This is a genomic window from Curtobacterium sp. ME12 (assembly GCF_903970855.1).
In the GTDB taxonomy this organism is placed as follows: Bacteria; Actinomycetota; Actinomycetes; order Actinomycetales; family Microbacteriaceae; genus Curtobacterium; species Curtobacterium poinsettiae_A.
On the sequence record NZ_CAJCKD010000001.1, the window covers coordinates 1 to 113,469 of the forward strand.

104 protein-coding genes, 3 tRNA genes and 1 pseudogene (1 of these 108 only partly in view) are annotated in these 113,469 nt (G+C 70.2%); 61 read left to right on the forward strand and 47 right to left on the reverse strand.

Translation table 11 applies throughout. From position 1 onward, the window contains the following. The first annotated feature begins 249 nt into the window (after window positions 1-249). The 5 genes from murJ to H7A73_RS00025 all read left to right on the forward strand — a co-directional run bounded on the left by murJ (window position 250) and on the right by H7A73_RS00025 (window position 5,815). A complete protein-coding gene (gene murJ / locus H7A73_RS00005; RefSeq protein WP_182064128.1) occupies window positions 250-1,851 on the forward strand; it encodes a murein biosynthesis integral membrane protein MurJ in 1,602 nt (533 codons plus the stop codon). A 94-nt stretch (window positions 1,852-1,945) separates the two neighbouring features. Continuing rightward, window positions 1,946-2,944, forward strand: coding sequence for a thioredoxin-disulfide reductase (trxB, locus tag H7A73_RS00010; protein WP_182064129.1), 999 nt, complete (start codon window positions 1,946-1,948; stop codon window positions 2,942-2,944). Window positions 2,945-3,010: 66 nt separating this feature from the next. Beyond that, window positions 3,011-3,337 (forward strand): thioredoxin, encoded by a 327-nt coding sequence (gene trxA / locus H7A73_RS00015; protein WP_017887828.1) that lies wholly within the window; start codon window positions 3,011-3,013, stop codon window positions 3,335-3,337. 150 nt (window positions 3,338-3,487) lie between these two features. After that, the gene (locus H7A73_RS00020; protein WP_182064130.1) at window positions 3,488-4,792 is read left to right on the forward strand and encodes a PLP-dependent aminotransferase family protein; all 1,305 of its coding nucleotides are present in this window, start codon (window positions 3,488-3,490) and stop codon (window positions 4,790-4,792) included. Window positions 4,793-4,852: 60 nt separating this feature from the next. Then, window positions 4,853-5,815 carry a D-alanine--D-alanine ligase gene (locus H7A73_RS00025; RefSeq protein WP_182064131.1) on the forward strand — a complete coding sequence of 321 codons (963 nt, stop codon included), beginning with the start codon at window positions 4,853-4,855 and terminating at the stop codon, window positions 5,813-5,815. A 533-nt stretch (window positions 5,816-6,348) separates the two neighbouring features. On the opposite strand, the gene H7A73_RS00030 is transcribed toward H7A73_RS00025, so the two are convergent. From H7A73_RS00030 to rpmH, 8 genes are all read right to left on the reverse strand, one after another. Further along, window positions 6,349-7,317, reverse strand: coding sequence for a ParB/RepB/Spo0J family partition protein (locus H7A73_RS00030; RefSeq protein WP_182064132.1), 969 nt, complete (start codon window positions 7,315-7,317; stop codon window positions 6,349-6,351). Next, window positions 7,317-8,210, reverse strand: coding sequence for a ParA family protein (locus H7A73_RS00035; protein ID WP_310648846.1), 894 nt, complete (start codon window positions 8,208-8,210; stop codon window positions 7,317-7,319). The genes H7A73_RS00030 and H7A73_RS00035 overlap by 1 nt, the downstream gene beginning before the upstream one ends. Before the next feature lie 81 nt (window positions 8,211-8,291). Beyond that, entirely contained in the window at window positions 8,292-8,951 is a 660-nt protein-coding gene (rsmG, locus tag H7A73_RS00040) for a 16S rRNA (guanine(527)-N(7))-methyltransferase RsmG (protein WP_182064133.1), read from the reverse strand. Continuing rightward, a complete protein-coding gene (locus tag H7A73_RS00045; RefSeq protein ID WP_247737362.1) occupies window positions 8,948-9,412 on the reverse strand; it encodes a protein jag in 465 nt (154 codons plus the stop codon). The genes rsmG and H7A73_RS00045 overlap by 4 nt, the downstream gene beginning before the upstream one ends. A 51-nt stretch (window positions 9,413-9,463) precedes the next feature. After that, complete coding sequence (yidC, locus tag H7A73_RS00050; RefSeq protein WP_182064135.1) at window positions 9,464-10,432, reverse strand: membrane protein insertase YidC; 969 nt, start codon at window positions 10,430-10,432, stop codon at window positions 9,464-9,466. An 8-nt stretch (window positions 10,433-10,440) separates the two neighbouring features. Further along, complete coding sequence (gene yidD, locus H7A73_RS00055; RefSeq protein ID WP_182064136.1) at window positions 10,441-10,821, reverse strand: membrane protein insertion efficiency factor YidD; 381 nt, start codon at window positions 10,819-10,821, stop codon at window positions 10,441-10,443. Further along, entirely contained in the window at window positions 10,818-11,168 is a 351-nt protein-coding gene (gene rnpA, locus H7A73_RS00060; RefSeq protein WP_182064137.1) for a ribonuclease P protein component, read from the reverse strand. The genes yidD and rnpA overlap by 4 nt, the downstream gene beginning before the upstream one ends. A gap of 47 nt (window positions 11,169-11,215) precedes the next feature. Beyond that, window positions 11,216-11,353, reverse strand: a complete 138-nt coding sequence (rpmH, locus tag H7A73_RS00065) for a 50S ribosomal protein L34 (protein ID WP_022889115.1) — start codon at window positions 11,351-11,353, stop codon at window positions 11,216-11,218. A 514-nt stretch (window positions 11,354-11,867) separates the two neighbouring features. Between rpmH and dnaA the strand changes: the two genes are divergently transcribed. The 10 genes from dnaA (at window position 11,868) to H7A73_RS00115 (ending at window position 23,282) form a co-directional block, all read left to right on the forward strand. Then, entirely contained in the window at window positions 11,868-13,322 is a 1,455-nt protein-coding gene (gene dnaA / locus H7A73_RS00070; RefSeq protein ID WP_071404155.1) for a chromosomal replication initiator protein DnaA, read from the forward strand. A 397-nt stretch (window positions 13,323-13,719) separates the two neighbouring features. Then, window positions 13,720-14,865, forward strand: coding sequence for a DNA polymerase III subunit beta (gene dnaN, locus H7A73_RS00075; RefSeq protein ID WP_027466916.1), 1,146 nt, complete (start codon window positions 13,720-13,722; stop codon window positions 14,863-14,865). 71 nt (window positions 14,866-14,936) lie between these two features. Further along, window positions 14,937-15,824 carry a phosphogluconate dehydrogenase (NAD(+)-dependent, decarboxylating) gene (gnd, locus tag H7A73_RS00080; protein WP_182064138.1) on the forward strand — a complete coding sequence of 296 codons (888 nt, stop codon included), beginning with the start codon at window positions 14,937-14,939 and terminating at the stop codon, window positions 15,822-15,824. Between the two features lie 31 nt (window positions 15,825-15,855). Next, on the forward strand, window positions 15,856-17,193 hold the full coding sequence (gene recF / locus H7A73_RS00085) for a DNA replication/repair protein RecF (RefSeq protein WP_182064139.1): 1,338 nt from the start codon (window positions 15,856-15,858) through the stop codon (window positions 17,191-17,193). Further along, window positions 17,193-17,693, forward strand: a complete 501-nt coding sequence (locus H7A73_RS00090; RefSeq protein WP_182064140.1) for a DUF721 domain-containing protein — start codon at window positions 17,193-17,195, stop codon at window positions 17,691-17,693. Before recF ends, H7A73_RS00090 begins: the two co-directional genes overlap by 1 nt. A gap of 133 nt (window positions 17,694-17,826) precedes the next feature. Continuing rightward, window positions 17,827-19,830 (forward strand): DNA topoisomerase (ATP-hydrolyzing) subunit B, encoded by a 2,004-nt coding sequence (gene gyrB, locus H7A73_RS00095; RefSeq protein WP_182064141.1) that lies wholly within the window; start codon window positions 17,827-17,829, stop codon window positions 19,828-19,830. A gap of 114 nt (window positions 19,831-19,944) precedes the next feature. Beyond that, entirely contained in the window at window positions 19,945-22,602 is a 2,658-nt protein-coding gene (gene gyrA, locus H7A73_RS00100; protein WP_182064142.1) for a DNA gyrase subunit A, read from the forward strand. Next, window positions 22,595-23,002 (forward strand): DUF3566 domain-containing protein, encoded by a 408-nt coding sequence (locus H7A73_RS00105; RefSeq protein WP_017887809.1) that lies wholly within the window; start codon window positions 22,595-22,597, stop codon window positions 23,000-23,002. The genes gyrA and H7A73_RS00105 overlap by 8 nt, the downstream gene beginning before the upstream one ends. A 75-nt stretch (window positions 23,003-23,077) precedes the next feature. Further along, window positions 23,078-23,154, forward strand: a tRNA-Ile gene (locus H7A73_RS00110). Window positions 23,155-23,209: 55 nt separating this feature from the next. Further along, window positions 23,210-23,282, forward strand: a tRNA-Ala gene (locus tag H7A73_RS00115). A 456-nt stretch (window positions 23,283-23,738) separates the two neighbouring features. Here the strand turns inward: H7A73_RS00115 and H7A73_RS00120 are convergent. Next, the gene (locus H7A73_RS00120; RefSeq protein WP_051597033.1) at window positions 23,739-24,314 is read right to left on the reverse strand and encodes a hypothetical protein; all 576 of its coding nucleotides are present in this window, start codon (window positions 24,312-24,314) and stop codon (window positions 23,739-23,741) included. 115 nt (window positions 24,315-24,429) lie between these two features. Here H7A73_RS00120 and H7A73_RS00125 point away from each other — a divergent pair, with 115 nt between their 5' ends. Continuing rightward, complete coding sequence (locus H7A73_RS00125; protein ID WP_027466924.1) at window positions 24,430-24,969, forward strand: peptidylprolyl isomerase; 540 nt, start codon at window positions 24,430-24,432, stop codon at window positions 24,967-24,969. A gap of 7 nt (window positions 24,970-24,976) precedes the next feature. Further along, window positions 24,977-25,831 carry a rhomboid family intramembrane serine protease gene (locus H7A73_RS00130; RefSeq protein ID WP_182064143.1) on the forward strand — a complete coding sequence of 285 codons (855 nt, stop codon included), beginning with the start codon at window positions 24,977-24,979 and terminating at the stop codon, window positions 25,829-25,831. 349 nt (window positions 25,832-26,180) lie between these two features. Here the strand turns inward: H7A73_RS00130 and H7A73_RS00135 are convergent, their stop codons facing one another. After that, window positions 26,181-26,435, reverse strand: a complete 255-nt coding sequence (locus H7A73_RS00135; protein ID WP_071404137.1) for a cell division protein CrgA — start codon at window positions 26,433-26,435, stop codon at window positions 26,181-26,183. A gap of 81 nt (window positions 26,436-26,516) precedes the next feature. Between H7A73_RS00135 and H7A73_RS00140 the strand changes: the two genes are divergently transcribed. Then, window positions 26,517-27,161: an anthranilate synthase component II gene (locus H7A73_RS00140; RefSeq protein WP_182064144.1), complete on the forward strand. Its 645-nt coding sequence runs from the start codon at window positions 26,517-26,519 to the stop codon at window positions 27,159-27,161. A 284-nt stretch (window positions 27,162-27,445) separates the two neighbouring features. Here the strand turns inward: H7A73_RS00140 and pknB are convergent, their stop codons facing one another. From pknB to H7A73_RS00175, 7 genes are all read right to left on the reverse strand, one after another. Next, window positions 27,446-29,263: a Stk1 family PASTA domain-containing Ser/Thr kinase gene (gene pknB / locus H7A73_RS00145; protein ID WP_259362629.1), complete on the reverse strand. Its 1,818-nt coding sequence runs from the start codon at window positions 29,261-29,263 to the stop codon at window positions 27,446-27,448. A 121-nt stretch (window positions 29,264-29,384) separates the two neighbouring features. Next, on the reverse strand, window positions 29,385-31,151 hold the full coding sequence (locus tag H7A73_RS00150) for a protein kinase domain-containing protein (protein ID WP_182064145.1): 1,767 nt from the start codon (window positions 31,149-31,151) through the stop codon (window positions 29,385-29,387). Further along, window positions 31,148-32,602 carry a peptidoglycan D,D-transpeptidase FtsI family protein gene (locus H7A73_RS00155; protein WP_182064146.1) on the reverse strand — a complete coding sequence of 485 codons (1,455 nt, stop codon included), beginning with the start codon at window positions 32,600-32,602 and terminating at the stop codon, window positions 31,148-31,150. The genes H7A73_RS00150 and H7A73_RS00155 overlap by 4 nt, the downstream gene beginning before the upstream one ends. Continuing rightward, window positions 32,599-34,044, reverse strand: a complete 1,446-nt coding sequence (locus tag H7A73_RS00160; protein ID WP_071404142.1) for an FtsW/RodA/SpoVE family cell cycle protein — start codon at window positions 34,042-34,044, stop codon at window positions 32,599-32,601. Before H7A73_RS00160 ends, H7A73_RS00155 begins: the two co-directional genes overlap by 4 nt. Beyond that, a complete protein-coding gene (locus H7A73_RS00165) occupies window positions 34,041-35,393 on the reverse strand; it encodes a Stp1/IreP family PP2C-type Ser/Thr phosphatase (RefSeq protein ID WP_182064147.1) in 1,353 nt (450 codons plus the stop codon). Before H7A73_RS00165 ends, H7A73_RS00160 begins: the two co-directional genes overlap by 4 nt. Before the next feature lie 6 nt (window positions 35,394-35,399). Next, window positions 35,400-35,951, reverse strand: a complete 552-nt coding sequence (locus H7A73_RS00170; RefSeq protein ID WP_182064148.1) for an FHA domain-containing protein — start codon at window positions 35,949-35,951, stop codon at window positions 35,400-35,402. Continuing rightward, a complete protein-coding gene (locus H7A73_RS00175) occupies window positions 35,948-36,628 on the reverse strand; it encodes an FhaA domain-containing protein (RefSeq protein ID WP_017887797.1) in 681 nt (226 codons plus the stop codon). Before H7A73_RS00175 ends, H7A73_RS00170 begins: the two co-directional genes overlap by 4 nt. A gap of 86 nt (window positions 36,629-36,714) precedes the next feature. Between H7A73_RS00175 and H7A73_RS00180 the strand changes: the two genes are divergently transcribed. Next, window positions 36,715-36,801 (forward strand) — tRNA-Leu (locus H7A73_RS00180). An 87-nt stretch (window positions 36,802-36,888) separates the two neighbouring features. On the opposite strand, the gene H7A73_RS00185 is transcribed toward H7A73_RS00180, so the two are convergent. Continuing rightward, window positions 36,889-37,368, reverse strand: a complete 480-nt coding sequence (locus tag H7A73_RS00185) for a hypothetical protein (protein ID WP_182064149.1) — start codon at window positions 37,366-37,368, stop codon at window positions 36,889-36,891. 90 nt (window positions 37,369-37,458) lie between these two features. Here H7A73_RS00185 and H7A73_RS00190 point away from each other — a divergent pair, with 90 nt between their 5' ends. Next, window positions 37,459-38,160 carry an NUDIX domain-containing protein gene (locus tag H7A73_RS00190; protein WP_182064150.1) on the forward strand — a complete coding sequence of 234 codons (702 nt, stop codon included), beginning with the start codon at window positions 37,459-37,461 and terminating at the stop codon, window positions 38,158-38,160. Here the strand turns inward: H7A73_RS00190 and H7A73_RS00195 are convergent. Continuing rightward, the gene (locus tag H7A73_RS00195; protein WP_182064151.1) at window positions 38,143-38,760 is read right to left on the reverse strand and encodes a TetR/AcrR family transcriptional regulator; all 618 of its coding nucleotides are present in this window, start codon (window positions 38,758-38,760) and stop codon (window positions 38,143-38,145) included. The two genes, H7A73_RS00190 and H7A73_RS00195, sit on opposite strands and share 18 nt — an antisense overlap. 20 nt (window positions 38,761-38,780) lie before the next feature. After that, window positions 38,781-40,316 (reverse strand): PucR family transcriptional regulator, encoded by a 1,536-nt coding sequence (locus H7A73_RS00200; RefSeq protein WP_182064152.1) that lies wholly within the window; start codon window positions 40,314-40,316, stop codon window positions 38,781-38,783. 92 nt (window positions 40,317-40,408) lie between these two features. Between H7A73_RS00200 and gabT the strand changes: the two genes are divergently transcribed. The 4 genes from gabT to H7A73_RS00220 all read left to right on the forward strand — a co-directional run bounded on the left by gabT (window position 40,409) and on the right by H7A73_RS00220 (window position 44,928). After that, window positions 40,409-41,770, forward strand: coding sequence for a 4-aminobutyrate--2-oxoglutarate transaminase (gene gabT, locus H7A73_RS00205; protein ID WP_182064153.1), 1,362 nt, complete (start codon window positions 40,409-40,411; stop codon window positions 41,768-41,770). A gap of 68 nt (window positions 41,771-41,838) precedes the next feature. Next, window positions 41,839-43,326, forward strand: a complete 1,488-nt coding sequence (locus H7A73_RS00210; protein WP_182064332.1) for an NAD-dependent succinate-semialdehyde dehydrogenase — start codon at window positions 41,839-41,841, stop codon at window positions 43,324-43,326. Continuing rightward, on the forward strand, window positions 43,323-44,693 hold the full coding sequence (locus H7A73_RS00215; protein WP_182064154.1) for a flavin monoamine oxidase family protein: 1,371 nt from the start codon (window positions 43,323-43,325) through the stop codon (window positions 44,691-44,693). The genes H7A73_RS00210 and H7A73_RS00215 overlap by 4 nt, the downstream gene beginning before the upstream one ends. Window positions 44,694-44,769: 76 nt before the next feature. Then, window positions 44,770-44,928 (forward strand): hypothetical protein, encoded by a 159-nt coding sequence (locus tag H7A73_RS00220; protein ID WP_155896911.1) that lies wholly within the window; start codon window positions 44,770-44,772, stop codon window positions 44,926-44,928. A 79-nt stretch (window positions 44,929-45,007) separates the two neighbouring features. Here the strand turns inward: H7A73_RS00220 and H7A73_RS00225 are convergent, their stop codons facing one another. From H7A73_RS00225 to H7A73_RS00265, 9 genes are all read right to left on the reverse strand, one after another. Further along, window positions 45,008-46,372, reverse strand: a complete 1,365-nt coding sequence (locus tag H7A73_RS00225; protein ID WP_182064155.1) for an NAD-dependent succinate-semialdehyde dehydrogenase — start codon at window positions 46,370-46,372, stop codon at window positions 45,008-45,010. A 51-nt stretch (window positions 46,373-46,423) separates the two neighbouring features. After that, window positions 46,424-47,836 (reverse strand): APC family permease, encoded by a 1,413-nt coding sequence (locus H7A73_RS00230; RefSeq protein ID WP_182064156.1) that lies wholly within the window; start codon window positions 47,834-47,836, stop codon window positions 46,424-46,426. Window positions 47,837-47,969: 133 nt separating this feature from the next. Next, entirely contained in the window at window positions 47,970-48,980 is a 1,011-nt protein-coding gene (locus H7A73_RS00235; RefSeq protein WP_182064157.1) for an agmatine/peptidylarginine deiminase, read from the reverse strand. Next, a complete protein-coding gene (locus tag H7A73_RS00240; protein ID WP_182064158.1) occupies window positions 48,977-50,011 on the reverse strand; it encodes a nitrilase-related carbon-nitrogen hydrolase in 1,035 nt (344 codons plus the stop codon). Before H7A73_RS00240 ends, H7A73_RS00235 begins: the two co-directional genes overlap by 4 nt. Window positions 50,012-50,470: 459 nt before the next feature. After that, a complete protein-coding gene (locus H7A73_RS00245; RefSeq protein WP_182064159.1) occupies window positions 50,471-51,124 on the reverse strand; it encodes a DUF1345 domain-containing protein in 654 nt (217 codons plus the stop codon). A 40-nt stretch (window positions 51,125-51,164) separates the two neighbouring features. Continuing rightward, a complete protein-coding gene (locus H7A73_RS00250; protein ID WP_182064160.1) occupies window positions 51,165-52,508 on the reverse strand; it encodes a flavin monoamine oxidase family protein in 1,344 nt (447 codons plus the stop codon). Then, window positions 52,508-53,872, reverse strand: coding sequence for an NAD(P)/FAD-dependent oxidoreductase (locus H7A73_RS00255; RefSeq protein WP_182064161.1), 1,365 nt, complete (start codon window positions 53,870-53,872; stop codon window positions 52,508-52,510). Before H7A73_RS00255 ends, H7A73_RS00250 begins: the two co-directional genes overlap by 1 nt. 2 nt (window positions 53,873-53,874) lie before the next feature. Beyond that, window positions 53,875-55,332: an aspartate aminotransferase family protein gene (locus H7A73_RS00260; protein WP_182064162.1), complete on the reverse strand. Its 1,458-nt coding sequence runs from the start codon at window positions 55,330-55,332 to the stop codon at window positions 53,875-53,877. After that, a complete protein-coding gene (locus tag H7A73_RS00265) occupies window positions 55,329-55,811 on the reverse strand; it encodes an Lrp/AsnC family transcriptional regulator (RefSeq protein WP_411468970.1) in 483 nt (160 codons plus the stop codon). The genes H7A73_RS00260 and H7A73_RS00265 overlap by 4 nt, the downstream gene beginning before the upstream one ends. Window positions 55,812-55,944: 133 nt before the next feature. Here H7A73_RS00265 and H7A73_RS00270 point away from each other — a divergent pair, with 133 nt between their 5' ends. The 9 genes from H7A73_RS00270 (at window position 55,945) to H7A73_RS00310 (ending at window position 69,309) form a co-directional block, all read left to right on the forward strand. Continuing rightward, entirely contained in the window at window positions 55,945-57,399 is a 1,455-nt protein-coding gene (locus tag H7A73_RS00270) for a gamma-aminobutyraldehyde dehydrogenase (protein ID WP_182064163.1), read from the forward strand. A 23-nt stretch (window positions 57,400-57,422) separates the two neighbouring features. After that, complete coding sequence (locus H7A73_RS00275; RefSeq protein ID WP_182064164.1) at window positions 57,423-58,610, forward strand: ABC transporter ATP-binding protein; 1,188 nt, start codon at window positions 57,423-57,425, stop codon at window positions 58,608-58,610. After that, window positions 58,607-59,827: a PotD/PotF family extracellular solute-binding protein gene (locus tag H7A73_RS00280; protein WP_220456571.1), complete on the forward strand. Its 1,221-nt coding sequence runs from the start codon at window positions 58,607-58,609 to the stop codon at window positions 59,825-59,827. Before H7A73_RS00275 ends, H7A73_RS00280 begins: the two co-directional genes overlap by 4 nt. After that, window positions 59,824-60,774, forward strand: coding sequence for an ABC transporter permease (locus tag H7A73_RS00285; RefSeq protein WP_139196604.1), 951 nt, complete (start codon window positions 59,824-59,826; stop codon window positions 60,772-60,774). The genes H7A73_RS00280 and H7A73_RS00285 overlap by 4 nt, the downstream gene beginning before the upstream one ends. Further along, the gene (locus H7A73_RS00290; RefSeq protein ID WP_182064165.1) at window positions 60,771-61,649 is read left to right on the forward strand and encodes an ABC transporter permease; all 879 of its coding nucleotides are present in this window, start codon (window positions 60,771-60,773) and stop codon (window positions 61,647-61,649) included. Before H7A73_RS00285 ends, H7A73_RS00290 begins: the two co-directional genes overlap by 4 nt. 224 nt (window positions 61,650-61,873) lie before the next feature. Further along, window positions 61,874-64,435: a carboxylate--amine ligase/circularly permuted type 2 ATP-grasp protein gene (locus tag H7A73_RS00295; RefSeq protein ID WP_182064166.1), complete on the forward strand. Its 2,562-nt coding sequence runs from the start codon at window positions 61,874-61,876 to the stop codon at window positions 64,433-64,435. Next, the gene (locus H7A73_RS00300) at window positions 64,435-66,264 is read left to right on the forward strand and encodes an N-acetylglutaminylglutamine amidotransferase (RefSeq protein ID WP_182064167.1); all 1,830 of its coding nucleotides are present in this window, start codon (window positions 64,435-64,437) and stop codon (window positions 66,262-66,264) included. Before H7A73_RS00295 ends, H7A73_RS00300 begins: the two co-directional genes overlap by 1 nt. Beyond that, entirely contained in the window at window positions 66,261-68,225 is a 1,965-nt protein-coding gene (locus H7A73_RS00305) for a S9 family peptidase (RefSeq protein WP_182064168.1), read from the forward strand. Before H7A73_RS00300 ends, H7A73_RS00305 begins: the two co-directional genes overlap by 4 nt. A 181-nt stretch (window positions 68,226-68,406) precedes the next feature. Continuing rightward, window positions 68,407-69,309, forward strand: a complete 903-nt coding sequence (locus H7A73_RS00310) for a GNAT family N-acetyltransferase (protein WP_182064169.1) — start codon at window positions 68,407-68,409, stop codon at window positions 69,307-69,309. Window positions 69,310-69,330: 21 nt separating this feature from the next. Here H7A73_RS00310 and H7A73_RS00315 read toward each other — a convergent pair whose 3' ends face one another. Further along, complete coding sequence (locus tag H7A73_RS00315) at window positions 69,331-70,185, reverse strand: aminoglycoside phosphotransferase family protein (protein ID WP_182064170.1); 855 nt, start codon at window positions 70,183-70,185, stop codon at window positions 69,331-69,333. Window positions 70,186-70,305: 120 nt separating this feature from the next. Here H7A73_RS00315 and H7A73_RS00320 point away from each other — a divergent pair, with 120 nt between their 5' ends. Together H7A73_RS00320 and H7A73_RS00325 are read left to right on the forward strand one after the other, a co-directional pair. After that, the gene (locus H7A73_RS00320) at window positions 70,306-70,830 is read left to right on the forward strand and encodes an NUDIX domain-containing protein (RefSeq protein WP_182064171.1); all 525 of its coding nucleotides are present in this window, start codon (window positions 70,306-70,308) and stop codon (window positions 70,828-70,830) included. A gap of 34 nt (window positions 70,831-70,864) precedes the next feature. After that, window positions 70,865-71,233: a hypothetical protein gene (locus H7A73_RS00325; RefSeq protein WP_182064172.1), complete on the forward strand. Its 369-nt coding sequence runs from the start codon at window positions 70,865-70,867 to the stop codon at window positions 71,231-71,233. Window positions 71,234-71,309: 76 nt separating this feature from the next. Here H7A73_RS00325 and H7A73_RS00330 read toward each other — a convergent pair whose 3' ends face one another. Then, the gene (locus H7A73_RS00330; RefSeq protein WP_182064173.1) at window positions 71,310-72,947 is read right to left on the reverse strand and encodes a choice-of-anchor D domain-containing protein; all 1,638 of its coding nucleotides are present in this window, start codon (window positions 72,945-72,947) and stop codon (window positions 71,310-71,312) included. Window positions 72,948-73,497: 550 nt separating this feature from the next. On the opposite strand from H7A73_RS00330, the gene H7A73_RS00335 reads away from it, so the two are divergent. Continuing rightward, window positions 73,498-74,010, forward strand: a complete 513-nt coding sequence (locus H7A73_RS00335; RefSeq protein ID WP_182064174.1) for an AAA family ATPase — start codon at window positions 73,498-73,500, stop codon at window positions 74,008-74,010. A gap of 129 nt (window positions 74,011-74,139) precedes the next feature. Here H7A73_RS00335 and H7A73_RS00340 read toward each other — a convergent pair whose 3' ends face one another. Further along, a complete protein-coding gene (locus tag H7A73_RS00340) occupies window positions 74,140-74,763 on the reverse strand; it encodes a hypothetical protein (RefSeq protein WP_182064175.1) in 624 nt (207 codons plus the stop codon). Between H7A73_RS00340 and H7A73_RS00345 the strand changes: the two genes are divergently transcribed. The 8 genes from H7A73_RS00345 to H7A73_RS00380 all read left to right on the forward strand — a co-directional run bounded on the left by H7A73_RS00345 (window position 74,762) and on the right by H7A73_RS00380 (window position 83,241). Continuing rightward, window positions 74,762-75,505: a hypothetical protein gene (locus H7A73_RS00345; protein ID WP_182064176.1), complete on the forward strand. Its 744-nt coding sequence runs from the start codon at window positions 74,762-74,764 to the stop codon at window positions 75,503-75,505. The genes H7A73_RS00340 and H7A73_RS00345 overlap by 2 nt on opposite strands. A gap of 106 nt (window positions 75,506-75,611) precedes the next feature. Then, window positions 75,612-76,328 carry a GntR family transcriptional regulator gene (locus H7A73_RS00350; protein WP_182064177.1) on the forward strand — a complete coding sequence of 239 codons (717 nt, stop codon included), beginning with the start codon at window positions 75,612-75,614 and terminating at the stop codon, window positions 76,326-76,328. 93 nt (window positions 76,329-76,421) lie between these two features. Then, complete coding sequence (locus tag H7A73_RS00355) at window positions 76,422-77,444, forward strand: sugar phosphate isomerase/epimerase family protein (RefSeq protein ID WP_182064178.1); 1,023 nt, start codon at window positions 76,422-76,424, stop codon at window positions 77,442-77,444. Continuing rightward, window positions 77,441-78,394 (forward strand): 3-hydroxyacyl-CoA dehydrogenase family protein, encoded by a 954-nt coding sequence (locus tag H7A73_RS00360; RefSeq protein ID WP_182064179.1) that lies wholly within the window; start codon window positions 77,441-77,443, stop codon window positions 78,392-78,394. Before H7A73_RS00355 ends, H7A73_RS00360 begins: the two co-directional genes overlap by 4 nt. Window positions 78,395-78,410: 16 nt before the next feature. After that, complete coding sequence (locus H7A73_RS00365) at window positions 78,411-79,199, forward strand: SDR family NAD(P)-dependent oxidoreductase (protein WP_182064180.1); 789 nt, start codon at window positions 78,411-78,413, stop codon at window positions 79,197-79,199. A 120-nt stretch (window positions 79,200-79,319) separates the two neighbouring features. Continuing rightward, window positions 79,320-80,711 (forward strand): MFS transporter, encoded by a 1,392-nt coding sequence (locus tag H7A73_RS00370; RefSeq protein WP_182064181.1) that lies wholly within the window; start codon window positions 79,320-79,322, stop codon window positions 80,709-80,711. Further along, the gene (locus H7A73_RS00375; protein WP_182064182.1) at window positions 80,708-82,414 is read left to right on the forward strand and encodes a dihydroxyacetone kinase family protein; all 1,707 of its coding nucleotides are present in this window, start codon (window positions 80,708-80,710) and stop codon (window positions 82,412-82,414) included. The genes H7A73_RS00370 and H7A73_RS00375 overlap by 4 nt, the downstream gene beginning before the upstream one ends. Then, on the forward strand, window positions 82,411-83,241 hold the full coding sequence (locus H7A73_RS00380) for a triose-phosphate isomerase family protein (protein WP_182064183.1): 831 nt from the start codon (window positions 82,411-82,413) through the stop codon (window positions 83,239-83,241). The genes H7A73_RS00375 and H7A73_RS00380 overlap by 4 nt, the downstream gene beginning before the upstream one ends. On the opposite strand, the gene H7A73_RS00385 is transcribed toward H7A73_RS00380, so the two are convergent. Next, window positions 83,234-84,076, reverse strand: coding sequence for an NAD(P)H-binding protein (locus tag H7A73_RS00385; protein WP_182064184.1), 843 nt, complete (start codon window positions 84,074-84,076; stop codon window positions 83,234-83,236). The two genes, H7A73_RS00380 and H7A73_RS00385, sit on opposite strands and share 8 nt — an antisense overlap. 79 nt (window positions 84,077-84,155) lie before the next feature. Between H7A73_RS00385 and H7A73_RS00390 the strand changes: the two genes are divergently transcribed. Beyond that, a complete protein-coding gene (locus tag H7A73_RS00390; protein WP_259362631.1) occupies window positions 84,156-84,908 on the forward strand; it encodes a TetR/AcrR family transcriptional regulator in 753 nt (250 codons plus the stop codon). Here the strand turns inward: H7A73_RS00390 and H7A73_RS00395 are convergent. Both H7A73_RS00395 and H7A73_RS00400 read right to left on the reverse strand, forming a co-directional pair. Further along, window positions 84,905-85,576, reverse strand: a complete 672-nt coding sequence (locus H7A73_RS00395) for a response regulator (protein WP_182064186.1) — start codon at window positions 85,574-85,576, stop codon at window positions 84,905-84,907. The two genes, H7A73_RS00390 and H7A73_RS00395, sit on opposite strands and share 4 nt — an antisense overlap. Then, complete coding sequence (locus H7A73_RS00400) at window positions 85,573-86,784, reverse strand: sensor histidine kinase (RefSeq protein WP_259362632.1); 1,212 nt, start codon at window positions 86,782-86,784, stop codon at window positions 85,573-85,575. Before H7A73_RS00400 ends, H7A73_RS00395 begins: the two co-directional genes overlap by 4 nt. A 300-nt stretch (window positions 86,785-87,084) precedes the next feature. Between H7A73_RS00400 and H7A73_RS00405 the strand changes: the two genes are divergently transcribed. After that, window positions 87,085-87,966, forward strand: coding sequence for a manganese catalase family protein (locus H7A73_RS00405; protein ID WP_182064187.1), 882 nt, complete (start codon window positions 87,085-87,087; stop codon window positions 87,964-87,966). Between the two features lie 82 nt (window positions 87,967-88,048). On the opposite strand, the gene H7A73_RS00410 is transcribed toward H7A73_RS00405, so the two are convergent. From H7A73_RS00410 to H7A73_RS00425, 4 genes are all read right to left on the reverse strand, one after another. Continuing rightward, window positions 88,049-88,375, reverse strand: coding sequence for a hypothetical protein (locus tag H7A73_RS00410; protein ID WP_182064188.1), 327 nt, complete (start codon window positions 88,373-88,375; stop codon window positions 88,049-88,051). A gap of 11 nt (window positions 88,376-88,386) precedes the next feature. Then, window positions 88,387-88,830, reverse strand: coding sequence for an Hsp20/alpha crystallin family protein (locus H7A73_RS00415; RefSeq protein WP_182064189.1), 444 nt, complete (start codon window positions 88,828-88,830; stop codon window positions 88,387-88,389). A gap of 109 nt (window positions 88,831-88,939) precedes the next feature. Then, window positions 88,940-89,593, reverse strand: a complete 654-nt coding sequence (locus tag H7A73_RS00420) for a helix-turn-helix domain-containing protein (RefSeq protein WP_259362633.1) — start codon at window positions 89,591-89,593, stop codon at window positions 88,940-88,942. Then, on the reverse strand, window positions 89,590-91,107 hold the full coding sequence (locus H7A73_RS00425) for an APC family permease (protein ID WP_182064190.1): 1,518 nt from the start codon (window positions 91,105-91,107) through the stop codon (window positions 89,590-89,592). Before H7A73_RS00425 ends, H7A73_RS00420 begins: the two co-directional genes overlap by 4 nt. 193 nt (window positions 91,108-91,300) lie before the next feature. On the opposite strand from H7A73_RS00425, the gene H7A73_RS00430 reads away from it, so the two are divergent. From H7A73_RS00430 to H7A73_RS00440, 3 genes are read left to right on the forward strand one after another with little or no spacing between them, the layout of a single operon-like run. Then, window positions 91,301-92,794, forward strand: a complete 1,494-nt coding sequence (locus tag H7A73_RS00430; protein WP_182064191.1) for an APC family permease — start codon at window positions 91,301-91,303, stop codon at window positions 92,792-92,794. 49 nt (window positions 92,795-92,843) lie between these two features. Continuing rightward, window positions 92,844-94,865: a primary-amine oxidase gene (locus H7A73_RS00435; RefSeq protein ID WP_182064192.1), complete on the forward strand. Its 2,022-nt coding sequence runs from the start codon at window positions 92,844-92,846 to the stop codon at window positions 94,863-94,865. A gap of 1 nt (window position 94,866) precedes the next feature. After that, complete coding sequence (locus H7A73_RS00440) at window positions 94,867-95,436, forward strand: hypothetical protein (protein WP_182064193.1); 570 nt, start codon at window positions 94,867-94,869, stop codon at window positions 95,434-95,436. 42 nt (window positions 95,437-95,478) lie between these two features. Here the strand turns inward: H7A73_RS00440 and H7A73_RS00445 are convergent, their stop codons facing one another. Further along, entirely contained in the window at window positions 95,479-96,213 is a 735-nt protein-coding gene (locus H7A73_RS00445) for an alpha/beta fold hydrolase (RefSeq protein WP_182064194.1), read from the reverse strand. Between the two features lie 50 nt (window positions 96,214-96,263). Between H7A73_RS00445 and H7A73_RS00450 the strand changes: the two genes are divergently transcribed. The 5 genes from H7A73_RS00450 to glgX all read left to right on the forward strand — a co-directional run bounded on the left by H7A73_RS00450 (window position 96,264) and on the right by glgX (window position 100,360). Then, window positions 96,264-96,725 carry a MarR family winged helix-turn-helix transcriptional regulator gene (locus tag H7A73_RS00450; protein ID WP_182064195.1) on the forward strand — a complete coding sequence of 154 codons (462 nt, stop codon included), beginning with the start codon at window positions 96,264-96,266 and terminating at the stop codon, window positions 96,723-96,725. Between the two features lie 70 nt (window positions 96,726-96,795). Next, window positions 96,796-96,978 (forward strand): hypothetical protein, encoded by a 183-nt coding sequence (locus H7A73_RS00455; RefSeq protein ID WP_071404431.1) that lies wholly within the window; start codon window positions 96,796-96,798, stop codon window positions 96,976-96,978. An 18-nt stretch (window positions 96,979-96,996) separates the two neighbouring features. Then, window positions 96,997-97,533 carry a MarR family winged helix-turn-helix transcriptional regulator gene (locus H7A73_RS00460; protein WP_182064196.1) on the forward strand — a complete coding sequence of 179 codons (537 nt, stop codon included), beginning with the start codon at window positions 96,997-96,999 and terminating at the stop codon, window positions 97,531-97,533. Between the two features lie 134 nt (window positions 97,534-97,667). Then, window positions 97,668-98,282, forward strand: coding sequence for a TetR/AcrR family transcriptional regulator (locus H7A73_RS00465; protein ID WP_071248778.1), 615 nt, complete (start codon window positions 97,668-97,670; stop codon window positions 98,280-98,282). Window positions 98,283-98,341: 59 nt separating this feature from the next. Continuing rightward, window positions 98,342-100,360 (forward strand): glycogen debranching protein GlgX, encoded by a 2,019-nt coding sequence (gene glgX, locus H7A73_RS00470; protein ID WP_182064197.1) that lies wholly within the window; start codon window positions 98,342-98,344, stop codon window positions 100,358-100,360. A gap of 127 nt (window positions 100,361-100,487) precedes the next feature. Here the strand turns inward: glgX and H7A73_RS00475 are convergent, their stop codons facing one another. Then, window positions 100,488-101,603: a Gfo/Idh/MocA family protein gene (locus H7A73_RS00475; protein WP_182064198.1), complete on the reverse strand. Its 1,116-nt coding sequence runs from the start codon at window positions 101,601-101,603 to the stop codon at window positions 100,488-100,490. Next, a complete protein-coding gene (locus H7A73_RS00480) occupies window positions 101,600-102,400 on the reverse strand; it encodes a sugar phosphate isomerase/epimerase family protein (protein WP_182064199.1) in 801 nt (266 codons plus the stop codon). Before H7A73_RS00480 ends, H7A73_RS00475 begins: the two co-directional genes overlap by 4 nt. A gap of 215 nt (window positions 102,401-102,615) precedes the next feature. Here H7A73_RS00480 and H7A73_RS00485 point away from each other — a divergent pair, with 215 nt between their 5' ends. Beyond that, window positions 102,616-103,914 carry an MFS transporter gene (locus tag H7A73_RS00485; protein ID WP_182064200.1) on the forward strand — a complete coding sequence of 433 codons (1,299 nt, stop codon included), beginning with the start codon at window positions 102,616-102,618 and terminating at the stop codon, window positions 103,912-103,914. Window positions 103,915-104,020: 106 nt separating this feature from the next. Here H7A73_RS00485 and H7A73_RS00490 read toward each other — a convergent pair whose 3' ends face one another. After that, entirely contained in the window at window positions 104,021-104,536 is a 516-nt protein-coding gene (locus H7A73_RS00490; protein WP_182064201.1) for a MarR family winged helix-turn-helix transcriptional regulator, read from the reverse strand. Between the two features lie 153 nt (window positions 104,537-104,689). On the opposite strand from H7A73_RS00490, the gene H7A73_RS00495 reads away from it, so the two are divergent. The 4 genes from H7A73_RS00495 to H7A73_RS00510 all read left to right on the forward strand — a co-directional run bounded on the left by H7A73_RS00495 (window position 104,690) and on the right by H7A73_RS00510 (window position 107,825). Then, window positions 104,690-105,001, forward strand: a complete 312-nt coding sequence (locus H7A73_RS00495) for a hypothetical protein (protein ID WP_182064202.1) — start codon at window positions 104,690-104,692, stop codon at window positions 104,999-105,001. Between the two features lie 115 nt (window positions 105,002-105,116). Continuing rightward, a complete protein-coding gene (locus H7A73_RS00500; protein ID WP_182064203.1) occupies window positions 105,117-106,439 on the forward strand; it encodes a carboxylesterase family protein in 1,323 nt (440 codons plus the stop codon). Window positions 106,440-106,516: 77 nt separating this feature from the next. Then, on the forward strand, window positions 106,517-107,107 hold the full coding sequence (locus tag H7A73_RS00505) for a TetR/AcrR family transcriptional regulator (RefSeq protein WP_182064204.1): 591 nt from the start codon (window positions 106,517-106,519) through the stop codon (window positions 107,105-107,107). A gap of 277 nt (window positions 107,108-107,384) precedes the next feature. Next, window positions 107,385-107,825, forward strand: a complete 441-nt coding sequence (locus H7A73_RS00510; RefSeq protein ID WP_182064205.1) for an NUDIX hydrolase — start codon at window positions 107,385-107,387, stop codon at window positions 107,823-107,825. Between the two features lie 9 nt (window positions 107,826-107,834). Here H7A73_RS00510 and H7A73_RS00515 read toward each other — a convergent pair whose 3' ends face one another. Next, complete coding sequence (locus H7A73_RS00515; protein ID WP_182064206.1) at window positions 107,835-108,203, reverse strand: VOC family protein; 369 nt, start codon at window positions 108,201-108,203, stop codon at window positions 107,835-107,837. Between the two features lie 54 nt (window positions 108,204-108,257). On the opposite strand from H7A73_RS00515, the gene H7A73_RS00520 reads away from it, so the two are divergent. Together H7A73_RS00520 and H7A73_RS00525 are read left to right on the forward strand one after the other, a co-directional pair. Beyond that, entirely contained in the window at window positions 108,258-108,899 is a 642-nt protein-coding gene (locus H7A73_RS00520; protein ID WP_182064207.1) for a nucleoside/nucleotide kinase family protein, read from the forward strand. Window positions 108,900-108,993: 94 nt separating this feature from the next. Beyond that, complete coding sequence (locus H7A73_RS00525) at window positions 108,994-109,827, forward strand: SDR family oxidoreductase (protein ID WP_182064208.1); 834 nt, start codon at window positions 108,994-108,996, stop codon at window positions 109,825-109,827. 1,380 nt (window positions 109,828-111,207) lie between these two features. Here the strand turns inward: H7A73_RS00525 and H7A73_RS18005 are convergent. The 3 genes and pseudogenes from H7A73_RS18005 to H7A73_RS00535 form a co-directional block, all read right to left on the reverse strand. Continuing rightward, window positions 111,208-111,753: pseudogene (locus tag H7A73_RS18005) on the reverse strand (ArnT family glycosyltransferase); the annotation flags it as partial. Window positions 111,754-112,067: 314 nt separating this feature from the next. After that, window positions 112,068-113,345, reverse strand: a complete 1,278-nt coding sequence (locus H7A73_RS00530) for a CynX/NimT family MFS transporter (protein WP_182064209.1) — start codon at window positions 113,343-113,345, stop codon at window positions 112,068-112,070. Continuing rightward, on the reverse strand, window positions 113,342-113,469 hold the 3' portion of the coding sequence (locus H7A73_RS00535; protein ID WP_182064210.1) for an HAD hydrolase-like protein. The gene runs 547 nt beyond the window's last position; 128 of the gene's 675 nt are visible here — the last part of the coding sequence; its start codon lies off the right edge, out of view — the gene reads right to left on this strand; its stop codon occupies window positions 113,342-113,344. The genes H7A73_RS00530 and H7A73_RS00535 overlap by 4 nt, the downstream gene beginning before the upstream one ends.

The following is a 113,469-nucleotide window of genomic DNA, read 5'->3' on the forward strand; positions in this document are numbered from 1 at the left end:
CACCGAACTCTCATACCGTTCTGATCGACCTGCCAGCCCGTTGCCACCGCCCCACCCCCGCCGAGAACGCCGCAGGCCAGGCCTCCTTCCCCCTCCGAGCACGTCCTCCGACGCCTCCCGTCCGACGCCGCACGCAGCACCGTCGCGGACGACCGCGACCCCGAGGAGCCGACCATCAGCACCAGCCAGTCCCAGCCCGACGTCGACGTCGAGCCGGTCGCCGAGCGCAGCCTCGGTCGGGCGAGCGCGATGCTCGCCGCCGGCACGATGCTGTCGCGCATCCTCGGCTTCGCGAAGACCTTCGTGCTGGCGTACGCGATCGGTCAGACGCAGTCACCGGCGGCGGATGCGTTCGCGGTCTCCAACCAGCTCCCGAACAACATCTACGCGCTGATCGCGGGTGGCCTGTTGTCCGCCGTGCTCATCCCGCAGATCGTCCGTGCGATGAAGCAGCACACCGACGGTGGCACGGCCTACGTCAACAAGATCGTGACGCTCGGCGGTTCCCTGTTCATCGTCATCGCCCTCGTGGCGACCCTGATCGCCCCGCTGCTCGTGCAGGTGTACGCGCAGACCGCTTCAGGCGAGGGCAAGGGGTTCACGCCCGGTCAGATCGACCTCGCGGTGGCGTTCGCGTTCTGGTGCCTTCCGCAGATCCTCTTCTACGCGATGTACTCCCTGCTCGGCGAGGTCCTGAACGCCAAGCAGGTGTTCGGCCCGTTCACGTGGGCGCCGCTCATCAACAACGTCATCTCGATCGCCGGGCTGGTGGTCTTCATCGCCATGTTCGGTGGCAGGGCCGCGAACTCCGGCGTCGACGACTGGACTCCGCTCAAGATCGCCGTCCTCGCCGGCAGTGCGACCCTGGGCGTGCTCGCTCAGGCCGCCTTCCTGCCGTTCTTCTGGCGCCGGGCTGGCCTGAGCTTCCGACCCGACTTCCGCTGGCGCGGCGTCGGCCTGAAGTCGACGGGCACGGCGGCCGGGTGGCTCTTCGCGATGATCCTCGTCACCCAGCTGGCGGGCATCGTGCAGTCGCGCGTCGCATCGCTGGGATCCGGTGCCGCGGGCAATGCGGTGCTCCAGAACGCGTGGCTGCTCTTCATGCTGCCGCACTCGATCATCACGGTCTCCATCGCGACCGCGTACTTCACACGGATGAGCCACGATGCCGAACGCGGCGACCTCGGCGCCGTCCGGAAGAACCTGTCGCTCTCGCTGCGGATCGTCGGACTGTTCACGGTCTTCGCCTCCATCGCACTGATGGTCGTCGCCGTTCCGTTCGGACGCATGTTCTCCAACACCTTCGACGGGGCACTGTCGATCGGCGCGGTCCTGCTGGCCTACATGCCGGGGCTCGTGCTCTTCAGCATGTTGTTCATCATCCAGCGCGTCTTCTGGGCGATGCACGACCACCGCACGCCGTTCCTCATGCAGTGCGTCCAGTCGGTGCTGTTCGTGATCGGCGCCCTCGCGGTCACCTCGCTCCCGAACGAGGCGATCGGTGTCGCGATCGCAGCGTGCACCACACTCGCGGGCACCGCGCAGACGATCGTCGCCCTGGTCCTCGTCCGCAAGCGGCTCGGTGGCATCGAAGGACCGGTGGTCACCCGGTCGCACGTGCAGTTCGTCATCGCCGCGCTCATCGCGGGCGTCGCGGGACTCCTCGTCGTGAACTTCTTCGGGTCGTTCTCGGCGAGCGGCTTCGCGATGGCCGACTTCACCGGAGCGCTCATCACCCTCGTCCTCGCCGGCGCGGTGATGGTGGGCGTGTACTTCGGAGCCCTCGTCGTCGCGAAGAACGGTGAGATCGGCAACGCCGTCCGGATGCTCCGCAGCAAGCTCGGCCGCTGACCCCAGCCGAGCACCACACGCTCACGGGCCGTGTGGAATGCCACGCCGGTACGATGGGTTGACCCGGTCAGACGCAACGGAAGGGCAATCAGGCATGCGCCAGCTCATCATCATCGGTTCCGGCCCGGCCGGGTTCACCGCCGGCATCTACGCAGCGCGCGCAGAGCTCAAGCCGCTCATCGTCGCTTCCAGTGTCGAGACGGGCGGTGAACTCACCAAGACGACCGAGGTCGAGAACTTCCCCGGCTTCCCCGAGGGGATCCAGGGCCCCGACCTCATGATCAAGATGCAGGAACAGGCCGAGAAGTTCGGTGCCGAGGTCCTGTACGACGACGCCGTCTCCGTCGACCTCACCGGAAAGGTCAAGAAGGTCACGGTCGGCTCCGGGGAGACGTACGAGGCCCTCGCGGTCATCTACGCCACCGGCTCGGCGTACCGTCACCTCGGCCTCCCCGACGAAGAGCGCCTGTCCGGCCACGGTGTCTCGTGGTGCGCGACCTGCGACGGCTTCTTCTTCCGACAGAAGAACATCGCCGTCGTCGGTGGCGGCGACTCCGCGATGGAAGAGGCGACGTTCCTCACCCGCTTCGCCGACAAGGTGACGGTCATCCACCGCAAGGACTCCCTGCGTGCGTCGAAGATCATGCAGGACCGCGCGATGAACGACCCGAAGATCGAGTTCGCCTGGAACAAGGAAGTCACCGGCATCACGGGCGACTCCGCGGTCGAAGGCGTCACCCTGAAGGACACCGTGACGGGCGAGGAGTCCGAGCTCGCGCTGGACGGCCTGTTCATCGCGATCGGCAACGACCCGCGCACGCACCTGATCCACGGCCAGATCGACATCGCGCCCGAGGGCACGATCGCCGTCCAGGGCCGCTCGTCGAAGACCAACCTGCCGGGCGTCTTCGCCGCCGGTGACGTCATCGACCCGACCTACCGTCAGGCCATCACGGCTGCCGGTTCGGGCACGGTCGCCGCGCTCGACGCCGAGAAGTACCTCGCCGAGCTCGACGACGCACTGACGGACGAGGCCGAGGGCGTCGCCCCGGCGGAGCCCGCCATGGTCGACGTCATCGCCGCCCGGGCCTGACCCGCCTCGGAATACCACGACGGCTTCGCCGTTGTACCCCCTGAACGACTTCTCGAAGGAGCACACATGTCCAACGCCAAGGCTGTCACCGACGCCACCTTCTCGGACGAGGTCCTCAAGTCCGACAAGACGATCCTCGTCGACTTCTGGGCTGAGTGGTGTGGCCCGTGTCGCGCGGTCTCGCCGATCCTCGACCAGATCGCCGAAGAGCACGCCGGCAAGATCGAGATCGTGAAGCTCAACGTGGACGACAACCCCCAGTCGGCCATGAACTACCAGATCACGTCGATCCCGGCGATGAAGGTCTTCAAGGGCGGCGAGGTCGTCAAGACCGTCATCGGTGCCAAGCCGAAGCCCGCGCTCGAGGCCGACCTCGCCGAGTTCCTCGCGTAGGTCGCCCCACCCGAACGGCCCCGCTCTCCCCGGAGGGCGGGGCCGTTCTCGTCCGGAGCCACCGGATGACGATCGGCCCCGCCGCGGAGCCCTGGTTCCCCGGGCCGATGTCGTAGTGTGGCGGGAATGTCCCACTGAACGGAGCACTCGATGACGAACGGCAACAGCCTCGACCCCTGGTACGACTCCTACGCCCAGCGCACCGCCGGGCTGAGCGCCTCCGAGGTCCGAGCCCTGTTCGCCGTCGCCTCGCGCCCCGAAGTGGTCTCGTTGGCCGGCGGCATGCCGTTCGTCTCCGCGCTCCCCAGAGAGCTCGTCACGGGCTCCCTGGACCGTGTCATGACCGAGCACTCCGCCATGGCGCTCCAGTACGGCGGTGGCCAAGGCCTGCGGTCCCTCCGCGAGCACATCGTGGACGTCATGAGCCTCGAGGGCATCCGTGCCAGCGCCGAAGACGTCGTGGTCACCACGGGCTCGCAGCACGCCCTCGACCTCGTCACACGGCTGTTCATCGACCCGGGTGACGTCGTGCTCGCCGAGTCGCCGTCCTACGTCGGCGCGATCGGCGTCTTCCGGTCGTACCAGGCCGAGACGGTGCACGTGACGACGGACGAGCTCGGACTCGTCCCCGAGGCGCTGCGCGAGGCGATCGCGAACCTCCGCACCCAGGGCAAGCGGATCAAGTTCCTCTACACGATCCCGAACTTCCACAACCCGGCCGGCGTCACGATGAGCCGCGAGCGCCGCATCGAGGTGCTCGACATCTGCCGGTCCAACAACATCCTCGTGCTCGAGGACAACCCGTACGGGCTCCTGTGGTTCGACGAGCCGGCGCCGCAGGCCATCCGATCGATCGACGAAGAGGGCGTGGTGTACCTCGGCTCCTTCTCGAAGACCCTCGCACCAGGGTTCCGCGTGGGCTGGGCGCTCGCGCCCCACGCCATCCGCGAGAAGCTCGTGCTCGCCAACGAATCGGCCGTGCTCGCGCCGAACTCCTTCGGCCAGTACGTCGTGAACGCGTACCTCGACGCCGCGGACTGGAAGGGCCAGGTCGACACCTTCCGAGGGATCTACGCCGAGCGCCGTGACGCCATGCTGTCGGCGCTGGGGGAGTTCCTGCCCGACCTGTCCTGGACGAAGCCGAACGGTGGCTTCTTCGTGTGGCTGACCCTGCCCGAGTCGCTCGACTCCAAGGGCATGTTGCCGCGCGCGGTCAAGGAGCTCGTGGCCTACACGCCCGGCACGGCCTTCTACGCGGACGGACGCGGGGGTGGCCACATCCGCCTGTCGTTCTGCTACCCGACGCCCGAGCAGATCCGGGTGGGCGTCAAGCGTCTCGCCAACGTCGTCAACGACGAGCTCGAACTCATCGAGACGTTCGGCTCGACGACCCGCCCGAACACCGCGGTCCGCGAGACGTCGTCCGTCAGTGCACCGCCGCCGAACGTCTCCTGATCAGCGCTTTTCCTCAGTGCTGCTCGCACAGCACCGCAGTTCCACACCGGAGGACCCCGCATGGCCGAGCTCACCCGTCGTCACGTAGTCGTCGTAGCCGGAGGCATCTCGCACGAGCGTGACGTCTCCCTCCGCTCCGGCCGCCGGGTCGCCGACTCACTGACCGGCTACGGCTGGCGGGTCGACCTGTGCGACGCCGACGCGATGCTGCTTCCGGCTCTCGCCGAATCACGCCCGGACGTCGTGTGGCCGGCACTGCACGGCGCCTCCGGTGAGGACGGCGCCCTGCGGGGCATCCTGGAGGCCGTGGACATCCCGTTCGTCGGCTCACGTTCGACGTCAGCCCGGTTGGCATGGGACAAGCCGACGGCGTCAGCGCTGGTCGCCCGCGCCGGCGTCCGCACCCCTCGTTCGGTGACACTCTCCCACGACGTCTTCCGTGAGCTCGGCGCCGTCGGGGTTCTCGCGGCCATCGCGACCGAGCACCCGGTGCCGCTCGCCGTGAAGCCGGCGCGAGGTGGGAGCGCACAGGGCGTGACCCTCGTGGACGACGTCAAGGACCTGCCCCGGGCCATGGTGACGGCGTACACGTACTGTGACGACGTCGTGGTCGAACAGCTCATCCGTGGGACCGAGGTCGCCGTGGGGATCATCGACACCGGAGACGGGCCCGTCGCACTGTCCGCCGTGGAGATCGTGCCGCGCAACGGCATCTACGGGTTCGAGGCGCGTTACAACGCGGGGGAGACGACCTTCTACACGCCCGCGCGACTGTCCGACGAGTTCGCCGGAGCAGCCGCGGAGGCAGCGGTCGCCGCGCACACAGCGCTCGGACTCCGGCATCTGTCCCGCGTCGACCTGATCATCGACGGGGCCGGGACGCCTTGGTTCCTCGAGGCCAATGTGCTCCCCGGCCTCACGGAGACGTCGCTGCTCCCGCAAGCGCTGTCGGCGTCCGGCTTCGATCTCGGCTGGACCTACGCCGAGCTCGCCGAGCAAGCGATCCGGGACCACCGCGCCTGATCGGTCTTGCCGGTGTTCCACGTGAAACACCGACGCTATTGTCCGCTTGCCCCACGCAAGGTCAGATGTTCCACGTGGAACGTCTGCTCCGGGTTCGATTCCGGGGCTTTCGAGGCGACTTGTTCCACGTGGAACATCCGCTGGGAGCGTACTTCCAGGGCGCCGCAGCCTAGCCATCGACGCAGTCGACGGTTCTCGGCCTACTGCCCAACCGCGTGAGGACCATCGCCGACGCTTCGCGGTCGGTCTGCACGTGCGACGGCGCGGCAACCTTGTGCACCGGCATCGAAGCTCCGTGCACGTCAGCGAACATGCGGAGATACAGCCTCGGTCTACAGGCTCTGGAGGAGTGGCCCCTCGAACCGGGAGCTCGGGTCGACGGCGGGGAATGCCGTGCCTGGTCGCTGTTGCTGCATCCGCGAGCGGCGTGCTGCGTCGCCACGAGAAGCGCGAAGATGTGTCCGGCGTGCGGCGACCCCACTCCGGCCGCCCTAGGCGCTCACAGCGTCGTCTGGCGCCGCTCGCGGGCTGGCTCAGCCTTCGAGGTCCTGCACTCCGAGCTCCCCGAGGATCCGGTTGAGGTCATCACCGTTCGCGAAGTCGATCGTGACGGAACTCTTGCGAGCACCGACAGCGATCTTCACCCGGGTGTTCAGGCGATCGCCGAGTCGCTCAGCGAGATCGTTGAAGTGGGCCTGGCGCTTCGAGGGCTCGGGCTTCGGCTTTGCCGTCGGCGTCTTGGCGGACAGCTGCTGCGCGATCGCCTCAGCCGCGCGGACGGAAAGGTCCTCGTTGACGATCTTCTCGGCCAGGTACTCCATGGCCTCCGCGTCCGGTGCCGCGAGGATGGCCCGAGCGTGCCCAGCGGAGAGCACGCCTGCGGCCACACGCCGCTGGACGGGGGAGGGGAGTCGCAGGAGTCGGATCGTGTTCGTGATCTGCGGACGCGACCGTCCGATGCGCTGGCCGAGCTGCTCCTGCGTGATCCCGAAGTCCGCCAGGAGCTGCTGGTACGCCGACGCCTCTTCCAGGGGGTTGAGCTGTGCCCGGTGGAGGTTCTCCAGCAGTGCGTCGCGCAGCATCGCGTCGTCGGGGGTGTCCTTCACGATCGCCGGAATCGTGCTCAGGCCGAGTTCCTTCGTGGCACGCAGACGGCGTTCACCCATGATGAGCTCGTACTGGGGCTCAGTGCCCGTGGCGCCCGGGATCGGCCGGACGACGATCGGCTGCAGGACACCGATCTCACGGATCGAGTGGACGAGTTCTTGGAGCTCCTCTTCGCGGAACTCCTTCCGCGGCTGCTGGGCGTTCGGGATCACGTCCAGCGGGTTGAGATTGGCAAGTCGTGCACCGGGCACGGCCACCAGCTCGTCCGCGGTCGGAGCGGATGCCGGGGAACCGCCGGTCGGGAAGAACACGTCGACGGGACGGTCCTGCTGATCGGTCGCGGTCGGGATCAGGGCGCCGATGCCTCGGCCGAGTCCGGTTCGCTTCGGTGCCATCAGTGCTTCGCTCCTCGTGCTGCGATCTCGGCGGCCGCTTCCAGGTAGGACAGCGACCCGGTGGAGTTCACGTCGTAGGCGACGACGCTCTGGCCGTAGCTCGGTGCTTCGCTGACGCGGACGGAGCGGGGGATCATCGCCTTGAGCACCTGATCACCGAAGTGCTCACGGACGTCGTTCGCCACCTGGTTCGCCAGGTTCGTGCGGCCGTCGTACATGGTCAGCAGGATCGTCGAAACCCGGAGGTTCGGGTTGAGGTGTCGCTCGATCAGTTCGATGTTCCGCAGCAACTGGCTCAGTCCTTCGAGCGCGTAGTACTCGCACTGAATCGGGATGAGTACCTCTTGTGCGGCAACGAAGGCGTTGATCGTCAACAAGCCCAGCGACGGCGGGCAGTCGATGAAGACGTAGTGGTACGGCTCGTCCAACGACTGCAAGTACATGTCGAGCGCGGTCCGAAGACGCTGCTCGCGAGCCACCAGTGACACGAGCTCGATCTCGGCGCCAGCGAGGTGGATGGTGGCTGGCACGCACCAGAGGGTGTCGGACTCGGGGGAGGCCTGCACGGTGTCGGCCATCGGTGCCTCATCGACGATCACGTCGTAGATGCTCGCGACCTCCGCCTGGTGATCGACACCGAGCGCGGTCGAGGCGTTGCCCTGCGGGTCGAGGTCGATGACCAGCACACGAGCACCACCATGGGCGAGACCCGCAGCCAGGTTGACCGTGGTCGTCGTCTTGCCGACGCCACCCTTCTGGTTCGAGACGGTGATGATCCGTGTCTCAGCAGGCAGGGGGAACTGTTGCGTGGCGATCGCACGCCGGCGACGGTTCAGGTCGGCGATCTCGCGAGCGAGCGGTGTCGACGCGTCGTAGTCGGTCGATGAACTCAACGAGTGCCTCTTCCCCGGTTCAATGTTTCACGTGGAACGCGGAGCCACTGGCGGCCGGATGACCCGGCCCGAGCCGCAGCGTCAGTCAACTGTAGCCCGGAAGACGCGGGTGGTCTCCGCAACCACACCGTCTCCGAGCTCGAGTACCTCGACATCGGAGAGGCGCTTCCGGAGGATGACCTTCCGTGCCTTCTCGATCTCTTCGTCGACCCGCGCACCCTTCATCAGGATGAGCTGCCCACCCGAGCGGACCAGGGGAACGGTGAGGGGAATGAGCTTCGACAGCGCACTGACGGCCCGTGCGGTGACCTGGTCCACGACGACGTCGTCAGCCACGTCCTCAGCACGGCCGCGGAGCACGGTGACGTTCTGCAGGCCGAGACGGTCGGACTCGTTGCGAAGCCAATCCGTCCGTCGCTCCATCGGCTCGATGAGGACGAACTCAACGTCCGGCCGGGCGATCGCGAGCACGAGACCCGGCAACCCTGCCCCCGAGCCGACGTCTGCAACGCGACCACGGGCCTCCAGGAGCGGTGCCAGCAATGCAGAATTGAGGATGTGTCGTGTCCACAAGCGGGGAAGCTCGAGCGGGCCGATCAGGCCCAGCTCCTCACCCCGTCGCGCGAGTTCGTTCGTGAACGAGCGCGCGACCTCGATCCGGTCACCGAAGAGCCCTGCGGCCGCGATGGGCTCAGCCTCGAGCACCGGTGCAGCCTCCGTCGGGACGGGTGCCTCCGTCATCGGGTGACGACCGTGTGGCGGTCCCGACCCTCACCCTCGGACTCCGAGTGGAAGCCCTTCTCTGCGACCAGGTCGTGCACCAGCTTGCGCTCGTAGGACGACATCGGGGGCAGCGCAGCCGACGACGAACCGGCTTCGATGCGCTCGACGGCGGTGTCCACGAGCCGCTGCAGCTCGTCAGCACGGGCGTCCCGCGAGCCACCGACGTCGAGGATGAGCCGGCTGAACTCGCCGGTCTCCGCCTGCACGGCGATCCGGGTGAGCTCCTGCAACGCCGTCACGGTGTCCGGCTTCGACAGCACGCGGAGTGCTTCGCCGTCATCGGTGACCGACAGGTACACACGACCGGCGCGCTCCTCGATCTCGATGTCGCCGTCGAGGTCGCAGATGTCGAGGAGCTCCTCGATGTAGTCCGCCGCGATGTCCGCTTCGTCGCGGGCGTCCTCGGTCTCGGTGTCCATCGTCTCGGTGTCCGTCGCCTGGACGGCGGCTGCGGTGTCCTGCTCGGTCACTTACTTCTTCCCGTTCTTCTTCTGGCGCTGCTTGCCGACCGGCTGCTGACGCTGGGTGGTCACGCGCACGGGCTCGATCTCCGTCGCGCCGGCGCCGGCACCGGCCTCGGCGAGGACCGGGGTGGCGGTCCCGCGACGCTGTGCCTTCTTGGCCAGGCGGGCTTCACGGGCCAGTGCTGCTTCGGAGCCGGGCGTAGGCATGCTGCGGATGACGAAGTACTGCTGCGCCATCGTCCAGACGTTCGAGGCGAGCCAGTAGAACATGACGCCGAGGGGGAAGCTCAGGCCCGAGATCACGAAGACCAGCGGGAGGATGTACAGCATCATCTTCTGCTGGCGGTACATCGGAGACTCCTTGGTCTCCGGCGACATGTTCTTGGCGACGAGCTGCAGCTGCGTGATGAACTGCGACGCCGTCATCACGACGATCATGAAGCCCGCGATCGCACGGACCTCCCACCCGGAGGCGTTCGTGAACGTCTCGTGCAGGGGAGCACCGAACAGGGCCGCGTTGCCGAACGACGCCGCGAGGTCGTTCGTGAGCAGGCCGATGCCCGTCTTGTTGATCTGGGCCTCGTGCAGCACCGAGTACAGCGAGAAGAAGATCGGCATCTGCAGCAGCAGCGGCAGGCAGGAGCTGAGCGGGTTGGTCCCGGTCTCCTTGTAGAGCGCCATGGTCTCGCGGCTCATGGCCTCACGCGAGAACTGGTCCTTCTTGCCCTTGTACTTGTCCTGGATCTTCTTCAGCTGGGGCGCGACCTCGAGCATGCGGCGCTGCGACTTGATCTGCCGGACGAAGATCGGGATCAACGCTGCGCGGACGACGAACGTCAGGAAGATGATCGAGAGCACCCACGTGATGCCCTCGTTCGGGTCCATGCCGATGCTCTCGAAGATCCAGTGGAAGCCGACGAGGATGGCCGAGACCACCCATTTGAGCGGCCAGAGGACGAATCCGATGATGTCCATGGGGACGGCTACGCCTTTCGAGTGCGCTGGGGGAGCAGGACCGGCCGGGCCGTTCCGACCGCGGGGTGCGGCTGCTGCGGGATCGGCGCGAGGACGAACCCGAACCGGTTGACGACGAACGGGTGACGACGTTCCCTGACGTCGTCGATACCACCAGCAGCCCAGGGGTTGCAGCGGGCGATGCGCCAGGCGCCCATGGCGGATCCGCGCACGACGCCGTACTGCTGGATCGCCTCGAGGGCGTACCGGGAGCACGACGGGTGGTAGCGGCAGACGTTGCCGTACAGCGGGGAAATCACCGCACGGTAGGCCCGGAGCACGACGACGCACGCGTTGCGTGGGAGCAACGCGATGACCCAGGCAAGCCGGGTCCACAGAGTGCGGTTCATGCTGCCTTCTCCACCCCGCGCGCGAAGGAGCGCGTGACGTCTTCGAGCAGGGTAGGCCATCCGGCCTGCGATGCGGCTGGCAGTACACGGACCACCACGTCGAAGCCCTGAGGGCGCTCGACGAGCAGGTCGTGCGCGATCGCCTTGAGCCGCCGCCTGATCAGGTTCCGGGTCACGGCGTTCCCCACCGTCTTCGCGACGATGAAGCCGAACCGCGTCGGTCCGTTGCGGTCGGCCGGTTGACGGACCACGGAGACGACGACGTGCGCCGTGGCGCTCTTGCGACCACGACGCACGACGTTCCGGTAGTCATCCCCGCGCACGATGCGGTTGGCGCTGGCCAACACTGCGACGCCGGGGTCAGACCGATGACCGGATCAGGCGATGAGCCTGATCAGGCCGAGAGCTCGGTACGGCCCTTGGCGCGGCGCGCCGACAGGATGGCGCGGCCGGCACGCGTCCGCATGCGGAGGCGGAAGCCGTGCTTCTTGGCGCGGCGGCGGTTGTTCGGCTGGAAGGTGCGCTTGCTCATGATGTTCTCCACACGGCTGCTCGCGGCGAGCCGTCACGTATGTGTAGCCGTCCGGGTGTCGAACGACGCAGATGGGCGCGACCAAAGGGCCGCAGTCAACTGGTTAACGGTACGTGACAGCGGCGAGCAGGTCAAACCCCGCCCGGAACGGCCGCGCCGTCGCCGTCGGGTCTGACGTCCCTCGATCCCATTCTCCACATTGGGGACAACTTCCGTTCGGTGGGACGCGGTCCGGTCCTTTACAGTGGTGTGATCGATCCCCCCGATGGCCGGTACGACAGGGAAGTGCTCCTGTGCGACGGCTCGAGGTGGTCGTGGACAACACTGTGGACAACCCTGTGGGAACCTCCGCGGCAACGAGGCGTCGACGAAGCCCCCGGAGCCACCGACGATCCGCCGGCGACGACCTGGTCCCGAGTGCGGTCGCCGAGGACGCCACGGCACGTCCGACCCCGCAGGACGCACCCTCGTCCGGCAGCGAACGCACGACACGACCCCTGGAGACGAGCGCGACATGACGATGCCGGCCGACCCCGTCGAGGACCTCTGGTCATCCGTACTCGGACTCCTCGCCGAGGACCCCCGCATCACGCCGCAGCTCCACGGGTTCCTGAACCTGGTCGAGCCGAAGGGCGTGCTCGCCGGCACCCTGTACCTCGAGGTGCCGAACGACCTGACCCGGGGCATGCTCGAACAGCGCATCAGGATCCCGATCACCGAGGCGGTCGGTCGCATCGGTGACGACTCGGTCGCGAACTTCGCCATCACCGTCAACCCGGACATGGCATCGGAACCACGGGTGGACCCGAACGTCCCCGAGTACGCCGAGCCGGTGCAGGAAGCCGTCGAGCAGAGTGCCGCTCCGCGCCAGTACATCGAAGCGCCGTTCGTGCCGAGCCAGATCGACTCTCCCGGCACCAGCGGTCGGCCCGAGTCGCGACTCAACCCGAAGTACAACTTCGACAACTTCGTCATCGGCTCGTCGAACCGGTTCGCCCACGCCGCAGCGGTCGCCGTGGCCGAGGCACCCGCCAAGGCCTACAACCCGCTCTTCATCTACGGCGACTCCGGGCTGGGCAAGACCCACCTGCTCCACGCCATCGGGCACTACGCCGAGAGCCTCTACCCGGGGATCCGCGTCCGGTACGTGTCGAGCGAGGAGTTCACGAACGACTTCATCAACTCGATCGCGAACAACCGCTCGAACCAGTTCCAGCAGCGGTACCGCGACATCGACATCCTGCTGATCGACGACATCCAGTTCCTGCAGGGGAAGGACTCCACCCAGGAGGCCTTCTTCCACACGTTCAACACCCTGCACGACCACAACAAGCAGGTCGTCATCACGTCGGACGTCGCGCCGAAGCACCTGACCGGGTTCGAGGACCGGATGCGGTCGCGCTTCGAGTGGGGCCTGATCACCGACGTACAGGCGCCCGAGCTCGAGACGCGCATCGCGATCCTCCGCAAGAAGGCTCAGTCCGACCACCTGCAGGTGCCCGACGACATCCTCGAGTTCATGGCGTCGAAGGTGTCGAGCAACATCCGCGAGCTCGAGGGCACCCTGATCCGGGTCACCGCGTTCGCGAGCCTCAACCGTACGGCCGTGGACATGGCCCTGGTGCAGACGGTCCTCAAGGACCTGATCACCCTCGACGAGGACAACGTCGTCGCGCCGACGGACATCATCAACCACACCGCGGAGTACTTCAAGCTCTCCGTCGACGACCTGTACGGGTCGTCCCGCTCCCAGGCGATCGCCACGGCACGACAGATCGCGATGTACCTGTGCCGCGAGCTGACGAGCCTGTCCCTGCCCAAGATCGGGCAGCTGTTCGGCAACCGCGACCACACCACGGTGATGTACGCGAACAAGAAGATCACCGAGCTGATGAAGGAGCGTCGGTCGATCTACAACCAGGTCACCGAGCTCACCAGCCGCATCAAGCAGGACCGCCGCTACCGCTGAGATCCGCCCGCATCCACCATCTGAGACGGTTCCATGGGCCGGAGTTCTCACAGTGTGGATAGCCTGTGGATAACTGTGGAGGACACGCCGCCGGGTTGTACACAGGTGGGGGGTCGCCTGTGGAGACTGGGGATGGAAGTGGATAGATGAGATTTATTCATCCCGATAACGCTCACACACCGCTCACAAGTCACAGACGTGTAGTTCCCTACTGCGGAGCGGGATGCACAGGGTTATCCACAGTGTGCACAGGCGTTAACACCATTACTCCTGGTTAACGATCAATCTCCGCGGGACAACCTTGTGGACGGCGGGACCGCAAGAAATCCGGCCCCCGTCCGCCTGTGCCAGAATGGGGCGGCCGGACAGTCCAAGCCGATCGACAGGGGTTCCAGCTGTGAAGTTCGAGGTCAACCGGGACGTCTTCTCCGAAGCCGTCTCCTTCGCAGTGAAGCTCCTCCCGCAGCGCACGACCCTCCCGATCCTCTCGGGCGTCCTGATCCACGCCGACGGTGATCGCCTGACGCTCTCGTCGTTCGACTACGAGGTCTCGGCGCAGACGTCCATCTCGGCCCAGATCGACGAGCCGGGCACGGTCCTGGTCTCCGGTCGCCTGCTGAACGACATCGCGAGCCGGCTGCCGAACGCCCCCGTGTCGTTCACCACCGAGGACGCGAAGATCTCCGTCTCCTGCGGTTCGGCGCACTTCACGCTGCTGTCCATGCCGGTCGAGGAGTACCCGACGCTGCCCGAGATCGGCCCGCAGACCGGTGTCATCCCCGGCGACGCGTTCTCCGAAGCGGTGTCGCAGGTCGCGGTCGCGGCCAGCCGCGACGACGTCACCCCCGTCATCACCGGCGTGCAGCTCGAGGTCGGCGACAACGACCTCTCCCTGATCGCGACGGACCGCTACCGCGTCGCCGTCCGCACCATCGCGTGGGACTCCGGCCGTGTCGGTTCGGACCCGCTGCACGCGCTGGTCCCGGCCCGCACCCTGCAGGAAGTCGGCCGCACGTTCGGTTCCGCGTCCACGGTGTCGGTGTCGATCAGCGGCAACTCCGACCGCGAGCTCATCGCGTTCCACGCCGACGACAAGACCGTGACGTCGCTGCTCATCAAGGGCAACTACCCGCCGGTCCGCCGGCTCTTCCCCGAGACCGTCAACGACCACGCGGTGATCAACACCGCGGAGCTCGTCGAGGCGGTCCGACGGGTCTCCCTCGTCCTGGAGCGCGAAGCAGCGCTCCGGTTCTCCTTCACGGTCGACGGGCTCACGCTCGAGGCGATCGGATCCGAACAAGCGCAGGCGTCAGAGTCGATCAGTGCGTTGTTGACCGGCGAGGAAACGGTGGTCTCGTTGAAGCCCGCCTTCCTCCTGGACGGGCTGAACGCGGTGCACTCCGAGTTCGTCCGCATCTCCTTCACCAAGACGGAGAACCCCAACAAGCCGGGCCCGGTGCTGATCACCGGCCAGACTTCGCAAGAGGCCGCAGCGACCGATGGATACCGGTACCTGCTGCAGCCGAACCTGCTGCTGCGATAGGCGCAACAGGCAACCTGCGCTGGCGCACACCACCGGCAGCATCAGCGCGACGACGAACAGAAGAGGAAATCATGCACATCGGTCTTGTCGGCCTTGGTCGCATGGGCAACAACATGCGTGCCCGTCTCCGCAACGCAGGGATCGAGGTCACCGGGTACGACGCGAACCCCGCCGTCTCCGACGTCGCCGACCTCGGCGCCCTCGCCGCTGCCCTCCCGGAGGGCAAGCGACTCGTGTGGGTCATGGTCCCGCACGGCAAGATCACCGACGACGTGATCACCGACCTGGCCGGCGTCCTCGGCGAGGGCGACCTGGTGATCGACGGCGGCAACTCGAAGTGGCTGGACGACACCAAGCACGCCGAGCAGCTCGGTGCGCGCGGCATCCGCTACATGGACGTCGGCGTCTCCGGTGGTGTCTGGGGCAAGGACAACGGGTACGGCCTCATGGTCGGCGGTGACGCCGCGGACGTCGAGTTCGCGATGCCCGTCTTCGACGCGCTGCGCCCCGAGGGTCCCCGCGAAGAAGGCTTCTCGCACGCCGGCCCGATCGGCGCCGGTCACTACGCCAAGATGGTCCACAACGGCATCGAGTACGCGATCATGCAGGCGTACGGCGAGGGCTACGAGCTCCTCGAGGCGAAGGACATCATCACCGACGTCCCCGCCGTGTTCGCCGGTTGGCAGCGTGGCACGGTCGTTCGTTCCTGGCTGCTCGACCTGATGGTGCTCGCGCTGAACGAGGACCCGAAGCTGGACGCGATCGAGGGCTACGTCGAGGACTCCGGCGAGGGCCGTTGGACCGTCGAAGAGGCCATCGAGCACGCGGTCCCGATGCCGACGATCTCGGCGTCGATCTTCGCGCGCTTTGTCTCGCGACAGGGCAGTGCTTCGCCGACGATGAAGGCCGTCGCAGCGCTCCGCAACCAGTTCGGCGGTCACGCCGTCAAGAAGTCCTAGGACTTCCCGGGGGAACCCGGACTCGGCCCGCGTGCACGTCGACCATCTCCAACTGACCGACTTCCGGAACTACCGGGAGGCGGACGTCGACCTCGCACGCGGGCCGAACCTGTTCGTCGGCCGCAACGGGCAGGGTAAGACCAACCTGGTCGAGGCCATCGGGTACCTCTCCACGCTCGGCTCGCACCGCGTCCCCACCGACGCGGCCCTCGTCCGTCAGGGGTGCGATGCCGCGATCGTCCGAGCACGGCTCTCCCACGAGGAACGCAGCATCCTCGCCGAGGTGCAGATCAACCGCACCGGCGCGAACCGAGCGCAGGTCAACCGGTCGGCGATCAAGCCGCGGGAGCTGCCGCGCTACTGCACGAGCGTGCTCTTCGCTCCGGAGGACCTGGCCCTCGTCCGCGGTGAACCGGCCGGGCGACGCCGGATGCTCGACGAGCTGCTCGGCCAGATCGCACCGCGGATGCAGGGCGTGCTCGCCGACTACGACCGCACGCTCCGGCAGCGGAACACCCTGCTGAAGTCGGCCCGCGCAACCGGCGCGAAGGCGAACGCCCTGTCGACGCTCGACGTCTGGGACGATCGGCTCGTCGGACTCGGCGCCGAGATCGTCGCGGCCCGCGACCACCTGACCCGGCGGCTCGCGCCCTTCGTGGCCGACGCCTACGCGACCGTCGCCGGCGAGCACCACGACGCCTCGATCACCGGTGTCCTGTCGATCCGCGGCGGCGACCCCGAGTCCGCGGCGGCCACCGATCCGGTGCTCGGGACCCCGGACGAGCCCGTCACGGTCGCGTCGGCAGCCGAGGCGTTCGCGGCCGCCCTGGAGCGACGTCGCCGGGACGAACTCGACCGCGGACTCACCCTCGTCGGTCCGCACCGCGACGACGTGCTGTTCCAGCTCAACGGGTTACCTGCACGCGGGTACGCGAGTCACGGCGAGTCCTGGTCCTTCGCGCTGGCGATCCAGCTCGCAAGCGCCTCGATCCTGCGTGCGGAGTCGAACCTGGGCGACCCGATCATCATCCTCGACGACGTCTTCGCCGAGCTCGACGAATCACGGCGGGAGCGGCTCGCGAACGCTGTCGCCGACTACGAGCAGGTGCTCATCACGGCCGCGGTCTTCGGCGACGTGCCCCAGAAGCTGGCGGCGCACACGGTGCGGATCGAGGCGGGCACGATCGTGACCGACGAGGCGGACGCGACCCGGGCCTCCAGTCCGACGACGGACGTGACGGACGCGACGGAGCCGACGGACGCGACGGAGCCGACGGACGCGACGGACCGGACTGCAGCGACGGACGCCGACGCCAAGGCGGACCCGACCGACGCCCCTGCCCCCACCGAAGCCGAAGCCGACGCCTGATGCCGAAGCCCCGCAAGCCCACCGAACCCTCGCAGGTGTACCGCCACCTGCGCGCGGTGTTCGGCGACCCGTCCAAGCGCGGCACCGATGCCCGCCGCCGCCGCGCCCGCGAGTTCGACGCCGACACCGTGCCGTACGGGCGCGGCCGCGAGCCGAAGGGCCTCGCGGACATCGTCGGATCGCTCGCCCAGGAGCTCGGTTGGACGGAACCCCTGGCCCGCTCCGAGCTCTTCGTCGACTGGCCGAGCGTCGTCGGTGAGGAACTGGCGAAGCACTCCCGCCCGGTCACCATCGACGACGGCGCGCTCGTCATCCGGTGCGATTCGACGGCCTGGGCGACCCAGCTCCGACTGATGCGCGCGACGGTCACGACGACCATCGCGGAACGGCACCCCGAAGCGGGGGTCCAATCGATCAGGGTTTCCGGCCCGGACGCCCCCACGTGGAAACGCGGCCCCAGGACGGTCCAGGGGCGCGGTCCTCGCGACACCTACGGTTGAGGCGACGAAATCATCCTGGAGTGCCAGAAAAGCCCGTCTGAGGGGCAGATGCGCCCTCGAAAGAGGGGGCTCTGCGGTAGACTGGGAGGTGCAGTGCGCGGGCGTTCCGCGCGCAGGCAGGAGCACGCTCGACATGGCAGCAGAATCTGAAGACGACCGGCAGAACCCGCTCGGTGCGGAGACCCCGCAGAGCGAACCGTCCTACGGCGCAGACCAGATTCAGGTGCTCGAGGGGCTGGAAGCCGTCCGCAAGCGCCCCGGTATGTACATCGGTTCGACCGGCCCGCGCGGCCTGCACCACCTGGTCCAGGAGATCGTCGACAACTCGGTCGACGAAGCCCTCGCCGGGTACTGCGACACCATCGATGTGAGCATCCGCGAAGACGGTGGCGTCCGCGTCGTCGACAACGGCCGTGGCATCCCGGTCGACGTCCACGCGGCCGAGGGGGTCTCGACCCTCCAGGTCGTCCTCACCGTCCTGCACGCCGGCGGCAAGTTCGGCGGTGGCGGCTACGCCGTCTCCGGTGGTCTGCACGGCGTCGGTTCGTCCGTCGTGAACGCACTGAGCTCCGAACTCGACGTCGAGGTCCGTCGACAGGGCCACGTCTGGCGGCAGAGCTACACCGACGGCGTCCCCGTCGCGCCCGTCTCGAAGGACGAGGCGACCGACGAGACCGGTACGACGATCACGTTCTGGCCGAACGCCGAGATCTTCGAGTCCGTCGTCTTCGACTACGAGACCCTGCGCACGCGCTTCCAGCAGATGGCCTTCCTGAACAAGGGCCTGCGGATCAACCTGCGCGACGAGCGCACCCCGGAAGAAGGGGAAGAGGCCCGCAACGACACCTTCATGTACGAGCGTGGCCTCGCCGACTACGTCGAGTTCATCAACGCGCAGAAGAAGGCCGACCTCGTCCACCCCGACGTCATCGGCTTCGAGGCCGAGGACCCGGAGCGCAAGATCGCGCTCGAGGTCGCGATGCAGTGGAACACCTCCTACCAGGAGAGCGTCCACACCTTCGCGAACACGATCAACACGCACGAGGGCGGGACCCACGAAGAGGGCTTCCGCGCAGCGCTCACGACCCTCGTCAACCGCTACGCGCGCGAGGCGAAGATCATCAAGGAGAAGGACGACAACCTCACGGGTGACGACATCCGCGAAGGACTCACCGCCGTCATCTCCGTCAAGCTCGGCGAGCCGCAGTTCGAGGGGCAGACGAAGACCAAGCTCGGCAACACCGAGGCGAAGTCCTTCGTGCAGCGCGTCGTCGGCACCGAGCTGACCCACTGGTTCGAGAGCAACCCGACGCAGGCGCGCGACGTCGTCCGCAAGGCGATCCAGGCGTCGCAGGCGCGGCTCGCTGCCCGCAAGGCGCGCGAGACCACCCGCCGCAAGGGGCTGCTCGAGTCGGGCGGCATGCCCGGCAAGCTCAAGGACTGCCAGTCGAAGGACCCGACGGTGTCGGAGATCTTCATGGTCGAGGGTGACTCCGCCGGCGGTTCCGCCGTGCAGGGCCGCAACCCGATGACCCAGGCGATCCTGCCCCTGCGCGGCAAGATCCTGAACGTCGAGAAGGCCCGGCTCGACCGCGCCCTCGCCAACCAGGAGATCCAGTCGATGATCACGGCGTTCGGTGCCGGCATCGGTGAGGACTTCGACCCGGACAAGGCCCGCTACCACAAGATCGTGCTGATGGCCGATGCCGACGTGGACGGCCAGCACATCACGACGCTGCTGCTCACCCTGCTGTTCCGCTACATGCGTCCGCTCATCGAGCACGGCTACGTGTACCTCGCGCAGCCGCCGCTGTACCGCCTGAAGTGGTCGAACTCGGCGCACGAGTACGTCTTCAGTGACCGGGAGCGCGATGCCCTGATGCAGGCCGGTCTCGCCGCCGGCAAGCGCATCCCGAAGGACAACGGGATCCAGCGCTACAAGGGCCTCGGCGAGATGGACTACAAGGAGCTCTGGGACACCACGATGAACCCGGACACGCGCACGCTCCTGCAGGTCACGCTGGAGGACGCGGCAGCTGTGGACAGCGTCTTCTCGACGCTGATGGGCGAGGACGTCGACGCACGTCGCCAGTTCATCCAGCAGAACGCCAAGGACGTCCGCTTCCTCGACATCTAACGGCCAGGAGGCGCGGCGTGAGCCGCGTCGACCAGTCCTGACCACCTGTGGTCGCGCCCGGCGCGACCAACGGAACCACAGCCTCCAGGCTGTCCAGAAAGGGAACGAAGCCACATGGCTGACGACAACGAGAACGGCGCCGACGAGCTGCCCGAGATCGTCCACGGCGACAGCGGGGACATCGTCGTCTCCGGTGACCGCATCTCGCAGGTCGACCTGCAGCTCGAGATGCAGCGCTCGTACCTCGACTACGCGATGTCGGTCATCGTCGGTCGTGCCCTGCCGGAGGTCCGCGACGGCCTCAAGCCGGTGCACCGCCGTGTGATCTACGCCATGTTCGACGGCGGCTACCGCCCGGACCGGGCGTTCTCGAAGTGCTCCCGCGTCGTCGGTGACGTCATGGGTCAGTTCCACCCGCACGGTGACTCCGCGATCTACGACGCCCTGGTCCGCCTGGTGCAGCCGTGGTCGCTCCGGTACCCGCTCGCGCTCGGCCAGGGCAACTTCGGTTCGCCGGGCAACGACGGCGCCGCCGCCCCGCGGTACACCGAGACGAAGATGGCGCCGCTCGCGCTCGAGATGGTCCGCGACATCGACGAGGACACCGTCGACTTCCAGGACAACTACGACGGCCGCACCCAGGAGCCGGCGATCCTGCCGGCCCGGTTCCCGAACCTGCTCGTCAACGGGTCGGTCGGCATCGCGGTCGGCATGGCCACGAACATCCCGCCGCACAACCTGCGCGAGGTCGCCGAGGGCGCGAAGTGGGCACTCGACAACCCCGATGCCACCCGTGAGGAACTGCTCACCGCGCTCATGCAGCGCATCAAGGGCCCGGACTTCCCGACGGGTGCGCAGGTGCTCGGCACCAAGGGGATCCAGGACGCCTACCGCACCGGCCGTGGGTCGATCACCATGCGTGCCGTCGTCTCGGTGGAGGAGATCCAGGGTCGAACCTGCCTCGTCGTCACCGAGCTGCCGTACCAGGTCAACCCCGACAACCTGGCGATCAAGATCGCCGAGCTCGTCAAGGACGGCAAGCTCGCCGGTGTCGCCGACATCCGTGACGAGACCTCCGGTCGCACCGGGCAGCGCCTGGTCATCGTGCTGAAGCGCGATGCCGTCGCCAAGGTCGTCCTGAACAACCTGTACAAGCACACGCAGCTGCAGGAGAACTTCGGCGCGAACATGCTCGCCATCGTCGACGGGGTGCCCCGCACCCTGCCGCTCGACGGCTTCATCTCGGCGTGGGTCGCGCACCAGGTCGACGTCATCGTCCGCCGCACGCAGTTCCGTCTGCGCGAGGCCGAGAAGCGTGCCCACATCCTGCGCGGCTACCTGGCTGCGCTGGACGCCCTCGACGAGGTCATCGCGCTCATCCGTCGCTCGCCCGACGTCGAAGAGGCCCGCACCGGCCTGATGGACCTGCTGTCCGTCGACGAGATCCAGGCGCGCGCGATCCTCGAGCTGCAGCTCCGTCGTCTCGCCGCCCTCGAGCGGCAGAAGATCCACGACGAGGCCGAGGAACTCGAGCGCAAGATCGCCGACTTCCAGGACATCCTCGGTTCGGAGAGCCGTCAGCGCTCGATCATCCGTGACGAGCTGAGCGAGATCGTCGACCGCTTCGGCGACGACCGACGCACCGAGATCATGCTCGGCTACGACGGCGACATGTCGATGGAAGACCTGATCCCCGAAGAGGAGATGGTCGTCACCATCACCCGTGGTGGTTACGTCAAGCGCACGCGAAGCGACCAGTACCGCTCGCAGCACCGCGGCGGCCGGGGTGTCCGCGGTGCTCAGCTCCGCGCCGACGACATCGTCGAGCACTTCTTCGTCACGACGACGCACCACTGGCTCCTGTTCCTCACCGACCAGGGCCGGGTCTACCGCGCCAAGGCGTACGAGCTGCAGGAAGCCGGCCGCGACGCGAAGGGCCAGCACGTCGCGAACCTGCTCGCGATGCAGCCCGACGAGCAGATCCAGCAGGTGCTCGACATCCGCGACTACGAGGTCGCCCAGTACCTCGTCCTCGCGACCGAGCACGGTCTGGTGAAGAAGACCGCGCTCACCGAGTACGACACGAACCGCACCGGCGGCATCATCGCGATCAACCTGCGCGACGGCGACAAGCTCCGCCAGGCGCTGCTCGTCGACGAGCACGACGACCTGCTCCTGGTGTCCCGCCAGGGCATGTCGCTCCGGTTCACGGCGACGAACGACACGCTGCGTCCGATGGGTCGTTCGACCTCGGGTGTGAAGGGCATGTCCTTCCGCGACGGCGACTCGCTGCTCGCGGCCCGGGTCGTCTCCGATGACGGCTTCGTCTGGGTGATGACCGAGGGCGGCTACGCCAAGCGCACCGCCGTCGACCAGTACCGGGTGCAGGGCCGTGGTGGTCTGGGCATCAAGGTTGCCAAGTTGGCGGTCGACCGAGGCGATCTTGTGGGCGCTCTCATTGTCGGCGAGGACGACGAGGTGCTCGTCGTGCTGCAATCGGGCAAGGTGGTAAGGTCTGCCGTGGCCGAGGTCCCTGCCAAGGGCCGTGACACGATGGGCGTCGTCTTCGCGAGGTTCGCGGAGAACGACCGGATCATCGCGGTGGCCCGGAACACCGAGCGGAACCTGGACGACCAGGACGACGCCGAGATCGAGCCCGCGGGCCCGGTGGAGACGGTCAGCCCAGCCGAAGCGGCCCCGGATTCCACTGATCCCATCGACACCGAGCCCGTCGCAGACGAGGCCGGAGAGGACCAGTCAAGCAATGAGTAGTGTCGCCGAGAAGCTCCAGAAGAAGGCGAAGCGTCCCGTCGGCACCCGCCAGGTGCGGTTGCGACTGGTCTACGTCGACTTCTGGTCGATGGTGAAGCTGAGCTTCCTCATCGCCCTGGCCGGCAGCATCGTGATCGTGGTCGCCACGGCACTGGTGTGGGTCATCCTGAACCAGACGGGTGTGTTCACCCAGATCGACGCCCTGTTGAAGGACGTGACCGGTCAGAACAGTTACTCGATCATGGACCAGTTCTCGCTGGGCCAGGTCCTCGGGTTCTCCATCGTCGTAGGCATCCTCAACGTGGTCGTCGGCACCGTGCTCGGCGCCATCGTGAGCGTGCTCTACAACCTCAGTGTTCGGATCACGGGCGGTCTGCTCGTGGGCTTCACGAACAACTGACACACCCGGGTCGGATGGGCCCACTGCTCGATTTCGTTCCGACGAGATCGTACGGTAGGCTTTCATCCGGTCTGAGGGGCTATAGCTCAGGCGGTTAGAGCGCTTCGCTGATAACGAAGAGGTCCAAGGTTCAAGTCCTTGTAGCCCCACCAGTTCTCCGGAACACACGACAATTCCATCCCGTCACCGATCATCTCGGTGGCACTCGGGGCCTTAGCTCAGTTGGTAGAGCGCCTGCTTTGCAAGCAGGATGTCGGGAGTTCGATTCTCCCAGGCTCCACTCGCATCAGCCCCTGGTTGCCGACTCCGTCGTCTGCCCAGGGGCTTCGTTCTGTGCCCGTGCGCGCCGCCGCCCCTGCGGCGCGAACGTCGGGGGGGGGGGCGTCGCCGTGTTCGTCTGCGCGCCTTCGGCGACGCGCCGCTCCGCGACTGCTGCGTCCGGCACTCGCCACGCCGCGTCATCTTCGTCGAGTGGTCACGACATGCCGCGTGCGGTTCGCCGAGGTGGCTGGAACTGTCGTCTGCGCGCTGTCCGGGCGACAGGTTGCGACCTCTCGGTCGCTGGCGGGGGGCGCGTTGCGTGAGCGCGTGGCGGACGGGAGGCGCGGTGGCGGGCCGACGCGTGCCTCCAGGCAGGTGGGTGGCGCCTTCAGAGCACGTGGTCGGGTGCACGTCAGGACCCGGGAACGACGAAGGGCCCCGGCGACAGCCGGGGCCCTTCGTACGAACCGGGAGGTCAGGCGGCGGGCTTCTCCGCCGTGTCAGCGTCGTCGGCGACCCACAGGTCGTCGTCGGCGCGGAGCGTCTGGTACGCGGCGTACGCAGCACCGGCGACGGCGACGACGCCGACGATGATGAGTGCGACTCCGCCGAAGCCGAGACCCTTCTTCTGCTGCGACGGGACGTACTTCGCAGCAGCCTTCTTCGCGCTCTTGCTCTTCTTCTGCGCGTTCTTCACGATCTTCTTGACCCGGGGGTCCTTCGCGAGATCGGTCACACTCAGCACCGAACCGGCGGTCGAGACGAGTCCGGGGACCACCTCGGACTGGAACTTGTGCGAAGCGCTCTGCGCTGCCGAGGTGGCAGCGTGCACGCCGGTCGCGAACGCGGGACGGATCCCGTTGTCGATTGCGTTCTGCACCCGGGGTGCGATGTCCTTGCGAGCTGCGTCCGCGGCGTTCGACCGGGCCTCGGCCAGGATCGCGTTCGCGTGCTCGAGGACCTTGCGCTGCTCGCCGAGGAGCGAGGCGGTCTGGCCCTTGAGCTTCTTGATCTGCTTCCGACGCTTTCGCGGGATCTCGATCGTCGTCATCTGGTACCTCCATCGGATCGGCGTGACCCCATCCTGCCACCACACTGCCTGACAGGTCACGGAACCGCAGCTGTGCAATCCGTCCGCGGTCAGGAGTACATGCGAGAATCGGAACATGTCTCTGCACACCGCTGTCGCAACGATCCACACCAACAAGGGCGACATCCGCGTCAACCTGTTCGGCAACCACGCACCGAAGACCGTCAAGAACTTCGTCGACCTCGCCACGGGCCAGCAGGAGTGGACCCACCCCGGCACGGGCAAGGTCTCGACCGACAAGCTCTACGACGGCGTGATCTTCCACCGCATCATCAAGGACTTCATGATCCAGGGCGGCGACCCGCTCGGCCAGGGCATCGGTGGCCCCGGGTACCGCTTCGACGACGAGATCTCCCCGGAGCTCACGTTCCAGAACCCCTACATCTTCGCCATGGCGAATGCCGGCATCCAGGGCGGCCGCGGCACCAACGGCTCGCAGTTCTTCATCACCACGGTGGCGACGCCGTGGCTGCAGGGCAAGCACACCATCTTCGGTGAGGTCGCCGACGACGAGTCCCGCGCGGTCGTCGACGCGATCGAGGGCGTCCCGACCGACGGTCGCGACAAGCCCGTCGAGGACGTCGTCATCCAGAGCATCGACGTCGAAGGCGTCTGACCCGCACGTGACCGACCAGGCGTACAACCCGAACAACACCTGCTACCGGCATCCGGACCGGCAGAGCTTCGTGCTCTGCCAGCGCTGTGGGCGGACGATCTGCCCGGAGTGCCAGACGCCGGCGGCGGTCGGGGTGCACTGCCCGGAGTGCGTGCGGGAACAGCGCGCACAGTTCGCAGCGAACCGCCGAGCGTCCGGAGCCCCCAGCGGGTTGACGGTCGCTCGGCGGCGTTTCGCCATGCTCGACCAGAAGGGCACGACCGTCATCGTGGCGATCACGGTGGCGATCTGGTTGCTCGACCAGGTCAGCGGGCGGTTCTTCACGAGCTTGCTCGCCTACAACTCGTTCCTGCTGCCGACGCAGCCCTGGCGTGTGGTGACCTCGCTGTTCGTGCACTCGGGCATCTTCCACATCCTGTTCAACATGTGGGCGCTCTGGATCTTCGGTCGCATGCTCGAGAACATGCTCGGCACCTGGCGGTTCGTGGCGCTGTACTTCATCACGGGGATCTTCGGGTCCATGCTCGTCACCTTCCTGGCGCCGGGGACGACCGTGCTGGGTGCTTCGGGTGCGATCTTCGGGCTGTTCGCCGCGTTCTTCGTGCTGCAGCGCAGCCTGGGGAACAACGCCGTGCAGCTCCTCGTGCTCATGGGACTGAACCTGGTGATCGGGTTCCTGCCCGGCGTCAACATCTCGTGGCAGGCGCACGTCGGCGGGATCATCGGCGGCTTCCTGATGGGCTTCGTCTTCGCACAGACGCGCAACATCCGGAAGCGTCCGCTGCAGATCGCGCTGATCATCGGCGCGGCGGTGCTCGGCATCGCGCTGACCGCTGTCGGGTACGCGGTCACGATCGGCTGACACCGCCACGACGCTCCCCGAACGCCCCGTCGCACTGCGGCGGGGCGTTCGTCGTTCCCAGGGCTGTCCGCGTCCTGCTCGTCCACAGCTGTCCACAGCGCTGCTGCAGGTTATCCACAGGTGTGGAGAAGTCGGTGAGTTACACCAGTGTGATTATCCCCACTGTGGAATCGGTTGTGGATAACTCCGGGGTCGGGGTGTGGATGACGGTGTGGAGAGTGGGGAAAAGTGTGGAGAACGCCGGGATCCTCGAGGATGTGCGTTCCCGGAACGCCCGAGCTTGTGGAGAACGACGACGCCCGCCGCACCTTGCGGTGCGACGGGCGTCGGGAGAACAGCGAGCTGGAGGTCAGCGCCACCGGGTGGTCATGAGGAAGCCGACGAACATGATGCCGAATCCGACGACGATGTTCCACGAGCCGAGGCTCGGAACCGGCAGCGTGGCGTTCGAGATGTAGAAGACGATCACCCACACCAGACCGATGAGCATGAAGCCGAACATGACCGGCTTGAACCACACCGGGTTCGGGGCGTCCCCCGCGGTGTCGACCGAGTCAGCTCGGGTCGTCCGGGCGGGCTTGGTGCGGTCCTTGTCCTTGGCCATGGCCGGTATCCTACCGTGACCACGTGTGTGGATCGGCCCGCGGACCGCCGCACACATCCCCCACGAGTACGGTGAACCGCCATGACCAGGATCCTCGTCGTCGACAACTACGACAGCTTCGTCTACACGCTCAACGGGTACGTGCAGCAGCTCGGCGCCGAGACCGACGTCGTGCGCAACGACGCCTTCCCCGAGTCCGAGATCGCCGACCGCATCGCGGAGTACGACGGCGTCCTCCTGTCGCCCGGTCCCGGGACACCGGCCGCCGCCGGCGTCTCGATCCCCACGGTGCACGCGGCCATCGCTGCCGAGACCCCGCTGCTCGGCGTCTGCCTGGGGCACCAGGCCATCGCGGAGGCACTCGGTGCCACGGTCACGCACGCCGAGGAGCTCATGCACGGCAAGACCTCCGAGGTCGACCACGACGACAGCGCGCTCTTCGCCGGCGTCCCGCACCCCTTCACGGCCACGCGGTACCACTCGCTCGCGATCGTCGACGGCACCGTCCCCGACGAGCTCACCGTGACCGCACGGACCGAGGGCGGTGTCATCATGGGCGTCCAGCACCGCGCGCACCCCGTGTTCGGCGTGCAGTTCCACCCGGAGTCGGTCTTGACCGAGGGTGGCTACCGCATGGTGGGCAACTGGCTCGAGACCACCGGGCTGACCGGAGCCGCCGAGCGCGCCGCCGACCTCGGCCCGCTCATCGCGGCCCACCGCGCCTGACGAACGCACCCGGGCGGCAGACGCCGTCGTGTCATCGAGACGCCTCCGGATCCGGGGGCGTCTCGTGCGTTCCGGGGCGTCGTGCCGACACGACGGCATCTCCTGGGCACTGGACCGGGCCGTCTGCATGACCAGCGTTTGAAGGCGGCCGTGCGCCGGGCCTCCAGGCCGGCGTGGCCAACTGAGGACAGGCGGCGGCGAGCAGACGTGCTTGTCGGCACTGAGAACGGACTGGAGGCCCGTCACCCGTCCGTCAGGACGGTCGCGTCAGCAGAGCGGTCGGCTCAGCGGCCGTCGTCACCCTGGTCGTCACCGCGGTCGTCGTTCCCGTTGTTGCCGCCGCTGTCGTTGTTCGAGGTCGGGGCCTTCGACGGCGCCGCGGAGCGTGCGCAGTAGGTGAGCGTGACGGCACTGCCCTGGGCGACGTCGCCGGCAGGGGTGTCCTGCTGGGTGACGAGCCCGCCGGTGCACGAGTACAACGGCGCCGGGTTCACGGTGAGCCCGAGCTGCTCGACGGTGGCCTTCGCCGCCGAGTACTGCTGCTGCGTGACGTCGGGCAGCTGCACCTTGCCGTTGGAGATCGTCAGGTTGATCACGATGCCCTTGGTGTGCAGGGAACCCGATTCCGGGTCGGAGCTCAGCACGGTGCCTTCGGGGACGTCGGCGGAGTAGTCGCTCGAGATCGCGCCGAGACGGAATCCGGCGTCGTCCAGGGACTGTTGCGCTGCCGCTTGCGATTGCCCGTTGAGCTCGGGCACGGGGACGCGTTCCGGCCCGAGCGAGACCACGACGTTGACGTTCTGGTTGCGTCCGACGTTCACCCCGGAGCCCGGGTCCGTCCGGATGACCGTGCCCTTGTCGACGCTGTCGGAGTTCTCCTCGACCTTGACGGGCTTGAGGGACTTCTTCTCGATGGCACTGGCCGCGGCGCTGTAGGTCGAGCCCGCGACGTTCGGCACGCTGACCGAGGACGACACCGGCGGCTTGCCCGGCTGCAGGTTCGCGACGAAGAACACCACGGCGACGATGACCGCGACGGTGAGCAGGATGCCGACCCAGATCCACGCGACCGGGGGGCGGTTCTGCGTCCGCTGCGGTCGGTGCTCGGCGGTGTCGTCGTCGAGCTCGCGGAACGCTGATGCGGCGTTGGTCGTGGTCCGGGGGTCGACGCCGAAGAGCACGGTCGAGGCGTCGTTCGCCGCGTTCTGCTGCTGCTTCTTCGTGGACGCGGGCACCCGGCCGGCTGCAGCCTGCTGCAGGTCGGAGCGGAACTCGGCCGCGTTCTGGAACCGGCGCGTGCGGTCCTTGACCAGGGCGTGCAGGGTCACGGCGTCGAGGGCCGGGGACACGTCGGGCGAGATCGTCGACGGTGCGACCGGCTGCTCGCTGACGTGCTGGTAGGCGACCGCCACCGGGGTGTCCCCGAGGAACGGTGCGCGACCGGTGAGGAGCTCGAAGAGCACGACACCGGTGGAGTAGAGGTCGGTGCGGGCGTCGACGGTCTCGCCGCGGGCCTGCTCCGGCGAGAAGTACGAGGCGGTGCCCAGGATCGACGTGGTCTGCGCGACCGTCGCCGAGGTGTCGGTGATGGCCCGGGCGATGCCGAAGTCCATGACCTTGACCTGCCCACTGTGGGTCACCATGACGTTCGCGGGCTTGATGTCGCGGTGGACCACGCCGGCACGGTGCGAGTACTCGAGCGCGGTGAGGATGCCCTCGGTGATGCGCACGGCTTCGTCCGGGGCGACGGCGCCCTCGGCGATGATGTCGGAGAGCGGACGGCCCTCGACGTACTCCATGACGATGAAGGGGACCTGTACCTCGGCGCCCGACGGCTCGGACACCGTCTCTTCGCCGGCGTCGTACACGCGGACGACGGTGGGGTGCGCCATGCGTGCAGCGGCCTGGGCTTCCTGCCGGAACCGCGTGCGGAAGGCCGGGTCGTTGGCGAGGCTCGGCTTGAGGAGCTTCACCGCGACCTTGCGGCCGAGGCGGGTGTCGTTGCCGAGGTGCACGGTCGCCATGCCGCCCCGACCGATGACGTCACCGATCTCGTAGCGATTGGCGAGGAGCGTGATCCCCGCGGTCACACCTTCTGGCACGTACTCCTCCGTCTGTTCGTCCGGGCTAGTGTACGGCAGCACCACCTGGTGAGACGCTGGTCACGGAGGGGTCGACCGAACCGTTACCGAACGGTGTCGACAGTCCCCGTCCGGGGGGCGTTCACAGGTCGTCTTGCGGGGTCTCGGTGGGGTTGATCCCGTCGTCCGGGTTGGTCGTTTCCTGGTCCGTGGGCTCGGCCCACTCGACCTGGGCGCCGGGCGAGGAGGCGGAGACCACCGAGGAATCGGACTGCGGCGACTTGCAGGTCACCTTGTACGACAGGGTCACCTTGCCGTACTGGGCGCCGGCGACGGTCACCGCGGTGCCCGAGGTGGAACCGGAGCTGCTGCCGTTCGAGGGGACCGTGCCGTTGTCGATCGTGTACGTGTAGCTCACGTCCGAGTACCCGGCAGGGCAGCTCGTGTACGCGGGCCAGCTGAAGGTCACGCGCCCGGACTCGCTGACGGTCCCACCGGTGGCACGCTCGGGCGCCGGTGCGGTCAGCACGTCGCCGAACGCCTTGACGGTGACGAGCGTGCCGGGAGCCAGGCTGCCCTCGGGGCTGAGGGACTCGACGGTGCCGACCTGGTCGGACGACGTCGCGTTCGACCCGGCGACGACCTCGGCCTGCAGGCCCTGGGCGCGGAGCTGGTTCGCGACCTGCTCGGCGTTCTGCCCCTGGTAGTCGGCCGCCGAGACCGTGACGCGGGTCTCGGTCGGCTCGGGGGACGGGGTCTGCGTGGGCGTGCGGGTCGCCTTCGGCGTGCTCGAGGACTTCGTGGGCTCGGGTTCCGGGGCGTTGTTCGCGTTCAGGGCGTACGCGGCGCCGCCGGCGATGGCGAGCACGACGATGATGCCGACGACCCACCAGATCCAGGCGCGCTTCTTCTTCGGTTCCTCGGGCTCGTCGGAGACGGGCGAGCGGGGGGTGCCCGGTCCGCCGGCCATCGCTCCGGCCTGGGTGCCGATGAGTGCGGTCGCTGCGTCGTTCCCCTGGCCCTGGGGCGGGTTGAACGCGACGGTGCCGTTCTGCGCGATCGCGGGGACGGCCACGGTGGCCGCGGCGACGTCACCACGACGCAGCGCCTGTGCGGCGCGGGCGAGGTTCGCGGCCGTCGCGGGACGGTCGGCCGGCTTCTTCGCGATGCACGAGATGACCAGGGCCGAGACCGGCTCGGGGATGTCCCCGGGCAGCGGCGGCGGCTGCTCGTTGATGTGCGCCATCGCGATCGCGACCTGCGACTCACCCGTGAACGGACGACGACCCGCCAGGGCTTCGTACGCGACGATGCCGAGCGAGTAGATGTCGGTCGACGGCGAGGCGGGGTGGCCGCTCGCCTGCTCGGGCGACAGGTACTGCACCGTGCCCATCACCTGACCGGTCGCGGTGAGCGGGACCTGGTCGGCGATGCGGGCGATGCCGAAGTCGGTGATCTTGACGCGACCGTCGGGCGTGATGAGGAGGTTGCCGGGCTTGATGTCGCGGTGCACCAGGCCGACCGCGTGCGCGGCCTGCAGGGCGTTCGCGGTCTGCGCGACGATGTCGAGCACCTTGTCGACCGGGAGCGTGTGCTCACGCTCGATCATGGTCGACAAGGCCTCGCCGGGGACGAGCTCCATCACGAGGTAGGCACTGCCGTCCTCCTCGCCGTAGTCGAAGACGTTGGCGATGCCCTCGTGGTTGACGAGGGCGGCGTGCCGGGCCTCGGCGCGGAAGCGCTCGAGGAAGCCGGGGTCACCGAGGTACTCGTCCTTGAGGATCTTGAGCGCGACGGTCCGGCCGATGACGAGGTCGGTCGCCTGCCACACCTCGCCCATGCCGCCGATGGCGACCCGGGAGGAGAGCTGGTACCGCCCACCGAAGGTGAGTCCGCTGGTGGGTCTCATTTGTTCAGCACCGCCTCCATGACTTTCTTCGCGACCGGGGCCGCGACCGTGTTGCCGACTCCGGACTGCCCGAGCCCGCCGCCGTTGCCGACGACGACCGCGACGGCGACTTCCGGGTCCTTGGCGGGGGCGAACCCCGTGAACCAGAGCGTGTAGGGATTGCCGGTGCCACCTTCGGCCGTGCCGGTCTTGCCGGCGACGTCGACACCGTCGATCTTGGCATTGGTACCGGTCCCCGCGCTCACGACGCTCTGCATGGCCTCGGTGAGGTCAGCGGACTCGGAGGACGACAGCGGATCACTGTACTGCTTCGGGGAGAAGGACTCGACCGTCTTCAGGTCGCTGGTGGTGATCGAGTCGACGAGCGAGGGCTGCATGACCTTGCCGCCGTTCGCGATGCCGGCCGACACCATCGCCATCTGCAGCGGGGAGACCCGCACGCTCGCCTGGCCGAAGGCGCTCAGCATGAGCTGGGCCGTCGAGTCGACGCCGGGGTACTGGCTGGCGGTCGCCGCCATCGGGATCTCGATCGCGTCGCCGAAGCCGTACTTGTCGGCCATGCTCTTGATGGCGTCGTACCCGAGCTTCTGGCCGAGTTCGGCGAAGGGGATGTTGCACGAGTACTGGATGGCCGTGCGGAGCTTGACCTTGTCGCCGCCGCCGCAGGTGCCGCCCTCGGCGTTGTTGATGTACGAGCTCGTACCGGGCAGCTGCAGTCGCGACGGGTTCGGGAACGTGGAGTCGAGGTTGTACTTGCCACCCTCGAGCGCCGCCGACGCCACCACGAGCTTGAACACCGATCCGGGGGTGTACAGGTCGCCGCCGATGGCACGGTTCTGCAGCGGGGCGGTGTCGGCCCCGAGCAGCGCGTCGTACTGCCGTTTGACCTCGGCGGTGTCGTGCGAGGTGAGCGAGTTCGGGTCGTAGCTCGGCTTCGACACCATCGCGAGGATCTTGCCGGTCTTCGGCTGGATCGCGACGACCGCACCGCTGTTGGTGCCGAGCGCGTCGTACGCGGCCTGCTGCACGTCCGGGTCGATGGTCAGGTTGACGTTGTCGCCCTGGACGTCCTGGCCGGTGAGGATCGAGTTGAGGTTCTGGAAGAACGAGGCGTCCGAGTTGCCCGAGAGCACGGTGTTCTCCGCGCTCTCGATGCCGGTGTTGCCCTGCCCGATCGTGAAGTACCCGGTGACCGCGGAGTAGAGGTCGCCGTTCGTGTACTTCCGCTGGTACTGGTACTGGTCGTCCACCGGGGTCGACTCGGCGATCGGGCTGCCGTCGACGAGGATCGCGCCACGCTTGGTCGAGTAACTGTCCAAGATGGTTCGAGAGTTCCGGGAGTCGGCGCGCAACGAGTCGGCCGCGAAGAACTGGATCGACGTCGTCGACACGAAGAGTGCGACGAACATGAGCACGATGACGGTCGAGACACCGCGGAGCTGTCGGTTCATCGACGACGCTCCTTCCTGGTCGCGCGCGCAGACCGCCCGCTCGCGGCGGGGATCGCGCCCTGCTGGACGCGTTGTTCGGCTGGGATGGAATCGGTGAGGCGCAGCAGCATCGCGGCGATGATCCAGTTGGCGATGAGCGAGGAACCACCGGCGGCCATGAACGGCGTGGTCAGACCGGTCACCGGGATGATCCGGGTGATGCCGCCGACGACGACGAACACCTGCAGGGCGATGATGAAGCCGAAGCCGACACCGAGCAGCTTGCCGAAGTCGTCCTGCGCCATGAACCCGACACGGATGCCCCGCGACGCGAACACGATGAAGAGGGCGAGGATCGCGAACACGCCGATCAGTCCGAGCTCTTCACCGAGCGACGCGACGATGTAGTCGGCGTTGGCGACCGGCGTGATGTACGGCCGGCCCTGCCCGAGCCCCGTGCCGGTGATCCCGCCGTTCGCGAACCCGAACAGGCCCTGCACGAGCTGGTAGCTCGCCTGGGTGTCGCGGCTGAAGACCTCTTGGTTGAACGGGTCGAGCCACTGTTCGAAGCGGCCGCGCACGTACTCCAGGACGCTCTGCGCGACGAGGGCGCCACCGATGAACAGCGTGAGACCGATCGCGACCCAGCTGATCCGTGCCGTGGCGACGTAGATCATCACGAGGAACAGGCCGAAGTAGAGCAGGGCGGTACCGAGGTCACGCTGGAACACGAGGACGGCCATCGCCGCGCCCCACATCACCAGGATCGGGCCGAGGTCGCGGGCACGCGGGAACGTCATGCCGAGGAACTTCTTGCCGACGATCGACAGCGAGTCGCGTGCGGTGACGAGGTACCCAGCGAAGAACAGCGCCATGGTGATCTTCGCGAGCTCACCGGGCTGGAACGAGAACGGGCCGATCTTGATCCAGACCCGCGCACCACCGATGTTCGTGCCGATGCCCGGCAGCATCGGCAGGAGCAGCAGGACGATCGTCAGCGCCATGAAGATGTAGCGGTACCGCTGCAGGAACCGGTGGTTTCGGACGGCGACGAGCGTGATGATCGCCAGGACCATCGCGAGCATCGTCCAGACGATCTGCTTCACGCCGATGGCGTCCCAGCCGGACAGGCCGTTGTGGACGTCGATGCGGTAGATCTCGGCGATGCCGATGCCGTTCAGGACGAGCGCGATCGGCAGGATGAACGGGTCGGCGTTCTTGGCCACGACCCGCAGCACGACGTGCATGACCAGCGCGAGGCCGAGGATGCCACCGCCGACCCAGAGCACCGACTGGTCGAACAGTCGGCCCTTGGTGCCGAGCTGCACCAGCACCATCGCTCCCGCGCAGATGCCGCACGCGATGACGAGCAGGAAGAGCTCGAGGTTCCGCGCGCGTGCGGGCTCCCGGAGCTTGATCGTGATCGCCTGGGTGAAGGACTGGGCGGCCGTGGCGTTGCTCATCGCGGGCTCCGCGTCGGGCTCGGCGACGGCGAACGGGTCGGCGAGGGCGACGGTGACGAACTCGCGGCGCCGTCCCCCCCGGTGCCGGCCTGGTCCTCGCCGGTCGCGGCGGCCTTGCGCAGGCGGTCGACGATGTCACGGGCGTCGGTGAGCGACTGCGCGTTGATCGTCGAGCGGACGTTCTCGCGGGTGTAGTCCGGCAGCGACGAGACCGTGATGTCGGTGTCCTCGTACACGTCCGACAAGGCCAACGGACCGATCGACTGCTGCACGCCCTTGTAGATCGCGACGGTGCCGCGGTCGGTGCCGACGTAGTAGTGGTCCTGCGTGATCCGCCAGCCGACGAACACCGCGCCGACGAGCACGGCGACCGCGACCACGAGCGCGACGGTCCAGGACACCCGACGGCGGATGCGGCGCCGACGGTCCTCGGCGATGAGCTCGGCGAAGAACTGGTCGGACTCCGGCTCGAAGTGCGAGTCCTCGGGCGCGGTGGTGACCTTGAGCGGGTGCAGCAGGATCGTGGGGAGGCGGATCGGCTTGCGGCCGGTCGACGCCTCGAAGGTGAGCGGTGCCGCGGCGGAGCCGACGGTGGTGGCCGCGTCGTCGTCGTCTTCGGGTTCGGTGTCCGTGACGTCCATCACCACGACGGTGACGTTGTCGGGGGCGCCGTGGTCCAGCGTCTCCTTCACCAGGCGCTGCGTGACCTGGTTGGCGTCCATGTTCGACGCCAGGGCGTGACGGATGCGCTCTTCGGCCAGGTACGAGGACAGGCCGTCGGAGCAGAGCAGCCAGCGGTCGCCCGGCTGGATGTCCATGATCGCCGTGTCGACCTCGGGTGCGGCGTCGACGTCGCCGAGCACGCGCATCAGCACGGAGCGACGCGGGTGGACCGCGGCTTCCTCCGGCGTGATCCGACCGCTGTCGACGAGCCGCTGGACGAAGGTGTGGTCGGACGTGATCTGCTGCAGCTCGCCGTCGCGGTGACGGTAGATGCGGGAGTCGCCGATGTGCGCGATCGCGATCTGCTCGCCGACGCGGATCATCGCGGACACCGTGGTGCCCATGCCGGTGAGCTCCTGGTGCTCGAACACGGTCTCGGTGATCAGCTGGTTGGCGGCGATGAGTGCCGACTGCAGCGCGAACTCGGCGTCGTGCGCCGACGGGAACTCGCGGTCGACCTCGCGGATCCGTCGGATCGCGATCGCCGAGGCGACGTCACCGCCGGCATGGCCGCCCATGCCGTCCGCCACCGCGAACAGGTGCGCCCCGGCGTAGCCGGAGTCCTGGTTGTTCGCGCGGATGCGCCCCACGTGGGACACAGCAGCGCTCAGCGTGCGAGCGGTCATGCCGGGTTACCGCCGCAGCTCGAACGTCGTCGTCCCGATCGTGATGGGCGTGCCCTCTGCCACGAGGACGGGAGCGCTCACCTTCTGACCGTTGACGAAGGTGCCGTTCGTGGACTCGAGGTCGGTGAGGAGCCAGCCGTCGGCGCGGAGGTCGAGGCGGGCGTGGTTGGTCGAGGTGTAGTCGTCACGGATCACGACGTTCGACTCGCTCGAACGCCCGATCGTGATGGGGCCGCCACCCAGCGGCATCTCCATGCCCTCGCGCGCACCCTCGGTGATGACCAGTCGGGCCGCGGCCGGCGAGGAGGCACGCTGCGCACCACCGGGTTGCCCGATCACGTCGGTGAACGCACCGCTCGAGGCGGGGCCGGGGGCCGCCGCAGCGGGGACGGTGGGGGTGCTCGGTCCGGACGGCGCCGACTTGGGATCGGTCGGGATCGTGCGCACGCGCTGACCGAAGAGATCGCTGCGCAGGGCGAACACGATCACGAAGACGAACAGCCAGAGCACCGCGAGGAACGCGAAGCGCAGGACGAGCAGGGTCAGGCCTGTGGTCATCGAGCACCTCCGTCGTTCTCCGGGATCACCCGGAACACCATACGGGTACGACCGATCTCGATGGTGGAGTCCGGCTCGACGATCGCCTGCTGGAAGTGCTGACCGTTGAGTTTCGAGCCGTTCGTCGAGCCGAGATCGGTGGCCTGGGCGTGCTTGCCGTCCCACAGCACCTCGACGTGCTTCCGGCTCGTCCCGGTGTCCGCGATGGTGATGTCCGCGTCGCTGCCGCGCCCGATCACCGTGCGCCCGCGGTGCAGTCGGTGTCGCTGCGAGCCGATGTCGAGCACCGGGATCCAGGCCACGTCGCGTTGGACGGTGGTGGAGTCGACCTGCAGGATGCCCGTCGAGAGCGTGCCGTCCTGCTGCAGCCGGATGGTGACCGGGCCGGAGAACGAGTAGTTCTGCGCGACGGCGTGTTGGTGCACCATCTGGGTCAGTTCGTCGATGAGTGGGCGACCGACGTCGTTCATGCGCGTGCAGTCCGGCGGCGCCAGGCGCACGGTGAACTCGTTCGGCACGAGGATGCGTTCCCGGGAGACCACCGCGGCCTTCGTGTCGAGCTCGCGCCGCAGGGCGCTCGAGATCTCGACGGGCTGCACCCCGGAGCGGAAGGTCTTGGCGAACGCGCCGTTGACGGCGCGTTCCAACCCTCGCTCGAAGTTGTCCAGCAGGCCCATGCGTCTCCCGTGTCGTCGGTCGTCAACCACTGCATGGTAGTGGTTGGCGTTGACACCCGTCTGTGCGTGGTAGTGTTTCGGGGCTGGCGCGAGTGGCGGAATTGGTAGACGCGCACGGTTCAGGTCCGTGTGCTGGAAACGGCGTGGGGGTTCAAGTCCCCCCTCGCGCACCAGGCGAGAACAGGAAAGGCCCCGGAGGAATCCGGGGCCTTTCCTGTTCCTCCGGGGTCTTCCTCGGAGTCGTCCGCGGTTCCTGGCTGTCAGGCCCGGTCGGCCTCCGTCGTGTGGTCGGCATCCGGCCTGGAGGCACGGCTCGGCCCCGACACGCCGGTTCCGTCGAACCCGTGGTCGGTTCTGCGGGTCTGCTGCGGAGCGAAGAACGGGCGCGCGCTGGGCAGGAAGAGCAGGACCGCGGCGACGACCGACAGCGCGATCGTCAGGACCGCGAGTTCGCCGCCGGTGACGCTCAGGAGCGCGCGGAAGGCCGCGACGACGACGAGCACGGTGCGCGCGACGCGGGAGCCCGCGGCCATCCGGAACACCGCCCACGTCACCAGGGCCCAGAGCACCAGGGCGACGATCCCGGCGAGGACCGGCGCCTGGCCGACCGCCGCGTCCGTCGCGAAGAACTGGAGCACCGTGGCGGCGACGCAAGCTGCCACCCACACCAGCCACAGCACGAAGGACACGGTGACCACCTGCGGTCGGTCCGGTCGTCGGAGGATGAACGTCCTGGTCATGCTGCACCGTCCTCTGCCGCTCCCTGGTGCGGCACGTCGAGCGTACCGAGCGGACGGGGTCCTGCCGAGGTGCCCCGCTACGGTGACCGGGTGACCGACGAACGCACCACCGTCCAGCGTCCCGGAGTGGACGTCCCCGACGACCGTGGGCGGACGGGCCTCGACGCCGTGGGCCGTGCCCTCGACCGCAATCCCGACGTCGTCGTGCGGGACGTCGAGGTGGTGTCGAACGGGTGGCACGTGCTCCGTCGTACGACCCTCGACGTCCGGCGCCGCGACGGTCGGTGGGACCGGCAGCAGCGCGAGACCTACGACCGCGGGAACGGCGCGACGGTGCTGCCGTACGACGCCGAGCGCGGCACCGTCCTGCTCACGCGGCAGTTCCGGTGGCCGGCGTACGTGAACGGACACCCGGACGGCATGTTGATCGAGGCCGCGGCGGGACTGCTCGACGAGGACGACCCCGAGACCGCGGTCCGGCGTGAAGCCGCCGAGGAGCTCGGCATCCGGCTCGGCGTGCTCGAGCACCTGGGCGACGTGTTCATGAGCCCCGGTTCGGTCACCGAGCGGGTCCACTTCTACCTCGGCGCGTACACGCCGGCTGACCGGGTCGAAGCCGGTGGCGGCGTCGAGGACGAGGGTGAGGACATCGAGGTGCTCGAGGTGCAGCTCGACGAGGCGCTCGCGATGGTGGCGGACGGTCGGATCGCCGACGGCAAGACGATCATGCTGCTGCAGTGGGTGGCACTGCGGTCGATGGCGCTGCGGCGGGTGTCACCCCGACAGGGCTGACCCGTCCAGGCTCACCGCTCGCGCGATCGTCGTGCGGACCAGGGCCTCGCGGGTCGGGCGGTCGAGGTAGTCGACCAGGGCGTACCCGTTGGTGGCGTCGACGAGCGCGAAGAGCAGGCGTCCGACGCCGTCCGGGTCGTCGGTGTGCAGCACACCCGCGCGGACCCCGTCGACGACGACCGTGGTCGCGAGGAGCTGCCAGTCGTCCATGACGTCCCGTGCCGCGGTCGCCAGTGCCGCGTTCGTGCGGCCGATGCTCCACGCGTCGGCCCACAGGGTGGCGACGTCGTCGCGGGCGGGATCGGCGATGCAGCCGAGCAGGGTGCGGAGGCCGGAGACGGGGTCGGGCGCAGCGGCGACGATCGCGCGGACCTCGGCGACCTCGGCGTCCGCGACGGTGCGGAACGTCTCGCCGACCAGGTCCTCCATGCTCGGGCGGTAGTGGGCGACGAGCGAGGGCGCGACCCCGATCACTGCGGCGACACCGCGGAGGGTGACGGCCGCGAGTCCCTCGGCGCGGGCGACGTCGATCGCGGCGGCGCTGATCTGCGCCTCGCGTTCGGCCGGGCTCAGGCGCCGGCGGGCCGGTGTCGTCGGCATCGTCCCACGGTATCCGCGCGTCACGCGCCCTCGACCACGAAGGCCGCCCAGAGGTCGGCCCGCGTCGAGAAGACGGAGAGGTCACGGTCGAGGAGTCGACCGGCGTGCTCGACCCGGGCGCGGGCGGTGTGCCGGTGGATGCCGAGGACCCGTGCGGTGCGGTCGTACTCGCAGTCCTCCTGCAGCCAAGTCCGTACGGTGCCCGTGAGTTCGGTGCCGGCGGTGCGGTCGTGGTCGAGCAGGGGCGCGAGGAAGGCGCGGGCGACGGCACCGGCGTCCACGTCGACGTGGGCGAGGTGGGCGAGCACCCCCTCTCGGGCCAGGTCACCGAACTCGGTGGTGCCCGGGCGTCCTTCACGGCGTCGGTCGAGTGCCTGCACGGCCTCGGTGCGGGCGCGTCCGAACGACCGGTACGCGGCACCGTCGGACAGGCCGGCGCGCAGGTCGAAGCGGTCGACGAGTGCACCGACGATCCCGGTGTCGTCCGCGTTCACGCAGAGGAACACGGCGTCGTCGACCGCGAAGAACAGGCGCCCCGGACGGTCCTGCACCCAGAGTTCGAGCAGGTCCACCACGGTGTCGAGGTCGTGGTCGGGAACGTCGACGGCCGCGATCCGGACGGGTTCGGCGGGCAGTGGCCCCCACACCTCGCGGGACGTCGCCTGCACCACCTCGGGTTCGCCGACCGACAGCATGGTCAGGAGTCCGGTGCGCAGGAGTCCCCGGGCACGGGCGAGCTCGCGGTTCTGCTGCAGTGCGAGGCCGGCCAGGGCGATGACGGCCGTGACGACCTCGCGTCCGGCCCGGTCGAGGGCTCCGCCGTTCGCGATCGCGAGCACGCCGCTCAGGTGCCCGCCGCTGCCGAGCGTCTGCAGGGTGTACCCGACGCCCCGGTCCGTGGCGACCGGCAGGCTGGCCCGCTGGCCGGAGCGCAGCAGCCGCAGCGCCTCGGTCCGCAGGAGGTCGAGGTCCGCGGCGGGGAGACCGTCGGCGGGGTGTCCGCGGTCGAGCCGCCCGGAGACGTCGAACAGGCCGACCCACCCGTCGAGCTGCCGGGACAGCTCGGCGATGGTCGCGCCGAGTCCGTCCGGTCGCATCGCGGCGAGCGAGATGGCACGCTGCGCGGCGAGGGCCCAGGCGCCCCGGGCGTTGGCGTCCCGCGCGACCGCTTCGGCGTTGGCCTGCGCGACCGCGATGAAGGAGGTCTCGTAGGGCACCTCGAACAGCGGCAGTCCGTGCCGGGTGCAGGCGGCGACCAGGGCGTCGGGGGTGCCGGCGCGGACCACCTCGGTGCCGAAACCGAGCGCCACGACACCGCCGTCGACGAGCCGCCGGACGTAGGCCTCGGCGACGTCGTCACGCACCTCGGCCTCGGCGCCGAACTGCGTGCCGGTGGTGAGCAGCCCCTGACCCTCGGCGAGGAACGGGGTCGGGTCCTCGAGGTCCGAGCTGTGCAGCCAGGAGAGCGGGGCGTCGAGGGCGTGCTCGTCCGCGTCGGTGAGCGGGCGCAGGTGGAGTTCACGCCGGTGCAGCAGGGAGCGCAGCGTTGCGGGCATGCCGTCACCCTATCCACCGGGTCGATCCATCCGGGGGTCGATGTACGCCGTGGACAGTGGGAGGACACGGCGGTGACTCCTACCATCGCGGCATGTCCTCCACCGCAGCGTCCGCGACCCGAGCGACCACCGGCGGCCCGTCGCTGCCCCAGGAACGGCGGCTCGTCACCGCCGTGCCGGGTCCGCGATCGCAGGAGCTGCTCGCCCGGAAGGCCGGCGCCGTCGCGGCCGGGGTCGGCGTCGCCGTGCCCATCGCGGTCGTCGCGGCCGGTGGCGGCGTGGTGGTCGACGCCGACGGCAACTCCTTCGTCGACCTCGGGTCCGGGATCGCCGTGACCTCGGTGGGCAACGCCCACCCCGGCGTGGTCGCCGCCGTCACTGAACAGGTCGCCGCCTTCACGCACACGTGCTTCACCATCGCCGCCTACGACGGGTACGTCGCCGTCGCCGAGGCGCTCAACCGTCTGACCCCCGGCGACCACGAGAAGCGGACTGCCCTGTTCAACTCGGGTGCCGAGGCCGTCGAGAACGCCGTCAAGATCGCCCGGAAGCACACCGGTCGGCAGGCCGTCGTCGTCTTCGACCACGCCTACCACGGCCGCACGAACCTGACGATGGCGCTGACCGCGAAGAACCAGCCCTACAAGAACGGCTTCGGGCCGTTCGCACCCGAGGTCTACCGCGTCCCGATGTCGTACCCGTTCCACGACGGGCTGTCGGGCACAGAGGCGGCGAAGCGTGCGATCAGCCAGATCGAGAAGCAGGTCGGCGCCGAGAACACCGCCGCGGTCCTGATCGAACCGATCCAGGGTGAGGGCGGCTTCGTCGTCCCGGCACCGGGGTTCCTCACCGCACTGTCCGAGTGGACGACCGCCAACGGCGTCGTGTTCATCGCGGACGAGGTGCAGACCGGGTTCGCCCGCACCGGCGCGATGTTCGCCAGCGAGCACGAGGGGATCGTGCCCGACGTCGTCACGACCGCGAAGGGGATGGCGGGCGGACTCCCGTTGTCCGGTGTGACCGGGCGTGCGGCGATCATGGACTCGGCCCACGTCGGCGGCCTCGGCGGGACGTACGGCGGCAACCCGATCGCCTGCGCCGCAGCACTCGCGGCCATCGACGCCTTCGAGCACGACGGACTCGTCGAACGCGCCGGGGCCATCGGCACGGTCCTGCTCGACGCCCTGCGCAGCGCCCAGGCCGACGACCCCCGCATCGGCGACGTCCGCGGCCGCGGTGCCATGGTCGCGATGGAACTCGTCGACCCCGCCACCGGTGATCCCGACCCAGGCCTCACCGGACGGGTGGTGCGGTACGCGTTCGAGCACGGGGTCATCGCGCTCACGGCCGGCACGTACGGCAACGTCGTGCGCTTCCTGCCGCCGCTGTCGATCGACGACGACCTGCTCCGCGACGGCCTGACCGTCGTCCTCGACGGGCTGGCCGCGTCGTGAGCGCGACGATCCCCGCGACCGCGTGGCCCACCGTCCCCGACGCGACCGGACCAGCCGCCGAACAGGCGGTGCTCGACCGCGTCCCCACGGGCCTCCTGGTCGACGGTGTCTGGCGGCCGGCGGCCGAAGACGCGACCTTCGCCGTGGTCGACCCTGCGACCGGCGGAACACTCCTGCACCTCGCCGACGCCTCACCCGAGGACGGCCGGAAGGCGCTCGACGCCGCCGTCGCCGCAGGGCACGGGTGGGCGGCGACGCCGCCGCGGCAGCGCGCCGAGGTGCTGCGCCGCGCCTTCGACCTGCTGCAGGAGCGACGCGGGGACTTCGCGCTCCTGATGACGCTGGAGATGGGCAAGCCCCTGGCCGAGGCCCGCGGCGAGGTCGCGTACGGCGGCGAGTTCCTCCGCTGGTTCTCGGAGGAAGCGGTCCGGATCGGCGGTTCGTACGGCACCAACCCGGAAGGGACCGGCCGCGCCACCGTCTCGCACAAGCCCGTCGGACCCGCGTTCCTGATCACGCCGTGGAACTTCCCGTTGGCGATGGCGACCCGCAAGATCGCACCGGCGCTCGCCGCCGGCTGCACCGTCGTCGTGAAGCCGGCCGAGCTGACGCCGCTGACCACCCTGCTGTTCGCCGACCTGCTCGTCGAGGCCGGTGTGCCCGCGGGCGTCGTCAACGTCGTCCCGACCACCCGGGCCGCCGCCGTCTCCGCGCCCGTGATCGCCGATCGCCGCCTGCGCAAGCTGTCCTTCACGGGGTCCACGCCGGTCGGACGCACGCTGCTCGGTCAGGCGGCACAGAACGTGCTCCGGACGAGCATGGAACTCGGGGGCAACGCCCCGTTCCTGGTGTTCGCCGACGCCGACCTCGACCTGGCGGTGGAGGGCGCCCTCGCCGCGAAGTTCCGGAACACCGGCCAGGCCTGCACCGCCGCGAACCGGTTCCTGGTGCACGAGGACGTCGCCGACGAGTTCACCCGCCGGGTCACCGAGCGGGTCGCCGCGATGCGGGTCGGCCGGGGGACCGAGGACGGCGTCACCATCGGGCCGCTCATCGACGCCCGCGCCGTGGACAAGGCCCACCGCCTGGTCACCGACGCGGTCGAGCGCGGAGCGACGGTCCGGACCGGCGGACACCCGGTCGACGGGCCCGGCACCTTCTACGCGCCGACGGTCCTGACCGACGTGCAGCCCGGCAGCGCGATCCTCGACGACGAGATCTTCGGGCCGGTGCTCGCGATCCGCACGTTCCACTCCGAGGACGAGGCCGTGGCCGCCGCGAACGACACCGAGTACGGTCTGGTCGGCTACGCGTTCACCGACGACCCGGCACGCGGGCAGCGCCTGATGGAGCGGCTCGAGACCGGCATGCTGGGGCTGAACACCGGGGTCGTGTCGAACGCCTCGGCACCGTTCGGCGGCGTGAAGCAGTCCGGCCTCGGTCGCGAGGGCGGCGGCGAGGGCATCGCCGAGTACCTCGAGACCATGTACACGCTGACCCCGGACCCGTTCCGGCACACCGACAGCACCACGACCGCACAAGGAGCAGCTCGATGATCGAGAAGGACGTCGTCGTCATCGGAGCCGGTGTCGCCGGTCTCACCGCCGCGAACCGCCTGCGGGCCGCCGGCCTGCGGGTCGCGGTGCTCGAGGCCCGCGACCGGGTGGGGGGCCGCACCTGGACGAACGACATCGACGGGGTGAGCCTGGAGATCGGCGGGCAGTGGGTCTCGCCCGACCAGACCGCACTGCTCGAGACCCTCGACGAGCTCGGCCTGCAGACGTACGACCGGTACCGCGAGGGCTCGAGTGTCTACATCGACGCGGACGGCACCCGGACCGAGTACACCGGCGACATCTTCCCGCTGCCCGAGGCCACGGCGAACGAGATCGAACGGCTCGTCGCCGTCGTCGACGAGTACGTCGCGAAGGTCGACCCGGCGCGCCCCTGGGAGACCCCGGACGCGGCCGCCCTCGACGAGGTCTCGTTCCGTGCCTGGCTGCACACGCTCAGCCCGGACCGTGTCGCCACCGACAACGTCGAACTGTTCATCGCCGGCGCGATGCTCACGAAGCCCGCGCACGCGTTCTCGGCACTGCAGGCCCTGCTGATGGCGGCGTCCGCCGGGAGCTTCACCAACCTGGTCGACGCGGACTTCATCCTGGACAAGCGGGTCGTCGGCGGCATGCAGCAGGTGTCCGAGCGGCTCGCCGAGCGTCTCGGTGACGACGTCCAGCTGAACGCCCCGGTCCGGACACTGCGTTGGAGCGACGAGGGGGTCGTCGCACTCGCCGACGGCGGGATCGAGGTGCACGCCCGACAGGCACTCGTCGCGGTCCCGCCGCCCCTGTACTCGCGGATCTCGTACGAGCCGCCGCTGCCCCGACGCCAGCACCAGCTGCACCAGCACCTGTCGATGGGCTTCGTCATCAAGGTGCACGCCGTCTACGACCGGCCCTTCTGGCGTGCGGCGGGTCTGTCCGGCACCGCGTTCAGCCCGTACGAGGTCGTGCACGAGGCGTACGACAACACCTCGCACGGTTCCGAGCAGGGGACCCTGGTCGGGTTCGTCTCCGACCAGCACGCCGACGACCTGTTCGCGCTGTCGACCGAGGAGCGGCGCGCCCGGGTGCTCGCCTCGCTGGCGCACTACTACGGCGACGAGGCCCTGTCGCCGGTCGTCTACTACGAGAGCGACTGGGGCACCGAGGAGTGGACGCGCGGCGCCTACGCCGCGAGCTTCGACCTGGGCGGGCTCGTCCGCTACGGCGCCGACCAGCGTGCCGCGGTCGGTCCGATCCGGTTCGCCTCGAGCGACCTTGCCGGGCAGGGCTACCAGCACGTCGACGGTGCCGTGCGCATCGGGCGCGAGGTCGCGGAGGAGATCCTCGCGGTCGTTCCGCAGACCGCTCCCGCGCGGTAACCGTCTCATCGGGTCACGGCTGGGTGCCGTGTCCAGGCGCTGACGTACCCAGGCGCTCGCGCGTACCGTCCGGGCCATGAGTGACGCAGCGAACGGGTCCAGCGACCCCACGAAGGACCAGGAGCAGTACACCGAGGACCTGCCGGACGGGTCGCCCACGGGCGACGCGACGGAGGACCCGCAGCAGGACAGCGACACGGACTCCGGCGGCGAGCCCGCCGACCCGCAGCAGTAGCGGCGACCGACGGACGGGAGGCGCGGTGCCAGCTGGCACCGTGCCTCCCGTCCGTCGTCACCCGGGTCCAGGGCGTCCGTCAGCCGATGCGGATCAGCTTCTTGTTCACGAACTCGTCGGCCCCCAGGGGGCCGAGCTCGCGGCCGAAGCCGCTGCCCTTGACGCCACCGAACGGCAGCTCCGGGCTGTCCGCGCCGACGACGTTCACGTAGACCATGCCGGCCTCGAGCCGGTCGGCGACCCGGAGTGCCTGGTCGGCGTCGGTGGTGAACAGGTACGAGCCGAGCCCGTACGGGGTGTCGTTGGCGAGTGCGACGGCGGCGTCCTCGTCGGCGACCCGGTACACGGCGGCGACGGGGCCGAAGAACTCCTCGCGGTAGGCGTCGTTGTCCGGCGAGACGTCCGTCAGGATCGTCGGCACGAAGGCGTTGCCCTGGCGATCGCCGCCGGTGACGACGGTCGCACCCTGCGCGACGGCGGATGCGAGCTGCTCCTGCAGCCGGTCCGCGGCGGTCGGTGACGACAGGGGGCCGAGTTCGGCACCCGGCACGGACGGATCGGTCGGCGAGACCGCCGACATCGCCGCGGTGAACTTCGCCAGGAACTCGTCGTACAGGCTGTCGACCACCAGGAAGCGTTTCGGGGCGTTGCAGACCTGCCCGTTGCCCTCGAGGCGGGTGGTGACGGCAGACTCGACCACGGCGTCCAGGTCGTCGGTGGACAGCACGATGAAGGGGTCCGATCCACCGAGCTCGAGCACGACCTTCGTGAGGTTCCGGCCCGCGATCTCGGCGACGGCGGCACCGGCGCGGGCGGACCCGGTCAAGGAGACGCCCTGCACGCGCGGGTCGGCGATGACGTCGGCGACCTGGTCGTTCGTCGCGAACACGTTCGTGTAGGCCCCGGCGGGGAAGCCGGCGTCGTGGAAGATCCGCTCGATGGCCAGGGCGGACTCCGGGCACTGCGGTGCGTGCTTGAGCAGGACGGTGTTGCCGATGACCAGGTTCGGGCCGGCGAACCGTGCGATCTGGTACGCGGGGAAGTTCCACGGCATGATGCCGAGCACGACGCCGATGGAGGCCTTGCGGATGAACGCGGACCCCTCGGACCCGTCCGCCAGGGTGATCGGCTGGTCGGCCAGGAACGCCTCCGCGTGGTCCGCGTAGTAGTCGTAGATGTCGGCGCAGAAGTCGACCTCGCCCTCGGCCTGGTCGATCGGCTTCGCCATCTCGCGCACGATCGTGGCGGCGAGTTCGGCGTGCCGCTCCCGGTACAGGTCCGCGACCCGGTGGAGCAGGGCTGCACGGTCGGCGACCGTCGTCGTCCGTGACCACTCGGTGTGCGCGCGGTCGGCGACCGCGACGGCGTCGTGCAGCTCGGCGTCCGTGATGGTCGGGTAGGTCTCGAGGGTCGTGCCCGTGGTGGGGTCGGTGACGGCGTACATGGCGTCCTCTCGTGGTGGCCGGTCAGGCCTGGTCGCTCTCGTGGTGGCCGGTCAGGCCTGGTCGGTCAGCTGCTTGTTCACACCGGTGACGGGCTGGTTCTCGTCGAAGCCCTTCGGTGCGACCCGGAAGCCCTTCGTGATGACGAGCAGGTAGACGAACCCGATCGCGGCCCACACTCCTCCTGCGATCAGGGCGTCGGCATGGAGCTGCGACCAGAGCACCCCGGTCAGGACCATCGCGAGGCCCGGCAGCACGATGTACTTCCAGCGGTCGCCCGCCGTGTGACGACGGCCCTGCCGCACGGCGAAGTGCACGATGACCGTGGCGTTGACGAACGTGAACGCGACGAGGGCACCGAAGTTGATGTACGCGGCGACCGTGTCGAGCGAGAAGCTCATCGCCAGCAGGGTGACCGCGCCGACGAAGACGACGTTGAACACCGGGGTGTGCGTGCGGGGGTGCACGTAGCCGAAGACCCGCTTCGGCAGCACGTTGTTCCGGCCCATCACCATGAGCATGCGGGCGACGCTGGCGTGCGACGCGAGCCCCGAGGCGAGTGCGGCGACGAACCCGGCCGACACGAGGACCGCCTGGAACACCGGACCGCCGACGAGCAGGCCGATCTGGGGGAGCGGGTCGTCGGTGAACTCGCCGAACGGTGCGTTGGTGGGGAAGCGGAGCTGGGCGAAGTAGGCGGAGACCAGGAAGATCGCCCCGCCGAGCAGGACGGTCAGCATGATCGCCTTCGGCATGATGCGGATCGACTTCGCCTCTTCCGTGTACATCGTCACGGCGTCGAAGCCGATGAACGAGAAGCACACCACCGTCGCACCGGTGAGCAGGGCCGACATCGTCACGCCGTCGTGCACGAAGGGCTCGGCGCTGACGATCGTGCCCGCACCGGCACCGTGGGTGAGTTCGATGACGGTGAAGACCACGAACGCGATCATCGCCAGGACCGCACCGATGAGCAGCACCATGTTGAGGTTCGACGTCCCGCGCATCGACAGGCAGATGACCGTCGTCACGAACACCGTGTAGACGACGACGGTCACCCACGGCGGCAGGCCCGGGAACACCTGCTCCAGGTAGAGCCGGATGATCAGGGCGTTCACCATCGGCAGCAGCAGGTAGTCGAGCAGCGACGCCCAGCCGACCATGAAGCCGAGGTTCGGGTGCATCGACTCCCGGACGTACGTGTACGCCGAACCGGCGGCGGGGTAGACGCGCACCATCTTCCCGTAGCTGATCGCGGTGAGCGCCATGATGACCAGGGCGATGAGGTACGCGCTCGGCACCGCGCCGTCGGTCTGCCCGGACACGATGCCGAAGGTGTCGAACACGACCGTCGGGGTCATGTAGCCGAGGCCGAGTCCGACGATCGCCCAGAGCCCGAGGCTCCGCTTCAGCGACCCGCCGCGCACCGGTGCTGCCGGCGCGGTGACCGCGATCGGTGATGCCATGTGACTTCCCTGCTCTTCGGGGCCGGGCAGCGGTGCCCGGATCAGTTCGGAGCACCATACCGACGGGCCGGCAGTGGGTGGACCGGCCGCGGTGTACAGGTGATCGGCACCCGCTGTACACCGCGGCTCTGGTTCAGGCCACCGGTTGCTGCTGCGTGATGCAGTGCAGCCCACCACCCCGTGCGAACACCTGTCGCGCGTCGATCGAGCGGACCCGTCGGCCCGGGTACGCCTCGGCGAGGATGCCCCTGGCGCGGTCATCAGCGACCGGGTCGCCGAACGCACAGGCGATCACGGCACCGTTCACCACGACGTGGTTCACGTAGTTCCAGTCCACCGGTCCACCGTCGTCCGACAGCGTCGAGGGGGCGGGCAACTCGATGATCGTCGCGTCGGTCGCCTGCTCGAGCGCTCGCCGGATCTGGGGCACGACCAGGTGGTCCGGGTGGCCCGCATCCGGCTGGGCGTGCAGCAGGACCGTGCCCGGGTCGGCGAAGGTCGCCACCATGTCGACGTGGCCCCGGGTGCCGAAGCCGTCGTAGTCGCGCGTCAGACCGCGGGGCAGCCAGATCACCCGTGTGGCGCCGATCGTGCGCGCCAGCTCCAGCTCGACGCGCTCCCGGTCGGCGTACGGGTTCCGGCGCGGGTCGAGCTGCACCGTCTCCGTCACGAGCACGGTGCCGGCGCCGTCGACGTGGATCGCCCCGCCCTCGTTGACGAGCAACGACGGGATCCGTGTGGCTCCCGCAGCACGGGCAACCGTCGCGGCGACCTCGGCGTCACGCGTCCAGGTCGACCACGGGTTCGCCCCCCAGCCGTTGAAGACCCAGTCGACTGCGCCGAGTCGCCCGGTGTCGTCGTCGACGACGAACGTCGGACCGATGTCGCGCATCCAGAAGTCGTCGAGGGGCGCCTCGAGCACGTCCACGCCGGACGACAGCAGGCGACCGGCATCCGCGCGTGCGACCGGGTCCACGACGACGGTCACCGGCTGGTGCTCGCTGATCGTGTTGGCCGTGGTCGCCCACGCCGTGCGCGCGGCCTCGGCACTCGCCGGGTCGTCGCCGAGCGTCAGGCCGGGGCGCGGGAACGCCATCCAGGTGCGTTCCTGCGGAGCCGTCTCGGGAGGCATCACCCACGTCATGCGCGCGCCTCGCGCCCGGCGGTGGCCGGTTCCACGGCCAGGGCCGCGTCGATCGCGTCGCGTGCGCCGTACGCGTGGCGTTGCTCGTCGACGGGGTCGACGAGCCCTGCGTACAGGTCGGGTCGCCGGGTCAGGTAGAAGGGGAACAGCCGGAGCCACTCCGTCCGGGCATCGAGGTCGAGGTCGGCGACGAGCACCACGCTCGCGTCACGGGGCGCCTCGACGAGCACCCGGCCGAACGGGTCCGAGATGAAGGACGAGCCGTAGAACGTGATGTCGCCCTCGTCACCCCACCGGTTCGGCACGACCATGAACTGCCCGGCGGTGATGCCGTTCGCCACGATCACCCGCTGCCAGATCGGCGCGGTGTCGAAGTCGGGGAAGGTCGGTTCGGAGCCGATCGCCGTCGGGTACACGAGCACCTCGGACCCGGCGAGGCCGTAGGAACGGGCGACCTCGGGGAACCACTCGTCCCAGCACGTCGGCAGCCCGAGGCGCACGCCGAGTCCGGCGGGCTCGTACACCGGGAAGGCGTCGTCGTCCGTCCCCGGGCGGAAGTACGTGTCCTCGTGGTAGCCGGCGCTGATCGGGATGTGGGTCTTCCGGGTCCGGCCGACCAGGGTGCCGTCGGGCGCGACGAGGATCGCCGTGTTGTACCCGCGCGGGTCGTCGGGCTGGTCGTCGTCGTCCGGCCGCTCGTACAGGGAGGCGTGCACGAACACCCCGTGCTCGATCGCCTGGGCACGGGCGAAGGCGACGGTCGGACCGTCCTGCAGCGACTCGGCGAGGTCCTTCGGGGTCCCGCTCGCCGGGGAGTCGCCCGGGTAGCGGCGCAGCGTGAGTTCGGGCAGGAACACCGCGGTGGCTCCGTGCGCTGCGGCGGTCGCGATGCCGTCGGCGAGCTGGGCTCGGTGCTCGTGCGGGTCGGGGAGCCACCGCACCTGCACGAGGGCGACGCGGAGGGACCGGCGGGGTGCGCCGGTGTCGGCGTGCAGCGGCGACGGGAGCGAGGGTGCGGTGACGACGTCCATGCGCCATTGTTGATCACAGGATCAACTATCGCAAGACCTCGGTTTCGACCCTCGAATATCAGTATGCTGGTCTCGGGTTCCGTGTCGTCGCCGGGACGCGGGCCCGGGCAGAGAAGAAGCCCACCACTGCAGCAACAGTGGTGGGCTTCGATTTGTCCTCCGAGTGGAGAACGAGGGACGAACTGGGTCCCGAGCCTGAAACTCGGAGCCAGTGTAACGCGCTCGTCGAGCGAGTTGCATCCCTCGGCCTGCGCTTCTCGTGTCCGCCGGGGCTGACACGAAGGTGGTCCGATGTCGAACGACACCGAACCGCGTCGCGGCCGTCGAGTGCCGTGGTTGGGGATCGCGAGCTTGCTCGTGACCGTGGCCCGGTTCCTGCTCGAGCTGTGGCGCAAGGGCTGAGCCCCAGGGCACCCCGCGCATCTCGCGCGGGGTGCCCGTCGGGTCGTGTCGGGAGGGTCAGCTGATGATGTTGACCGCGCGGGAGATGACCAGTGCCAGCAGGATGAACCCGCTGAGCGCCTGGTAGGCCATGATCATCTTCGCTCGGACGGTCATCGGCATCGTGTCCGTCGGGCTGAACGCCATCATGTTCGTCATCGCCACGTAGAGGTAGTCGAGGTAGACCGGCCGCCAGTCCGCGGTCTTCGGGTCGGTCTCCTGCGGGAACTGGAAGTCTGCCTCGGCACTCGCCCACAGCTCGGGGCGACGCCGTGCCACCGGACCCCCGCGGTCGAGCTCCCAGTAGACGAGCCCGAACACGATGATCGTGCTCACCCAGACCTGCAGCGCGGTGAGCAGCACGGCCGCACCGTCCGCGTGCCCGCCGAGCAGCTCGGTGATGGTCCGGATGACGGTGAGCTGGCTGGCGACGGTGAGCAGGGCCGCGAGCGCGAACGACAGCCAGCGTGACCAGGTGGTCTCGCGCGTCAGACGCCGCGGGTTGAAGACGATGAGCGGAGCGAGCAGCAGGACGCCCAGGACGGGCACCACCCACGACGGGAAGAACAGCACCTCGTCCGGCAGGAACAGGCTCAGCGCCAGGTTCACCAGGACCGCGACGGCGACCGGTGCCCGGTGTTCGTGTCTCGGTCGGGTCCTCGTCGGGGTCACGGAGCGAGTGTCGCACGGGCCGACACCCGCGGGGGTGCGCTCAGGGCGTGGACAGCGGGTCGGCGAGCGAGAGCGGCTCGACCTGGGTGCCGAGCAACCGCCCGGCCGCCCGCAGCCCGGACAGCAGCGCCCCGTGCACCGTCGCCGGGTCGTCGCTCCACGTGGCCTCGCCGGCGAGCTGCACCCGGCCGGACGGGGTGCCGAGCAGGTCGTGGTCGTCGGGTGACGCCCCGACGTGCAAGTACGAGTACGAGCCCCGCGAGAACGGGTCCTCGGCCCACCGGGTGATCCGGAACGCCTCGGGTCGGGGGACGGACGGGCCGAACATCTTCCGCAGCGCCGCCACCCCCTCGTCGACGACCATGGCGTCCGGCAGGGTCTCGAGCCGACGGGCTCCCGCACCACCGACCAGGGCGGCGAGCACCGGCGCACCGGTCACCCGGGACATGTCGTACCAGGAGTGCCAGTCGACGCCGGCGGACCCCTGCTGCCGGATCACCCACGAGTCGCCCCAGAACCGTGTGGGGAACCGCAGGAACACCTTGTCGTAGGTGCCCATCCCGAGCCGGCCGAGCGCTCCGGTCACGGGCGCGGACAGGGGCGGGTCGAAGACCACGTCGCCGGCCTGCAGCACCCCGAGCGGCACGGTGACGACGACCTGCGGCGCGACGACGGTGGTGCCGTCGGCGAGCCCCACGGTGACGGCGTCGCCCGTTCGGGCAACCGACCGCACGACCGACGAAAGCCGGACGTCGAGACCCTCGGCCAGCGCGCGGGCGTACTGGGCGTAGCCGCCGGGGAACACCACCTCGTCACCGGGGACGTGCTCCTCGTCGAGGCCGTGGGCGTCGAGGACGGTGACGGGTGCGCCGCAGAGGTCCTCCGAACGGTGGGCCGTGTACTCGCGGACCCGTGCGGCTCGGTCGCCCTGCCACCGCAGCGACCGCAGCACGGTGTCGACGGCGGCCGCGTAGGTCGAGGGCGGGGGAGCGTGCGCGACGACGGCGTCGAGGGCCGCGTCGACGGTGTGCAGGTCCGCCACGAACGCCGACGTGTCCTCGGCGGAGAGCGCGGCGCCGGACGGGTCGTGCCACGCGATCGGCCGACCGTCGAACTGGAAGCTGCCGACCGTGAACTCCACGGTGTCGATGCCGAACGCCGACGCCAGGGCCCAGAGCGGGTTGCCGTCGATCCCGTGGATCCACGAGGCACCGAGGTCGACCGGAACCCCGAGCGACGAATCGGTCCAGGTGCGCCCGCCGATCCGGTCGCGGGCCTCGAGCACGATGACGCGCTGCCCGCCGAGTGCGAGCGCCCGGGCGGCGGCGAGCCCGGCGACCCCCGCTCCGACGACCACGACGTCGGCGGCGAGACCGGCAGCCATCAGTGCCCTCCGGTCAGCGGTGCCATGAGCCGAGCGGCCAGACTCGACCGCCCGGTCAGCGCCTCTTCGCGATCGGCCAGGTCGGTCGCGACGAGTCCCGCGTTCGCGCCGAGGAACCGCAGCGGCTCGGGCTCCCAGTCGGGCGATCGGTGGTTCACCCACGGCAGCGCGGTCAGTGCCGTCGACTCCCCGCGCACGAGGTCGGCGAGGGTCCGCCCGGCCAGGTTCGTCGTCGACAGCCCGTCACCGACGTACCCGCCGGCGCTGCCGACGTGGCCGTCCCAGGTCACCGAGGCGCACCAGTCGCGCGGCACCCCGAGCGGCCCGCCCCAGGTGTGGGTGACCGGGGCGTCCGCGACGACGGGGAACAGGTCCACCAGGGCCTTCCGCAGGTGCTCGAACACCCGCGGCACCCGGTCGTAACCGGGCGTGATCGCGGACCCCCAGTGGTAGCGGGCTCCGCGGCCGCCGAACGCCAGCCGGTCGTCGGCCGTCCGCTGCCCGTACACGAGCAGGTGTCGGTAGTCGGAGAACGTCTGCCCGTGCTCGAGCCCGATGCGCTCCCACGCGGACGCCGGCAGCGGGGCCGTCGCGATCATCAGCGAGTACAGCGGCAGGATCCGCCGCTTCGTCTGCTCCAGCTGGGCGCCGTACCCCTCGACCGCGATCACCACGGCGCCCGCCGTGACGGTGCCGCGCGACGTGACCACACGCCCGCGATCCCAGGACGAGACGGGCGTGTGCTCCGCGATGCGGACGCCACGGGCCTCCAGGGCGGCCGCGAGGCCACGCACCAACGCGGCGGGCTGCACACGCGCGCAGTCCGGGGTCCATGCGACCCCCGCCGATCCGGCGGCGTCACCCGGTCGAGCGGGTCGCCACGTCATGTCGTCGCCCCACGTCGCGGAGGACGCGACCTCGTCGTGGGCGGCGCGTTCCTGTACGGCAGAGCGTGCGTACAGGACGGTCCCGCCCTTCACGTAGTCGCAGTCGACCCCGGCTTCGGCCGCTGCGCGGCCGACCTCGTCGACGGTGTCGCGCATCGCTGCGCGCAGCGCGAGTGCCGCGTCGCGGCCGTGCTCGCGCGCGACGGACTCCGCGGAGCGCGGGAACAGCGCCGAGCACCAGCCGCCGTTCCGACCGGACGCGCCGAAGCCGGCGATCTCGCGTTCCAGGACGACGATCTGGAGGCCCGGGTCGGCCTGGTGCAGGTACCAGGCGGTCCAGAGACCCGTCAGTCCACCGCCCACGATCGCGACGTCGGCCGTCGTGTCGCCGTCGAGCGGCGGCCGGGGCGTCAGGTCGTCGCGTCCGGTGGACGCGAGCTGGTCGAGCCAGAACGAGACGCCCCGGTAGCCGCTCACGGTCAGATCTTCGTCCAGGCCTCGGACAGGACACTGCGCAGGATCGACGTCATCTCGCGGAACTCCGGCTGCCCGATCGTCAGCGGCGGTGCGAGCTGCACGACGGGGTCACCGCGGTCGTCGGCCCGGCAGTACAGCCCCGCGTCGAACAGCGCCTTCGACAGGAACCCGCGCAGGAGCCGCTCGGACTCGTCGTCGTCGAAGGTCGTCTTGGTGGCCTTGTCCTTGACGAGCTCGATGCCGTAGAAGTAGCCGTCACCGCGGACGTCCCCGACGATCGGCAGGTCGAGCAGGGTGTCGAGTTCGGCGCGGAAGAGCGGGGCGTTCTGCTGCACGTTGGCGAGCAGTCCCTCTTCCTCGAAGATGTCGAGGTTCTCCATCGCGACGGCGGCCGACACCGGGTGGCCGCCGAACGTGTACCCGTGGTAGAAGGTCGTGTCGCCCTTGGCGAACGGCTCGAAGAGCCGGTCGCTGATGATCGTCGCGCCGATCGGGGAGTACCCGGAGGTCATCGCCTTGGCGCACGTGATCATGTCCGGCACGAAGCCGTAGGTGTCGCAGGCGAACATCGTGCCGATCCGGCCGAAGGCGCAGATGACCTCGTCCGAGACGAGCAGTACGTCGTACTCGTCGCAGATCTCGCGCACCCGCTGGAAGTACCCGGGCGGCGGGGTGAAGCAGCCGCCGGAGTTCTGCACCGGCTCGAGGAACACCGCGGCGACGGTGTCGGGGCCCTCGAACTCGATCATCTCGCGGATCCGCTCCGCCGCCCAGAAGCCGAACTGCTCCTCGGTGCCCCCGGGGAAGCCCATCTCCTCGGCGCGGTACGAGTTCGTGTTCGGGACCCGGAAGCCGCCGGGGGTCAGGGGCTCGAACATCTCCTTCATCGCCGGGATGCCGGTGATCGCCAGGGCGCCCTGCGGGGTGCCGTGGTAGGCGACCGCGCGGGAGATCACCTTGTGCTTCATCGGCTTGCCCTGGAGCTTCCAGTAGTACTTCGCGAGCTTGAAGGCGGTCTCCACCGCCTCGCCGCCGCCGGTGGAGTAGAAGACCTTGTTGAGGTCCCCGGGGGCGTGCTCGGCCAGCCGGTCGGCGAGCTCGATCGCCGCGGGGTGCGCGTACGACCAGATCGGGAAGAAGCTCAGCGTCTCCGCCTGCTTCGCCGCCATCTCGGCCAGGCGCTTCCGCCCGTGCCCGGCGGCGACGACGAACAGGCCGGACAGCCCGTCGATGTACTCCTTGCCGTGGCTGTCGTAGACGTGGTGGCCCTCGCCGCGCACCATGATCGGCACGTCGGCGCCGGCCTGGTTCGCACCGTGCCGGGCGAAGTGCATCCACAGGTGGTCCCGGGACTTCCGCTGCAGGTCGGCGTCGTCGACCGGTGCGAACGGGTCGTAGGAGTGGAGGCGAGCGGCCGGGCCCGTCGTGGTCCGGCCTGTGGCCTGTTCGGAGATGGTCATCGCGTTCCCCAGTCGTAGAGCTGTTTGCGGAGTTGCAGGTAGACGAAGGTCTCGGTGCCGGCGACGCCCGGGATGGCCCGGATGGTGCCGTTGAGCAGTTCGATCAGGTCGTCGTCGTCCTCGCACACGACCTCGACCAGCAGGTCGAAGCTGCCGGCGGTCATCACGAGGTAGTCGACCGCCGGCAGCTGTTCCAGGGCATCGGCGACGGTTCGGGTGTCGCCGCTGACCCGGATGCCGATCATCGCCTGGCGGTGGAAGCCCAGTTGCATCGGGTCGGTGACCGCGACGATCTGCATGACGCCGGTCTCGGTCAGCTTCTGCACGCGCTGTCGGACCGCCGCTTCACTGAGACCGACGGCCTTGCCGATCTCGCCGTACGGGCGGCGCCCGTCCGCCTGGAGTTGTTCGATGATCCGCTTCGAGGTGTCGTCGATCGGTCCCGGACGTCGTGGTGCTGCCGCCATGCCGGACAGCATGGCAGCGAGGTTCGGGGTGCGCAAGGGATTCCGTTGTGAACACCGTGTTTCGCGACGATTTCCGTTGTTACGGTTCTCCACAACCTCCGGATCCTTCTTCCGCGCCGCTGGAATCCGTGTCAGTATCACCGCCATGCTGGACGCACAGAGCACGGCGACGGCGGACACCGACACCCGGGTCCTGCGGAACTTCGTCGGGGGTACCTGGGTCGAGTCGACCGCCGACACCACGTTCGACCTGGTCGACCCGACCGACGAGCACGTCTACGGCACGTCCCCGGTGTCCACCCCTGCCGACGTCGACGCCGCCTTCGGTGCGGCGGCGACCGCGTTCGAGACCTGGCGCCGCACCACCCCCGGCGAACGACAGCTCGCCCTGTTCCGGATCGCCGACGCGATGGAGCAGCGGGCGTCGGAGTTCGCCGACCTCGAGTCGCTCGACACCGGGAAGCCCCGCGCCACCCTGGTCGAGGACGAGATCCTGCTGTCCGTCGACCAGATCCGCTTCTTCGCCGGAGCCGCCCGCAACCTCGAGGGTCGCAGCGCCGGCGAGTACATGACCGACCACACCTCGTTCGTCCGGCGCGAGCCCATCGGTGTCGTGGCCCAGGTCACCCCGTGGAACTACCCGCTCAACATGGCCGTGTGGAAGTTCGCCCCGGCGCTCGCCGCGGGGAACACCACCGTGCTCAAGCCGAGCGACACGACACCCCTGTCGACGCTGCTGCTCGCCGAGGTCGCCGCGGAGTTCCTGCCGCCGGGGGTCCTGAACGTCGTCGTGGGGGACCGCACCACCGGTGCCGCGATGGTCGACCACCCCACCCCGCAGCTCGTGTCCATCACCGGGTCCGTCCGCGCCGGCACGGAAGTCGCCCGCGCCGCCGCCGGTGACCTCAAGCGCACCCACCTCGAGCTCGGCGGCAAGGCCCCCGTGATCGTGTTCGACGACGCGGACATCCCCGCCGCCGTCGCCGGCATCGTCGCCGCCGGGTTCTTCAACGCCGGACAGGACTGCACCGCGGCCACCCGGTTGCTCGTGCAGGACGGCATCCACGACGAGTTCGTGGCGGCGCTCGCAGAAGAAGCACGGCACAACGCGCGAACCGGGTCAGACGGTTACTTCGGTCCGGTGAACAACGCGAACCAGCTCGCCCAGGTCCGGTCGTTCCTCGACACGCTCCCCGACCACGCCACGGTCGAGCTCGGCGGCGCACGACAGGGCGACCGCGGGTACTTCCACGAGGCCACGATCGTCTCCGGTCTGCGCCAGGACGACCGTGCCGTGCAGCAGGAGATCTTCGGTCCGGTGCAGACCGTGCAGCGGTTCTCGACGGAACAGCAGGCCCTGACGTGGGCGAACGGCGTCGAGTACGGGCTCGCGAGCTCGGTGTGGACGACCGACCACTCCCGGGCGATGCGCTTCGCCCGCGACCTGGACTCCGGCTGCGTGTGGATCAACACGCACATCCCGATCGTCGCCGAGATGCCCCACGGCGGGTTCAAGCACAGCGGGTACGGCAAGGACCTGTCCCAGTACGGCTTCGACGACTACACCCGCATCAAGCACGTCATGTCCTACATCGGCTGAGGCCGACAACCCCTGGAGGCACCATGGCAACGACCGGAACGTTCGCCGAATCGGGAGCCGATCTGCGGCTCGACCAGATCACGAAGTCCTTCCCCGGCCACACCGCGGTGGACAGCCTCGACCTGACGGTGCCTGCCGGCTCGTTCTTCGCGTTGCTCGGTCCGTCGGGCTGTGGCAAGACGACGACCCTGCGGCTCGTCGCCGGGCTCGAGGAACCCACGAGCGGCACCATCACCATCGGCGGCCAGGACGTCACCGACACGAAGCCGTACCAGCGGCCCGTCAACACGGTGTTCCAGAACTACGCGCTGTTCCCGCACATGAGCGTGCTCGACAACGTCGCGTTCGGACTGAAGCGCCGCCGGATCCCGGACCCGATGACGAAGGCGAAGGAAGCGCTGCGGCTCGTCGAGCTCGAGGGGTCGGCGTCGAAGCGCCCCGCCCAGCTCTCCGGTGGCATGCAGCAGCGCGTCGCCCTGGCCCGAGCAATCGTGAACCGGCCGGCCCTGCTGCTGCTCGACGAACCGCTCGGCGCCCTCGACCTGAAGCTCCGCCACCAGATGCAGCTCGAGCTGAAGACGATCCAGGCCGAGGTCGGGCTCACGTTCCTGCACGTCACCCACGACCAGGAAGAGGCGATGACGATGGCCGACACGGTCGCCGTGATGAACGGCGGCCGGATCGAGCAGATGGGCAGCCCGCAGGACCTGTACGAGCTGCCGCGCACGGCGTTCGTCGCGAACTTCCTCGGCCAGTCGAACCTGCTCGTGGGCGAGGTCCGCGGCACCGATGCCGGCCTGCTCGTCGTCGCCACCGCGGCCGGGTCCATCGCGGTGCCCGCCGACCGTGCCGTCGCCACGACCGGTCGCGTCGTCGTCGGCGTCCGGCCCGAGAAGCTCAAGATCCGCACCGCGGAACCGGCCCCCGAGGCCGGACGGAACATCCTCGGCCCCGGTCGGGTCGTGGACGTCTCGTTCTCCGGCGTCAGCACCCAGTACCTGGTCGACGTGCCGGGCGCCGGGCGCGTCTCGGTGTTCGCGCAGAACTCGAAGGGCGGGCCGCGCATCGCGACCGGTACCGAGGTCTGGCTCACGTGGGGCGTCGACCACGGTTTCGGCCTGGAGGCGCACCCCGCGTCGGACGCGACCGTCACCACCCACAGCGCCCCGGGCCTCCAGGCCGTCCCCGCCACGGCGGGATCGCTCGCGTGACCGGCGCGGTGCCCGGTCCGGACCTGCTGCGCGGGCTGACGTCGGCCCGCGTGAGCCGACGCGGCCTGCTCGCCGGCGGCGGGGCCGCCGCGCTGGCCGCCCTGCTCACCGGTTGCAGCATCAAGGGCTCCGTCGCCGCCGGCGCCGAGGACACCGTCGACTGGGCGGCGTTCTGGAAGGACGCGAAGGCGACCGGCACCCTGAACTTCGCGAACTGGCCGCTGTACATCGACTCCGACCACGGCAAGTCCGAGTCCCTGGCGCTGTTCAAGGAGGAGACCGGGATCGCGGTCGACTACCAGGCGGTGATCCAGGACAACGCGACCTTCTACGCCACCGTCTCCCCGATCCTGCGGGCGCACGGTGCGACCGGCTACGACCTCGTCGTCATGACGAACGGGTTCGAGCTGACCCAGATGATCAAGAACGGGTTCGTGTGCGAGCTCGACCACTCGCGGCTGCCGAACTTCGCCGCGAACGCCTCGGACTCCGTGAAGGACCCCATCTACGACCCGGGCAACAAGCACTCCGTCGTCTGGCAGACCGGGTTCACCGGGCTCGCCTACAACCCGAAGTACACCGGGCGGAAGATCACCTCGCTCAAGGACCTGCAGGACCCGGCGTTCAAGGGCCGCATCGGACTGATGAGCGACAACACCGAACTCGGGTCGCTCGGACTGCTCGCGCTCGGCATCGACCCGGAGACCTCGACCCCCGCCGACTGGCGGAAGGCCCAGGCGTGGCTGCGCGAACTGCGGCCGAGCGTCACCGGCTTCTACGACCAGAGCTACATCAACCGGTTGGAGAACGGCGACACCTGGATCACCCAGGCGTGGTCGGGCGACGTGTTCCAGGCGCAGCAGTCCGGGTTCCCCGACCTGGAGTTCGTCACGCCGGAAGAGGGGCAGATGACCTGGCACGACAACATGCTCATCCCGCGGCAGGCCGCGAACCCGGTGTCGGCGCTCGAGTGGATGAACTTCTACTACACGCCGAAGGTCGCCGGGATCGTCGAGGACTGGGTGAACTACGTCTGCCCGGTGCCCGCGGCCGAGGACTACGTGCGCGACGAACTCGACGACGCCACCGTGGCGGACAGCCCGCTCGTGTTCCCCTCTGCGGACGTCCTGGAGCAGTCACACGAGTTCCGGGTGTTCGAGAACTACGACGAGTACTCGGAGTGGAACGGCATCTTCAACGCGGTGGTGCAGTCGTGAGCGCGGTCGGGGTGGCGCCGGGGCTCGGCCCCGGTGGTCCCGGTGGTTCCGCCGGTCCTTCCGGTTCCGCGCCGGTGCGGCGGGGACGCCGTCGGAGCACACCGTTCTTCCTGGCGCTCGTCGGCACCGCGTACCTCTGCGTGTTCTTCGTCATCCCGTTGGTGTCCGGGCTGATCGTCTCGCTCATGACCGGCAACCCGGACGACGGCTACACGTTCACCTGGAACTTCGGGATCTACGGCTCGCTGTTCGTCGACCCGCAGGTGCCCTACCTGACGTTCCTGCTCCGGTCGCTCTGGTACGGCGCCGCCGCCACGATCGCCTGCATCGTCGTCGGGTACCCGGTGGCGTACTTCATCGCGTTCCGGGTGTCGCCGCGGTGGAAGAACCCGCTGCTCATGCTCGTCTTCATCAGCTTCCTGGTGTCGTTCATCATCCGCACCGACATGTGGGCGTTCGTGCTCGCGTCGCAGGGCCCGGTCGTCACGACCCTGCAGGCGCTCGGGCTGGCCGGCAAGGACTTCCACATCCTCGGCACCGGCGGCGCGGTGATCTTCGGCGACGCCTACAACGACCTGGCCTTCATGGTGCTGCCGATCTACGCCGCCCTCGAGCGCATCGACCCACGACTCGGCGAGGCCGCGAACGACCTGTACGCCGGCAAGTTCCGGGCGTTCTGGCACACCACGCTGCCGCTGTCCCGCTCGGGCATCTTCGCCGGGGTGCTGCTGGTCTTCATCGACAGCGTCGGCGACCCGGTGAACTCGGCCCTGCTCGGGGGCACGAACACGTACACGATCGGTCAGGCGATCCAGGACGCCTACTCCGGCAACCAGCAGTACAACGTCGCCGCGGCCCTGTCGACCGTGCTCATGGTCGTGCTCGGCATCATCCTGTTCATCTACGCCCGCGTCTCCGGCACCGACGACCTCGAGGACCTCGTATGACCGCCGTCGCACCGTCCCGTTCCGCCGCCGCTCCGGCCTCGCCGGTGACCGGTCCTGCCGCCGGTCGTCCGCGTCGCCACGGTGTGAACCGTCGCGGGCCCTGGCTCGCCATCGTGTACTGGGTGACGATCGCGATCACCCTGGTGCCGATCGTCTACATGATCGTGTATTCGTTCAACGACGCCCCCACGAACCGGCTGTCCTTTGCCTGGAACGGATTCACGACCTACTGGTACGCGAACCTGGTGAACGTGTCCGGGCTCGGGGCGGCGTTCGTCACGTCGGTGGTCGTCGCGTTCCTCGCCGCCATCATCTCCGTCGCGATCGGACTGCCCCTCGCGCTGGCGCTGGAGCGGTACCGGTTCCCGGGTCGCGGTGTCGTGAACACCGTCGTGTTCGCCGACATCGCGGCGCCGTCGATCGTCGTCGGTTCCGCGTCGCTCTCCTTCTTCCTGTCGGTGGGGCTCGGCACCGGGTTCCTGACCGTGCTCATCACGCACGTCGCGTTCGACGTCGCCTACGTGGTGGTTGTGCTGCGGGCCCGGATCGCGGGGACCTCGCGGGCGCTCGAGGAGGCCGCCGGTGACCTCGGGGCGACACCGTTCCAGGCCTTCCGGCTCGTCACCCTGCCGCTGCTGGCGCCGGGCATGCTCGCCGCGGGGCTGCTGGCGCTGGCGATGTCGATCGACGACTACGTGATCACCTCGTTCGTCGCCGGGCCCGCGGTCACCTTCCCGCTGTTCGTGTACGGCGCCGCGAAGGCCGGGATGCCGCCGCAGGTGCTGTGCTTCGGGACGCTCGTGTTCGCGGTGGGGCTGCTCGTCGCGCTGCTGAACGGGGCGCTCAACCGGCGGCTGGCGCGCACGCGGGGGTAGGCGGCGGCCCGCACGGTGCGGCTTTCGCGGGCTGGTGCGGGGTTGCGCGCGTGGTGCGTGCTCCCCGGGGCGCACGGTGCGTGGAGGCTCGCACGGGAGACGAGGCGCGCACGGTGCCGACGGCAGTTCGGTGGACGTGACCAGCGGTGGACGGGCGTGTTACGGGCACGAGTCGGGCGGTGTGCCGCGGTGCGCACCACGGCCGCCCCGCGTAGGTTCCAGCCATGAGTGCAGAGCTGACGCTCGGCGCCGAGGAAGAGCTGCACCTCATCGACCTCGAGTCCGGCCGACTTTCCGCGAAGGCCCCGCGCCTTCTGCCCAAACTGCCCACCGACCGCTTCGGCGCGGAGCTGCAGCGCACGACGATCGAGACGAACACCCCGGTGGTGCGGACCCTCGACGACCTGCGGCGAGTGATCGTCGACCTGCGCAGTGAGCTCAGCGCCGCGATCGCCCCGGCCGGGGTCACGATCGCCGCCGTCGGTACCGCCCCGAGGTCGGAGTACGCCGACTTCGAGCTGAGCTCCGGCGGTCGGTACGGCCGGATGCAGGAGCAGTACCGGATGCTCGTCGACGAACAGCTCATCTGCGGCCTGCAGGTGCACGTCGGGGTGAGCGACCGCGACCTGGCGGTGCTGATCGCCCAGCGGGTGGCACCCGTGCTCCCGGTACTGCTCGCGCTGAGCGCGTCGAGTCCGTTCTGGAACGGGCAGGACACCGGGTACGCCTCGTTCCGGAGCATCATCTGGCAGCGGTGGCCGTCGGCCGGCAGCTTCGGTCCGGTTGCGGACGCCGCCGAGTACGACCGGGTGCTCGACGACCTGATCGCATCGGGCGTGATCGCCGACAGGAAGATGGCCTACTTCGACGTGCGGCCGTCGTCGCACGCGCCGACGCTCGAGCTGCGGGTCTGCGACGCGACCCCGGTGGTGGACGACGCCGTGCTCATCGCCGGACTCTTCCGCGCCGCCGTGCGCAAGGCCGAGAAGTCGGTCGTGTCCGGCGCCGAGTGGCACCCGCGCAGCGAACCCCTGCACCGTGCGGCGATGTGGCAGGCCGCCCGCTCCGGCTTGAGCGGGGAACTGGTCGGACTGGGGCAGCACCCCGAACGGCTGCCCGCCGAGGTCGCGGTGCGCCAGCTCGTGTCCCGCCTGCGCCCGGAGCTCGAGGAGCTCGGCGACTGGGGCACGGTGACGGAGCTGCTCGACGCGACCCTGGCCCGCGGCAACTCCACCGACCGGCAGCGCACCGCGTACGCCGAGCGTGGGGAGATGGACGACGTCGTCGCCCTGGTGGTGGAGGACACCGCGGGGCTCCCGTCCGGACGCGACGAGGACCCGGTGGTCCCGATCCCCGGGTACCGCGTCCGTGCCGGCGACGAGGCGGTCGGCCCCGGGGCGCGCCCACGTCCGGCGTTCCGTGACCTGGCGGCCTTCTTCACCGGCTGGGACGCCGAGACCGCGATCGACCGCTGCACCGCCCGCGACGTCTGGACCCGCGAGCACCACGTCGGCTTCGTGGTCGACGGCGGCGCGCAGGAGTTCGGCTGCGACCTGGTGCCCCGGATGATCAGCGCGTACGAGTGGTCGCAGCTCGAGCGTGGCCTGGGGCAGCGTGCCCGGGCGATCGAGCTGTTCCTGCGTGACGCGTACGGCGAGCGGCGGATCGTGGCCGACGGCGTGCTGGACGCGGACCACTTCGTCGGCGCGACGGGCTGGGACCCGGACGCCACCCGGCTGCCGGCGACCGCCGTCCGTGCGCCGGTGCTCGGGTTCGACCTGGTGCGCAACGAGTTCGGCGGCTGGCGGGTGCTCGAGGACAACGTCCGCTCGCCCTCGGGCGTCGCGTACGGCATCGCCCTGCGCGAGCTGATGGACGACGTCGTGCCGGACGCCCCGCGGCCGGCGCACCTGCGCGACCCGCACGGCGTGATCGACCGGCTCCGCCGGACCCTCTGCGCGAACACCACCGCGGTGACGGGCGCAACCGACCCCGTGATCGCACTGGTCAGCGACGGCCCCGCCGCCGGCGCGTGGTTCGAGCACCGCAGGCTGGCCGACGGTGCCGGGATGCGCCTGGTGTCCGGGTCGGACCTGGACGTCCGTGACGGACACGTGGTCGACGCGACGACGGGTGACGTGCTCAACGGACTGTACCTGCGGATCGACCGCGACGTCAGTGCGCTGACGGCGGAGCACGCTCCCGACCTCGGTGCGCGGATCCTCGACGCGGCCGAGGCAGGACGCGTTTACCTGGCGAACGCGCCCGGCAACGCGCTGGTCGACGACAAGGCGATGTACGTCACCGTGCCGGACCTGATCTGGTACTACCTGGACGAGAAACCCCTGCTGGCATCGGTACCGACGTACCGCACGAGCATCGAGGTCGAACGGCTGTCGGTCCTCGACCGCGTCGGGGAACTCGTCACGAAGCCGGTCGACGGCGAGGGCGGCCGCGGGGTCTTGATCGGACCGAGCGCCAGCGCCCCCGAGGTGGCCGAGCGACGCCGCGAGATCGCCGCGGACCCCGCCGGGTGGGTGGGGCAGGAGGTGGTGCAGCTGTCCTCGCACCCGACGATCGGACCAGCCGGTCTCGACCCGCGGCACGTGGACCTGCGGGCCTTCGTGTACGCGACGGGGACCGGACCGGATGACGTGCACCTGGCCGACGTCGCCCTGACGCGCGTCGCGCCCGAGGGCAGCATGGTCGTCAACTCGTCGCAGGGCGGCGGCGCGAAGGACACGTGGATCGTCGGGAACCCGGCGGACACCGAGGGAGAGCGCTGATGTGTGGACTCGCGGGTGAGATCCGGTTCGACGGCCGAGCGCCGGACGTCGGGGCGGTCGCCCGGATGACCGGCTGCATGACGCACCGCGGCCCGGACGGCGACGGCCTGTGGGCTCGCGGCCCGGTCGCCCTCGGGCACCGACGGCTGTCCATCGTCGACCTGTCCACCGCGGGCGCGCAGCCGATGGTGCTGGCCGAGGCGGGGCTGACGATCGCCTACAACGGGATGGTCTACAACTACCGGCAGCTCCGCGACGAGCTGCACGGCAAGGGGCACCGGTTCGCGTCGACGTCGGACACCGAGGTCATCGCCCTGGCGTACGCCGAGTGGGGCACCGCGTTCGTCGACCACCTGATCGGGATGTTCGCCATCGCCATCTGGGAGCACGGCAGCGGCCGGCTGGTGCTGGCGCGGGACCGGCTCGGGATCAAGCCGCTCTACGTCGCACCCGTCCCGGGCGGGCTGCGGTTCGCTTCGTCCCTGCCGGCGATCCTGGCCGGCGACGCCGGCAGCGGAGGCAACGGCAGCGCGAGCGGCACCGGCACCAAGGAAGTCGACACGTCCATCGACCCCGTCGCCTTCGCCTCGTACATGAGCTTCCACTCGATCGTCCCCGCGCCCCGCACGATCCTGGCCGGCGTCGGCAAGCTCCCGCCCGCGACCGTCCGGCTGATCGACCCCGACGGCACCGCGCTCGACACCGTCTACTGGGAGCCCCGCTTCGAGCGCGACCCAGCCAAGTCCGACTGGTCCGAGCGCGACTGGGAGCAGGCGTTCATCGGCTCGCTCCGCACCGCCGTCGAGCGACGGATGGTCGCCGACGTCCCCGTCGGGGTGCTGCTCTCCGGCGGGATCGACTCCTCGCTCGTGGTCGGACTGCTCGCCGAGGCCGGGCAGCAGGACCTCGCCACGTTCAGCATCGGCTTCGAGGCGGCCGGCGGTGAGTCCGGCGACGAGTTCGAGTACTCCGACCAGGTCGCGGAGCACTTCGGCACCGACCACCACCGCATCCACATCCCCTCGTCGCGCCTGCTCGACGGCATCGACGGTGCGGTCGCCGCCATGAGCGAGCCGATGGTCAGCCACGACTGCGTCGCCTTCTACCTGCTGTCGCAGGAGGTCTCGCAGCACGTCAAGGTGGTGCAGTCCGGCCAGGGCGCCGACGAGGTGCTCGCCGGCTACGACTGGTACCCGCCGCTCGCCGACGTGCCGCGCGACCAGGCCGCCGAGGCCTACCGCTCCGTGTTCATGGACCGCCGCTGGCCGGCGCTGCAGGGCCTGCTCGGGGAGCGGTGGAAGAGCGACGACGACACCCCGTCGGCGTTCGTGGACCGCCAGTTCGCACGGCCGGGAGCAGAGACCAGCGTCGACGCCGCGCTCCGCAGCGACACCACGATCATGCTCGTCGACGACCCGGTGAAGCGCGTCGACAACATGACGATGGCGTGGGGCCTCGAGGCCCGCGTGCCGTTCCTGGACCACGAGTTCGTCGAGCTCGCTGCCGCGATCCCGCCGTCGATGAAACTCACCGACGGCGGGAAGGGCGTGATGAAGCGCGCCTCGCGCGGGATCGTGCCCGACGCCGTCATCGACCGCAGCAAGGGCTCGTTCCCGGTCCCCGCCATCCGGCAGCTCGAGGGCCCCTACCTGGAGCGCGTCCGCGACGCGCTGCACGCACCCGAGGCGCGGGAGCGCGGACTCTTCGACCCCGCCACCGTCGAGCGGATGCTGCAGGACCCGAACAGCACCAGGACCGCGATCGGCGCGAACGCGCTCTGGCAGCTCGGCCTGATCGAGATGTGGCTGCAGCAGCAGGGGGTGCGGTGACCGTGGGTTCCGTCCGGACTGGAGGCGCGCAGGGCGTCGCTTCGTCGGCCACCGTCGAGCCGTCGGCCACCGTCGAGCCGTCGGTCACCACCAGGGCCGCGGCCGACCTGGGAGCGCAGCTCACCGCCGCCTGGGGATCGTGGGGACCGACCATGACCCGGAACGCCCGGCGCGTGGCGTTCGTGTCCGACCGGCACGGCACCCCCGAGGTCTTCGTGCAGGACGTCGTCGTCGACGGCGAGCCGCCGCAACCGGTGCGGATCGCGCTGTCCGACGACCCGGTGATCCGGGTGTCGTGGTCGTCCGACGGGGAGTGGCTCGCCGTCGCCATCGCGACCGACGGCGGCGTGAAGCAACAGGTCTGGGTGGTGCGGCCGGACGGCTCCGACGCCGCGCAGATCGCCGGCTCGCGGTACCAGCACGCCGAACTCGGACCGTGGAGCCGCAGCGGCCACCGGGTCGTCATCACCCTGCCCTCGACCGAAGCCGACCAGCCGGCTCGCTCGTACCTGGTCGACCCGGTCTCCGGCGACCGCGACGACCTGGCCGTGGGGGAGCTCATCCACATCCTCGACCTGTCGGTGGAGGAACGGCTCGTCGTGCTGAGCGACGGCCAGCGCGGCCAGGAGTTCGTCGTCGTGGTCGACCGGCTCACCGACGAGAGCCACGCCCTGTTCGCCGACGACCCCGACGGGTCCGCCGAGATCGCGTTCCTGCGACCCGCGCCCGCGAGCGAGACCAGCCCGCTCGTCGCCTACGTCGCCACCGAGGCCGGACTGCCCCGCCGCGGACTCGTCGCGCAGCCGGTCGGGCCGCACGGCTGGCGTGGCACACCCCGGCCGATCGTCGAACGCGACGACGCCGAGCTCGAGTACCTGGACGCCGACGACGCCGGCCGCACGCTGCTGCTCGTCTGGAACGTCGACGGGCGCAGCGAACTCGACCTCATCAACACCCACGACGCCTCGCGCACCCCGGTGCCGGACCTGCCCGGGTACGTCGTCACCGATCCCGTGCTCAGCCGCGACGGCCGGAGCGTGCTGCTCGCCGTCGAGGGGCCGACCCGGCCGCGCGAACTGTGGCGGCTCGACACGAACGCGCTGACCTGGAGCCGGGTCACCGACGTGCCGGCGCTGCCCGACGTGCAGCTGGTCGAGCCGACGCTCGAACGGTTCGCCGCCCGTGACGGACTGGAGCTGACCGGCTGGCTGTACCGGGCCGTGGAGCCGACCGCGTCGGTGGCGGGAGCCGACGTCGGAACGCATGTCGGGCCTCCCGGCCGCGCAGCGCTCGTCCACCTGCACGGCGGACCGGAGTCGCAGGAACGACCCACGTTCTCGCCGCAGCACCAGGCGCTCGCCGCCGCCGGGGTGACCGTGTTCGCGCCGAACATCCGTGGGTCCTCCGGGTACGGTCACGAGTTCGTGCACGCCGACGACCTGGCGCTGCGGTGGAACGCGCTCGCCGACGTCGTCGACTGCGCGCGGTTCCTGGTGACCAACGGGTACGCCGAGCGGTCCCGGGTCGCCGTCGAGGGACGCTCGTACGGTGGGTACGCGACGCTCGCGTCGTTGGCGTTCACGCCCGACGTGTTCGCAGCCGGGGTCGCGGTGTGCGGGATGAGCGACTTCGCGACCTTCTACCGCGACACCGAACCGTGGATCGCGGCTGCTGCCGCCACGAAGTACGGCCACCCCGTCGAGGACGAAGCCCTGCTCGCGGCACTGTCGCCGATGCGCGCGATCGACGACGTCACGGCGCCGTTGCTCGTCGTGCACGGTGAGCTCGACACGAACGTGCCGATCGGTGAGGCGCACCAGGTGGTCGCGGCGCTGCGGGAGCGGTCGCACGACGTGGAGTACCTGGAGCTCGAGGGCGAGGGGCACGAGTACCGGCGGGCGTCCTCGCAGGCGCTGCTCGTGCGGCGGATGGTGGAGTTCGTGGCGGCGCGGCTGGGGTGAGGCGGGCGCGGGGCGCTCGGTCTGGTGCGAGGTTCCGTACTCCGTGCGGTGCACGTGCGCTCGCACCGAGTACGGAACCTCGCACGGGCCGTGGGCCCCCTCGCACCGTGCGAGCCGCGGCACGGCGTCACCGGGTGCAACGATGCGCTGGCGGCGCTCGCCGCGGGCGGAGAATGGTGGGATGACGACGACTGCGCTTATCCGGCCCGGAGAGGTCCTCGTGACCTCGGCAGCGGACGTCGAGCAGGTCGTGCAACGCGCCACGAACCAGTACGCCTCGGGCGTCGTCGCGGACACCGCCGGGTGGGCGGACGGCGATCGCCGCCGGATCGAGGACCTCGGGTTCCGTGGTGGTGACTCCCGCGGTGAGGCGCTCCGGACGCTCGACCTGACCATCGCCGACGACGGCACGCCGACGCGGATGCTCGACGCACCCGCCATGGCCGCACTGAACAGCCACCATGCGCGGTTCGCCGAGCGGCGCGGCGACGTGGTCCGCTACCAGACCGACGTGTCGGTGTGGACGGGGATTCCCGAGCAGCCCACGCCGCAGGACTGGGAGGACGTCCGGGCGCTGCTCGGGTCGGGCGGGATGCTCGGCGTCGGTGCGGCTGCCGTCCTGCCCGAGGGGTGGGAGCTCGTCGAGGGTGCCGGCGGCGTACAGCTCACCGGTGAGGCGATCGACGGTGCGCCGGACCCCGAGGCCGTCGTGCTGACGCCCGACGACGTGCCGGAGATGACCGCCCTGGTGGAGCGGACGAAGCCGGGGCCGTTCCTGCCGCGCACGATCGAGCTCGGCACGTACCTGGGCATCCGGCGGGACGGACGGCTCGTCGCGATGGCGGGGGAGCGCCTGCACCCGCCGGGGTGGACCGAGATCAGCGCGGTGTGCACGGACGAGGCGTACCGGGGGCAGGGGTTCGGGCGTCGGTTGGTGCTCGCCGTCGCGCACGGGATCCGGGAGCGTGGGGAGACCCCGCTCATGCACGCGGCCGCCGGGAACACCGGGGCGATCGGGCTGTACCAGCACCTCGGCTTCCGACTGCGGGACCGTGGGGCGCCGCGGTTCGTGCGGGTGCCGTGAGCTGCGTCCGGGCCTGACGGGTCAGAACGCGGCGAGGGCATTTCGGAGCATGTCGTGGCCCTGGGCCTCGAAGCCCTCGTCGCCGACCGCGTAGGCCCAGGTCGCCGTCCCCACTGCTTCGCGGAGTTGCAGCCAGCGCCACGCGTCCGGAGTGCGTGGATCGTCGCCGTACCCGTCGAAGAACGCCGCTTCGAGCCCGGGATCGTGCTGCCAGTGCAGCACCGCGAGGCGGGTGAGGTCGAAGGACACGGGGCGCCAGCCGAAGCGGCCGAAGTCGATGACGCGCAGTCGGCCGCCGTCGACGATCCAGTTGCGCGGGTGGAAGTCGCCGTGGGTCGGGACGAGGGCCTGCGTCGCGTGGTCGGTCGGGAGTGCGCGCAGTGCCGCTCGTGCGCGGGTGACCACGTCGTCCGGGATCCGGTGCGGTGCGTCGAGGGCGGCCAGTGCCTTCGCCTGCTCGTGCAGTAGGAACGTCGGGTCGTGGCGGGTGTCCTGGTCGTGCAGCCGTCGGAGCACTGCGCCGGCCTGGCGGTGGACGTCGGGATCGTGCTCGTCCGGGGTGCCGAGGGCGAGGTGCCCGGGGACGCGTTCGAGCACGAGGACGCGGTGCTCCTCGTTCGCGGCGACGAGGGCACCGGCGTCCCCGCTGGCTCGGAGTGCGGCGGTGGCGGTGCGGTGTGCTTCGAGCTCGCGGGGGAAGTGCGTGTTGGTCTGGCTGGAGGCCTTCACGGTGAAGCCGTCGTCGCCAGCGCGGACGTGCAGGACCCGCGTGTCGAGGAGCCCCCAGGAGTCATCGGCCACGACGACGGTGTCGGGGAGCATCTGCCGCACGAACGCGATCTGGTCGTCGTCGAGTCCGGTGTCCCCCCAGTGCATGGCGGCACGTTACCGTCCTGCTCCGACCACTGGAACCCCTCGTCCACGTCTCGGTAGCCGATCCGCTGCCGGACGCCGCATGTCGACGTTCCGCGTGCCGGTTCGTCCTACGCTGGCGGTGTGGACGAGTGGTGGGATCTTGTTGACGCGGCCGGGGTGCCGATGGGTGGGACGTTCCGGCGCGATGAAGCGGGTTGGCCTGGCGGGGCGTTCCATCTGGTGATCACGGTGTGCGTCTACCGGGCCGACGGAACCGTCCTGCTCACGCAGCGGGCTCCGACGAAGGAGTTCGCCTTCGGGTGGGAGTTCCCCGGTGGGAGCGCGTTCGCAGGCGAAACTGGTCCTGCAGCTGCGTGCCGAGAGCTGCTCGAGGAGACCAACGTCACCGTCGAGCCCGAGGCGCTGCGCCGCGTCGGCCGCTTCACCGAGGAGACGGCGCTCGTGGACCTCTTCGTCGTGCAGGAGCCGAGTGGTTCCGCGGTGCGAGCGGATCCGACCGAGGTGATGGATTGGCGCTGGGTCTCCCTGTCGGAGGTGATAGCGCTTCGCCAGAGTGGGGTGATGGCAGAACCATGGGGACCGCGGCTGGATGCGCTGTGGCCAGCGGCGACGGCATCGATCCTCGCTGCCCGCATGGCACTCTGATGACATCCGAGAGACGGACCAGAACAGGAGCCCGATGGCGTCCCGCATCCAACGCGCACCGCTCGGCGACCGCGGCGCGCTGTGGAACCTCGTCCTCGTCTGGGTCGTCATCGTCGTCGGGCTGCTCACCACGATCGGCTGCGTCGGCTACATCCTGAACGAGAGCCTCATCTCGTACAGCACTTGCGGCGCCCGCACCGTTTCCTGCGGTGATGCTGGCTGGTACAGCAGCATGGGGCTTACCTTCTTCGGCGGCTTCGCGGCAGTCATCACCGGCGGTGCGTTCGGCATCCGACGCCACCATCGCGCCAGCGGCGTCTGGTACCCGCTCGCCGGCATCGGCGGCGCGCTCCTGCTGACCATGGTCGCCGTCGTCATCCTCAAGGCGGCGACGAACACGTAGATCGCCGCACCTTGCCGTCGCGGCAGTCAGGATAGGACGGCCGCAGTCTCCCCGTTTCAGTGAGCCATCGGCACTGCTATCCGATGGTGACCTGCCTGCTGTACGACGGCATTCCCTTCCCTGCTGCGTTCACCGGGGTGACTGAGACCATGTTGCTCCCGGCGGACAACCCTGTGAGCGTCAGAGGGCTCGACGTTCCAGTCACACTGTCTCGGTAATCGGAGAGGATGTAGCTCGTGATGGGCAGGCCCCCATCATCTGCTGGCGCGTCGAACGACACGGTGACGGAACCCGGCCCGGTCGTCGTCCCGGTGATGGTGGGGCGCCCTGGAGCCATCACGGTCATCGGCGCGGTCCCGAAGGACGTCGTTCCCGCCTTGCTGACGTTTCCCGTCGCGTCTACGGCGAACACCGCGATGGTGTACCGCTGGCCGGTCGGGAGCCGCGGCACCGCCGCGGAAGCGCCGGTGACCACCAGCGGCACACCGCTCTGGACGGTCGAGCCAGCACCGTCGCCCTGCACGAGACGCGCGACGACCGACGTTGCGTCCTTCGATGTGGACGACGTCCACTTCACCTTCGTCGGTGTTGCTGAACCGACCCGGATCCCGGTCGGGGATGCCGGTGCCGTGACGTCGGACCGTGCTTGCCACTGCAGCGTGCCGTGCTGTGCGATCTTGTCGACGCAGTACTGCGTGAACGACATGTCGACCGTGTCCGGCAATCCGGAGACCGGGTCGAGCTTGAACTGCTTCACCGTCATCGTGCCCTTGGTGTCGCATCCGTACCCATCGACGGTTGTGACGATCGAGTACTTCCCACTGACGGTCGTCTTCGTCGTGCCGAGGGGGAAGGCCTTGCCGTACGGGCCGCCGAGGCGGACGCTGACGATGCCGCCGCTCCCGTCGAGGTCGTCGGCCTTGAACCACCAGTCCAGTGCGGCGTACGAGATCGACATCGCGGTCGAGCCGGAGGTCGCCTTCGTCGTCTTGCCCTTGTTGACCATGTCCTTGCCGGAGGAGGTGATCATCGTCTTCCCGAGGAACGCAGAACCGGTCAACGCCACCGTCTGCGTTGCTCCGCCGACCGGCACGTTCACCACAGCGGTGGCGGGACCAGCGGTCCTCGGTCGGAAGTTGATGTTGAACGTGCAGGTCGCGTCGGCTGCGAGGGTGGCTCCGCAGGTGCTGTTGCTGACCGAGAACGACCTCGCGTTCACCCCCGTGACAGCCGGCTTCCCCATCGTGACCGGTGCTGCACCGGTGTTGTGCACAGTCTCGACCTGGGTTGTCTTCGGCAACCCGATGAACGTCTTCGTGAACACGACGTTCCGTGCGCCCAGGATCACAGAGCCGGCAGCGTCCTCGCCGAACCGAAATTCGCCGACGCCCGGGACGACCGCGTCGAACCTGGTGATCTGGCCGTTCGTCGGGTCGGACGCGAGGTCGAGGATCGAGAACTCGCCGTAGATGTACGTTCCGTCGATCTCGAGCGTCGGCTGCTTCTCGCTGTGCGGGTGGTTGCCGTCGAGCCAGTAGACCCCCGTCGTCAGTGGCTTCCCTTCTGGAGGGCTCAGCGTGAACGAACCGCGACCCGTGCCGGTCGTGCGAGCGTTGATACCTCGAGTGGTGTCGGCGTCGGTCAGGACGACGCTGTCCCCGTCAGCGAACTCGGGTTCGCCCTTCGTCTGGTACCACGGGGACAAGATCTGCAAGACGCCCCCGCTCGCCGTGGCAGCGTTCGCCTCCGACGTGCCGACGGTGGTGAAGAGTCCTGCGGTGAGAAGTGCAACAGCACCGATGGCTGCTGAGCGGGCGATGCGCCGCATTGCGTAGTCCGTTCTGTCGCGGAGCACGCTCCCGGGTAGAGCGGCAGATGAACATTACTCCGCACTCAGGCAGGTACGCGCCGTGAGGCGACGGCATACCGCCTCCCCCTACCGCCAGCTTTCCGCCGCGCTGCTCGACCTGCAATTGTGCGCGCTGCTTCGACGTTCAACCGGGCGGTTCGGCATCGAGTTGAGCGCGGGGCCGAGTCGGCGCCGCCGGACCTTTTGCCACAGTTCGACGCTGGCACGTCCTCGTCCGGAACGGTCGTCCCTCGCGGACAGGGCACCTCGCGCCCCTGCTCCACACAGCCGAGCGTCCGGTAGCCGAGATCCGCATTCGGACACGTCATCGGAAGCCGACGAAGGTATCCACCTTGCTGGTGCTGCGCATCCACGACCGATAGACAGTGAGCTACGTCCAACGAAGGAGTTGTCGATGCTGGTTCAGGTCTGTGGTCTTCCCGGTGCAGGGAAGTCGACGCTGTCTGCTGCGATCGCGGAGCTGACACCTTCGCTGACCCTTCGCGTTGATGCGATCGAGGGCGCGATGTGGAAGTACCAGATTCCGCCCGAGCAGTCCGGGATCGCCGCCTACTCGGTCATGCATGCCATCGCGGTGCCGAATCTGCGGCGAGGACAGGTGGTCATCGCCGACGCGGTGAGTGGTGTGGAACCCGCTCGCGCTGGATGGGCGTCGACAGCGGAAGCCGCTGGGGTTCCGCTGCGCGTGATCGAGGTCGTGTGTGCGGACGTCAACGAGCACCGTCGCCGGGTGGAGCAGCGTGCGAATGACCTGCCTGGGTTCACCTTGCCGACGTGGGACGAGGTGCAGCGCGTCGCCGACGAGTACGAGCCCCGCACGGACGATCGACTCGTCATCGACAGCACCCGCCCGCTAGAAGACACGGTGCGCCAGGCCCTTGACTACCTCGAACTCAACGCGCGGTAACGGATCGGCTACCGGACCCCGTTCGCTCCGCTGACGGCGAGCAAGTTCTCGAGGTCGTCGTGGAGCCGCGCGGAACTACCCGATCCGCGTCGGGGCACGGACGGAAGCTCCGTGCCCCGACCGACCGCGTCAGCCGACTCGGGTCCAGGTCCCACAACCACTCGACGAGAAGGCGACCACGTCGTTGGTGATCGTCACGACGGCGCTGCCTCGGCGGTCGAGGTAGTCGTTCGCGATGATCGCGTCCAGACTGCCTGATGCGGAGGACAGGGTCGCCCAGTAGCACCCGCTCGGAGCAGTCGTCTTCCAGGTGCCCTTCGACACCTGCTGGCCCACCTTGTAGACGCCGTCTCCGGCGATCTTCGAGAGCTTCGGGCCGGCGGTGGTCGCGGCGTACCAGGTGCCGCAATCGTCCAGCTCGACGTACTTGTCCGTGCTCGAGACCCGGATCATGCGCTGACCCGAACCGATGTCGTTCGCGCGGATGTCGTCCAGCGTGCCCCGTGCGCTGCTGAGTCGTGCCCAGTAGCAGAACTGGTCCTGTCGCGTCGTCGAGTAGTACGTGCCCGGCTTGATCGTCGAGCCGACCTTGAAGGTGCCGTTGCCCGAGAACGATGCCGTGGCTCTCGCGATCTTCGCGGTGGCGACGCTTCGGACTGAACCATTGGCGTAGCCGGCCTTCGACACGGTGACCCGGGACGCGATGGTAGCCCCCACGTCGTAGTACCCGAGACGGTAGGTCCGCGACGTCATGCCTGCGACGACCTTGCCGTTGCGGAGCCACTCGTACCGTGCTGTCAGGCCGGAAGTGTTCCAGGAGCCCTTCGTCGTCGTCAGTACGCCACCGTTCCTCGTCGTTCCGCTGACCGACGGGCGAGCTGTGAACTTCGGAGCGTCGCCGCGGACGACGACACCGATCAACTGCGTCCGCGTCGCGGTCGTGTACCCGGTGCGGGAACCGGTGATGGAGACCGAGAGCTTGTGGCCGTGGTCCGAGGCCGTCGCCGTGTACCGCGAACCGGTGGCGTTGCGGATCGAGTCGCCGTCCCGCAGCCAGCGGTACTTCTTGGTCGTCGGGGCCGGCGACCAGCTCGGGAAGGTCGCGGTGAGGGTCTTGCCGACCTTAGCCGTTCCAGAGACCGTTGCGGGCTTCGTCGTGAACTTCCTCGGCTGGGGAACCGGTGTCGGTGTCGGGACCGTCGTCGGGGTGGGGCTCGGAGTGAGGGTCGCTTCCGGCGTCACCTCGTCCAGCGGCGTGGTCGGCTCTGCCTGGACGGTCGGCGCAGCGGTGTTCGGAGCGGACGTCACTGGTGGTGCCGTCGGCGCCGTGGTGGTCTCCGCGGGCGCGGAGGCGGCGTCCGCTGGCGCGGTGGCAGCGAGGACCGTCCCCGCCGCCAATGCGGTCGCGGTGAGTGCGAGGAGGAGCCGCGAGGCTCTGCGCACGGTCCGTTCGGGTCGGGCCATGGTGATTCCGTTCTTCGGGTGTCGTCGATGACGCAGCGGGTGCCCGCACGAGAATAGGAGAAATTCGCTCACTTCCGACAGCCTGTATGAGCCGGTCGCACAGGATCCTCGTTTCGTGGATTCTCTAGGATCGACCCATGTCCACGACCATGCCCGGCTTCGGGACGGAGCGCATCACGCAGCTCGGCCTGCGCGATCGCGTCTACGACCGGGTGCTCGAGGTCCTGATGGGCCACGACGTCGAACCGGGCATGCGACTGTCGATCGACGGACTGGCGCGCTCCCTCGGGGTCTCGCCGACCCCGGTGCGCGAAGCCCTGGTGCAACTCGAACGTACGGGCCTGGTCACCCGCGAAGCGAACAAGGGGTACCGGGTCTCCCCGCCCCTGGCCGGCGACCAGCTCGAGGCCCTGTTCGACGCCCGGCTCATCGTGGAGAGCGGCGCGGTCGAACTCGCGGCCCGCGGCGACGTGGACGGTCTGCGCGAGCGACTGGTGGCAGCGCTCGACGAGCAGGCTGCGGTGGCCGCCGAGGTCGCGTCCGTCGGTGCTGCGCACGCTCCGGAAGAGCTGATGGCCCGCTTCTTCCGCAGCGACTGGCAGTTCCACCAGCTGATCTTCGACGCGACACGGAACCCGTTCCTCGAGGAGATGTCCGAGATCATCACGACGCGCGTGCACCGCATGCGGCAGATCGTCGAGGGTGGCGGGGACGACACGGATCGTGCGGTCCAGGAACACCGGGCCATCCTGGAGGCGCTGGCTGCGGACCCGACGTCGGCCGTCGCCGCGATGCGGCTCCACATCGACGCCGTCCGGTTGCGTTCGCGGGCGGACGCGTCCCACACGAGCTGAGGCAGTGGGGTTGCGTTCCGGCGTCGTGCGAGTATCTTTCCTATAGGAAAGAGGTTCATCGCTGAACCACCACGACATGCAAGGGAGCATTCCGTGACCACTCCACAGGACTGGGTCGACCAGGATTGGGACCCCACCACCTGGACGTCGGAGACCTGGCCGATCGCCGCGTGCCTGCACGGGTTCGCGCAGGTCACCCGCGACGGGACGGCCTTCCACGACGCCCCCGCCGAGGTGTGGGACGAGGTGTTCGCGCAGATCGAGGCCGTCGGCTTCTCGCTCGCCGAACTCGCCGACAGCCACATCCGGCCCGCAGATCTCGAAGCCTCGCGCCGTGACGAGCTGTTCGCCGTCGCGAAGTCGCACGGCATCGGCATCCCGTCGGTGCACCTGCAGCGCAAGAGCGTCATCCAGCCCGGGCACGAGGACGAGAACCTCGCCTACGCCCACCGCACCATCGACGCTGCGGCCGAGTGGGGCATGCAGGTCTTCTCGACGGGCCTGCACCAGCCGTTCACGGACGCCCAGAAGCGCGCGCTGTGGTTCTGGACGGCGCCGGGCCCGAAGGACCCGGACGACCCCGAGGTCTGGGCCGCCGCGGTCAAGCGCCTGCGGGAGCTCGGGGAGCACGCTGCGAGCGTCGGGCTGCCGATGGCGCTCGAGCTGTACGAGGACACGTACCTCGGCACCGCCGACAGTGCGGTCCGCCTGGTCGAGGAGATCGGGCTCGACAACGTCGGGCTGAACGCGGACGTCGCGAACCTCATCCGTCTGCACCGGCCGATCGAGGACTGGCGGGAACTGTTCGCGAAGACCATGCCGCACACGAACTACCTGCACGTGAAGAACTACACGCGTGACGAGGCCGGCGACGGCAGCTGGGCGACGAGCGCTCCGAGCACCATGGAGACGGGCCTCATCAACTACCGCCAGGTCCTGCGCGACGCCGTCGCCGACGGGTTCCGCGGGATCGTCATGACCGAGCAGTACGGCGGGGACAGCCTCGGCGTCTGCGCCACCAACCAGCAGTACATCCGGTCCGTCCTCGCGACGACGACGCTCGACGCGACGGCGACCCCGACTGCATCCACCAGCACCGAAGGAGCAATCCGATGAGCACCCTCGACATCGCCGTCGTCGGGTCCGGCTACATGGGCGGCGGGATCGCCCAGGTCCTCGCCCTCGCCGGCCACACCGTCCGGATCGCCGACGTCTCGGCCGAGATCGCCCAGCAGAACCTGGAGCGACTGCTCGGAGAGACCGCACAGTTCGTCGCCGACGGGCTGTTCCCCGGGGACGCCGTCGAACGGGTCCGCGCGCACCTGAGCGCCGCCGAGTCGATCGAGGCCGCCGTCGCCGACGCGGACTTCATCGAGGAGGCCGTGCCCGAGAAGCTCGAGATCAAGCACGCGACGCTGCGCCGCATCAGCGAGGCCGCCCGCGCCGACGCCGTGATCGGCTCGAACACCTCGACGATCCTGATCGAGTCGCTGGCCGAGGCGGTCGTGGGCCCGGAGCGGTTCCTCGGCGTGCACTTCTCGAACCCGGCTCCGTTCATCCCCGGCGTCGAGCTCATCCCGCACCCGACCACGAACGAGCACGCGATCGAGGTCGGCGAGACCGTCGTCGCCGCGACCGGCAAGCAGTCGGCGCGGGTGAAGGACTCGACGGGGTTCGTCCTGAACCGCCTGCAGTACGCGCTGTTCGAGGAGGCCACGAAGATCGCCGACGAGGGCATCGCGAGCCCCGACGACATCGACACCATCGTGCGGACCACGTTCGGGTTCCGCCTGCCGTTCTTCGGCCCGTTCGCGATCGCCGACATGGCCGGGCTCGACGTCTACGCGTTCTGCTTCGAGTCGCTGCAGACCCGCTGGCCCGAGCGCTTCGCCACCCCGCCGTCGCTGCAGCAGCACGTCGACGCCGGTGAGCTCGGCACGAAGTCCGGCGCCGGGTACCTCGAGGTCCCCGCCGACCGCACGCCGGAACTCGTCGCCTACCGGAACAAGGCCTACGTCGCGATGCAGAAGCTGCTCGACGAGCTCGGCCCGGCACCGATCCACTGAGCCCGGAGCACGAACGATGAGCACGCAGAACTCCCAGGGCTCCCAGGACCCCCAGACCCGCACCGTCGTCCTCACCGGGGCCGCCTCACCGCGGGGCATCGGCCGCGCCACCGCCCACCACCTGGCCGAGGCCGGGTGGGACGTCGGGATCATCGACCTCGACCAGACGGCGAGCGAGCAGGTCGCCGCCGAGATCCGTGAGCAGCACGGCGTCCGCGCGGTCGGCGTCGGGGCGAACGTCGCCGACGAGTCCGCCGTCCGTGCGGCCTTCGACACGATCGAGGCCGGACTCCAGCCGATCACCGCACTCGTGAACCTGGCCGGGGTCTCGTCCGCGCACGCCTACCTCGACCTGCCCGAGGGGGAGTGGCACCGGGTGCTGTCGATCAACCTCGACGGTGTGCACTTCGCCAGCCTGCGGGCGGCGGAGTCGATGGTGCGGTCCGGCTACGGGCGCATCGTGAACCTGTCGTCGGTCTCCGCCCAGCGCGGCGGCGGCACCTTCAGCAAGACCCCGTACACGGTGGCGAAGGCCGGCGTGATCGGCCTGACCCGCGGACTGGCGCGTGAGCTCGGCCCGCGCGGCGTCACCGTCAACGCCATCGCCCCCGGTCCGATCGACACCGACATCATGGGCGGCACCCTGTCCGAGGAACGGAAGGCCGAGATGGCCGCCGACGGCGTGCTGCCGCGCATCGGCACCCCGCGGGACATCGCCGCCGCGATCGCCTACCTGATCAGCGAGGACGCCGGGTTCGTCACCGGCCAGACGCTCAACGTCGACGGCGGCCTGTACATGCACTAGGGCCAGCCGCCCGCGGAACGCGCGCCGACCAGGCGACGTGATCCGTGCCTCCCGTCCGGACGACCGAACCGACCGCCGGACGCCAGAACGACCGCACCGTGCTCGCAAAGGAGCGAACCCGTGTCACTACCCCCTGCCCCCGCGCTCGGGTCGACGAACGACCCCGGCCTGCAGTCCGCCATCGGCAAGGCGACGAAGCACCTCATGCCGATGCTCGTCATCCTGTACTTCGTCGCGTTCCTCGACCGCACGAACGTCGGCTTCGCCGAAGAGGCCCTGCGCGTCGACCGCGGCATCTCCGACGCAGCCTTCGCCCTGGGCGCCGGCATCTTCTTCATCGGCTACGCGATCTTCGAGATCCCGTCGAACCTGCTGCTCAAGCGGTTCGGTGCGCGCTTCTGGCTCGCCCGCATCGCCGTCACGTGGGGCATCGTCGCCGCACTGTTCGCCTTCACGACGAACGACACGATGTTCATCATCCTGCGGTTCATCCTGGGCGTGACCGAGGCCGGGTTGTTCCCGGGCGTGATCATGTACCTGTCCGAGTGGTTCCCGAACAAGGTGCGCGTACGCATGTTCGCGATCTTCTACCTGGCGCAGCCGTTCTCGCAGATGATCGGCGCCCCGCTGTCCGGTGGGCTGATCAGCATCGGTGACCAGGTCACCCCGTTCCACGGCTGGCAGGTCATGTTCGCCGGCGAGGGGATCCTCGCGGTGCTGGCGGGCATCGCGGCCCTGGTGTTCCTGACGAACAGCCCGCAGCAGGCGAAGTGGCTCGAACCGGGCGAGAAGGCATCGCTCACCGCGGCCATGGAGCGCGAGGACACCGCCCGCAGCGAGGACGGTCCGAAGGGCATCTGGCGCGCGATGGCGAGCGGGCGCGTCTGGTACTTCACGATCATCTACTTCTGCCTGCAGGTCGCCGTGTACGGCACGACGTTCTACCTGCCGCAGCAGGTGTCCTCGCTGCTCGGGGAGGACGTCGGTTGGCAGGTCGGTCTGGTCTCCGCGATCCCGTGGCTCGTCGGACTCGTCGCCTGCTACCTGATCGGGTCGCGTGCGGACTCCGTCGGACGCCGTCGTCGCTGGGGCACCCTGTTCTACGTCACGACCGGTCTGTCGATCCTCGGCTCGGCGTGGGCGGGTGCGAACGGGCAGCCGGTGCTCGGCATCCTGTTCATCACCCTGGCCGTCGCGAGCTTCCTGGCCGTCGGCCCGATCACCTGGGCGTACCCGACGGCGTTCCTGACCGGTGCCGCAGCCGCCGCGGGCATCGGCCTGATCAACTCGCTCGGCAACCTCGGCGGGTTCGTCGCCCCGATCATGCGCACCGCGATCAACGAGGTGGTGCCGACCGACAGCGGTGCGTTCGGCATCGTCTCGCTCGGCGTCCTGGCGTTCGTCGCCGCGGTGATGATCTTCTGCACCAGGTTCTTCCGCGGGGCCAAGGCCGACGAACTGCTCGACACCTCGCACGTCCGCACCACCGACCCGAAGGGCAGCAAGCGATGACCAGACTGTTCAACGACCCGGCGGACTTCGCCGACGAGGCGACCGACGGCTTCGTCGCCGCGAACGAGCGGTGGGTGCGGAAGGTGCACGGCGGGGTCGCCCGTTCCACCACGAGCCCCGACGGCACCGTCGCGGTCGTGATCGGCGGGGGCTCGGGCCACTACCCCGCGTTCGGCGGACTGGTCGGGCACGGCCTGGCCGCGGGTGCGGCGATGGGCAACCTGTTCGCCAGCCCGAGCGCCCAGCAGGTGGCCGGTGTCGCGCGGGCTGCCGAGCACGGCGGTGGTGTGCTGCTCAGCTACGGCAACTACGCCGGTGACGTCCTGAACTTCGACGCCGCGGCGCGCACGCTCGAGGCCGACGGCATCCCGGTCCGGACGGTCCGCGTCACCGACGACGTGACGAGCGCCCCGGCCGACGACCGCGCGAAGCGCCGCGGCATCGCGGGCGACCTCTGCGTCTTCAAGGTCGCCGGCGCCGCCGCCGAGCGCGGGGACGACCTCGACACGGTCACCGCCGTCGCCGAGCGGGCGAACGACCGGACGCGTAGCTTCGGCGTCGCCTTCTCCGGGTGCTCGCTGCCGGGTGCCGAGGAACCCCTGTTCACGGTGCCCGAGGGGCGGATGGCGATCGGCATGGGCATCCACGGCGAGCGTGGCATCGACGAGACGGACGTGCCCACCGCGGACGGCCTGGCCGAGCTGCTGGTGTGCCGGCTGCTCGACGAACTGCCCGACGGCGTGGCACTCGAGGGCCAGCGGGTGGTCCCGATCCTGAACGGCCTGGGCTCGGTCAAGTACGAGGAGCTCTTCGTCGTCTACCGCTCGGTGCAGCAGCGGCTGGCGGACGCCGGGGTCGTCATCGTGGAGCCCGAGGTCGGCGAACTCGTCACGAGCTTCGACATGGCCGGGGTCTCCCTGACGCTGTTCTGGCTCGACGACGAGCTCGAGGAACTCTGGGCAGCACCCGCGGACACCCCCGCCTACCGCAAGGGTGGTGCGGTCGCCGAACAGCGCGTCGACCCGTCCACCGTGGCGGCGGACGCCGAGGGCGTCGGCATCGGCCCGGCGACCGACGAGTCACGCGCGGTCGCCGAGCGGGTCGCCGCCGGGTTCGCCGCGGTCCGCGCCGTCCTCGACGAGCACGCCGACGAGCTCGGCCGCGTCGACGCCGTGGCCGGCGACGGCGACCACGGCATCGGGATGCAGCGCGGATCGCACGCCGCCGACGTCGCAGCCGCCGACGCGGTCACCCGCGGTGCCGGTGCCGGCACCGTCCTGCTGGTCGCCGCGGACGCGTGGTCCGACAAGGCCGGCGGTACGTCCGGTGCGATCTGGGGTGCCGCCCTGGAGGCACTGGGTCGCGTGGTCGGGGACGACTCGCGTCCGTCGGGTGCCACCGTCGCGCAGGGGGTCCGCGCGGCCACCGAGGCCGTGCTCGCGTTCGGGGCCACCGTCGGTGACAAGACGATGGTGGACGCGCTGGTGCCGTTCGACGAGATGCTCCGCACCCGGCTCGACGCAGGCGCCGCGCTGGCCGAGGCCTGGGGCGACGCCGTCCGTGCCGCCCGCGAAGCCGCGGACGCCACGGAGTCCCTCGTGCCGAAGATGGGCCGGGCGCGGACGCACGCCGACCAGGCCGTCGGCACCGCGGACCCCGGTGCACTGTCCTTCGCCCTCGTCGTGGAGACGGTCGCCCCGTGATCACCGTCGGGGTGTCGCTGAAGACGTACTTCTCGCACGCCCGGACGCTGTCGTGGGCGGCCGAGGTCGCGGACATCGCTCGGCGACACCCCGCGGTGCGCTCGGGTGCTGCGTCGCTCTTCGTGGCGCCGACGTTCCCGGCGCTCGTCCCGGTGCGTGACCTGCTCGAAGGCTCCGGTGTGCAGCTCGCCGCGCAGGACCTGTCGTGGGCCGACGCGGGCGCGTTCACCGGCGAGGTCTCCGGCGCCGAACTGCGGGAGATCGGCGTCGACCTGGTCGAGATCGGGCACGCCGAACGGCGTTCCCTGTTCCACGAGGACGACGCGACGATCGCGGGGAAGGTGCACGCGGCGTTCCGCAACCACCTGCGTCCGCTCGTCTGCGTCGGGGAGCCGGACCGGGCCTCTCCCCACGAGCTCGGCCGTCACGCTGCTCCGCAAGCTCCGCAGCGCGCCGGAACCGGCTCGCGTGGGCCCGATCCGACCGAGGCCGTGGCGGCGGTGACCGCGCAGCTCGACCGGGCCGTCTCGACCGCCGTCGCGGACGGTCTCGCCGGACCCCTGACCGTCGCCTACGAACCGGTGTGGGCGATCGGCGCACCGGCCCCCGCACCGGACGACCACATCGTGGCGGTGCTCGCCGGGATCGAGCAGCACCTCGCCACCCGGCCCGAGCTGCACGGCAGCACCGTCCTCTACGGGGGCAGCGCCGGACCCGGGCTGCTCACCCGGGGGCAGGGGCGGATCGGCGGGCTGTTCCTCGGACGGTTCGCCCACGACCCCGCCGCGGTCGAGGCGATCCTCGACGAGGTCGCGGCGCTCAACTGAGCTGGTCGCGAACCGGCCGTGGGGCGCGACCGAGCAGCTCGCCGAGCAGCGGATCGGTGCCGGCGAACAGGCCCCGCTCGGCGGCCTGGTACATGCCGAGCAGGAACCCGACCATGTGCGGGTCCTGCCCCGCTGCCAGCGCACGGGCACGCCACTCGTCCTCGCCCAGGGCCTCGAACCCGATCGTCCGGCCGGACACCTCGGACGCCTGCCGAGCCAGGTCGGCGAAGGTCGGTGCGTCCGGAGCGGTGAGCGTCACCGGCCCGTCGAACGGCTGATCGGAGAGCAGGATCGCGGCGGCTGCCTCGGCGGCGTCCTCCCGGGCGGTCCACGACACCGGGCCGTTGACGGGGACGGACACCGTGCCGGTCTCCTGCCACGGGCCCGTCATCCAGGCGGCGCTGTGCGCGTAGAAGCCGTTCCGCAGGCTGGTCCACGGCAGCCCGGAGTCGCGGAGCAGGTCCTCGGTGGCGGCGTGGTGCGCTGCCGGTACGAAGGGCGAACCGTGTGCGGCACCCTGGTGGCTCGTGTACAGGATCCGGCCGACGCGGGCGTCGACGGCTGCGTCGACCGCAGCACGGTGCAGTGCGACGGCGTCGGCGGCCGGGTCGCTCGACGAGACGAGCAGGAGCTGGTCGGCGCTCGCGAAGGCTGCCGGCAGGGTCTCCGGTTCGGCGTAGTCGCCTCGGCGGACCTCGACGCCGCGGTCGGCGAACCGCCGTGCTCGGGCTGGATCACGGGTCACCACCGCCAGGTCGGACGGCGCGAGGTGCTCGAGCAGGTGGTCGGCGGTGGCGCCGTTGAGGGCTCCGGTGGCCCCGGTGATGACGATCATGACTTCTCCGTATCGGTGGAAACAGCGAGGTGGTATCGCTGGTAACACGGTGATAGCACAGATCCGTTATCGTTGTTCCGTGATCGAGCCGGGAAGCCAGCGTGACGAGACGCGTTCGCGCATCGTCGAGGTCGCCGGCACCATGCTGCGTGAAGGCGGTGCCGCGGCGGTGACCACGCGGGCGGTCGCGGACGGCGCAGGCGTCCAGGCACCCACCATCTACCGGCTGTTCGGCGACAAGGACGGTCTGCTCGAAGCGGTCGCCGAGCACGCGATGGCAAGGTTCTCGGCGACGAAGGCCGACGCCGTCCGGGCTGCCCGTGACGAGGCGACCGACCCCGTCGAGGACCTGCGCACCGGGTGGTCGATGACGATCGGCTTCGGGCTGGCGAACCCCGACCTGTTCGTGCTGTTGAGCGACCCGGAGCGCGGCCGTCGCTCGGCAGCCGCCCGCGCCGGGACCGCGCTGCTCGCCGAGCGCATCCGGCGGGTGGCCGAGGCCGGACGACTGGCCGTGCCGGAGCGCCGCGCAGTCGAGCTCGTGCACGCTGCCGGCACCGGTGCGGTGCTCGCGATCCTGGCCGCTCCGGCGGACGAGCGGGACCCGTCACTCGCTGATGACGTCCTCGAGGCCGTGCTCGGGCGGATCCTCGTGTCGAGCGGGTCGACGACGGACGACTTCGACGCGGACCCGGGCGGTCAGGGCCGGGGCCGTGACGCCGTGACGAGCGCCGCGATCACCCTCCGTGCCGCAGCGCCCCGGCTCGATCGACTGTCGACAGCCGAGCGGACGATGCTCGCGGAGTGGCTCGACCGGATCGCCGCGGACTAGTCCTCGCGGGTGCCCGCCAGCCCGTGGTCGTGTGCGTAGACGACGAGCTGCACCCGGTCGCGCAGCGACAGCTTGCCGAGGATGCTCGAGATCTGGGTCTTCACCGTCGACTCGGTGACGTACTCCCTGGTGGCGATCTCGGCGTTCGACAGGCCACGGGACGCCCACCCGAACACGACGCGCTCCCGCTCGGTCAGGGTCGCGAACTCCGGCGGCTGCGGTGCCGGGGCCCGCGCCACGTCGGTGCCGAACAGCTGCGCGAGGTCGTTCGGTGCGATGACCGAGCTGCCCTCGTGCACGGCCCGCACCGCGGCGAACAGGAACGGCGGCGTGGTGTCCTTGAGCAGGAACCCGCTGGCGCCGAGCCGGATCGCGGTCGCCGCCGCCGGGTCGAGCCCGAAGGTGGTGAGCACGACGACGCGCGGCAGCGGACCCGGCACGGCGCCGGAGTAGAGCTGTCGGACGGTCTCCACGCCGTCCATGCCGGCCATCCGCATGTCGAGCAGCACCACGTCGGGGCGCACCTCGGGGATGCGTGCGAGCGCTTCGGCCCCGTCGGAGGCCTCACCGACCACGCGCATGTCGTCCTGGGCGTCGAGCACCACTCGGAGCCCCGCGCGGAACAGCGCCTGGTCGTCGGTGAGCAGGATCCTGATCGGTTCGGTCATCGGACGGGGCCCCCTTGGACGTCGAACGGGATGCGGGCGCGTGCCGTGAACACGTCGTCCAGCACGGCGGCGTCGAACGACCCACCGAGGGCGCCGAGGCGCGAGTCCATGCCGTCGATCCCGCGGCCCGAGCCGGCGGTGGTGCCGTCGCCGGCGACGTTCTCGACCTCGAGCACCAGGTCGGCGTTCCGCCAGGTCTCCCGCACGACGACGGGGTTGCCGGGGGCGCCGTGGCGCAGGGCGTTCGTGAGCATCTCCTGCAGCACACGACGGGCTGCCGTGCCGGTGTCCGGGCGCAGGGCCAACGGAACGCCGCGCACCGTGCGGTCGACGTCGACCCCGGCGTCGCGGATGCCCTGCACGATCTCCTCGAGCGAGCCCGGCCCGGTCGCCTCGGCGGAGCCGTCGATGTGCCCGAGGACCTGCCGGACCTCGACCAGGGAACTCCGGGCGGTGCTGGCGATGGTGGCGCTGACCGCTCGGATGCGCGCCTCGTCGTCGAGGAACGGCACCGAGTCGGCCTGCGCGATGATCACGGCGAGCGAGTGGCCGACGACGTCGTGCACGTCGCGGGCGATGTCGGCGCGGATGCGTTCGGACTCGGCGACGTCGATGGCGCGGGTGGCGGTGGCCTCGGCCTCGGTGGCGACGGCCTCGGCACGCGATGCTGCGGCCTCGGCGTCGGCACGGCGCTCCGACTCGCGGTCGCGGGAGCGGAAGGCCCGGACGGCGACCCCGCCCGCCCAGACCCCGAGCAGCGCGGTCACCGGGGCGGCCATCGCCAGGAACGCCTGGTCGCGCGGGCCGTTGATGAGCACGAGGAACCGGAAGCCGGTCGACGCCAGGTAGACCGTCGCACCCGCCCCGGCGACGACCGCGAGCACGCCGGAGACGACGACCTCGGTGCGGGTGCCCACGACGGCGGCGGTGCCGATCACGACGAACATCGCGAGGTCCACCAGCGACGGGCGCTCGCCGCCGCCGACCTGGACCACGCCGAGGACGACGACCATCGCCATCGCGGCGGACGGGGAGATGCGACGCAGGGCGATCGCCACAGAGGCCGACAGCACCGCGGCGAGGCTCGCGTGCTCGAGCTCGAGGTCGATGGGCAGCAGGAAGACGAACGCCGCCAGGACCGCCCAGGCCACGTCGACGACGATCGACCGGGTGGCGAGCGGCCGGAGGAACCTGCCCCGTTCGGTCACGAGAGCGATCCTCCCATGCCGTACCGGCGTCACGCGGGCGGCGTCATGGCCATGAGTGCGATGACGGTGGCGACCACGATCGCCGCGCAGAGCAGCAGGGTGGCGATCATGTGCTTGGTCGAGGTCTGCATGCTCCCAGCCTGCGCAACCGGACGGCCGACGGCATCGGGCGGTCGACCGAAGGGCCTCGTCCTGCCGGGTGAAGCCGATCCGCGCGATCCGGCCACCTTGGACCGCCGCTCAGTACCCCCGGCGAACCATCGGCCGTGCAATCGCTCGATCGAGACGAAGGAGCACGAGTTGTACTTCCACAAGCAGGAACTCCAGTTCAAGTCGACACCCGACAAGCCGGATGCCGTGTACGCCCGCAAGCTGCAGGAGGTGCTCGGCGGCCAGTACGGAGAGATCTCCGTCGCGCTGCAGTACCAGTTCCAGGCCTGGAACATGCACATCCCCGGCAAGTACCGCGACATGGTGTTCGGCATCGGCGCCGAGGAGATGGGCCACGTCGAGATGCTCGCGACGATGATCGCGCAGCTGCTCGAGAAGTCCCCGCTCGGCATCACCGAGGACGCGCTGCAGGACGATCCCACGGTCGCCGCGATCGTCGGTGGTACCGACGTCCAGCACGCGATCGTCGCCGGTGCGGGTGCCCGTCCGGTGGACAGCAACGGCAACCCCTGGCAGGGCTCCTACATCACCGCCAGCGGCAACCTGCTCGCCGACTTCACGGCGAACGAGAACGCCGAGATGCAGGGTCGAGTGCAGGCCGCCCGGCTCTACCACATGACCGACGACCACGGCGTGCGGGACCTGCTGTCCTTCCTCATCGCCCGCGACACCATGCACCAGAACATGTGGGCGACCGCCGCTGCCGAGCTGCGCGAGAAGGGCGTCGAGGGCTTCCCCGTGCCGAGCAACTTCCCGCAGTCGAAGGAGAACCAGGAGGTCAACTACCAGTACCTCAACTTCTCCGACGGTGCCGAGGCGGGGAACGGTCCCTGGGCGAGCGGTCCCTCGTTCGACGGCAAGGGCGAGTACTCGTACCACGACGGCCCGACGACCTCGGTCCCGATGCCCCCGCCCACGCACCCCGACGTCCGGCTCTACGGCACCACCGAGCTGCCGAACGTCGTCGAGAAGACGGCCGGCCTGGTGCAGGACAAGCTGAACAAGGAGTAGTCCCGACGGTCGCCCACGCGACCGACGGAACGACCGGAGGCCCGGCGCACGACGTGCACCGGGCCTCCGGTCCGTCAGGTGGTCACCGCACCGACGGGGCGGACCCGCCCACGGTCATCAGCGCCCCCGTCTCGGGTTCTTCGTCGCGTGGTGCCTCGAAGATGCCCGAGTAGGCGCGGACCGCGCTCCACCCCGCGATCAGCAGGGCCGTGCCGAGGACCGCCGCGACCCAGGGGGCCAGGAGCGACTGCTCGAAGAGCCGTGGCGCGGCGACCCAGGCCAGGAACGTGCCGGTCAGGCTGCCGGCGGCCCCGAGCAGCACGGCGGTGCGCCGGTCCAGGCTCGTCAGCGCGAGCGCCGCGGTGACGACGAGGACCGCCACCACCGCGTTCAGCAGGACGGACGTCATCGCTCAGCTCCTCACTCGGCGGCGGCGCCGGAACCGACCGCGAGCTGCTCGGATCCGCCACCGACGGTGACGGCGATCTTGCGCGGCTTCGCGGACTCCTTGACGGGGATCGTGACGCTCAGCACGCCGTTGTCGTACCCGGCGGTGATGCGCTCGGCGTCCAGGCCGTCGCCGAGCGTCAGCTGCCGGACGAACGTGCCGGGCTGGCGCTCGCGTGTGAGCCACTGCGACCCCTCGGGTGCTCCCAGGGTGCGCTCGGCGCGGATGGTCAGGACGGAGCCGTCCACGTCGATGTCGACGGAGCCCGGGTCGATGCCGGGCAGGTCGACGTCGAGGACGTAGTGGTCCCCGGTGCGGTACAGGTCCATCGGCATCGAGCGCGGGCCGGCGGCGGTGCCGAGGAGCGAACCCGCGAGTCGGTCGAGCTCGCGGAACGGATCGAAGTTCATCGTCATCGGAATCAACTCCTTCGTGGTTCTCGTTGAGTCCCCTCGACTCAACTGCCACCGTTTTAGCACTCGACCCTGGTGAGTGCCAAAAGATCGCTCGGAGGACGCCGAGAGCTCAGCCGAGCAGGGGCTCGAGCCGCGCGACCGCCGTCCGCAGGTGCACCAGGGCCTGGCCAGGAGACTCCACCCGGGCCGCGGGCGCGGACAACGTCAGCCCCGCCACGAGCTCACCGCGCTCGCCGCGGACGGGCAGGGCCAGGCACCCGAAGCCCCGCACGAAGGCGCCGACCTGCGACGCCGAGGCGCCGCCGCCGGCGTGCAGCCGCCCCATCGCACTCGACCCGGGTGCCGATCGCAGGGCGGTCGCGTCGAGGAGCGGGAAGTCCGGGTCGACGTCGACGTCGCAGATCCCGTCGGCGTCGTACCGGGCCAGGTGCACCCCGGCGCGGACCGCCGAGCGCACGTCGGACAGCACAGACCGGACGGCGCGGGGGAGTGGTGGGACCGACGGGGCCGTGGCCGGGGCGACGCCGGCGAGCTCCGAGACCTTGTGCCCGAGTGCGAAGCCGCGCAGGTCCGGCAGCCGCACCAGGTACTCGTCCTCCACGAGCAGCGTGATGAGCCGGTAGGTGGTCGCCCGCGGCATCCCGAGCGCGTCCGAGATCTGCTGAGCGGTGACGCCGGGCCCGGCGTGCGCGACCGCCTCGAGCACCGCGAGGGCGTTCTGGATCGCCTTCGGCTGCCGCGCGCGGAGACCGGGTTCGCTCACCGCACCCCCGTCCCGTGGCCGGGTCCGGCGGACGGCCGGGAGGCGCCCAGCAGGTCCGCCTCGACCGGCACGTCGTACACCGCCCGGCTCCGACCCCGTCGCCAGGGTCGCCGACGGGTCGCCACCAGGAACGCGACGACGACCGCGGTGACCACCCCGACGGCGAGGACGACGGCCGGCCATCGGGGCGACGCGGCCTCGACCCCGGCGTAGGTGAGCAGCACGGCGGTGAGCAGGACGCCGGTCGTCACCGCGGTGGTCGCCACCCCCGTCGTCAACTCGCCGATGCGTCGCAGGAACACCGGAGCCGCGAAGCACGTCATCGCGTACGCCGTCAGGTACCCGAGTGCCGCGACGACCAGTTCGGCCTCCATCAGGGACCAGGTCGGGATGCCGGTGAGGAGCCCGAGGACCGGCAGCGCGGTCAGCACCGAGCACGCCAGCACGCCCGCGACGAAGGGTGTCAGGAACCGTGGCGACGCCCGCCCGAGCGCTGCGGGCAGCACCCCTTCACGGCCCATCGCGAAAAGCACGCGGACGAGCGCCGTCGTCGAGGCGATCGCGCACGCGGCGAACGAGGCGGCGATCCCGAGGTCGAGCGCCCACCCGACCCACTGCATGCCGAAGGCCGTGGCGAGCTCGTTGACCGGCGACGCGCTCGTGGCGAGGTCGGTGCCGATCGCGGCGAACCCGGTCTGCTGGGCGGCAGCGCTCACGACGTAGAGCACGCCCGCGACCAGGACGGTCCACGAGATCGCGCGGGGGATCGCCTGGAACGGGCGCCGTGCCTCCACGCCGAGCACCGACGCGCTCTCGAACCCGACGAAGGCGGTGACCGCGAGCGCCGTGCCCACCGCGAAGGGTGCCGGCGCGGTCGGGCCGAGTGCGAGGGCGGACGTGTCGACGGGCTGCAGGCGTGCGACCAGGGCGACGATCAGCACGACGATGACGGCGACGGACAGGGTCTCGACGAGCAGGGTGAGGCGCGTCGACAACCGGACGCCGAGGGCGATGACGGCGAACACCGCGGCGCCCATGGCGGTGATCACCACGACCGTGACCAGGGAGCCGGTGCCGGCCGTCGGGACGAACCGGGACAGCAGGTAGTCGAGGTAGTAGCCGCTGCCGGTGAGCGAGAACATCGCGATGAACCCGTAGCCGAGCAGCAGTGCGGCGCCCGCGACCACACCGGCCACCGGCCCCAGGCCGAGCGAGACGTAGGTGTAGAGCGAGCCGGTGCCCGCCACGCGTCGGACGAACTGGTTCACGGTGCGTCCGACCAGGAACGACAGCGCCATCGCGGCGAGCAGGGACCACGTCGCGCCCTGCCCGGCGACGGTCGCGACGAGCACCGGGATCGTGGTGGCCGCCGCCGACGGTGCGACCGCGGACACCGACTGCGCCAGCACGTCGACCGGGCCGACGCTCCGCCGGGACAGTCCGTCGACGGGGGAGCGCGTGCCGATGCCCGGCACCCGTGGCGGGTCGGCGATGGCACGGTCGAGCGCGGTCATGCGGCAACGGTACGGGGGCTGCGTTGCCCCGGTGTCTCGGTCGTGTTTCGCGGTGGTCTCGGGTAAATGAGACGCCTCGCCCGGGCCGTCCCATTCGGGTGCGTGCGGGTTTCACACCCGTGGAACGGGGGCGCAACGGTGGCGCGGGACCGTGGTCCCACCCCGACCCAGTCACCCGAACCGGAAGGCCACGATGTCCAGCATCACGAAGGACCCCGCGTCACTCGGAGCCGTACCCGCACCGCAGCGGACCATGCGCGGCTCGCTCGGCGTCACCGCGATCGTGTTCATGGTCGTCGCGGCCGCCGCCCCGCTCACCGTCGTCGGCGGCGCCGCCCCGCTGGGCATGCTGCTCGGCAACGGCGTCGGGTTCCCGTCGCTCTACGCCGCGTCCGCCGTGATCCTGCTGCTGTTCTCGGTGGGGCTGGCGGCGATGACCCGGCACCTGCCACGACCCGGCGCCTTCTTCACGTTCGTGGGCCACGGGCTCGGTCGTCCGGCCGGTGCGGGGGCGGCCACCCTGGCGCTGCTGACCTACACGACGATCCAGGTCAGCGTGCACGGCTACATCGGGTACCTGCTCGGGGTGACCGTCACGGGCCTCGGCGGGCCGGACGTCCCCTGGTACGTGTGGTCCCTGGTCGTCGTGGCGCTCGTCGGGGTGCTCGGGTACCGGCACATCGACCTGTCCAGCAAGGTCCTCGGCGTCCTGCTCGTCGGTGAGGTCGGGATCGTGCTCGTCCTGGTGGCCGCGATCGTGTTCCGCGGCGGTGCCGACGGGCTCTCGCTCGCGCCGTTCGCACCGACCCACGTCATGTCCGGCTCGCCCGGCGTCGGCCTCATGTTCGCCATCGCGGCGTTCATCGGGTTCGAGGCCACCGCGATCTTCCGTGACGAGGCGAAGGACCCGGAGCGCACGATCCCGCGGGCCACCTACACCGCCGTCATCGGCATCGGGGTGTTCTACACGCTGGCGTCGTGGGGACTCGTGATGGCCTGGGGTCCGGACGGCGTGCTCGCCGAGGCCGCGAAGGACCCGGGCGCCCTCATCCTCACCACGGCGGCGCGCTACATCGGCACCGCGGGTGAGGCCGTCCTGAACGTGCTGCTGCTCACGAGCATGTTCGCCTGCGTCCTGTCCTTCCACAACGTCATCACCCGGTACCAGCACTCGATGGCGAACGCCTCGCTCCTGCCCGGTCGTCTCGGCACCGTGCACCGCAAGCACGAGTCGCCGCACACCTCGAGCATCGTGCAGACGGTCACCGCCGCCGTGCTCATGGTCCTGTTCGCCGTCCTCGGCCTCGACCCGGTCCTGCAGGTCTTCAGCTGGTTCGCCGGTGTCGCCACCCTTGGCGTGGCGATCCTGATGGCCGCGACGAGCCTCGCCGTCATCGTCTACTTCCGTCGGAACCGCGCCGACCGCCGCATCTGGAACACCGTCATCGCCCCCGTCCTCGGGTTCGTCGGGCTCGTCGCCTCGGCCGTTCTGATCTGGGCGAACTTCCCGACGCTCGTCGGCGACGTCGACGGTTCCGGAGCGAGCGTCTTCGGTGTCGTCAGCACCGTGCTCACCGGCCTCGTCGTGGTCGTGCCCGCCGTCGGCGTGCTGCAGGCCGTGGTGCTGCGTCGGCGCGACCGCCGCCGCTACGACCAGATGCTCGATCGTCTCGCCAGCGACGGCTGACCGACCCACCCGACCCGCGCCTCCAGACCGAACCGAAGGAACCACCAGCATGACCCTCACCGATCCCGTCACCGCCACCACCCACCCGCTCGCGAACCTGAGCCCTGACGAGTTCACCACCGTCCGCGACGTCGTCACGGCGCAGCCGGACTGGACCGACACCACGCGCTTCGTCTACGTCGGCCTCGACGAGCCGCACAAGCAGCAGGTCCTGGCCTGGCAGGCCGGCGACGGCCCCCTGCCGGACCGCCGCGCCCGCGTGATGCTCCTCGACATGGCGACCGGACGTTCCACCGACGGCGTCGTCTCGATCACCGACCGGACCGTCCTGTCCACCGACGTGCTCGACGGGTCCCGCGGACAGCTGCCCGTCCTCATCGAGGAGTTCGACGCCGTCGGCGAGATCGCGAACGCGGACGAGCGCTGGGTCGCCGCCCTGGCGAAGCGCGGCCTGACGCCGGACGAGGTGAAGTGCGTCCCGCTCTCGGCCGGGTACTACGACTACCCCGAGGAAGCGGGGCGCCGGATCCTCCGCGTGCTCGCCTTCCGCCAGGACCACCCCGCCGACCACGTCTGGGCGCACCCGGTGGACGGCTTGTCCGTGTACGTCGACGCCGCCAACCGCGCCGTGACCCGCATCGTGGACGTCGCGGAGATGCCCGTGCCCGCCACGTCCGGCAACTTCGACGACCCGGCGATGCAGGGCGAACCGCTCGACCTCAAGCCGATCGTCATCACGCAGCCCGAGGGGCCGTCGTTCTCGGTCGACGGTGAGTTCGTCGAGTGGGCGAACTGGCGGTTCCAGGTCGGGTTCGACGCCAGAGAGGGGCTCGTGCTCCGGCAGCTGTCGTGGCAGGACGGCGCGCGGCTGCGGCCGATCGTCTACCGGGCCTCGATCGACGAGATGCTCGTGCCCTACGGCGACCCGTCGCCGGTGCGGTTCTGGCAGAACTACTTCGACACCGGCGAGTACCTGTTCGGACGCTTCACCAACTCGCTCGAGCTCGGCTGCGACTGCGTCGGCGAGATCAAGTACTTCGACGCCGTCCTCGCCGACGAGCTCGGCAACCCGCAGACCATCCGCAACGGCATCTGCATGCACGAGGAGGACTTCGGCACGCTGTGGAAGCACGGGGACATCTACACCGGGTCGCAGGAGGTCCGGCGCTCACGTCGGCTGGTGATCTCGTTCTTCACCACCGTCGGCAACTACGACTACGGGTTCTACTGGTACCTGTACCTCGACGGCACGATCGAGTGCGAGGCGAAGCTCACCGGCGTCCTCTTCACCTCGTCGTACCCGGGTCGGACGGAGTCCGGTGCGGACTACCCGTACGCCTCCGAGGTCGCGCCCGGCCTCGGCGCCCCGTACCACCAGCACCTGTTCTCGGCACGGCTGGACATGATGGTCGACGGGCTGTCGAACGCGGTGGACGAAGTCGACGCCGTCCGGGTCCCCGTCGGCCCGGGCAACGAGCACGGCAACGCGTTCACGAAGTCGGTCACCCGGCTGTCGTCCGAGTCGACCTCCGGCCGTCTCGCCGACGCGTCGAAGGCCCGGACGTGGTTCATCTCGAACACCGAGGAGCGCAACCACCTCGACCGCCCGACCGGGTACGTGCTGTACCCGCGGGACGCCCCGGTGCTGCTCGCGGACGACTCGTCGTCGGTGGCCGCACGCGCCGAGTTCGCACGGAAGCACCTCTATGTGACGCAGTACGACCCGGCCGAGCGCTTCGCCGCCGGTGACTTCGTGCACCAGAACCCCGGCGGGGACGGTGTCGCCCGGTACGTGCAGGGTGACCGTCCGCTCGACGGCGAGGACATCGTGCTGTGGCACACCTTCGGCCCCACGCACTTCCCCCGGCCCGAGGACTGGCCCGTCATGCCCGTCGACTACGCCAAGTTCACGCTCAAGCCATACGGGTTCTTCCCGCGGAACCCGGCCCTGAACGTGCCGGCGTCGATCGGGGCGGCGGCCGGGTCGCACTGCTCGCACCACGTCTCCGGCGCCGTCGAGGCCGCACACGACGCAGCCGAGCACCAGCACGACCACGGGGACGGGCGCTGACGTGACCGATGTGCTCGGGCTCGCGGCCATCGTGCCGGCGTCGGCCGGGGCCTGCTGCACGGTCGGGGCATGGCGCCCCGGCCGTGCGGTCGACGTGGTCGCCGCGGTCGCGATGGTGGCGGCGATGGTCGACGGGGCGTTCGGACCCCGGGTCCTGCCGGGTGTCCTGTGGTTCCTGGTGCTGGCGTTCCTCGCCGTGGTGGTCGCCGGGGTGCACCGGTTGCAGTCCACGTCCGCCTGGAGGCGCGGGTCGGCTCAGCAGCCGGGTGCGGCCTCCGCACACGGCCGGTACGGGCGACTGCACGCTGCCCTGGGCCTGCTCGTGATGGGCGCGATGGGCGCGATGGGTGTCGGCATGGCGCACGACGCCGGCGCCGCGGGGATGCACCAGCACCTCGGGGTGGTCGCGGTGACGTGGCAGGTGGTGCTGGGCGGGTTGACCCTCGGGTACCTGGTGCTCACCGTCCACATGCTCCGTGACGGCGTCCGGCGACGTTCGCGTCCGCTGCCGCTGGTCGAGACCCTGGCGATGGGGGTCGCGGTCGCGGTGATGTCCGCGGCGATGGTCTGAGGCGCATGTCGCGTGCCGCGTGCCGGTGGTGGTCCGTCCTGCTCAGCGCGCGAGGAACGGGTCGATGACCGCCCACGTCGCGTCGGGGGCCTCGAGGTGGGGCAGGTGCCCTGCGGCCGGGACCTCGGCGAACACCGCACCCGGCACGGCCGCTGCCACCGCGCGTCCGTACGCCGGGGTCACGACCCGGTCGCTCGCGCCGAACACGACGAGCGTCGGCACCCGCACGGCCCCGAGTCGACCGAGCAGGGTCGGGTCGCTCATCGACCGGCCGGCGACGACCGCCATGGTCTGCCCGTTCGACCGCTGCACCGCCCGTTGCTCCTCGGTGACGGACGCCGGGTCCTGGTACCCCCGCTCGGGATCGTGCCAGGCGACCTCGGCCAGCCCGCGGGCATCGAGGGCGAAGAAGTCGGCGATCGGTTCGCCCTCGACGACCGCACCCACGCCGTCGATGTCGACGACGGCGCCGACGACCCCGGCGAACCGGTCGTCGGCAGCAGCCTGGACGGCCATCTCGAGGGCGATCCAGCCGCCGATGGAGGACCCGACCACCACGACGTCCTGCTCCCCGGCGGTGACGAGCTGCTCGAGGTACGCGGTCGCCAGGGCCGGGACGGAGTCGATGCCGTCCGGGCGCGGGGTGCCGTCCCACCCGGGGTGCGTCGGGGCGACGACGTTGAAGGCGGGTGCGAGGTGCGCGACGATCGGCGCGACGGTCCGGGGGCCACCGCCGCCGTGCAGGACGAGCGCGGTGCGGGTGTAGGTGTCGGTCATGGGGACTCCGTATCAACATCTTTATCTACGAGTGTTGATACCGTAGCAGCATGCCGACCGACCTCGAAGCCCTGGGCCACGCCGTCAAGCGGGCGCAGTACCGCAACCACCGCACCATGGACGCCGCCCTGCGCGACCTCGGCGTGACGCTCGTGCAGTGGGACGCCCTGCGCGCGATCGACCGGATGCCCCGCGCATCGGGACACGACCTCGCCGTCGCGACGTTCCAGAGCGATCAGGCCTTCGGCACCCTGGCGAACCGGATGCTCGACCGCGGGCTCATCACCCGGACCGCCGGTCGGGGTCGGCGGATTGAGCACGCGATCACCGAGGATGGTCGGCGGGTGCTCGACGAGGGACACCGCATCGCCGAGGGGGTGCTCGACTCCCTGTTCGCACCGCTCGACGAGCAGCGACGAGCGGCGCTCCTGCAGCTCCTCACGACCCTGACGGATGCCGCCGAACCCTTCGGCGCGCAAAACGTACACACTGCAAATGGTTCGTTGAACTGACCGTTCACTTTGTGAAAGAGTTCAGCCGTCCGCAGGGGACACACGGCAAGCAAGAAGGGCGGGACACGACATGCACAGCACGTACTCCGGGATGCCTCGGACGGCACGGATCGGTGGCAGTCACACGCGCGTCGGTCTCACCGACCCGGCGATCATCGACGCGTACGTCGAGCGTCGCATCCAGGACCCCTCGCTGCTCGCCGGTCGTTCCGAACCGTCCTACGCGGACTTCTTCACCACGCCTGCCGTTTAGCAAGGAGCGCATGACCCCATGCCGTTGACCGTCGTCCGTCGAGAGCACGTCCACCTCTACGCCCGCGAACCCGAGTCCCGGGTCGCGAAGACCGCCGTCGATGCGCTGCTGCGCCTGCAGCACGCCGAGGACCAGCAGATCGAGTCCGCCCGCATCGAGAGCGGCCTGTCGAAGAACGAGTTCCTCGCCGTCCGGTACCTGCTCCAGGCGCACCGGGACGGCCGGACGATGGGCCCGAAGGACCTCGCCGTGATGCTCGCCGTCTCGAACGCCTCGGTGACCAAGATCGTCGACGGGCTCGTGCAGAAGGGTCTGCTGTCCCGCACGGCGCACCCCACCGACCGCCGTGCGCAGGTGCTCGCCCCGACCGACCGGGCCGCCGAGAAGATCGACGCCTCGTACGCCCGCTTCCACGCGGCGGTCGTCGAGGTGCTCGAGCAACTCCCCGACGCGGACAACGCCGTCCTCGCCGACTCGCTCACGAAGATCGTCGACGCGCTCGCCGCGGGCACGCCCGCGCCGGTCGACGAGTACACGGTCGACGACCAGGACTGACGCGAGCGCGCCCGCCTGACGCGACCCGGCGGGGTGCGACGCGACCCGGACGCGGACGGGAGGCCCGTGGTGCGCATGCCACGGGCCTCCCGTCCGACGGTGGCGAGAAAACCTTCCAGCGGTAAGTTGGGTGCATGACCCACCCCGCGGACGACGCCGACGCGGCCCAGCCGCGCCGCGGCGGGTACCGCAAGGGCGCCGAGCGGCGCACGCAGATCCTCGACGAGATGATCCGGATGGTCGCGGAGCAGGGGGTCGACGCATCGTCGCTCCGCTCGGTGGCCGAGGCCCTCGGGATCACGCACGCCGCACTCCGCCACTACTTCCCGAGTCGCGACGAACTGCTGCTCGCCGTCTACCGGGAGCACGAGGTGCGCGAGCAGGGCGCGCCCGACCGGATGAAGTCGGCCATCGGCGACATGCGCGAGAGCGCGTCGCGCAATCGGGCCGTGCCGGGGCTCGTGCAGCTGTACACGACGCTCGCGGCCGACGCCGTGCAGGAGGGCCACCCGGCGACACGCGACTTCATGCGCGAACGCTTCGCCCGGCTGCGCGCCGAACTCGCCGCACTGATCGAGGCGGACCAGGCGAGCGGTCGGATCCGCGCCGACCTGGACCCGGTCGACCTGGCGAGCCTGAGCATCGCAGCATCCGACGGACTGCAGGTCCAGTGGCTGCTCGACCCCGACGCCGTCGACGGCGAACGGGTGCTGCGGCTGCTCGAGCAGCTCGTCCCGCCGGTGCGCTGAGCGGCCAGGGGTACGCCCAGACCGCCGGTGGCACAGCGACCGGTCGGTAGAAGGGCAGCATGACCACTTCCACGCGCACCCCGCTCGGCGTCACGCTCGTCGACGGGGGCGCCAACGTCGCCCTGTTCTCGAGCACCGCCGAGCGGGTCGAGTTCTGCACCTTCGACGACGACGGCACCGAGCACCGCACCGAACTCCGCAACCGCACCGGCTACACCTTCCACGACGTCGTTCCCGGCGTGACCGTCGGCACCCGCTACGGCTTCCGGGTGCACGGCGCGTGGGACCCGGCGAACGGCCTGCGCCACAACGGCGCGAAGCTCCTGCTCGACCCCTACGCCACCGCCGTCGACGGCACCTACGAGTGGGGCCAGGCCCTGTTCGGCCACGACATGGACGACCCCGAGCGCCTCGACGACACCGACTCGGCCAGCGCGATGCCCAAGTCGGTCGTCGCCGACCGGTCCTTCGACTGGGACGGTGACGCCCTGCTGCGGACCCCACTCGCCGACACCGTCGTGTACGAGGTGCACGTCAAGGGTTTCACGAAGCAGCACCCGGACGTCCCGGAGGAGATCCGCGGCACCTACGCCGGCATGGCCCACCCGGCGGCGATCAAGCACCTGACCGACCTCGGCGTCACCGCGGTCGAGCTGCTGCCGACGCACCAGTTCGTGCAGGACTCGACGCTCCTCGACAAGGGCCTCCGCAACTACTGGGGCTACAACAGCATCGGCTTCTTCGCGCCGCACGACGAGTACTCGTCCTCCGGCACCGCCGGGCAGCAGGTCGCCGAGTTCAAGGAGATGGTGAAGGCCCTGCACGCCGCGGGGCTCGAGGTCATCATGGACGTCGTCTACAACCACACCGCGGAGGGCAACCACATGGGCCCGACGCTGTCGTTCAAGGGGATCGACAACCAGTCGTACTACCGGCTGGTCGAGGGGGACGAGGCGAACTACTTCGACACCACCGGCACCGGCAACAGCCTGAACGTCGGACACCCGGCTGCCCTCGGACTCATCATGGACTCGCTCCGCTACTGGGTCGAGGAGATGCACGTCGACGGCTTCCGGTTCGACCTGGCCACGACGCTCACCCGCCAGGACGGCGAGGCCGAGAAGCACTCCGCGTTCCTCGACATCATCCACCAGGACCCCGTGCTGCGCGAGGTCAAGATGATCGCCGAGCCGTGGGACACCGCCGGCTACCAGGTCGGTGGGTTCCCGGCCGACTGGTCCGAGTGGAACGGCAAGTACCGCGACGACCTTCGGGCCTTCTGGCGCGGCGACGAGGGCGCACTCGGCGACGCCGTGCAGCGGGTCCTGGGCAGCCCCGACGTCTACGAGGGCTCGCGGCGTTCCCCGCTGTGCTCGATCGACTTCGTGACCGCCCACGACGGTTTCACCCTCGCCGACCTGACGATGTACGCCGACAAGCACAACGAGGCCAACGGCGAGGACAACAACGACGGCGAGAGCGACAACACCTCGTTCAACGGCGGCATCGAGGGCCCGACCGACGACGGCGCGGTGAACGACTACCGCGACCGGCAGCGTCGCAACTTCCTCGGCACCCTGCTGCTCTCCGCCGGCGTGCCGATGATCCTGGGTGGCGACGAGCTCGCCCGGTCACAGGGCGGCAACAACAACGCGTACTGCCAGGACGACGAGATCTCGTGGTTCGACTGGGCCGCCGCCGACCAGGACCTGCTCGCCTTCACCACGGCGGCCATCGCGTTCCGTCGGCAGCACCAGGCCCTGCGTCCGGAGTGGTTCCGCACCGCGCCGGGTGACTCGGAATCGACGGTGACCGTGCTCCGTGCCGACGCCGCCGGGTTCGAGGACGGCGACTGGGCGGACGGCGGCAACCGGGCCGTGGCGCTCGTGCTGCACCAGGGCGACGACACCGTTGCCGTGCTGCTGAACGCGTCGGACACCACGGTGGAGTTCACGCTGCCGGAGCGTCCGGGTGGGGGCAGCTGGTCCCTCGGGCTGTCGAGCGACCCCGACCAGGCCGTGGTCGGCGACGCGGCGACGCTGCTCGTGCGCGACGCGTCCTTCACCGCGCTGGTCTGAGGGGTCGCGCGGGGCTCGTGCTGGGGTCGCGCGGGGCTCGCACGGCTTCGCTTGGTGAGCAGAAATGGTCGGGTTCCCGTTGGGGGACCCGACCATTCCTGCTCACGAAGTGGTGCTTGCGGCGCTCCTAGGCGTTCGCGCCCGCGGTCAGCACGGCTGCCGCGGGGTCGAAGTCCTCGGGCAGCGGCGGGACCGCGTCCACGGTCGACGTGATGTCGACGGCGGAACCCGACTCGGCGGCGTCGCGGATCCCGAGCAGGACGTCGAGCACGTGCAGTGCGACGGCGCCGGAGGCACGCTCGGGGCGGTCCTCGGCGATGGCGCGGGCGAGCTCGACGACACCGGTGCCACGGCCCCAGGTGGAGCCGACCGCCTCGAGCGTCTCCGGCTCGTCCTGCCCGTAGCGCCAGAGCTGCGACGAGCCCTCGAACGTGTTCGGGTCCGGCAGCGAGATCGTGCCGAGCGTGCCGTTGATCTCGACGAAGCCCATGCGCGGCAGGGCGTGCTGGAACGAGAACGTCGACTGGGCGGACTGCCCGCCGGCGAACTCGATCAGGGCGGCGTGGTGCGTCGGGACCTCGACCGGGAACGTCTCGCCGGCGCGGGGGCCGGACGCGATCGTGCGACGGTCGAGCGACTTCGACGAGACGGCCTGCACGCGTGAGGCGGTGCCGAACGCGTGCACCAGGGTCGTCACGTAGTACGGACCCATGTCGAACAGGGGGCCGGCACCGGTGGCGAACAGGAAGTCCGGGTTCGGGTGCCACGCCTCGGGTCCGGGGACGTGGAACAGCGTCGTCGCGGAGAGCGGCTCGCCGATGTCACCGCGGGCGATGGCACGGAGCGCCGTCTGGATGCCCGCACCGAGCACGGTGTCCGGGGCGGTCGCGACGCGCAGGCCCTTGGCCTTCGCGGACTCGAGCACCGCGGCGGCCGACGCGTGGTCGGTCGCGATCGGCTTCTCGCTCCAGACGTGCTTGCCGGCGTCGATGATCTGCTGGTCGACCTCGGCGTGTGCGGCCGGGATCGTCAGGTTGATCACGATCGAGATGTCGTCGCGGGCCAGGAGCTCCTCGACCGATCCCGACGAGGCGACGCCGTATTCCGCCGCCTGGGCAGCGGCACGGTCGAGCAGCACGTCGGCGACGAAGCGGACCTCGACGTCGGCGAACTTGGTCAGGTTCTCGAGGTACTGGCTGGAGATGTTGCCGGCACCGATGATGCCGATCCCGACACGGCTCACTTGTCGTTGTCCTTGAGCCAGGTGAGGGACTCGGTGATGCCCTCGAAGACGTCGCCCGAGTAGGCGTCGAACTCGACCACGCGGATGGCCTGCGGTGCCGCGGCGAGGATGCCCGCCACGTCGACGTCGCCCTGGCCGGCGGGCGTCTGGTTCTCGAAGGCGCGCTGCAGCGCCTCGGGCACGATGAGGGCGCTCTCGGACGAGGGCAGCGCGGTGCGGATGTCACCGTCGACCTTGCCGTCCTTGACGTGGATCGCGACGACGCGGTCGCCCAGGCCCTTGAGGACGGCTGGGGCGTCGGCGCCACCGACGGTCGCCCAGAAGGTGTCGACCTCGAGGACGGTCTCCGGCGAGAGCTGCGACACGAACAGGTCGTAGACGGTGCGGCCGTCGACCTTGTTCGTGAACTCCCACTGGTGGTTGTGGTACCCGAACTGCAGGCCACGGCCGGCGGCCTCGGCGGTCAGCTCGTTGACGCGCTCGGCGATCTTCGCGACGTCGTCGGCGGTCTGCCAGCGGTCGGTCGGGATGAACGGGTCGATGACGGTGCGGATGCCGAGGCGCTCGGCGGCGTCCCAGATCGGCGCGGTGTCCTCGGCGTCGATCACGGCGACGTGGCCGGACGGAGCCTTGAGGCCGGTGGCCGCGAACGCACGCTCGAGGTCGGTCGCGCGCTCGACGAACGCGTAGGGCTCGACGTTCTCGTACCCGATCTCGGCGACACGGGCGATGGCCTTGTCGAGGTCTTCGGCGATGGCGTCGCGCAGCGAGTACAGCTGCACAGAAGTGGTGGGCATTGCAGAGGCTCCTTCGATCCTGTCTGGGTGTCGCGGCCCGTCGAGGAGCGATGCTCCGCGGCGAGATCGATCACGACGCTACCCCAAAAACCACCCGGTGTGTAGTTTTTGCTGCCCCGTGTGACGACCCCGGTGTTGCAGACGACACCTGTCGATGTATGCTCGCGTCGGAAAAACCTTGTCGAGCAAGGTTTTCATCGACTCAAGGAGGCGTCATGAGCACCACCGAACCCGGCAGCCCGGCACTGCTCAACCCGGAAGAGGGCATCACCCAGCCCGTCAGCACGGTGAAGGTGGGCATCGGCTACCAGATCGCCCTGTTCCTCGGGCAGTTCGGCCTCTTCGTCGCGCTCATGGCGCCCGTCTACGTGAGCATGCAGCTCAAGGCGCAGGCCCTGGTCGGCGACGACGCCGCGAACGTCATCGGCTCGGTGCTGCCGATCGGCGCATTCGGTGCGCTCATCATGAACCCCCTCGCGGGCGCCCTGTCCGACCGCACCCGCACGCGCTGGGGCCGTCGTCGCCCCTGGCTGCTCAGCGGTGTCGTGGTCTTCGCGATCGCCCTCGCCTGGATCGCCTACTCGCCCGACGTCCTCAACCTGACGCTGGCCTGGCTGCTCGCCCAGCTCGCCGCGAACGCCACCCTCGCCACCCTGCTCGCGAGCTTCGCCGACAACGTGCCGCAGCTGCAGCGCGGCCGGTCCTCGAGCATCATCGCGCTCGCGCAGAACATCGCCGTGCTCGCCGGCACCTACCTGTCGGTCTTCTTCGTCGCGAACCTGCCAGTGCTCTTCATCGCGCCGGGCATCCTGGCGATCATCCTGGTCGCCGTGTACGCCGTCGTCGCGCGCGACGACCTGCCGACCTACACGCTCAAGAAGTTCACGTTCCTGAACCTCGTCGCGTCGTTCTGGACGAACCCGGTCAAGAACCCGGACTTCGCGTTCGCCTGGTGGTCCCGCTTCCTCATCATCCTCGCGACGTTCATGTTCACGACGTACCGCCTGCTCTACATGCAGGAGCACATCGGCATCGAGAAGGCGAAGGACGCCACGGCTGCCGTCGCCTTCGGCGTCCTGCTCTACACGATCGCGCTCCTGGTCAGTGCGGCGTTGTCCGGCTGGGCCTCGGACAAGCTCGGTCGCCGCAAGGTGTTCGTCGGCGGCTCGACGGTGATGTTCGCGGTCGGGCTCGTCGCGCTCGCGCACGCCGACACGGTCACCGGCTTCTACGTCGCCGAGATCATCATGGGCTTCGCCTACGGCATCTACTCGGCCATCGACACGGCGCTCGTCGTCGACGTGCTGCCGAACGCCGACCGGCCCGGCAAGGACCTCGGTGTCATCAACATCGCGAACGCGTTGCCGCAGTCGCTCGCGCCGGCGATCGCCCTGTTCTTCCTGAAGGTCGGGTCCGACGGAGCCGCCGACAACTACGAGCTCATGTGCTGGGCCGCCGGCGCGATCGCCCTCATCGGCGCACTCGTCGTGATCCCCATCAAGCGGGTGCGGTAGCGCCCGTCGCGCGACGCGACCGGAGGACGGACCGGCGCGGCACGCTCAGCGGGCCGCCACGGGCCTCCCGTCCGTCGTAGCGACCGGCCGCCGGGCCGGGCCGACGTCAGGGGGTGCCGGGGAAGGGCAGCTCCTGCCGGAGCGCCTCGGCGAGGCGGGAAGCGAAGCGGCGGACCGCCGTCACCTCGTCGGCGCTGAGTGCGTCGATGGTCGCGATCAACGGAGACTCGACGTGGCCGTAGGCGCGCGCGAGGTCCTGCTCGGCCGAGGCGGTCGCGGTGATGATGATGCCGCGCCGGTCCCGCGGATTCGGCTGCCGTTCGGCCCGCCCGTCGCGCACGAGCCGGTCGATGAGCTTCGTGATCCCGGCCGTCGAGAGTCGCAACACCCGCGCGAGCTGTGTCGCGTTCACCAGCCGTCCGTCACGGTGTGCGAGCACGAGGTGTCGCAGGGCGAGCGCATCGACGGGCAACATCCCCAGGGTGCGGAGCGCCTGCTCGTCGGCCTCGTGCACGCTGTCACTGAGCGCCTGCAGGCTCGCGAGTGCAGCGGCGCCTTCGGCGGTGCGCGGCTGCCGGCCGAACACGTCGGATCCGCGTCGCGGGTCGGCCTCATCGCTCATCGTTGCCCCGTTCTGTCCCAGCGTTCTGTGGACAAACGCCATGTTCCACCCCCTCCCTGAGAACCCAAACTGAGTGAGTAATCAGCCGAGCGAGACAAACGTGCTCTGCATGACGCCACCGAATCTCGGTGGCGGAGATCAGTAGGAGTCACCATGTCGAACACCGCAGGACGCCCCGTACGCAACGACTCGGTCGTGCGTGCCACGTGGAACGAGACCAAGTCCGCGCTCAAGACCACCGAGTTCTACGCTTGGCTGGTCGTGTCGATCGCGATCCTCGTCGCGGCAGCGGTCGTCGACAACGCGGACGAGGGCCACACCGGCTTCGGCGCCGACCAGGCCTGGCTGTACGTCGCCATCGTCACGGCCGCGTACATCGTCAGCCGTGGCATCGCGAAGTCCGGCGTGCGCAAGCCCGACTGGAACGACGACGACCGACGCGACGTCAACGGCCGCTCGAACTGACCCCCGAGCGCCAGGAGCACCCGGCTCCCTGAGCCGGAACGAGGCCGTCCCGATCCGTCGGGACGGCCTTCGTCACGTCCGCTCGCGTCGTCCCCGCACCGATACCGTGAACCCCATGCTCGCTCCCGCCCCCGCTCCCTTCGACACCCCCGCCGGCCGCATCGTCGGGACGCTCGACGGTGACGTGGTGCGGGTGCTCGGGATCCCGTACGCGCAGGCCGAACGGTTCGCCCCGCCGCAGCCGATGCCACCGTTCGAGGGTGAGCTGCACGCGTCGACCCCGTCGCCGGTCGCACCGCAGCCGCACCAGGAGTTCGTCGACCTGCTGCTCAACCCGATCCAGGGCATCGAGGTCGACGAGCACTGCCAGCGGCTCTCGATCACGCTGCCCGCCGACGCGCGGCAGGACGAGCAGCTGCCCGTCATGGTCTGGATCCACGGCGGCTCGTACGTCATCGGCGGCGGCGACCTGCCGATCTACGACGCCCGCGACCTGGTGACCGAGCAGCGCGTGATCGTGGTGTCGGTCACGTTCCGGCTCGGTGTGCTGGGGTTCCTCGGTGACGGCGAGACGATCCCGGCGAACCTCGGGCTCCTCGACCTGGTCGAGTCGCTGCGCTGGGTGCGCGCGAACATCGCTGCGTTCGGCGGCGACCCCGACCTGGTCACCGTCTTCGGGCAGTCGGCCGGCGGGGACGCGGCCGCGCACCTGATGATCAGTGCCGGCGCCGAAGGGCTCTTCCGCCGGGCGATCATCCAGAGCGCTCCGCTGGGGCTGTCCCGCCGTCGGGCACGGATGAACCGCGCGATGGTCCGGGCGGTCGGCACCGTGCACGCCGACACCCCGCTCGAGGACCTGCTCGACCGTCAGGCACTCGGTACCCGGGCCGCAGCGCCGTACGGGCTCGCCGCCGGCATGCCGTTCGGCACCCAGTACGGCTTCGCGCCGCTGCCCGCCGAGCGTGACCTCGACGCCACGTGGAGCCGGGCCGCCCCCGAGGTCGACGTGCTGATCGGGTCCGGTTCGGACGAGGCCGGCATGTACGTGCCGCTCGTGCCCGGCCTGCGTCGGGTCACCCGGTCGCGGGTGCTGCGGTCGGCCCTGCGGTGGTGGGTCGTCCGTCCGCTGTCCGACGTCATCTACGGGCGCGACGCCCGACGGTTCACCGAGCGGCACCGACGCGCCGGCGGCCGGGCGACCTCGTACCGACTGCACCGCGGTGTCACGAGCGCCCCGACCGGGGCCGTGCACATGAGCGACCTGCCGCTGCTGTTGGGAGGCCGCGAGGCCTGGGCCGGCACCCGCTTCGTCCCCGAACGCGACTGGCCCGAGGTCGAGCGCCGCGGCCGGGCCTTCCGGGCGATCTGGGCCGACTTCGCCCGCTCCGGCGAGGTCCGGGCGCCCGACGACGAGACGCTGACGTTCGACCGCGGCTGACCGGGAGCCGGTGACGGCGGCCGCGCCCCCTGAACTGGCGGTCGCGGGCCACTGACCGGCCCCGCACAATCGTCAGCATGCCCACGACCGATGTCGACCTCCGCGCACGCATCGTCGCCGGGGCGATCAGTGCCTACCGAGCCGGGGACTTCCACCGTGTCGGGCCCGACGAGGTCGCCGAGCACGCCGGGGTCACGGCCGACGAGTTCCACCGGGCGTACCCGATGTGGGAACTCCTGGTGGTCGCGGTCATGGACAAGTGGAACAACGGCAGCCGACGCGAGCTCTGGCCGATCGCGGAGCGGGACGGCACGGTCGCCTACCTGCGTGCCCGGCTCGCCGCGGGCGTGGACGATCCGGCCCTCGTGCGCCTGCGGGTCGCCGTGCTCAGCGCCGCCTCGAATCCCGACCACCCCGCCGCCGGGTGGTTCCGCACGCAGTACACGCGGGCGTTCGAGGACGTCACCCTCGCCCTGGTCCGTGACGTCGTCGCCGGCCGGGAGTCCCGTGGTGCCTCGCCCCGGCACGCCGCCGAGCAGCTCATGGCGCTGTACGAGGGGCTCCAGCTGCAGTCCGTGATCCGCGACGACGGGGAGCCGCTCAGTGCCTTCGACCGGGCGGTCGCCCGGATGCGCGTGGGCTGGGCAGCGGCACGCGTCGACGCCTGATCCGGGTCGGGCGGGCAGGTCGGGTCCGGTCCGCATCAAGCGGGTCCGGGGCCGTGCGCGGCGAGCGGTCACGACTCCCCGCGCGTGCAGCGTCGCGTGGTCACGTTCCGTCGTCTGCGGGTGGCGGGGCCGACGGTCTGTGACCGCTCGGCGTGCGGGCCGCAGGGGGTCGTGACCGGTCGGCGGACTGGTGGAGCGTCCGCCCCACCCCGGTCCACGGCCTGGAGGCCCGGCGCGGCTGGCAGACGTCGGTGCACCCACCTGGCATGGTCGGCCCATGGAGTACACGGACTACGACACCCGGCTCGCCGCCTACGGCGTGATCACGGACGGTGACCGCGTGCTCCTGGCGAAGCTGCGTCACCCCGACGCGGGCACGTGGACGCTGCCGGGCGGCGGGGTCGACTTCGACGAGACCGTCGAACAGGCCGTCGTGCGCGAGATCCGCGAGGAGACCGGGTACGAGGCCCAGGCCGGTGCCCTGCTCGGGGTCCGGCACCACATCGTCCCCGCGGAACGCCGCATCCACGCCAACGGCCGGCCGATGAAGGCCGTGCAGGTGGTGTTCCGGGCGACCGTCACCGGGGGAGCCCTGCGGCACGAGCTCGACGGCTCGACCGACGAGTCGCGGTGGATCCCCGTCGCCGAGCTCCCGCACCACCGCCACGGCCTGCTCGTGCCGATCGCCCTCGGCTGGGCGGGTGCCCTGTCCCGCTGACCGCTGGCGTCACTCCTCGATGACGCTGAGGACGTTGCCCGACGGGTCGGTGAACCAGGCGATGAGCGGGCCGCCCTTCCGGTTCACACCCCGGTCGTCGGTCATCCCCTCGTACTGCAGGAACGCGACGCCCTTCGCGGTGAGCTCGTCCACCGCGGCGTCGATGTCCGGCACCGGGAAGTTCAGCACCGTGAAGGCCGCCGGTTCGTGACCCGCGCCCTTCGGGTAGACGAGCACCTGGTGTCCACCGCCGAGCTGCAGGAAGAGCATGCCGTGGTCCTCGGTGACCTCGATCCCCAGGACGTCCTCGTAGAACGCCTTCGCCTCGGGCACGTCGCGCACCGAGAACCCGCTGAACGCCTTCGTCGCATCGACCATGCGGCAAGTGAACCACCGCGGTCGGGCGTCGGTGCGCTCTGCGAGGATGAGGCCGTGAGCGACTCCGGCACGACCGTCGACCAGGCCCTCGAGCGCGCCGTCGAGCTGGCCCGTTCGAGCCGCCGCACCGTGCTCGGGATCGCCGGAGCGCCGGGTGCCGGCAAGTCCACGCTCGCCCGCCGCATCGTCACCGAAGTGGACGGACGCCTGGGTGCAGGCACGGCGGTGCAGGTCCCGATGGACGGCTTCCACCTGTCGAACGCGGTGCTCGACGCCCTCGGCCGGCACGACCGGAAGGGCGCGGCGGACACCTTCGACGCCGACGGGTACGTCGCGCTCGTCCGCAGGCTGGTCGCCGCCGACGAGGACGTCGTGTGGGCGCCGGACTTCGACCGTCGCGTGGACGAACCCGTGGCCGGCAGCATCGCGGTGCCCCGCGCGGCCCGACTCGTGGTGTCCGAGGGCAACTACCTGCTCGATGACGCCGCACCGTGGTCGGCGCTGCCGGAGCTCTTCACCGAGACCTGGTTCTGCGCCGTCCCCGACGACGTGCGGCTCGACCGCCTGGTCGGCCGGCACATGCGGCACGGCCGCGACCACGACGCCGCCCGCGCGTGGGCGGTGGAGGTGGACGGCGTGAACGCCGCGAGGGTCGCACCCACGGTGATCCGGGCCTCCAGGACGGTGTGGACGTGACCACCGACCAACGCGATCGTCGACGACCACCAGGCGACCCCGACGACGACGTGACCCCGACCACCACGACGCGACACCGACACGAGGAGCGACCATGACCATCGCCATCACCGGAGCGACCGGCAACATCGGGGGCGCCGTGAGCGCGGCGCTCGCCGCGGACGCCGTGCCGTTCCGGATGCTCGTGCGCGACGCCTCGCGTGCGCCGGAGCTTCCGGGCACCGAGGTCGCCGTCGCGACCTTCGCCGACGCCGACGCGAGCCGGACCGCCCTGCAGGGCGTCGAGGTGCTGCTCATGGTCTCGGCGGCCGAGGCCCAGGACCGCCTCGACCAGCACCGGGCGTTCGTCGCCGCGGCGGCCGACGCGGGCGTTCGGCACGTCGTCTACACGTCGTTCCTCGGCGCGGCTCCCGACGCGACCTTCACGCTCGGACGCGACCACTGGGCGACGGAGCAGGCGATCCGCGACAGCGGGATGGCGTTCACGTTCCTGCGCGACAGCTTCTACCTGGACTTCGTCGAGGACCTGGTCGGCGAGGACGGCGTGATCCGCGGCCCGGCCGGCGACGGCGCCATGGCCGCGGTGGCCCGTGCCGACGTCGCCCGCGTCGCGACCGCGGTGCTGCACGACCCGGACGCGCACCGCGACCAGACGTACGAGCTGACCGGCCCCGAGGCGATCACCCTCACCCAGGCGGCGGCGATCGTGTCCGAGGTCCGCGGCCGCACGGTCAGCTACCACCCGGAGACCCTCGACGAGGCGTACGCGTCACGTGCGCAGTGGAACCCGGAGCCGTGGCAGGCCGACGCCTGGGTGAGCACCTACACGGCCATCGCCGAGGGGGCGCTCGCGCACGTGTCGGGCGACGTCGAACGCATCACCGGACGCGCGCCGATGTCCCTGCGCGAGGTGCTCGCCGCGGGCTGACGCGTGCCGGTGGTGCGCACCGGGGCCGACCGACGGGCCGGGCAGCCCGCAGTGCCACACGGTCCACGTGATGCCGTCCGCCCGGCGCGGCTGCATCGGCAGACGTGCGTACCGGGTGCCGTGGGACAGCGCTCGGCAGCCGCCGGCCAGCGCGGCGCGCAGGACCGGGTCGGTGCGGGGCGCGTGGGCCTGGACGACGAGGACGCGCAGCCCGTCGGCGATCCGGCGACGGATCTGGTGCGTCGTGAAGACGGGTACGGTGCCCGAGAACCCGCCGTCGGTCAGCACCGGCAGTCCGGTCGCGTCGATCACGGGTGCGGAGATGTGCCACGTGTCCGTCAGGAACAGCGGTTCGTCGTGCCGGTACCCCTCCAGGCGTCGCGCGGTCGCGACGAGCCGGCTGAGGGCACGTGGGTACGGGGTCGATCCGCCCCACGGGTCCGGGCTCGACACGTGGAACACGTCCGGGCTGCCGGCCGGGATCGGCCAGCGCGCGGGCCACGGCCCGACCGACGCGTCGACGCCGCTGCCGTCGCGGGTCGCGTCGAGGGCCTGCAGGGAGAACGCGGCGGGTCCGGCGATGAGCGCGAGCCCGGCTGCGAGTGCGATGACCGTCCGGGAGGCCCGGTGCCGGTCCGGCCCGCGCGTCGCCTCCCAGCGGGGTCGCCACCACACCGCCACCAGCGTCGCGACGACGGCGACCGTCGAGACCGTGATCGCGGGCACGGCGAGCACGCTCGGCATCGCGGTGCCCCGCGCGAGGAACACCACCCAGCCGAGCTGTGCCGCAGCGAGGACGACCGGGAGCGCCCGGAGCCCTCGAGCCTGCGCCCGGACCAGTCCGACCGCACCGCGCCACCCGAGGGCTGCGAGCAGGGCGAGCTGCACGCCGATCGCGGCGACGTAGGCGGTGTGCGGCACCGCGGCCACCGAGAGCACGGCCGCGGCGGTGCCGAGCCACACGACCAGGACGGCCAGGGTGGCGGCTCCGGCACGGGTGTCGAACGCGTGCCCGAAGGGGGTGCCGACGGTGTCGTGGGGTGTGTGCGTCGACGACGGCGTGATCCTCCTCGCTCGCCGTCGGACCAGCACCACGGCCGCGACCACCACGCCGAACACCGCCGCGGGCAGGAGCCAGGCGACCTGTGACGCCAGGTGCGGTCCGAGCAGCTTGCCGAACCCGGCCGGACCACCGCGCCAGGTGTGCGGACCGAACGGCACGGCGAACGACCGGACGGACCCGGGTACCGCGCCGGGCAGGAACCGGTCGATGCCGTTGTACCCGAACACCATGGCGAGCGGACTGTCGTCGGTGGAGCCGTCCGCCCACGGCCGCGAACCCGACGGCGTGAGCGCCAGCGCGGTCACCCACGACACCGACGCCACGACCGCGACGATCCCGAGCACCCCGGCGCGGACCACCCGGGTGCCGAACCGGAAGGGACGGCCGTCGTGTCGGGCCGAGGCCAGCAGCGTGCCGAGCAGCAGCGCCGGCAGCACGAACCAGGCCTGCACCATCTTCGCCTGGAACCCGACGCCGACCGCCAGGCCCGCGGCGACGAGCGGCCACCAGCGCCCGGTCAGTGCCGCGTGCTGCCAGCACAGCAGGGCGACGGCCAGCGCGGTGGTGACCATGCCGTCCTCCATCGGGTGCGCGAACATCGACACGAAGACCGGCGTCGACCCGGCTGCTGCGGCAGCGACGAGGCCCGTCCCGACGCCGGCCCAGCGGAGTCCGACCAGGGAGCACGCCCACAGGGTGACGAGCCCCTCGACGACCTGCGGGAACGCGAGCGCGGCGGTGGAGTGCCCGAACAGCCGGATGCTCAGCGCCTGCGGCACCGCGAAGCCGCTGAGCTTGTCGAGCGTCACCGTCGCCGAGGGGTCGAACGCCCCCGAGAACAGCGCCGGCCACGACTCGGACATCGACCGCGCCGACGCCTGGTAGAAGCTGAAGTCCCCACCACGGCCCAGGTTCCAGGCGAGCAGCACGGTCGTGCCAGCCGCGATCACGAGCAGGGTGAGCCGTGCCGTGAGCGGCTGGTCCCGCCACCGGGCGGGTCGTCGGATGTCCACCCTCCGGACCTTGGCCGTCCGGGATGACGACCGGCCGGGACCGTGCCGCCAGCTGGCCGCGAAGCCGGTCCGCGCGCTGAGGGGTCGTGCGGGTGCGGCCCGCGTCGGTCAGCGCCTCGGGGGTCGAGCCGGAGCGGGGTCTCAGCCGGCGTTCGGCTTCGGGGTCAGGGCACCCGTCGTGCGGCGAACGTCCCGACGACACCGAGGGTGAGCACCGCGACGAGCACGACGAGCAGCGGTGCCGTCCAGTTCCCCGTCGCACCGTGCAGGGCACCGGCGACGAGCGGCCCGGCCGAGCCGAGCAGGTACCCGCCGCCCTGCACGAACGCGGACATCCGTCGGGCGTCGGCGTCGCTCGAGACGATCCGCACGATCACGATGAAGATCACGGTGATGCCGCCGCCCTGCGCCGCACCGCCGAGCACCGACCACAGCAGCCAGAGCTGCGGGGCGAACAGCAGCCCGAGCGGCATCGCCAGCCACAGGGTGCCGACCAGGGCGATGATCGCCGCCGGACGCCACCGGGTCGCGAGCAGCGGGACACCGAGCGCCCCGACGACGGCCAGGATCTGGAACACCGACGAGCTCGCGCCCGACGACGCCTTCGAGAAGCCGATCTCGTCGTGCAGCAGCGTCGGGATCCACGCGGTGAGGGCGTAGTACGAGAACGCCTGGCCGCCGAACGCCAGCGTCAGGCCCCAGGTGATGAGCCGTCGTGCCGGCCGGATCGGTTCGGCGGCGGCGACCCGTGCGGCCTCGGCGGCGCGCGCGGTGCGGATCGCCCCGGTGTCCAGCACCTGGTCGATCGGACCGGTGATCGGCAGTGGTTCGTCGTGGTCGGACAGCACCGGGCGTCGCCAGGCCGCCCGAGCACCGACCGCGTAGGTCCAGGCAGCGGCGGCGATGAGCGCGAAGACCGCCCAGATCGCGATGGCGACCGGCCACCCCCACAGGGCCGCCAGGGGAGCGGTGCCGAGCGACGTGATCATCGACCCGACGTTGAGCGCCGACGTGTAGACGCCGGTGACCAGGCCGACGCGCTCCGGCGAGGTGTCCCGTCGGATGACCACCGGGATCACCACGTTGCCGATCGTGATGCCGATGCCGATGACCGCGGTGCCGAGCAGCAGCGCCGCCGACGAGGGCATCGAGCGCACGACGGTGCCGGCGAGCACGATGACGAGCGACAGGGACACCGCGCGCTCCGGATCGGCCTTCGCGATGACCCAGCTGGCGAACGGCGTCGCGAGCGCGAAGCACAGCACCGGGATCGTCGTCAGCAGCCCGGCGATCGTCGCGGTCAGGCCGAGGTCGGCGCGGACGTCCCCGATGACCGGGGCGGTCGCGACGATCGGGCCGCGGAAGTTCAGTGCGATCAGGACGATGGCCGCGGGCAGCAGCCAGGCGGCACCGCGGAGGCTCCGGCGTGCGACGTCGTTCATGCGGACGGCGTCGCGGACGGCAGCAGGATCGGCAGCAGGTCGAGCGGGGTCGCGGCGCGGGCGATGGTGCCCTCGGCCTCGTCGGGGGAGCCGTAGCCCCACTCGGCGAAGACGACCGGGACGC

Bases quoted from the DNA above. Each gene is read 5' to 3' on its own strand.
- murJ (WP_182064128.1), top strand. From the start codon at position 250: ATGCTCGCCGCCGGCACGATGCTGTCGCGCATCCTCGGCTTCGCGAAG.
- trxB (WP_182064129.1), top strand. From the start codon at position 1,946: ATGCGCCAGCTCATCATCATCGGTTCCGGCCCGGCCGGGTTCACCGCC.
- trxA (WP_017887828.1), top strand. From the start codon at position 3,011: ATGTCCAACGCCAAGGCTGTCACCGACGCCACCTTCTCGGACGAGGTC.
- H7A73_RS00020 (WP_182064130.1), top strand. From the start codon at position 3,488: ATGACGAACGGCAACAGCCTCGACCCCTGGTACGACTCCTACGCCCAG.
- H7A73_RS00025 (WP_182064131.1), top strand. From the start codon at position 4,853: ATGGCCGAGCTCACCCGTCGTCACGTAGTCGTCGTAGCCGGAGGCATC.
- H7A73_RS00030 (WP_182064132.1), bottom strand. From the start codon at position 7,317: ATGGCACCGAAGCGAACCGGACTCGGCCGAGGCATCGGCGCCCTGATC.
- rsmG (WP_182064133.1), bottom strand. From the start codon at position 8,951: ATGACGGAGGCACCCGTCCCGACGGAGGCTGCACCGGTGCTCGAGGCT.
- H7A73_RS00045 (WP_247737362.1), bottom strand. From the start codon at position 9,412: ATGGACACCGAGACCGAGGACGCCCGCGACGAAGCGGACATCGCGGCG.
- yidC (WP_182064135.1), bottom strand. From the start codon at position 10,432: ATGGACATCATCGGATTCGTCCTCTGGCCGCTCAAATGGGTGGTCTCG.
- yidD (WP_182064136.1), bottom strand. From the start codon at position 10,821: ATGAACCGCACTCTGTGGACCCGGCTTGCCTGGGTCATCGCGTTGCTC.
- rpmH (WP_022889115.1), bottom strand. From the start codon at position 11,353: ATGAGCAAGCGCACCTTCCAGCCGAACAACCGCCGCCGCGCCAAGAAG.
- dnaA (WP_071404155.1), top strand. From the start codon at position 11,868: ATGACGATGCCGGCCGACCCCGTCGAGGACCTCTGGTCATCCGTACTC.
- gnd (WP_182064138.1), top strand. From the start codon at position 14,937: ATGCACATCGGTCTTGTCGGCCTTGGTCGCATGGGCAACAACATGCGT.
- H7A73_RS00090 (WP_182064140.1), top strand. From the start codon at position 17,193: ATGCCGAAGCCCCGCAAGCCCACCGAACCCTCGCAGGTGTACCGCCAC.
- gyrB (WP_182064141.1), top strand. From the start codon at position 17,827: ATGGCAGCAGAATCTGAAGACGACCGGCAGAACCCGCTCGGTGCGGAG.
- gyrA (WP_182064142.1), top strand. From the start codon at position 19,945: ATGGCTGACGACAACGAGAACGGCGCCGACGAGCTGCCCGAGATCGTC.
- H7A73_RS00105 (WP_017887809.1), top strand. From the start codon at position 22,595: ATGAGTAGTGTCGCCGAGAAGCTCCAGAAGAAGGCGAAGCGTCCCGTC.
- H7A73_RS00120 (WP_051597033.1), bottom strand. From the start codon at position 24,314: ATGACGACGATCGAGATCCCGCGAAAGCGTCGGAAGCAGATCAAGAAG.
- H7A73_RS00125 (WP_027466924.1), top strand. From the start codon at position 24,430: ATGTCTCTGCACACCGCTGTCGCAACGATCCACACCAACAAGGGCGAC.
- H7A73_RS00135 (WP_071404137.1), bottom strand. From the start codon at position 26,435: ATGGCCAAGGACAAGGACCGCACCAAGCCCGCCCGGACGACCCGAGCT.
- H7A73_RS00140 (WP_182064144.1), top strand. From the start codon at position 26,517: ATGACCAGGATCCTCGTCGTCGACAACTACGACAGCTTCGTCTACACG.
- H7A73_RS00150 (WP_182064145.1), bottom strand. From the start codon at position 31,151: ATGAGACCCACCAGCGGACTCACCTTCGGTGGGCGGTACCAGCTCTCC.
- H7A73_RS00155 (WP_182064146.1), bottom strand. From the start codon at position 32,602: ATGAACCGACAGCTCCGCGGTGTCTCGACCGTCATCGTGCTCATGTTC.
- H7A73_RS00160 (WP_071404142.1), bottom strand. From the start codon at position 34,044: ATGAGCAACGCCACGGCCGCCCAGTCCTTCACCCAGGCGATCACGATC.
- H7A73_RS00165 (WP_182064147.1), bottom strand. From the start codon at position 35,393: ATGACCGCTCGCACGCTGAGCGCTGCTGTGTCCCACGTGGGGCGCATC.
- H7A73_RS00170 (WP_182064148.1), bottom strand. From the start codon at position 35,951: ATGACCACAGGCCTGACCCTGCTCGTCCTGCGCTTCGCGTTCCTCGCG.
- H7A73_RS00175 (WP_017887797.1), bottom strand. From the start codon at position 36,628: ATGGGCCTGCTGGACAACTTCGAGCGAGGGTTGGAACGCGCCGTCAAC.
- H7A73_RS00185 (WP_182064149.1), bottom strand. From the start codon at position 37,368: ATGACCAGGACGTTCATCCTCCGACGACCGGACCGACCGCAGGTGGTC.
- H7A73_RS00195 (WP_182064151.1), bottom strand. From the start codon at position 38,760: ATGCCGACGACACCGGCCCGCCGGCGCCTGAGCCCGGCCGAACGCGAG.
- H7A73_RS00200 (WP_182064152.1), bottom strand. From the start codon at position 40,316: ATGCCCGCAACGCTGCGCTCCCTGCTGCACCGGCGTGAACTCCACCTG.
- gabT (WP_182064153.1), top strand. From the start codon at position 40,409: ATGTCCTCCACCGCAGCGTCCGCGACCCGAGCGACCACCGGCGGCCCG.
- H7A73_RS00215 (WP_182064154.1), top strand. From the start codon at position 43,323: ATGATCGAGAAGGACGTCGTCGTCATCGGAGCCGGTGTCGCCGGTCTC.
- H7A73_RS00220 (WP_155896911.1), top strand. From the start codon at position 44,770: ATGAGTGACGCAGCGAACGGGTCCAGCGACCCCACGAAGGACCAGGAG.
- H7A73_RS00225 (WP_182064155.1), bottom strand. From the start codon at position 46,372: ATGTACGCCGTCACCGACCCCACCACGGGCACGACCCTCGAGACCTAC.
- H7A73_RS00230 (WP_182064156.1), bottom strand. From the start codon at position 47,836: ATGGCATCACCGATCGCGGTCACCGCGCCGGCAGCACCGGTGCGCGGC.
- H7A73_RS00235 (WP_182064157.1), bottom strand. From the start codon at position 48,980: ATGACGTGGGTGATGCCTCCCGAGACGGCTCCGCAGGAACGCACCTGG.
- H7A73_RS00240 (WP_182064158.1), bottom strand. From the start codon at position 50,011: ATGGACGTCGTCACCGCACCCTCGCTCCCGTCGCCGCTGCACGCCGAC.
- H7A73_RS00250 (WP_182064160.1), bottom strand. From the start codon at position 52,508: ATGGCTGCCGGTCTCGCCGCCGACGTCGTGGTCGTCGGAGCGGGGGTC.
- H7A73_RS00260 (WP_182064162.1), bottom strand. From the start codon at position 55,332: ATGACCATCTCCGAACAGGCCACAGGCCGGACCACGACGGGCCCGGCC.
- H7A73_RS00265 (WP_411468970.1), bottom strand. From the start codon at position 55,811: ATGCTGTCCGGCATGGCGGCAGCACCACGACGTCCGGGACCGATCGAC.
- H7A73_RS00270 (WP_182064163.1), top strand. From the start codon at position 55,945: ATGCTGGACGCACAGAGCACGGCGACGGCGGACACCGACACCCGGGTC.
- H7A73_RS00275 (WP_182064164.1), top strand. From the start codon at position 57,423: ATGGCAACGACCGGAACGTTCGCCGAATCGGGAGCCGATCTGCGGCTC.
- H7A73_RS00290 (WP_182064165.1), top strand. From the start codon at position 60,771: ATGACCGCCGTCGCACCGTCCCGTTCCGCCGCCGCTCCGGCCTCGCCG.
- H7A73_RS00295 (WP_182064166.1), top strand. From the start codon at position 61,874: ATGAGTGCAGAGCTGACGCTCGGCGCCGAGGAAGAGCTGCACCTCATC.
- H7A73_RS00300 (WP_182064167.1), top strand. From the start codon at position 64,435: ATGTGTGGACTCGCGGGTGAGATCCGGTTCGACGGCCGAGCGCCGGAC.
- H7A73_RS00310 (WP_182064169.1), top strand. From the start codon at position 68,407: ATGACGACGACTGCGCTTATCCGGCCCGGAGAGGTCCTCGTGACCTCG.
- H7A73_RS00315 (WP_182064170.1), bottom strand. From the start codon at position 70,185: ATGCACTGGGGGGACACCGGACTCGACGACGACCAGATCGCGTTCGTG.
- H7A73_RS00325 (WP_182064172.1), top strand. From the start codon at position 70,865: ATGGCGTCCCGCATCCAACGCGCACCGCTCGGCGACCGCGGCGCGCTG.
- H7A73_RS00335 (WP_182064174.1), top strand. From the start codon at position 73,498: ATGCTGGTTCAGGTCTGTGGTCTTCCCGGTGCAGGGAAGTCGACGCTG.
- H7A73_RS00345 (WP_182064176.1), top strand. From the start codon at position 74,762: ATGCCTGCGACGACCTTGCCGTTGCGGAGCCACTCGTACCGTGCTGTC.
- H7A73_RS00340 (WP_182064175.1), bottom strand. From the start codon at position 74,763: ATGACGTCGCGGACCTACCGTCTCGGGTACTACGACGTGGGGGCTACC.
- H7A73_RS00350 (WP_182064177.1), top strand. From the start codon at position 75,612: ATGTCCACGACCATGCCCGGCTTCGGGACGGAGCGCATCACGCAGCTC.
- H7A73_RS00360 (WP_182064179.1), top strand. From the start codon at position 77,441: ATGAGCACCCTCGACATCGCCGTCGTCGGGTCCGGCTACATGGGCGGC.
- H7A73_RS00365 (WP_182064180.1), top strand. From the start codon at position 78,411: ATGAGCACGCAGAACTCCCAGGGCTCCCAGGACCCCCAGACCCGCACC.
- H7A73_RS00375 (WP_182064182.1), top strand. From the start codon at position 80,708: ATGACCAGACTGTTCAACGACCCGGCGGACTTCGCCGACGAGGCGACC.
- H7A73_RS00385 (WP_182064184.1), bottom strand. From the start codon at position 84,076: ATGATCGTCATCACCGGGGCCACCGGAGCCCTCAACGGCGCCACCGCC.
- H7A73_RS00395 (WP_182064186.1), bottom strand. From the start codon at position 85,576: ATGACCGAACCGATCAGGATCCTGCTCACCGACGACCAGGCGCTGTTC.
- H7A73_RS00410 (WP_182064188.1), bottom strand. From the start codon at position 88,375: ATGACGTCCGTCCTGCTGAACGCGGTGGTGGCGGTCCTCGTCGTCACC.
- H7A73_RS00415 (WP_182064189.1), bottom strand. From the start codon at position 88,830: ATGACGATGAACTTCGATCCGTTCCGCGAGCTCGACCGACTCGCGGGT.
- H7A73_RS00425 (WP_182064190.1), bottom strand. From the start codon at position 91,107: ATGACCGCGCTCGACCGTGCCATCGCCGACCCGCCACGGGTGCCGGGC.
- H7A73_RS00430 (WP_182064191.1), top strand. From the start codon at position 91,301: ATGTCCAGCATCACGAAGGACCCCGCGTCACTCGGAGCCGTACCCGCA.
- H7A73_RS00435 (WP_182064192.1), top strand. From the start codon at position 92,844: ATGACCCTCACCGATCCCGTCACCGCCACCACCCACCCGCTCGCGAAC.
- H7A73_RS00445 (WP_182064194.1), bottom strand. From the start codon at position 96,213: ATGACCGACACCTACACCCGCACCGCGCTCGTCCTGCACGGCGGCGGT.
- H7A73_RS00450 (WP_182064195.1), top strand. From the start codon at position 96,264: ATGCCGACCGACCTCGAAGCCCTGGGCCACGCCGTCAAGCGGGCGCAG.
- H7A73_RS00455 (WP_071404431.1), top strand. From the start codon at position 96,796: ATGCACAGCACGTACTCCGGGATGCCTCGGACGGCACGGATCGGTGGC.
- H7A73_RS00460 (WP_182064196.1), top strand. From the start codon at position 96,997: ATGCCGTTGACCGTCGTCCGTCGAGAGCACGTCCACCTCTACGCCCGC.
- H7A73_RS00465 (WP_071248778.1), top strand. From the start codon at position 97,668: ATGACCCACCCCGCGGACGACGCCGACGCGGCCCAGCCGCGCCGCGGC.
- glgX (WP_182064197.1), top strand. From the start codon at position 98,342: ATGACCACTTCCACGCGCACCCCGCTCGGCGTCACGCTCGTCGACGGG.
- H7A73_RS00480 (WP_182064199.1), bottom strand. From the start codon at position 102,400: ATGCCCACCACTTCTGTGCAGCTGTACTCGCTGCGCGACGCCATCGCC.
- H7A73_RS00485 (WP_182064200.1), top strand. From the start codon at position 102,616: ATGAGCACCACCGAACCCGGCAGCCCGGCACTGCTCAACCCGGAAGAG.
- H7A73_RS00490 (WP_182064201.1), bottom strand. From the start codon at position 104,536: ATGAGCGATGAGGCCGACCCGCGACGCGGATCCGACGTGTTCGGCCGG.
- H7A73_RS00495 (WP_182064202.1), top strand. From the start codon at position 104,690: ATGTCGAACACCGCAGGACGCCCCGTACGCAACGACTCGGTCGTGCGT.
- H7A73_RS00500 (WP_182064203.1), top strand. From the start codon at position 105,117: ATGCTCGCTCCCGCCCCCGCTCCCTTCGACACCCCCGCCGGCCGCATC.
- H7A73_RS00505 (WP_182064204.1), top strand. From the start codon at position 106,517: ATGCCCACGACCGATGTCGACCTCCGCGCACGCATCGTCGCCGGGGCG.
- H7A73_RS00510 (WP_182064205.1), top strand. From the start codon at position 107,385: ATGGAGTACACGGACTACGACACCCGGCTCGCCGCCTACGGCGTGATC.
- H7A73_RS00515 (WP_182064206.1), bottom strand. From the start codon at position 108,203: ATGGTCGATGCGACGAAGGCGTTCAGCGGGTTCTCGGTGCGCGACGTG.
- H7A73_RS00525 (WP_182064208.1), top strand. From the start codon at position 108,994: ATGACCATCGCCATCACCGGAGCGACCGGCAACATCGGGGGCGCCGTG.
- H7A73_RS00530 (WP_182064209.1), bottom strand. From the start codon at position 113,345: ATGAACGACGTCGCACGCCGGAGCCTCCGCGGTGCCGCCTGGCTGCTG.